The sequence below is a fragment of the Paenibacillus sp. sgz302148 genome, assembly GCF_056120465.1.
Genome location: NZ_JBVYOJ010000006.1, coordinates 1 through 115,343 on the forward strand (window position 1 = coordinate 1; position 115,343 = coordinate 115,343).

Consider the following 115,343-nt stretch of genomic DNA (forward strand, 5'->3'; position numbering starts at 1 on the left):
CTGCCGCGGCGCCAGTGCCAGCGCTGCAGCACGACGGCCGCGCCGAGGATCGCCGCGCCGATCAGCACGCCTTCGTATTCGTTGCCGATTCCGTAATAACGGGCGCCGATCATGGCATCGTAGCCGAGCACCGAGTGCTTCATCAGATAAGCGTCGGCAAAGCCGTCCGCTAATACGATGAATGCCGTTAGGCAGGCGATCCACCCTACGGCCGTCCATACCGGAAGGGCCGCCAATAACCAAGCTGCTGCCGCAAGCCCTATAAGCACGCAGCCGATATACAGCGGAGGGGCCAGTCCTGCGAAAAAACCCATGCCGAGCAGCAGCAGCGGCGCTGCCAGCATCGACAGCAGCAAAGCCCGTATCGGACCTCCGAGCCTCCGCCGATCGGCAAACTTCCCGTCAAGCAGGGAATAGGCCAAACCGGCCAACAACACGACGACTTCATACGTGACGAGCGTGTATAACAAGCCGGGACGCAGCCTGTAAACATTTTCGATACGCCGGAGCTCTTCGTCCAGCTTCCCTACCGCGAAGTCCGTCGGCTGTTTCACGATGGCGCGTCCGTTCATTTCCGAAGGCGCTTTGATTTGCCACAATCCCGCAATCGTCGGCGCAATGTCGATATTCGTCACGATGCCTTCACGCCGCGTCGTCGGAGATGTCAGCAAACCCGGTTGCCCGCCCCGCTCGTACATCAGGATCGGAGCCAAAAGCCGTTTCTCCCGCTTCGCTTCGGCATGAACGAACGGGGATATGATCCATAGCGCATCCGCGGCACCTAATTTTTCGGCAGCTTGCCCGATAAACGTGTCCATCTCGTGCAGAACCTTCGTTTTCAGCCGGGCAAATGCTTCTTCGCGGTAACGCGATTTTTCGTCATAAAGACGCTCCAAATCGCCGAGTTCCAGCAATACGACGGCATTCCGCTCCTGGTGGGTCCCGTCAAAACGCTGCAGCAGCCGCGCATAATTTGTTTGCGCACCATACGGCCGTTCGACGTTGTGAAGCAATGTCGAACAATTCGGATCGCCTTGAAAAACTAACCCATCGCTCGTCATCAGCATCATCGGAGCGTGCCGGCGCGTCGGGGTGATTGCCAAGGACGACTCGGAAGACTCCCCTTCGGCTTCATGTTCCGCTTCTTCCTCCGATGCCGGTTCGCGCTCGCGGCTCGTCCCCGATTTTGCCGGCCATCCGCCGCGGTTATCGTATACGTAAGCGTCTATGCCGTTTTGCTGCAGAAGATCTCCCAGCTTGCCGGGCATTGCGCCATAATGGGCGTCTGCGTTCGCTCTTGCGATAGCCGCAATGTCGGGAACGAGCAGCTCCGCCGATCGCGGCGGATCCAGGCCGTTCAACCGCCGGTACAGCTCCAAAGCCGTTGCGCCCTCACCGTCCTTGACGACCCGCTCTTCCCGCGCATATGCCTCCTGGCGAACGGACATGACGGCCGGTGCTCCGGCGCCCATCGTCAAATAACTGTCGTCTACGCCGGGAATCGGCGTACGGACATTCATCGCGCCAACTGCGCTTTCCGATATCAATTGACGCACATGGGGGAAATCGGCGGTATTCAGCTCGTCCCATTCGACAAACGACAAACCCGGAATGGAGATCAGCCATAATCTTCTCCCTGCTGTCGTGCTTGTGGATGGACTGATCTTATAATCGTTAACGGCATAAACGAAATTATCGGCTCGTTCACGTGCCTTCAGGTTTCCGTTTTGTGCGGACTGCAGCTGCCCGGGCGGAAACGTTGCCGATGCGGCGAATCCGTGTACATTGCTGATATTAGGTAGTGCCATTATCAACATGATTAACGCTATAAATCGATATCGCGGGTTCATTCCCATCCACTCTTTTCGCCAAATCTTAGCGGTCTTTCCATAAACAATCCACAGTGTATAACTTCAACCTCGCCTGTTCGCATGCTTTTCCACAGGCTTAGGCTTTACCAGTTTTTCCTTTTGAATGCGTTACCATACGGCATCGGTATATCCACAGAGTTATCCACGTTACCAACAGCGAAAAACCGTTGATTTATAAGAGAATCGTCTTTTATCAACGTTTTTATCCACATTATCCACAGAATTGGTGGAAAAACATATCCCCTTTTCCATCCACACCCTTGCTCACGCCAGGCGCCGTTTTCGACCACTTATCCACGATATTCACAACGGTTGTGCATAACTTTGTCCACATAACGAGCACAAGCGTGATGATCAACACCGTCGTCAGATGCAGCCGATTTTTAAAACTAATTTTTTAAGATTGTGCTTGGCATTACATGCAAAAAAACAGACCGCTCCCAACTGCGATGATATGCTTCCGTTACAGGTACAAGTTTTTATATTTCACCTGTAAAACCGTACTGGGAGCATATCAAACAGAAAAGGGGACAGTCTCTTGATCGGATTAGCTCTTCATGCGAAATTGATTGTTCGGAGCCGCTCTAAACGTAAACTAACGGATATAAATGGCCCATTTGAGGTAAATGCTCCGATCCTCTCGTTACAGGTTCCAGCTCACTTTCCTCACTTTATGTCAAGGCCGTTAATTACACCGCTTCGACAGCCGAAGCGCTCGCAGCCGTTCTCTTCTCCACTTCATGCACAGCCTGATTGCAGGCTGCCATGTAAGCTTGCGCGACTGCCAAAATGATATCCCGATGCGCTCCCGTCCCGCGATACCTCTCGCCCTGACAGACAACGGATACCACCGCTTCTCCCGATGCGGATTCGCCGGCTGACAACGAATGCAGCTCCAGGTCGTCGAACTCGATCTCGTAAGGGATTGCCTGCCGGATGCAATGGATTACCGCATCGATCGGACCCGCGCCAACGCCGGAATACGATTCCTCCTTGCCGCCGCGGTCGCGGATCGTGACGGAAGCCATTCTTGCTCTTTGGCTGCCTGCCAGCACTTGAAGGTCAACGAGCGCATAAGGCTCCGCTTGCTCTCCCGAGGCAACGCCGACCAATTGCAGCAATTCGTCGTCGGTGACGATTTTTTGCGCATCGGCTTTTTCCTTGAAGCGTGTGTACAACTCCTCCATTTGCCGATCATCGAGCGTAAAACCGTATTGCGCGACGCGATGCTTCAGCGCATGCCGGCCGGAGTGCTTGCCGAGCACGATCATGCTGCGCGGAATGCCGAGCTGCTCGGGGTCCATAATTTCGTATGTGCTGCGGTTTTTAAGCAATCCGTCCTGATGGATGCCCGATTCATGCTGGAACGCATTCCGTCCGACGACCGGCTTGTTGTAAGCGACCGGAAAGCTCATTTCTCGGCTGACGAGCCGCGACGTTTCGTAAATTTCCGCCGTATGGATGCCGGTTTCGTACCCAAGAGCGCTTTTTCGCGTATCGATGATCATCGCCAGCTCCTCTAGCGAACAGTTGCCCGCTCGTTCGCCGACGCCGTTCACGGTCACCTCGATTTGAGTCGCACCTCCGCGAATGGCCGCCAGACTATTGGCGACAGCGAGGCCAAGATCGTTATGGCAATGCGCGCTGTATTCCACCTTGTCGCCGCCGCGTACCCCGCTTCGCACCGTCCGGAACAGCCGCTCGTACTCTTCCGGCAGCGCATAACCGAGCGTATCGGGAATGTTGATAATCGTGGCGCCTTCGGCGATGACCGCCTCGACCAGCTCGCATACGAACTCCATCCCCGTTCGCGTCGCGTCCATCGGCGAAAATTCGATCCGATCGACAAACCGCTTGCCGTAAGCGACCATTTCGCGGGCGATGTTGATGACTTCGTCGCGCGACTTCTTCAACTGGAAGTTCAGGTGAATATCCGACGACGAAATGAACAGATGCAGCCGGCGCAGCGCCGCATCCTGCGTAGCCTTAACCGCAGCGTCAATATCCAGCTTGACGGCGCGGGCGAAACCGCAAATTTCCACATTTTGCAGCTCGCGGGATATTTGCTGGATCGCATTGAACTCCCCGGGACTGGATACCGCAAACCCCGGCTCGATCACATCGATGCCCAGCTTCGCCAATTGGCGGGCGATGACGATTTTTTGCTCCGGATGCAGCGATGCTCCCGGCGATTGCTCGCCGTCTCTTAAGGTCGTATCGAAAATGCGAATTCGTTTCGTATTTTCCATCTTTTCGTTTGATTCCATCGGTTGTTTCGGTTCCGCCGATTCAATTGGTTTCGCAGGTTCCATACTGTTCATCGGATTCATCGTTTTCATTCCTCCGCGTTTTTTATTTTTTTCTGCCAATATACAACACGTGCGTCGAAATACCGAGCAGCGCAGGATCCTCCGCCATCCGATCGATCAACTGCTGAAGCTTATCCGCTTCATCCGGCCCGCTATCCCGCCAATATCGCCAATGCGACGCATCCAGCATTCGGCTGATGCTCTCCGAGCCGATCAATTGAACCGTCTCGAAGCCCATCCTCTCCATGAAAGGCGCTATCTCCTCGGTTTTGAAGTAGTAAACGCCCGTAAATCTGCCTTCGTCGGCATGATCGAACACGCCGGTTTCCATCAATTCCGCAATACGGTCGGCGCTGTTGTTCGGACGCCATGCCATCGGATCACGCATGCACGTAATCACAAAAGCCGTCCTCGGCATCATCGCCGCAAATACATATCCGCCTCGTTTCGTCACCCGGTAGGCTTCGCGAACCGCCTGCTCCCGATCTTCCGCTTTTTGCAGATGATACAACGGGCCTAGCATCAGAACGCCGTCAAAGCTCTCGTCCGCCATTCCTTCAAGATGCCTCGCGTCCCGAACGTAAAATCCATCGAACCGATCCGCTAATGCCGCCTCCTCGGCTTGCTTTTGTGCTTCCTTCACGAGATTCGGCGTCAAGTCCGACAATGTCACTCGGTGGCCTTCCTGAGCCAGCCGCATCGCATATTTGCCGGGTCCCGCCCCGTTGTCGAGCAGCTTCGCTTTCGTCGGCAAATATCTGCGAATATAGTGCAGGTTCAATCTGAACTCCAGCGGCTCACGGTCCAGCCGCCCCCATTCGTCGAATTGCGAATAATACTGTACGATCGAATCCATCCAAAATTCCTCCTCTTCCTTACAAGCTTTTTCGTGTAACAAAAAAGCCCGCCGTCTCATCAAAAGAGACGACAGGCTGTGCCTTCGCGGTACCACTCTTGTTGGTCCGGCATCGCGCCGAACCCAACTCGCGCATCGTGCCGAACGTTCGGCTTCCGATGCACCCGTTCACGAGGGTTAGCCGTCGCGGTTTACTTGTACGGCCAGCGCCAAGCCGTGTTCCACCGCGCCGCTCCCGGGCGAGATTCGGACGGGTCCTCAGCTGCGTTGCACCATCCCGCAGCTCTCTGTACGAGGCTCATCGTCTTACTGCTCCCGTTCCTTGCGTTTATCGAAATATTCTTTTTGCTTGGTCATCACCCAAAAAAAAACCAAAAAGACCTGCCTTCTCCGTTGAAAGAGACGACAGGCCATTGCCCTCGCGGTACCACTCTTGTTGGCTCGCCGCTCGCGAACCCACCTCAGCATGATGCCGAATTGACGGCTTCATGCACCCTGTCACGGAGGTTACCCGTTGCGATGTACTGTATCGGTCTGCAGTACCTTGTTCCACCGCACCGCTCCCAGGCGAGCTTCAAGCGTCCCTTCGGCTGCGTTGCACCGTCCCGCAGCTCTCTGTTACCCGGTTCACCTTACTGATCCTGATCCAAGCGTTATTGCAATATTTGGATTGTTTCACATTATAGTATGTAATAAATCGTCTGTCAATTCTAATTTTTCAGAAATCGACTATACGTTAAATGATTTATCTCCGTCTTCTGCGGATCGACAGCGCAATCAGAGCCATCAGAATCAATCCCCCGACAAAACCGCCCGCATGTGCGTATAGGTCGATATTCGGCACGACGAACGAGTACAGTCCACCGATGATAAGGATCGTGACGACCGTTTGCGACGTTTCTTTGTCGATGATGTCCTTGCGGAACAAGGCTAAATACAAATACGCGGCATAGACGCCATAAATCGCTCCGGACGCGCCAACGGACACGAAAACATCGGAATGCAGCCAGTAGCTTGCAATGTTCCCCGCGATGCCGCACATCACATAATAAAACAAATAGCGGAACGAACCCAACATCCGCTCCAGCGGCGCGGCGAATACGTATAAGTTGAAGCAGTTGAAGAACAGGTGCGCTCCCCCGTTATGAAGGAACGCCGCGGTTACGAATCTCCACGGTTCCGGGTGAATGAACGGCGTATCGAATATTGCCCCGAATCGGAGAAGGGTATTGGAGTCGGTGGAGGAGCCATACCACTCCATCAACCCCCACATCACCAGATTGGCCAGAATGATCAGTGAATTGACCGGATAAAGCCTGATATATTGTTGGATGCTTTCACGTCGAAGAAACACAGTGCTCTCTCCCTTTAAACCATTTCCTCATATTTTCTCACATCGTCGGAATGAAATCAAAAAACGCGAATGAACTCACGATAAGAAGCGTTAAATCGCGGTTGGCGCGTACCCGGTAACGAGTAGCGAGTAGCGAAGTACCCACGCGCAAAAAATCCGCAGCGGCAAAGTATGCCCTGCGGACCTTCTAACGGCCGGTTCTATTCGACCGACCATGCCTCAAGCGAAAACAGCGGCTCCGCCTTCATGTCGAGAGGCGTGAATTGCCCCCGCTCCCACTTCAGGTGGGCGGCCGCCGCGATCATCGCGGCATTGTCGGTGCATAGCGAGAGCGGCGGTACGAGCAGCGGCACGCCCGCGGTCTCGCAAGCGGCGGCAAGCGCCGTGCGCAACCCGCGGTTGGCGGCGACGCCGCCGCACAGCAGCAGCTGCTTCGCGCCGAATTCTTCCACCGCACGCATCGACTTGCCGACAAGCACGTCGATGACCGATTCCTGGAAGCCGCGCGCAAGTGCTGCGGCCGAAGGCGGCTCGCCTTTCATGCGCGACTGGTTGATCTGCGCGAGCACAGCCGATTTCAGCCCGCTGAAGCTGAAATCGTACGACTCCGGCTCCAGCCACGCGCGCGGCAGCCAGATCGCCTCGTCGGCGTCCGCCGCCAGACGGTCGACATGCGGCCCGCCGGGATACGGGAAGTGCAAGGCGCGCGCCACTTTGTCGTACGCCTCGCCGACCGCGTCGTCGCGCGTTCTTCCGATGATGCGGAACACGCCTTCGCGCTCGATATAGACAAGCTCCGTATGCCCTCCCGATACGACCAGCGCGACGCACGGATACGTCAGCTCCTGGACGAGCCGGTTCGCATAAATATGTCCGGCGATATGATGCGTTCCGATCAGAGGCACGTCAAGGGCAAAAGCCAGCGCTTTGGCGGCGACGATTCCGACGAGCAAGGAGCCGACAAGCCCGGGTCCCTGCGTGACGGCAATCGCCGACAAATCCCGCGTCGTAATGCCCGCTTCCTGAACAGCCTCCTCCAGCATCACCGTAATCGTTTCGACGTGCTTGCGCGAGGCGATCTCCGGCACGACGCCGCCGAACTTGCGGTGGGTTTCGATTTGGCTGGACACCATGTTCGACAATATCATCTTCCCGTCCTTGACGATCGCGACCGACGTTTCGTCGCAGCTCGTTTCTACGGCAAGAATGTAACCGCCCCCCGCAGCGTGCTGCTGCGCGGCGGCATCTTCCCGATCCTTCTCCCGATCCTTCTCCCGGACCGATCCATCCGGTATTTGTCCGTTACTCATCTGCTATCACCTGCTCTCTGTCATCCGAAGGAACGTAAGGTCCAAGCTCCGCCCACATAATGATGGCATCCTCATGGTTGTCCGAATAATAGCCTTTGCGCACGCCGGATTCGACGAATCCCAGCTTCGCATACAAATTCCGCGCAACCACGTTGGACACGCGCACTTCCAGCGTCATCCGCTTCGCGCCGAGGAAAGATGCCGTATTCATCAGCTCGCGAAGCAGCCTTTCCCCAAGCTTGCGTCCCCGGTATTCCTTGCGAACGGCAATGTTCGTCACATGCGCTTCGTCGATGATGACCCACATGCCGCCGTACCCCGCAATGTCGCCGTCGTATTCCATCACCATATAATGCGCAAAATGGTTGCTCGTCAGCTCGTTGTAAAATGCGCCCTCGGACCAGGGAGCGCTGAACGCCTCCGATTCGATCGCATAAATATGCGAGATGTCCTCGAGCCGCATGGAGCGGAATACGAGAAGAGACTCTTCGATTTCCCCTATAAATTCGATCATTGGCTTATCTCCCGATTTTTCAATCCACGCTCCCGCGTGGCGTGCGAAAGCCGTTTTTGAAAATTGTTATTAATGATGACCCGCTTCCGCGGCATTCTTTTCCTTCGCCTTGGCTGCCTGCGCCGCGAGCAGCTTTGCTTCCGCTTCGGCCAGCTGGGTATAATTCGGCACGAAACGATGGATATCTTCATGCGAGCCTTCCTGCAGCTTCCTTGCTGCCAGATAACCAACGTCGCCAGCTTGCAAGTCGCAGCTGCAGCTGTGGATATCGCCGGGCCATAGCTCGCCAAGCCTCTCAATCGCGGCCAAGTGCGGTTCGGCTTCTCCGACGAAGTAAATGCGCTGAGGCTTATCTGCCAAAACAGAAAAGTCTTCCGCACGCCCCGGAGCAACGCCTAGGGAGGCCTGTCCCCTCTGTTCGCCGTATGCGCCGGTTGTTTCGCTGTCGCTTATCGCCTCATTACCACGTTCTTGCGCCGCTTCCGGTGTTCCTTCCTTAGCCCGCTTCGCGAGATTCTCCGCCCAGTCGCTCATCAATCGGATGCCGTCATCGGCAAGACGTATCCAGCAGCCGGACGATGTCGCCGCGAACAGCGAGGTGAACACCTGACCCCGGCGGGCATCCATCAGCGGTACAACCCAAGTGACGCCTTCATCGTCGGATGAGGATCGCTGCAGCTCCGCGCGCGCTTGCTTCAAGCCGCCCGCCGCAAGTGCCTCGAGGCTCGACACACCGATCAGCGGCTTTTGCAGAGACCAGGCTAGCGTCTTCGCTACGCTGACGGCGATGCGCACGCCCGTATACGAGCCCGGCCCTTGCCCTGCCGCGACCGCGTCGATGTCCGCCGGGCGCATGTCAAGCGATTGCAGCAGCGACTGAATGCTCGGAATCAAATTCATCGAATGATTCCGCTCCGCTTTCGATAGATGCTGTCCGAGCAGCTCGCCCTCCGCAACCACCGCCACCGCGAGCGACGCCGTTGACGTATCAATCGCGAGTATGCGCGGCGCGCCGTTATTGTCCTTCGTCATTTCGTAAGACTCCATTCCCTCGTAAAGTTTCGCACCAGGCCGAATACGGCTCGCCATACGGCGTCAGCACAAACCGCCGCTCCGTTTCGCCGCGATGCTCGATATAAATCGCCAGCCGTTCCTGCGGCAGCAATTCCTCGATAAGACTTGCCCACTCTACCAGCGTAACCCCGCCGCCGTAAAAATAATCGTCCAGGCCAAGCTCGTCCGCTTCCATCATGGAAAGCCGGTACACATCCATATGATAAAAGGGCATCGTTGCCGCTTCGTATTCCTTAATAATCGTAAAGGTCGGACTGTTTACGATCCCCTCTACGCCAAGCGCGGCGGCAACCCCCGACGAAAACCTCGTTTTGCCGGCCCCCAGGTCGCCGTCCAAGGCAACCATGGCGCCCGGCGCCATCAGCTTCGCCAGCGCCGCCGCGAGCTTTTCCGTATCCCGTTCATCTTGCGAATCATAAACATACTTCAACTTCCGTCCGCCCCCGTTTAACCGATGTCGTTTGCCGCGCTGAGCCGTTTATTTCCCGAGCAATCAATCACCCGAACCAACGCACCGATTATTCAAAATGATTGTAGCCCTTTTTGCCGATGGACTTTAATTCGCCTTGTACCGTGCGCAGCTTCACTCCGGCGAACGAGCCATCCACCCGACCGACCACGGTGAAGGCTAGTCCTTGCTCGTGGAATGCGAGCTGTGCCCGAGCCACGTCCTCCGGTGCCATCGTGCCGATTAACTGGTAATCTTCCCCGCCGTATAAAATCCATTCGAGCGGGTCGACGCCCGCCGCTTCGGCATAAGCTTGCAAATCCGGCCGCACCGGGATGAGCGATTCATCCAGCACGATGCCGCTCCCCGACGCCTCGGCGATTTCCCACGCCTCGCTGGCCAGCCCATCGCTCACGTCGTTCAGCGCGTGGCCGAAGCCGCCGCTCGCGAGCAGCTTCCCTGCCGCGACGGACGGCTGCGGCCTTCGATGCGCCTCGATGAGCGCAAGCGGTGCTTCCGCTTCCGCGGCGACCTGCTCGGCCGGCAGCCGGTGCTGCAGCATGTAGTGCAGCCCCGCTGCCGAGCAGCCGAGGTCGCCCGTCAGGAACACGGCGTCGCCGTGGCGAGCCGCCGAGCGCAGCAGCGCTTGTCCTGCCGTGACGGTGCCGAATATCGTCACCGTCACGACGAGATGCTGCGGCGCCGAAGTCGTATCGCCGCCGATGATCGCGACGCCGTACCGTTCGGCGCATTCGTACAGCCCGTCGTACAGCCGGCTGATCCTCTCCGGCGAATAGGCTTTCGGCACGCTGAGCGAAACGAGCGCGTACCGCGGAACGGCGCCCATCGCCGCCATGTCGCTGACATTGGAGGCAAGCGCTTTGTAGCCGACGTCGGTATCGCGCATCGTATACGGGTTAAAATGCACTTCCTCAACCATCGTATCGCTGGACACCACGATCTGCTGCCCGCTCCCGAAGCCGTCGACGACCGCCGCATCGTCGCCGATGCCAACGATAACTCCTTGCTCCCGCTGCCGCTCCGGAGACTGCCTCCCGTCTGTCAGCAGCCGGATGAGGGCAAATTCGTCGAGCTTAGCCATATGCTCACCTTCCGTTTTTTGCTGTCATCATTATATCGGTCAAAGCCTTACGCCGCAACAGTCGATCGTTCAGCAAGCGCACATGAAGCCGACGTTTGTTGCGGATCCGCAGCGAAAAAATTATCCACAGCGTTCTGCAACCCATAGTTGCGTGAAGCTGCAACTCGCCTGCAACCGACAGGTTGATGCATGTCCTGCAATGAACCTGTACAATTAGTTCATCCGCATATCCGCGCGTTAGGAGGCCTGTTGATTGACGATACAAGATTTTGGAGAGACGCTTGCCAGCCTTAGGAAAGAGAAGAAACTGAGCCAAACCGAACTGGCGAATCATTTGAAAATTACGCACCAAGCCGTTTCCAAGTGGGAACGTGGAGAATCGTGGCCAGACATCGAAACCGTCGTTCGGCTGTCGATTTTGTTCGACATAACGGTCGACGACCTGCTGAAGGGCAGGAACGGCAGCATTACGAATAAAGAAGAAACTGGCGATTCCCCCTTCGAGGATGCCGATCGCATTTGGACGAAAGCGCAAGCTTACTTGCAGGAACGGATTTCCGGCCCCAGCTACCGGACTTGGATTGCCAGCACATCGGCGGTATATGAGGAAGGACGGCTCGTCATCGTCTGCTGCAGCCAATTTCAACGAGAATGGTTGTTTCACCGCTACACAAGCCTAATTACAGAAGCTTTGGAACATGCAACGGGAGAAACCGACGTTCCGTTTGAGTTTCGCTGAGCCCCTGCCGAAGTATCGAATGATTTGCCTATGGAAGCGTGAGTTGATGTGGACCGATACGTATGGCCCATTTTGTCCCCCGGCGCCACTCATCATCGAGTTCTGCTGCTCCGGAAGCAGCTCTTCCAAAACGCGCGCAGAGCCCAAAAAAAAGCGAAGCGCTGTCGCAGCGGTTCGCTTTTTAGCTCTTCGGAACGTGAAAGATCGTCGCAAATGGTGTAAAATGAACGGTAGCCTTATGCTCCGACACAATAAATTGAAAGAAATGAATAAGAGGTGCTTGAATGCGTAAAAGTTATGTAAGTTTCGTATGGTCCGTCGCGATGTCGTTGCCGGGAACGAAGGAAACAACGACCTTCGGTACCAAATCGTTCCGCGTAGGAGAAAAACCTTATGCCCGCATGCATGACGACGATGCGACGCTTGTTCTGAAAGTAGACGCCGAGACCAGACAAAAGCTGATCCAGGACAAGCCCGACATCTACTATATTACGGAAAGCTATACTAATTTCCCGCTGATGCTTGTAAGGCTGGATCAAATAGATGAGGCCGAGCTTCGCGCCGCTTTGGAACTGGCTTGGCGCAGCGACGCTTCACCTGAGCTTATCGCGCAATACGAGGCAGGGCAGCGATAAAGCGCTCATGCTGCCCCGGACTACGCGGCTAGCTGCGTACCGAAACCTTCGCCCCAATGCGTGCCGCTTCGAATAAGGCATCGATCGCGCGCATATTGCTTACGGCATCGTCCACTCCGTACCGGGGGCTTACCCGCCGCTGAATACAGTCGGCAAAAGCCTCCATCTGCTTGCGGAACGGCGTGACCCGGTCGGTTGTCCAGCTTGACGTTACCCCATTCAAGGTTAGCACTGACGTAAGCTCGCTGGCTGTCCCGATATTATCGATCCTCATCTTGCCTTCGCTGCCGACGATTTCGCAATAGGCGCCGCCCCGCATGTCGAACGATGCGCAAATATGCGCCGTCACGCCACCCGCATAGTGCAGCGTGCCGATTACTCTTTTGTCGACGCCTCGCGCCTCATCCCACTCGATCGCGCATTCCGCCGACTCCGGCTCGGCACCGAGCAAATACCGGCTCCACGCGACCGGGTAGCAGCCGACGTCCCACATCGCGCCGCCGCCCCACTCTTTTACCCAACGCGTGCTTTCGTCGAACGCCACGAACGAAAAATGCCCGTAGAACATCCCGGGCTTGCCGATCGCCCCTTCTTCGATTAGCCGTTTTGCTTCCGCAAACGCTTCGTAATAGCGCCATACGAACGCTTCCTCCAACATGACGCCTTTCGCGGCTGCCGCCGATTGCAGTTCCAGCGCCTGTCCGGCATGCAGCGTAAACGGCTTCTCAAGCAGAACATGCTTGCCCGCTTCAATCGCCCGCAGCGCCCACTCGTAATGCAAATGATTCAGCAGCGCGATATATACCGCATCGATATCCGGATCATCGACGAGATCGGCATACGACGAAAAAGAGCGGGGAACACCGTACAATTCGGCCGCAGCCGCCCCGGTTTCCCCATTGCGCCCGGCCACGCCGAGCCATATGCCGTTGTCCGACTGACTGATACCCGGACCCGCTTTTCCAATAATTTTGCCTGTCCCAAGAACGCCCCATCGGATTTTTTCGATCGTCCTGCTCATCGTCCCATCCCCCCAACTTTTCCCATTCGATTATATTTAGCTTATTCGTTTACGGAACGGATGTAAAGCATATTGATTACGCCAAGTAGGCGAACACACAACCGGCCGCGCGACATATATTATGGCATAACAATCTTTCGACTACCGAAAGGAGCGCCAAGTACATGACGGGAAACGCAACACATTATTTTGCGGCCGGTAATACGGCAAGAGGACGCTATAATTTGTACGAATCCGCTTTTCAAGGCTTAACCACGATTTATGTGATTTCGGGCAGCCCGGGTACGGGAAAATCGACGGTGCTGCAGCAAATTGCCGAGGAGATGCGAGAAGGCGGGCGGGACGTGCAGCTATTCCATTCCCCGTTGGAAGCCGATCGGCTTGACGGGGTCATCTTCACCGATGCCAAGATCGGGATCGTTGACGGAAGCGCAGGCGGAGATGTTTTGTCCGGCGCGGTTAAAGGACCGACGATTCACCGGCTAGATTTTGATCAGGCGTTGAACACATCCGCTTTGGCATCGAACGAAGAGCAAATCCGCACATTCCGAGAACGCATCGATGCAGCTTACGGTCTAGCATACGAGACGTTTGACAAGGCGCTCCGCATTCACGACGAGTGGGAAGCTTATTATATCGGGAGCATGGACTTCGGCAAAGCGGAGCAAGTGACGCAGGAGCTAATCGACGCATGGATCGGTGACGAAACTCGCACAAAAGCCGCCATCGTGCGTCACTTATTCCTCGGTGCGGCGACGCCTCGAGGATCGGTTGATTATGTGCCCAATCTGACGGCCAAAGCGGCGAAGCGGATTTTCATAAAAGGCCGGCCCGGTTCGGGCAAATCGACGATGCTCAAGAAACTGGCGGCCGCAGCGGAACAACATGGTATCGATGTGGACGTATTCCATTGCGGCTTCGATCCGAACAGCCTCGATATGCTCATCTTTCCGGAACGGAGTGTCGCGATATTCGACAGCACCGCGCCGCATGAGCATTTTCCGAACCGCGAAGGCGACGAAATTCTCGATATGTACGAGCGAACGATGGCTCCCGGGACGGATGAAGCCTATGCCGAACCGATCGGGGAGATCAAAGCGAGATATTCCGCCGCAATCCGCGAAGCGACCGGGTTCCTTGCGGAAGCGAAGATTCATTCGGATCTGCTGAAGCAAATATACGTCGAAGCAACGGATTATGCCGTGATCAGCCGGCTGCAGCGGGAACTGCGGGAGGAGCTACGTGAGCTCATAAAACAGGGGCTAATTCAGACTGAGACGGTATAGTTGTGGGCAATGTCCATATCCCGCGTATTTAACAGGTGTCGTGGATAGTAATCAAATCCCGCATATTAACAGGTGTCGTGGATAGTAATCAAATCCCGCATATTAACAGGTGTCGTGGGTAGTAATCATATCTCGCGTAAACAGAGATAGTGTTCGATATTAATCAAATCTCGCGTATTTAACAGATATAGTGTTCGATAGTGATTCAGCGGCCGACCCCTTGGAGCAATTCCGATAATTCTCTTTTGCCGGTATCCCCTTCCCTCAGGATCATCGGCTTCGATTGCATACCATACGTCAACTCTATACTATTAATAGGCTAGTATTGTCTAATCAGGTATTCCGAGTTCCCCGCTATGATAGGCTTATCCAAACAACAAACCTGAGCGAAGGGGATTTCGACGAAAAAGAAGCAACCCAGTATCCGCAATGAGACACTGACAAATTTACCTGAGCGAAAGGGATTTCGACGAAAAGGAAGCAACCCAGTATCCGCAATGAGGTACCGATAAAATTACCTGAGCGAAGGAGATTCGACGAAAGGAAAGCTACTCCGTTTCCACAATAAGGTACCGATAAAATTACCTGAGCGAAGGGGATTTCGACATAAGAAAAGCAGCGCCGTATGCACATTCCCCTGCGTGCGGCGCTGCTTCATCTTGCCATCGATAAGTGTTGCTTTCATCGCTGCGTCGGTGCTTCATTCCTTCGGTGCTTTGGACGCCGCGCCGCTTTCGTGAGGATGTGAGCGTTTAGCAATATAAGATACGGCGGCGCAAAATCCGACCGTTACGAAATGAGAGGCACATCCTCATAGTCTCCACCATCTTCTCCCCATGATCTTAACATGCCTGTGATCGTGTCCAACGTTACGTATAATTCGTCGATTTCCTTCTCCGGCGCAGACGTATTCGTTATACAGCTTTCGAACGCTTCCCGGCTCCAATGGTTCCACGACGTAACGACCATGCCCGGCATCCGTTCCTCCGCGCCAAGCGCTTCGGCGATTCTCCTGCTTTCGGCAAGAAAATGAAGCGCCGCCTCCGTTTTGAACCAGCAGCAGGGCCAAACGGTAAAACCTTTCCGCAGAAAAATGCCGACCGAAGGATAGGCGTCCAGCTTCTCGTAATGCCAATCGAGGATCGTAATGTCCCGAGGAATGGCATCGATCGCAACATGCGTGCCAAATGTGTCCCCTTCCCATTCGTTGTAGCCGGTTTTGGCGCTATCGTTCAGCCGGTCGCCCCACATAAACATATCGACGTTGCGTTGCTTCAGGTGCCCGTAATAATCGTTCACCGCTTTGGCGAACAGCTCGGCTCTCGGCTTCCCTTGGCAGCGCGGGCACTGGTCGTCCGCCAGCGCGAATACCTCGTCCATCCCGACGTGGAAAGCATCGGCCTCGAACGCGTCGATGATGTCGTCCATTAGATCGAAGACGAGCGCGTTCACGCCCGGGTGCAACGGGCACCAGCTGCGGCAAAAAAAGTCCGGCCACTTCGCGTCCAGCGGCACGTGTGGCGTTTCGTCAAATTCGGGGTGGCGCCTCAATATGCTGTTCGGCGATCCGCCCCAGCCTTGGTGGCCGAGGCATTGGAACAGCGGAATGACCCGAATGCCGAGCTTCCGGCAAAACGCCGATATGTCCCGCGCATCCCGCTTCGTCAGCGTTCCGTCGGATATTTCCGGATGGGATTCAAACGCAAACGAGGTATTGCATTCAATGATCAAATGGTTCACGCCTCTCGGCGCCAACACATGCTCGATAAATCGTTTGAACGGCTCCACGAGCGCACTGGAACCGAAACGCAAATGAAATGCCCTGACAGGCCGGGGACGGTTCATCGCGTGCCCCTGCTCCAAATGCACCGTCTGCTCCATTTCCTCGTACTGTTTCGTCTGCTCCGTTTCCTCGAACTGTTCCTTCTGTTCAGTCTGCTCGGTCTGCCCCGTTTCCTCGAACTGCTCCGTCCGCTCCATCTGTCCCATCGTTTCATCCCTTTCTCGCTAATATCATTATCCTGTCAACGTGATGCTGCCAACGATATCCCGGCTAACTTTATCCGACCAAACCGCTTCTTTCGACGCTTTCGACAAAATACCGCTGCACGAACAAATACAAAAGCAAGATTGGCGCGATAAACAACACGACGCCCCCGTTCATCAGCATGTCGCGGTACACCAGCTGGTCCCAAAAGCCGATTCCGCTCATCGCCTTCAATTGCGAGGCCAGGCCGAACGGCACCGTATAGTACAGATTGACATAATATGTGTCGCCCCATTGCCATACGAAGGAGAACAGAAACACGATCATAAAAGCAGGCATCGTATTCGGAACGATAATGCGCAGGAACGTTTGGAACGTGCCCGCCCCGTCCACGAAGCCGGCTTCCTCAAGCTCCTTCGGCATCGACCTGAAAAACTGCCTGAAAATATAAATATACAGCCCGTTTTTTAACGCCGACGCCGTGATCGAAGAGATGTAGAAAGGCCAATTCGACTCCAGCAAATTAACGCTGCCGCTTGCCGTGAACAGCTTCATCAGGCCGAACAGATCAAAAAAACGGTAGTTCAAATAACTCGGAATCATAATTGTTTGCGGCGGGACGATAATGCTGAATACGACTAGCCCGAACAACACGTTGCTTCCGAAAAATTTAAGCCGTGTGAAGCCGTACGCCGCAAGCGCGCAGGAAGCCATTTGCAATAGCGAGGTCGGCACCGTGATCACGATCGAATCGAGAAACGAGTGCACATATTGCATTTGCTGCCAGGCAAACTTGAAATTTTCCAGCGTAAAATGCTTCGGAATAAGAAATATCGTCCGATCGAAAATATCGTCCTTATGCTTCAGGGCGACAAGCACCTTCACGGCCAGCGGATACAAAATAATAAAGCACAGCCCGAACAACAATAGTGTCCGGAACAAAATCCATACCGCCGACTTCATTTTTTTCCCGGCGTTATAGTTGCGCACTAGGCTTCCGATTTTGGCGTTTACGTTTTTCGCCGTTCTTCTATAGGCTTGTTCCATGCGGCAAGTCCCCCTTTCCCGTCGTTATTCGTAGTAGAACACTTTTCTTGAAATGAACCCAACGGCAACAGCCAAAATCAGCGATATTGTGAGGAAGTACACCCAGGCCATGGCCGCGCTTTGCCCGAAATTGTTCTGAACGAACATCGCGTCGTTCATGCGCAGCAATATTTTGTTGCGGCCGAACGAATCGATAATCGAATAAACGACATTGGTCAAAATGAGCGGCGACATCATCGGAAACGTAATTTTCCAGAACGCTTCGTAGCCCGTGGCGCCTTCGATTTTGGCCGCCTCGTAAAGCTGGGGCGACACCGTCTGCAAGCCGGCGAGGAAAATCAGGATTTGCACGCCGGACATGGCGACGATTTCGTAAATCCGGTCCACGGCGCCAACGATGTAGTTAATGAAGACGAGGCTGGTCGATCCGCCGAAATTAATCATTTGCATCAGCAAAAATTTCAAATACCCGGAGTGGAACATCGTAGCCGACGCATCCGCAGTCTCCGCATTGTCGCCGCCCATAGCGAGGTAAGCCGCAAAGTTGTCCTGCAGCGATACAACGGTCGTGCCGAGAATGACCGGGAGAAAAAACACCGCCCTGACGAACATTCGCCCCCTGAATTTATGGTTCAAAATAACGGCGATGATCAAGCTGAATATGACGATGATCGGCACATTGACGATCATTTGCTGTATCGCATCAAGCAGATCCTTACGAAATGTCGGGTCGGTATAAAACAAATCCTTGTAATTGCCGAAACCGGCGCTTTCGCTTTGAAATCCGCCTTCTTCGATTCTTAGCGACTGAAAGCTGTAAGTCAAAGATTGAAACAGCGGAACGAGGAACAAAACGATAAAACCGATCAGCCACGGGGCGACAAAAACAACGCCGAGCAGCGATCTCTTATGCCCGAGTCCGAGACGCCTTGCCGTCAGCAGCTTCTTCAACGCGGATCACCTACCTTGTAGCCGAATGGGTCGACGGATATACCTCCGTCTAGTGTTGCCGGCGCTTCGTTATAATTGACAATGATCGATACGCCGTTTTCGAACACCGTTTCGTACACCCGGTCGGCCAGCTTGCGATGGCTTGCGATCGTTTGCCCTCTAATTTTTTTCTCGAATTCGTTCATTTCCTTATACGTTTTGACGGCATGGTCAAAGCTGTCCCGATAGTCGGAAGCGTATAAATCGGTGTAGTTCGTATATTTCAGCAGCTCGCTGCTCTCGTAAAACCACGAATAGTAGGGCAATGCGCCGGATTCCAGCGATTTGAGCAGATACACCCGGTTCAGCTGCGAATTTTGCAAATAGTTAAACGGTTTACCCGCAAAATCGACATAGCCGTGAAACGCCATCGCATAAAACGGAACGTCTTCGTCGACGATATTGAACCCGCTCGATTGAAGCGGCACGTCAACCATCGCTTCCGCATAAGGAATCGCATACGCATTACCGCCTTCCGCCATGAGATGGCCGAGACGGTCATCCAGCTTCCGAATGGTCTGCCGGCTGAGCTGCAGCGAGGTTTGCCTGTCGATCGTATCGTCCAGGTCAAAATCCGAGTTGATCTCGTCGGCCAAGTCGCGAAGCGACAATCCCGGAAGTCCGATCGTTTCCGCTTCGCCGATAAACGAATCGACGATTCCCGGCAAGTAGCGCGGAGACAGCACGTAATGGGAAAACTGGCCTCGCTTCTCCGTAATCGGATCCATCAAATAATCTTTCTGTACATCCCGGTCCAGATTATACGCCGCCATGCCGCCGCTGCCGTGATAGAGCCGCAAAAAGGAGACGTCGGGGTACAAGGAGACGCCGTGCTCCTTCGCGTAACCGACAAGCCGATCGAACGACTTCCGGCCGCCCATCGAACCGTTCAGCTCAATCGTGTCGGGCGTATCATGGCGAATATCGCCGTTGAACCATCCTTCAACCTTCAATTTAACGTTGGCAATCTGCTCCTTGCGAAGCATTTCCAGCAGCTCAGTCGCTTGGTCATAGGACGTTAACGGCGTTACGGATTCGTAAGGAATGCCGAGAAACGATTTCGGCCTGACGATGCTGCCGATGAAGTTGGCGATAAACGGCATATCTTTACCCGTCGGCTGCTTCGTTAAATTGTACCGGTCGACAAGATAATCTCTGTAATAACGGGCCATTCCGGTATAATCGGCATCCTGACCGGACAGAAACCGATAGCGGATCCGGATATCTCCCTCATACAGCTTCGATTGGAACGTATCGAGCGATTGGGATTTTTCGCCCATCCGCAGGTCGATTTTCCCTTTCTGCATCAGCGTGTACCCGCTGCTAACCGCATTGTACGAATCCGTCATGCCGCTCGTTTGCGCCTGAACGTTGGCGAGCGCGTCGCCTTCTTCGATAATGGCGATGAACGCCTGGTCGTTCTGCTTCATCCCGAAAACCGGCAAACGCGCCGTCTCCCCCTGCTGCGGCCGATCTTCCAGTTTCAGCGTCTTGTCGTAGCCGTACATTTGCAGCTTGACCGGCTGCGCATAGGTTTTGTCATGGTTCAAATAAACAAGCGCGCCGGAGCCGTCAGGAATGAACAAATATCCTTCCTTATCCTTCCCTGCTGCGCCGAACATCGGAAGCACGTCGAGTTGATACAGCTTGTATTTGCCCGACTGCTTGATCCGCCCGGCCGGAATATTGACGACGAATTTGTCTTGGTTGACCGTATATTGGACGGTGATCTCGAATTTCGGTTTGTCGCCTCCGTTGGCGTTATCTTCACGGCCTTTGTTGTCGATAGCCAAATCCTCGGCCGTATATCCGACTTTTTTGAGCACCTTCAGCATAAACCGGACGCCGAGCTCGTTCATCGGCTCGCGAACGTACGTATCGTCGGCTTTGTTGTAATGGTAATATTTCAGCGTCGCGTCGCGGAACGAATCGTTCAGCTTGTTCAATATTTTTTCCTCGAACCGTTTTTTGTCGACGACCTTCGGGATGTTGTCCGAACCTTTCTTGTTGTTGCCCATCGTATAAACGATTTCGATTCCGCCCTTGATCGGATTGATCTTGAACTCTTTGGCCCCGACGCTGAACGAATAGTTATCCATAAAAAAGCTTTGGCCTTTGTCGTCGTAATAATTAAGAACGAGCTGCGAATACAGCCGGTCCTTGTTTTTGTCGGAGGCTACGCTGTCGTTCTGCTTGTCGGCCGGGTTGGACTGCCACAGCATGCCCGACGTTTTGTCCAGCACGGCGATTTCGGTTGTCTCCTCGTCCACGTACAACGCGAGCTCGTTGCTCTCGGCCGCTTTTTTCATACTGCCCGCCGTTTCTTCCGCCGGATCCGTAATCGCCATATCGGCTTCCGCTGCGTTGCCGGCTTCCGCCACAGGTTCCTTCCCGTCTATCAAGCCCGACGCTACCGGCATATGCGCCGGTCCGCCGCATCCTGCCGCCGCCGCCAAAATGAGAGTGAGCAGCATCGCGACGACCGCTATCCTAATCTTGAACACCGCAACTCCTCCTCACCTCAGGCTCATTTCCTTGTAGATCAGCTTGGCAAAATAGACGATTTCGTTCATCAAATTAATAAAGACGAGGCCGAGGAAAACGATAACGCCCATGATGACGATCGTCAGCAGCATCGTGACGACCGTTTTGAAAGGGGTATACTGATGAACGGTCATGATGCCGACGAACAATAAATAAACGAACCAAATTTGCGCCACCGTTTTGAGCAAATAATAGAAGGACGCTTCCTCGACCGTGATCACGTTGCTGAAAGCGACGAGCGGCAAGGAGACGACGGCAAGCGGCAGCATCGCGTAACCGGTGGCCATGACGATTTCCTTGAATTTGCCTTCGCCGTCCATCAAGGTCGTGAGCGACCAGTTGGCGATGCACCAAAGGATAAACGGAGCGAGCAGAGACTGGACGTCGGACAGCAAATTGTAAAATTGTCCGGGCATCGGATTCACGATATAACCGCCGAGCTGCGCCTGCAAAATCGATGCAAGAAGCACGGCAAGCAAAATCGCGAACGCGATTTTAAGCCGCCCTTTGCTCTCGTATTTCAGCTCCCAAAACCCTTTGAACGGATGCGAAATGACGTAAAACGGAAATTTCAGCAAACCGATTTCCTCGTAATGGCTCGTCTTCTCCGGCATCGCGGACTTGATTTTGCGGCGAACGACGTAGAAAATAACGGCACACCCGGCAATCGTGAGGCAAATCGTGCCGAAATGATCGAACAGCAGCTGCTGCCGGTATTTTTTGAACGCGTCGGAATAAAGCTGTACCTCGTTGCCGAGCTTGAAATAATGCATCGCTTCCTTGTATTGCTTGTCTTTGAACAGCGATTTGCCGATTCCGGTGTATGCCATGTCGAAATTGGAGTTGCCGTGCAGCACGTCCTTCCATACGGCAGTAGCTTCCTTCGATTTGCCCAAATACCGCAAAATCGTCGCTTCGCGGATTTTCTCCGCATACGGCGTCGGCTTGAAAAACGTCACTCGCTTCAGCGCTTTGTCCAAGACAACCATTTGATCGTCCAAATAATCGATCGCAATCGGGTTGCCGAGCTTGTTGTTCGTGCTGCCGAACCCGCCGAATACGTACAGCAAATTGCCGTCGTAGTCGTAGGTGAATATTCTTCCCCTCTGGCTGTCCAGAATGCTGTACATGTCGTACCGGTCGGCGGCGACGTCGATGATCGTCGAGGATACCGCTTTGTCGCGCAGCGTAATTAAATCGCCGATCGGTTCGACGTAGCCTTCTCTGCGGAGCACGTCCGCCCCGGACGGATTCAGCTTGAGCACCGGCGTCGTCGATTTTTGCTCCGGCGTCGTCGCGTAGATGAAGCCTTTGTCGTCGATATCGATATTGTTGAATTCCAGCGGCACGAATTGGAACATCTGATCCTTCTGCTCCTGCGTCGAAATCCGTTTCCAGAACAGCGTGATCGGATCGACCTTCACCCGGTTCGTCCCGATAAATCCTCTGAACTTGCCCGACGAGTCGAATTCAAGAATGCCGTCGTAGGCTCCCTGGCTTAAGGCGTAAATCCGTTTCGCCTTGTCGACGACGACTTTGACCGGCTTATATTCGAAATCTTCGCGCAGCGTTTCCGAATTCGGCGCTCCGATCGTCAGCAGCAGTTTTCCGTCAGGCGCCAGCTTGACGATCCTCCCGTTGCCCGTGTCCGCCACGTAAATGTCCCCGTTCGGCTCGACGAACAGGCCTTGCGGCTCGCTGAACGCCTCCTCTTGCTCGCCGTTTAGAAAGCCCTTGATTTCCTGGATCAGCTTGCCTTCCCGATCGAGGCATATGATCCGGTTGCCCCCCATATCGAGCACGTAGATGCGCCCGGCGCCGTCGACGAACAGATCCTGGGGATCGACGAATTCGCCGACCGCAAGATCGGTCCCGTATACTTGCTTGACCGCAACGAAGGCGTTCGGAGCGGGCACGGGAAAATCGGTCGAGGAATAGTTATACCCGTCCTCCGTTTCGGCAAACGCCCGATCGCCGAACGGCATGAGGATCACGGTCAAAAAAACGGCCGCCGTTAACCATTGTGTGAGCTTGAACCAAGACAATCCGCCTCCCCCTTCCGTCATTCCTTCATCCCCGACGAGGACATCGTCTGAATGATGTTGCTTTGCGTAATGAGAAATACGGTGATCGGCAGCGACATCATCAGCAGCCCGACCGCCGCTACCGGCCCGGTACGGACGATGCCGCCCGCCTGGATTTGACTGAAGGCGTAGTCCATCGTTTTCAGTTCTTCGCTGAAAATGTAGTTGCCCCCGCTCGATCCCCACAAGCCTTGGAACGAAAAAATGATTAGCGTCAGCCAAGCCGGCTTGACGAGCGGCATGACGATTCTCCAAAAGATGTAGTATTCGCTGCCGCCGTCCATTTTGGCCGCTTCCAAATAAGCGTCCGGAATTTGCTCCATGAACTGCTTCATCAAATACAAACCGAGCGACGCCCCAAATGCCGGAACGATCACCGCCCAATACGAATCGAGAAAATGGAGCCAGGACATGATCATGTAATTGGCGAACATCGTAGCCGGCCCGACAAACATCAGCGACAGAACAATGAGCCGGAACACGACTTTATTGCCGGGAAAACGGTGCTTGGCCAGCGGGTAAGCGGCTGCCGAAGCAAGCAGGACATGCCCGGCCGTGCCCGCAAGGGCGATAAAAAACGAGTTGAACAAATATCTCGAGAAGGGAACCCATGAATTGCCCATCAGCGTAAACAAGCTCCTGAAATTATCCAGCGTCGGATGCTGAACGAATAGGCGTGGCGGGAAAATAAAAATTTCGTCCAGCGGCTTGAACGCGTTATTGATGACGAATACGAGCGGGATGGCCATAAAAGCGCCCATTCCGCCCAAGATGAGAAACAGGAGCACGTCTACTGCCCACGAACGGTTCACCCGCTTTCCCCGTATTCTCACTAGCCGGCTTAGCTTCATCCCGCTAATCGCCTACTTTCTTCAGCAGTTTTTGGATCAGCAAATTGGCCGTCAGCATCGTTCCCGTCAGCACGGTTGCGATCGCGCACGCATATCCCATTTCATAACGGATCGAACCGTAGTCCATCAAATGCGTCACGATCGTATGCGCCGCATAATCGGTGCTTGGGAATCCGGCAAGTGCAGTCGCCACTTCCGCGACGCCGAACGAAGCCGTAATCTGGATGACGGCGCCGAAAAGCAGCTGAGGCCGCATCGTCGGCAGCGTAATGAACCACAGCTCCTGCCAGCGGTTTTTTAATCCGTCGACATAAGCCGCTTCGTACAAGCTGCGGTCGATGCCCTGCAGACCGGCGATAAACGCAAGAAAGGCGGTTCCGAGGCTGAGCCATAGCTGGACGACAATAATGATCGGCATAATAAAGCGCGTATCCTTCAGCCATTGAATCGGATCCAGAATGAAGCCCCAATCGAGCAGGAACGCATTCAAATAGCCGTAAGAATCCGAAGAAAACAGGATGAGCCAAATAAAGAGCGCATTCCCTGCAATCGACGGCGCATAAAAGACTAGCGTCACGAAGGCTCTTATCTTCGGCCGCATTTCGTTGATGATCCACGCAACAAGGAAGCTTAGCATATAGCTGATCGGACCGGTGATGAAGGAGAACAGCAGCGTATTTTTGACGGCAATCAGAAATACGTCGTCCTGCAAAAACAACCGCGCGTAATTATCGAAGCCGACCCATTGCGGAAACTCGAGCATATTGAAATACGTGAAGCCGAGCGTAAACGAAACGGCAACGGGCAGCACGGTAAACACGAAAAAAATAAGCAGGTACGGCGCCATTAATATATACGAATGCTTGTACCGGGCCACTTCCTTCAGCAGCAAGCCTTTGGAAGTTTGCGATTTGGCTTTGCGCGCCGGCAATAACGCTTTCCAGCCCGGCCTCGTATCGGTTTGCGTTGAGATAAGACCACCGCCCCTCTAGTACGGAAGATGAAATTCCTTTCGCTTTAACGTGATTTCGTTGTTAATGATATCGACGTAGCGTTCCAGCGCTTCTCTCGGTGCCTCGCCTTGAACGACCGCCCGCTTGAACGCGTTTTCGAGATGTCTTCCCGTGAAGTAACCCCCAGGCATTTCCGGCAATCCGACAACCCATCTTTGCTGATCCTTCAGCTTCTGCCTGTCGGCCGACGACCAAGGGAGCTGTCCCAGCGCTTCGAGGTTCGCCGTCGGGTACCTTGCGGCGGGTCCCATGACCGCCTCCAGCTCCAGCCCGTATGATGCTTGCGTAGCCGCGCTCGTCCACCATTTCATGAACGCCCACGCATCTTCCTTATTGCGCGCTTGCTTCAGCATGATCGCTCCGGAACCGCCTCCTGCAGCTTCACGGCGAATCGTTCCGTCCGCCTGCTTGGTGCCGGGAACCGCCGTGAAATCCCACAGGCCTTTAATTTCCGGCGCGGATACGGTCAGCGCGTTGTAATTCGTATAAGGCACGATGCCAAGGGGCATTTCGCCCGTCCGGAACCGGTTGTTGAAATCGTATTCGAGCGGCGTTTTGTACAAGGAGAAAAATTCCGTCCATTTGACGAACGCATCAACGCCGGTTTCGGAGTCGATGTCGACCTGTTTGCCGCCGTCCTTGTACAGCTGCCCGCCGTGCTGAAACAGCATCATCGCGTACGTGCCGTTGATCGCCTCTGACGTCGTCACGCCGTTCGACAGGATCGGGAAGCCGAACTGCAAATTGTTTTTTTGCAGCTCCGGAATGATCGCGTACACGTCGTCCCATGTTTCCGGTACCGGCAGATGAAGCTCCTCCAGCACGTCCTTACGGTAGAACAGCATCGGAAACGTCTGTTCCTCCGGCAGCGCGTAGACGCCCCCGTTAAACTGATACGTCACGAAAGCGCTGTCCATAAACCGTTTCTTCACATCGGCAAAATCCGAAAACTTGCTGATATCCTGAACCGCGTTGCGCAAGGCGTAATCGACGGGAATGGAGCTGGACACCATCAGCGCCACATCCGGTCCCGTGCCGGCCAGCGTCGCCGGCAGCATCACGGAAGATTGCACGAGCTGCAGCTTGACCTCGATGCCGGTATCCGGCGTAAAATGGTCGTCAATCAGCTTGCGGATCACCTGCGCTTGGTCGCGCCCCGTCGTCACCCAGACGGTTACGGTACGGCCGCCTTGGTCCTGATCGTCCTCCAATCCGCCCAAATCGCTGCTCTTGACAAAAAACGAACTGAAAAATACGCCGATTTGATAGGCGAGACGTTCGAACCAGGACGCGTTCGCCTCCGGCAAAGCCGTCTCCTTGGAAGCGACAAGCAAATAATCGATTTCGAGCCCTTGCTCGCTTACGCCCATCATCCATGTGCCAAGCGAACCGATATGGACCTTGAAGTCGTTCAACCTGCCGGCGATCGTATCCGGCTGGTCCGCAAGGCTGCGCAAATGGTCGGCGACCGAATGGAGCACGGCGCTTCGGTCCGTTCTCTCGCCGGCGATTCGTTCAAGCTGTTCCGCTACGCCGGCGATTCGTTCGCTTTCCTTGGCGAATACGCCGGTCATATCCGGAAGCCGTTTGTCCAGACGATAATCGCGAAACGGGTCAGGTGTTGCGCTCGTAATCATCAAGATTTTGCGGTACATCTTGTTTAATTCGAACACGCTGGATTCGATTTGCTGAAGACTCGGCGAGAGCCTGCCCAGCGTCGTCTCGAGCCGAATGACATGCTTTCCTTGGGTCAAATGAAACAAGTACGGCTCACCGTCTTTACCCAGCTCGTCAATTTGCCAATCGGCGGAATAATTGAATTCCAGCCGCTCCGCTTCTTGAAACGGCACCTTCCCGTCAATCGTAAGCCGGCGGCTCGAAGGAATTCCCCGAACCATGTTTTGCCTGTATTTCACCGCGATTTTGTACAGTCCGTCCTCCGGCGCTTCGACCTCCCAGCCGATCCATTGCCCTGGCTGCCGCCACATATTGTCTCCGCCGATCGTGTTGACCCGCCGTTTTGCCGTTTCGTACGGCTCCGCCGACGGTCCGCTCAAATCCATCGTAGGATATAAGGTTGAATTCGATTTATATGCGGCTTGCTCGCCTTGAAGTTTAATCTCGACGTTCTTCACTTCCGGCACACGCTGTTCCTGATCATATCGTTTCACCTGCTCGTATGGAGAAGGTGGTTTCTCCCGGAACAATCGGATTTCCCCGATCGCCATCGGCTCCTTCACCGAAACGAACGAGATGGTATGTTTCCCTTTTGAGAAATAAAAACGGTACGGCTCCGCATAATAACCGAACGAATCGCGCAGCACGCCCTCCATCCACATCGGCCTTTCCGTTTGCGAAGGCCGGACGTCGTTACCTAGCCGATCCCTTTGAATATCGGAAAACTTATTTCCCCATACCCGCTTGAATATTAAATTTTTCGCTTCCGCGAACGGCGCCTTCCCGTCGATCAACAGCTCCCGCTCGATGTCGGTGCCTTTACCCTTCACGGGGTAATAGCTGACGCCCAAGTTATATAACCCTTCGCTTCCGATTTCAACCTGCCATTCCACCGTGCCGGTTTCGCCGGTGACCAGCGCCTTGCGCCCGGTGCCCTCCAGATTGTCCGCCACTTGAACCTCGGATCCCTCGATTCGTGCATAATCGGTTCCATGGATGACGTAACTTTCGTCCGGCTGGGCTGTGCCGGCATATTGCTTCAAATATTGATCGTAGCCGTCTTTTCTCGACTTGAAAGCTCCCTCGGCCAAAACGCCGTCGTCCGTTCGCCCGCTGTCCGACGCATGTGCTTTCGGAATTTCCGAATCGCCCGCCGGGAACCCGGCCGACGTAACCAAAGCCATGGCCATCGCAACCGAAACGATTTTTTTCCCCAGTTTTGTACGAGACAAATCGACAACACCCTCCGTTTGCAGCCTACCCGATTGATCCGGTTTTCCCAAGCTGCGCTTATAGAGTTCACCCGCCCCCGCAAGGAGACGAGTGAACCTGCGAAACGCTTGTCGGCCCTAAACGCGCCGGTATTATTTTTTCTTCTCGCCGTAAAAGTTTTTCACGATGTTGGATACCGATTCTTGCTTGATCGCAGCGACTAATGCTGCCGGCTTCTTCTTGTCTTTAATGATGCCGTCGCCTATTTTGCCCACGTCAACCCCATAGGAGAACGAATATTCATAGCGACCGCGTTTCGTGACTTCCGGATAAATTTCTGCGGTAATTTCGCTTCCGTATTCGGCGAGCAAGGCGTCGTGACGGTCTTTGGCTCTTTGCTCGCGCTGTTCCGGAGTCGGATCAAGCGTTCTGTAATACCAGTCTTTATAGATTTGGAACACTTTTTGAGGATCTTTGCCCGATTTGGCCGCAATAAAGTCGAGGTTCGCGAACGGTGTGCTTACGCCGTAATCTTTGGCATCCGGGCCTTTCGGGAAGAACAGCATCACATATTCGTCATCCATTTCCGCGAAATTTCCAACATCCCAGAAGTCGGTCAATACGAATGCCGCTTGGCCGTTTTTGAATTTGTTGGTGCGATCGTCTGCAGTGGCGATTTTATCCACATTGAAAATGTCGTACATGAAATTAAGCGCTTTCATTGCCTCCGGAGTATCAAGACCATATCCCGGTTTGCCTTGTTTGTTGAATTTTACGGCTGCTGCGCCGTTGCTTGCCAATATGTAGTTCGTAATTTCATTCCCTGCGGCTGCAAGGCCGAAAATATCCGTTTTGCCGTCGCCGTTCGTATCTTTTGTCGCCGCTTTGGCGATTTTTTTGAAATTGTCCCAGTTCCATTGGCCTTTTTTGTACAGCTCATACGGATCCGGCATATTGAGACGTTCGATCATCGATTTGTTGTACCAAAGCGTACGCGCGATCGAAGTGGCCGGATATACGCCGTATTGCTTGCCCGCCCATTTGCCGTCGTTTCTTACCCATGCGGACCAGCGCTTCTCATCATTGAAGTTATCGAACTTCGTCAAGTCGGCGATTAGCCCTTGCTGCGCTAACTGCGGCATATTCCATAGCTCCGTGCGGATGACGTCCGCATAAGCCTTGCCTGCCAGGGACGAGGTCACGAGCTTCTTCACTTCTTCGCCATATCCGACATTGACGAATTCCAGTTTCACATTGTATTTTTTCTCGATCCGCTGTTTGTTCGCATCCCATTTCTCGCGATCCTGCGTGCCTTCCTCCGGAACCTCGTTCCACCATTTCGAGAAGGTAATCGTTACGCCCTTCATATCAAATGCTTTGTAAGGGCTCGGCGGTTCGGTTGCAGTGCCCGCCGCACCGGCACTGAGCGCTGTGCTTAAAACAAGAATAATGGCAATCACGATCATTGTAAGCGCTTTAAATCTACTGTTCATGGAATACCCTCCTCGTTCGTTTGGATAACTTGGAATTACGTAATGTTTCGTTTCAAATTAAATATGCCATATGATAAGCACTTCGCCGTCCAGCACCACCTTCCGTTTTCGAACAAGCACAACAACCGCTTGAATTGATTATATCCAATTTCGGATGCCTGCTTTTTTAGTTATTATACTGTACAAAACTAAAATTTGAACATACCTTTTCTAGAAAAATTTTCCCTTAATTTTCGACACAAAAGATAGCGTTTAGACATTTTATGTTAAATAAAAGTCATATTTTTGTAAAATAACTGCATATTTTAGAGTATATTTGCTTATTAAAGCTATATATTATTTATACACTTATTCGATATGGAAATTAAAAGGAATATTTATTTCCATTTTTAATTTGGTATATCAGTGCTCCGATTTGATATATCTAATTATGCATAAATAAGAGCAGGCGAATCCAATGCGGACTCCCTGCTCCCGGCAACGTCCTGTCGAACGTTATTTCCCTTCCTCTAACTGCGTCACCGAAACGGTTTTCGTATTGATCGGATTGGTGCCGACTTGCACCGTGGCCATGGCGTTCGCCTCGTCGATACTTTCGATCCAGACCGATTTGCCCTCCAGATGAACAGGTATCATATCCTCGGCGTTAAAAATTTGTTTCGCCCGCTGAATATCCATCATAACCCTCCTTTCATCCCGTACCGCCAAAGCAGAACCGAACAACGGTTAATACAGCAACGAGTCGTTTTCGCCCATCGTATCGGTTGTAGAATCGTCGATCAACCCGTTATGCATCGACACGGTTCCGCCACCCAGCCCTTCGTTGACCATGCGATCGACATCCATAAAATTGTTTTCGCGGCCTTCGTCGCAACTGTCGTCGTGACATTCCGCTTTTTTCGGTTCCGGATCCATCATCATCCGAATCGCCACCTCCTTCCGGATTCGAAAGTCATTGAAACATTTAGACTATTCCCCGACAGGCTTGATTTCATGCAAACATTTCTAGCCCACATAACGGGCAAGCCAGGCGCATATACTAAAATGATGTAAAATTGGCAATACTGCTCGTATAGGGACAGGCTTTCATAGAGGAGGTTATTATTCAAATGCATACCGTATGGAAAGGCGCGATCAGCTTCGGCCTCGTGCATGTACCGGTCAAAATGTTCTCCGCCACCGAGGACAAAGATATTTCGATGCGCTACATTCACCGCGAATGCGGTACGCCGCTCGCTTATGTGCGCCGATGCACGACCTGCGAACAGGATGTGGAATGGGAAGGCATTACGAAGGGTTACGAATACGAAAAAGGCAAATTCGTCTTGTTCGAGAAGGATGAGCTGGATGCGCTCGGAGCCGAAGCAAGCAAAGAAATCAAAATTATCGACTTCGTAAACTTATCGGACATCGATCCGATCTATTTCCAGAAAACGTATTTTCTCTCTCCGGATTTGACCGGAGCCAATGCGTACAACCTGCTGCTCGAAGCGATGCGCCAGTCGGGGAAAATCGGCATCGCGAACGTGTCGATCCGTTCCAAGGGCAGCCTCGCGGCCATTCGCGTCATCGACAATTGCATTGCGATGGAAACGATCTTCTACCCTGACGAGATTCGGGCGATCGACCAAGTTCCGAACCTGCCGGAAAAAATCGCCGTCAACGACAAAGAGCTGACGATGGCCAAAATGCTGATCGAGCAGCTGTCCGTTCCGTTCGAGCCGGAGAAATACCGGGACGAATACCGCGAGAGGGTCATTGACCTGATCCAGAAAAAAGTAGCCGGCGAAGAAATCAAGGTTGTGCCGGAAAAACAAGTGACGAACGTCATCGATCTGATGGCCGCGCTACAGGCGAGTCTCGAAGCGGTCAAACCTTCGGTGCTTGATACGACCCCGCCCAAAGCCGGTACAGGGGCGGGTGCAGCGCCGGGCAAAGACGCCGCAGTCGCGGAAGAACCCGCTGCCGGAAGCGTGACGATCAGCACGCCGGCTCCGAAGAAACGGCGCACGGCCAAGACGAAGGAAACGGTATCGTAATATGCGCCTTCCGCAAGAGCCGATGATACCGGTTCACGAAGAAACGATCCCCGTCGGCGACGATTGGGGCTACCAGCTCAAATGGGACGGCGTCCGTATATTGGCCAAACTCGACAACGGCGCCGTCGAGCTCTACTCGCGCAATATGCTGCGCAAGGATACGATTTACCCGGAAGTTGTGCGCGAGCTCGCCCCGAGGCCGGGGCGTTTTCTATTGGACGGGGAAATCGTCTACTTCGACCTCGCTCTGAACCGGCCGAGCTTCTCGAAGGTGCTGCAGCGCGAGCGGTCGCGCTCCATCGGCACGCCGACATCCAGCCAAGGCGTCATTTGCTACGCTCTGTTCGACCTGCTGATCGAGGGCGACACAGACTTGCGCGAGCGTCCTTACAAGGAGCGGTTCGACCGGTTAAAGGCCATTTTCCCGACGAAATCTCCAACCCTGTTCGTCACCGATATGTTCCCGGACGGAAACGCCTTATGGCAATGGGTAGAGGCGCACGGGTGGGAAGGCATCGTCAGCAAACGGCTGTCGAGCCCGTACCGCGAAGGCAAGAAGCATCGGGACTGGCTCAAGAAAAAAACCGCGCTTCTCCTCGAGATCAGCATCGTTGGCGTCAACATGCGCGAGGGCCGGGTCGCAAGCCTCGTCATGGCGCAGGACGGCGTTTTCTTCGGCAAAGTTTCGCTAGGCTTAAACGACCGGACCAAGCAATCGATCCACCGCTACGCCGCGAGCCATGCGCTGGAGCGGTTGCCCTTCCCCGCGCTGCCGGATGAGCTCAAGAAGGAACATATCATTTGGCTCAGCCGCCCCTTCTCTTGCGTCGTGACCGGACTTGAAGTCACTTCCGCCGGGGTGCTCCGCCATCCGAAAATCGTCAAGCTGCCCCCGGAAGTATTGTAACCGGAAAGGAGAATTCCGATGGCTATCGCCGCCAAAACGGCCGTTATGATCGAAGGACACGAAATCGTCATCACGAACCCGGACAAAGTGCTATGGCAGGAGCAAGGCATTACGAAGCTTCAATATCTGGAGAAGCTTGCGGCGTTGTCCCCTTATTTGCTGAAGTATTGCCGCAACCGTTATTTAACGACGATCCGTTATCCGCACGGCGCGGGGGACAAATCGTTCTACCAGAAAAACTGCCCGCAGCCGCAGCCGCCGTTCGTCCATACCGCCGCTCACGAAAGCATCAATTACATTAACCTGGATTCGCTGCCGACGCTGATTTGGCTTGGCAATCTCGCCTGCCTGGAATTTCACTCCTCGTTTCATTACATCGGCGACCCGCTTCCGTCCGAATGGCTCATCGATATCGATCCGTCGCTGGACGAGGAGCCGCGCATCATGGAAGCGGCCTACATCGTCGGCGAGCTGCTGCGATCGCTGGGCATCCAGTCGGTGCCCAAGACGTCCGGCGCAACCGGCGTGCAAATCTACGTACCGATCGAGCACGGCATCACGTTCGACGAGCTGCGCAAAATCGGCCATTTCATGGGCATTTACCTCGTGGAGAAACATCCCAAGCTGTTTACGATCGAGCGGCTGAAGAAGAACCGCGGCGATCTGATTTATTTCGACTACTTGCAGCATTATGCAGGTAAAACGTTGTCCGCGCCCTATACGCCGCGCGCCCGCAAGCTCGCGACCGTCTCGACGCCGCTGCGCTGGGAAGAAGTAAAGGCCGGCGCGCGGCCGACCGATTTTCACCTGCTTAATATCGAACAACGGCTCGCGGCGACCGGCGACTTGCTCGCCCAGATTCCTCCGCAGCCGCTCGATCGCGTACTTCGTCATATTCCTTAACCGCTACAGCAGCGGAGACAACAGCCGCGCCACGACCTCAAGCGCCTTCTGCGTGCGCGGCCTCCGCTCGAAGGCATATAGCGTCAGTTCCTTGCTGTCCGCCATATCCCGCATAAAATCGCTCTCCACTCGATCGATCGTCTTCGGGTCGAACAACAGCGCATTCAGCTCAAAGTTGCTGAAGAAGCTGCGCATGTCCATATTCGCCGTTCCGATCGAGGCCAGCGAATCGTCGACGATCATCACCTTCGCGTGCATGAAACCTTTTTGATATTGATAGAACCTCACACCTGCCTGCAGCAGTTCCTCAACGTAAGATAACGACGCCCAATGCACGAGCTTATGATCCGGCACGCCCGGAATAATGATTCGCACATCGATGCCGCTCAGTCCGGCCGTTTTTAACGACATCAGAATGCTCGGATCGGGAATAAAGTACGGCGTTGCGATGTAAATCCGCCGTTTGGCCACCGATATCGAGGCAAAGAACATGTCCAGGATGGAGTCCCAGTGCCCATCCGGCCCGCTTGCGATAATTTGCGCTTGCTCTTCTCCCTGACAATCCATAATCGGGAAATATGACTCGCCGATCAGCTTCTGGCGGCTGACAAGCGACCAGTCGTTCAGGAACAAAAATTGCAGGAAATAGACCGAATCGCCTTCCAACTGCAAATGCGTATCCCGCCAATAGCCTAATTTTCGGTTTTTGCCTAAATACTCATCGCCGATATTAATGCCGCCTAGAAATCCGATCCGGCCGTCGACAACGACGATTTTGCGATGGTTGCGATAATTGATCCGCTTGTCGAAAAATGCGATAAACGGCGGCAAAAAACCGCGGCATTCGACGCCCGCGTCCTTCAGATCCTTCAAATATGGATTCGACAGCTCCATGCTGCCGACGCCGTCATAAATAAGCCGTACCTTTACGCCGTCCCTCGCTTTGCGGATGAGCGCACTTTTGAAAACTTCGCCGATTTCGTCCGACCGGATCGTATAATATTCGAGGTGAATATGGTTTTGCGCCTTGTCGATTGCCGCCAGGATCGCTTCGTACGTCTGTGGCGCATTCGTCAGCACGGTCGTTTTATTGCAACTCGTAATCGGCGAATCCGGAATGTTCTGCAGCAAGCTGAACAACCGCTCCTGATGATGCATCTCCGCATTCGTCAGATCACTTACCCGGTGCACGATTTTGGAATGCCGAAAAATATGAAGCCGCGTCTCTTCCGAAACTTTGCTCCATTTATATCGAACCTTGCGCCGGTGCTTATACTCTTTGGCCAAAAAATAATACATGACGAAACCGATAGCCGGGAATACGAACATAATGAATAACCAAGCGATCGATTTGGCCGGATGGCGAAATTCGAGGATGAGGATGGTCGCAATTTGGAACAAAAAAATAAGCAGAGCGATGACGACCCACAGCATCTTGCCCCACCTCCATGATTATATCTTAGGCAAAATCCGCCTTATTATTCCATAATGCCTAGGCTTTTGGAGCTCGAAAAAGGAAGGAGCGGCATCGATTGTCGCATGCCGTCCTTCCTCTTATAGACTAATTGTTCTCTTGTCCTTCGTCAACCGTAAAGCGCGAGAGCGAAGCCTTGAGCGCGTTCGATACGGTTTCCAGCTTATCGGCCAGCTGAACTAGGTTTTCGCTCACATGCAGCTGCTCCGAGCTGAGCGAAGCCACTTCTTCCGATGTGGCCGACGATTCCTCCGCGACCGCGCTGACGTTATCCATTGCGGCGAATAGGACGAGCTGCGATTTGTCGAGCTCCCCGATCGACTCGGTAACGCCGTCAAGCTGAACGATGAATTGTTCCATTTGCGTTTTGACCGTTCCGAAGATTGCGTCGGCTTGCTTCACGGACCCGATTTGCTCCTGGAAGATCGGATACGCTTCGGACAGTACCTTCACCGTCTCGTCGATTTCCTTCACGATCGTATCGGTAATATCGCCGACAACGCCGATCGATTGCTTCGATTGCTCGGCAAGCTTGCGGATTTCGTCGGCAACGACCATGAAGCCTTTACCCGCGGCGCCCGCGCGGGATGCTTCGATTGCCGCGTTCAGGGACAAAATGTTCGTTTGCTTCGTCATGTTATCGAGCACTTCGAGAATTTGGCGGATCGAGCGCGTGCTCTCCTTCAAATGCGTGACTTTGTCCGTCATCGAGCGGATCATCGTCTCCGTCGTTCCCGTCTTCGCGGTCAGTTCGGACATATAGCCCGTTCCTTGCTCGCTGACCTTGTACACATCGCTTGCCGATTCGCCCATTTTGACGTTCGTGCTGACGACATGCTTCATCTGGTCGTTGATCGTTTGCGATATATGGCTGCCGCGCTCCGCCTCGACCGCCAGGCTCGAGGATCCATTCGCGATTTCCTCGGTCGCCACGGCGATTTCCTTGGCGGAAATCGCCGTTTTCTTGGACGCATCGGACAGCTCCACCGCCGTATTCAGCACCTCGGCTGCGGAGCGGTTCGTCTCCTGTACCAGCTTCGTGATTTGATTCATCATCTCGTTAAAGCTGCCGCCCAGGCGGCCGATTTCGTCGCTGCGCTTGATTTTCGAGCGGACGGTCAAGTTGCCTTGCTCGCCTTCCTTCATCAAACCGGATAACCGTACAAGCGGAGCGCTGATGGAACGGGCGATGAACAGGCCGAGAATAAGGGCAATCGCGCCCGCAATCACACTGATGACAACCATGTTGGAGAAAATTTCTCCGGCCGATTCGGTCAGCTCCTCCGTCGGCACGACGCCGACGACGAACCAGTTTGTCGAGTTCATCGCATTATAAATAACAAGCTGCTCGACATCGTCTTGCATATGGACTAGCGAATATTTCGTCTTATTCGCTTCCGCCTGCTTCTCGGCCTCAACCAGATTGACCGGGAACGATTTCCCCGGCTCTTCGTCCTTGATCGCGCCGATCTTGTTCGTACGGTCGACGATCATAATTTTGCCGTTGTCGCTCAAACGGATCGTGCTGAGCGGCTGAACGAGCGTCGAAACTTTATATTCAACGAGCATGACCATGCTTTTGGCGAACATCGCGTTTTTCATGACACGGCCCAGCGCGAATACATTCGGTTCCGAGCTGGTCGAATAAGCGGCTTTGCTTGTCGGAAGCCAGACGATTCTGCCGTTCTGCTCGACCATTTTCTTGAACCATTCTTGATCCTTGAATGCGGCATCGGTTTGCTTCGCCGCGTTTCCGGCCTGAAACTTGATTTTACCCTTGTCATCGAACAGGTAAATTCCGGAAATATTGGAATTCGCCAAAATGTAGGCATTCATTTTATCGCGCACTTTGTTGCTTAGCTGGATTTGCTCGTACGCTTCCTTCGTCTTATCCAGATCCGAAAGCGCCTTAACGAGCTCCTGGTCGATAATCAATTGGGTGGACATCGTTTCGAAGTTGCCTACCATCATGTCCAGCTTTTCGCTTGCCAATTTGACCGTTTGCTGCATCGCATCGCTGACTTCATCCTGTACAACCGTCCTGGAAATGTTGTAAGAGCTTATGCCGGTATAAAGGACAAACGCGACAATGCTTAAAAAGAACAATAAGAAAAGCTTCACGCCTACCGACTTGAGCGGGTTGCCCAGCCGAACCTGCGCTGTTTTTTGCGTCCAGCGCTTCAATGTTTCCTTCATGTCTCCTATCCTTCCTTTTCATGGTTGAAAAATAGATGTCTACTAGTTCATCGGCAATATTTGCCTAAAAGTAAAGCTTTTGACCTATAACATTTTATTATTGTCATCATTTTTAGTTTTACAGAATAAATAGCAATAGAGCATCCATTCAGGAGTCATAGAAGGAGGCGCCATGAAAAAACAGTGGGAAGATCGAAAAATGACATTGCTCGTTATTCGTAACGCCGATCAGGCGGTCAAGCAATTTCGCGTTTCGAAATGGCTTCTGTATATGGCTCCTGCCATTGTCGTCGCATCGGTATCGGCCGCCGTCGTTCATCTGGAGATGCGCTCCGCCGCCGCGATCGAACAGCTGCAATCGGCGCTTCGCGACCAATCTTCCCAATACGTACTTTCGGCCCAATCCAAGGATGAGACGATTCAGGAGCTGCAAAACGAAGTGATTCTTTTGTCCGGGCAAGCCAAGGAGGTCAAAAGTCGCGTTGAGGAGCTCCGCAAGCTCGAAAGCGAGCTAAGGCAGTTCATCAATACATACGGCGGCACCGGCAACAAAGCGGCGCTCGAATCGCTGCTGGATAGCGACGACATTCCGCTCGACAGCTCCGGCGGCGAGTTTATCCCCGTCACCGACGAGGAGATCATGGAGCTGGCCGAGACGACGAACGTCGATTTCAACGAGTTAAAACGGCTGATGGGCGACTTACGCCAAACGATGTCTTTTACGCTGGCCCAAGCTTACGAGAAACAGCATCTGATCGAAATTACGCCTACGCTGTGGCCGACATCTTCGTTACGTCTATCCTCCCGTTTCGGGTATCGCACGGACCCGTTGACACGCAGGCCCAGCTTTCATGCGGGCATCGACATTGCCGGCAATACGGGCGATCCCGTCTATGCCGCCGCAAACGGCAAAGTGATTGAAGCCGAGCGCGACGGCACCCGAGGCAAATATATTATCGTCGAGCACCCGAACGGCCTGAAAACTTGGTACATGCATCTCAGCAAAATCGACGTGAAGCTGAACAGCACCGTCAAACGCGGACAGAAGATCGGAGAGGTCGGATCGACCGGACGGAGCACCGGCCCGCACCTTCATTTTCAAATTACGCAAAACGATGCAACGATCAACCCTCTGATCTATTTGAACCATGAGTAATACCTAAATTTTGGGCAAAAGGGAGCGTGGCTGACATGTTCACAAACCGCAAAAAGCATAATTTGGGTACGACCGACACGTTGATCGGACAAGGCACAAGCATGGAAGGAAAATTGAAGTGCGAGGCCAGCTTGCGTATCGAAGGAGAATTTCAAGGCGAAATCGACAGCCAGGGCGACATTATCATAGGAGAACGCGGTATTGCCAGGTCTAATATTTCCGCGCGGGACGTCGTTATCGCGGGCATCGTATACGGCGACATTACGACAAAAGGCCGGCTCACGATTACCGCGAGCGGTCAGCTCCACGGCAACTGCGCGGCTCAATCGCTGATCATCCACGACGGCGGCATATTCAGCGGCTCCAGCCTCATGGAAAAACCGGAGCCCCACCCGCTGCGGACCGAAGCCGCGGAACGGTCTTCCAAGCGCAAGGAAAAACAAAAGCAAGCGGCAGGTTAGAAGCTATTTAACTACGAAACGCCTCGAATGACGAGGCGTTTTTTTTCGTATATATATCGTTTTATTGCGGACCGAAGGACGTCATCCCAATTTTTCATTTCTCTGCCATTGTCCAATCAAAGCTATGAGATGCTTCATAGATTATAGCAAAAGGAGGAATGAAAAATGTCAAGTTGCAAGAAGAAAAAAAGAAAGAAAAAACTCGTATGCTGGTGTGTAAGTAAATCCGATGGTCACAAAAGCAAAGACCGCAGCCACAAATCCGAGCATTGCAGCCATAAGCCGGAGCGCAGCCATAAACCCGAGCGCAGCCATAAGCCGGAGCGCAGCCACAAGTCCGAGCATTGCAGCCACAAATCGGAGCGCAGCCACAAGTCCGAGCATTGCAGCCATAAATCCGAGGACAAAAGCAGATTTATTTGCAAATGCCGCAAAGAGAAAAAAGAGAAAGAAAAAAAAGATAACAAAAGAATCTACTACTACTATTAATGGCTAGAAAACGCCGCTCTTGCATCTGATGCGAGAGCGGCGTTTTCGATGATTCCGGCCGATCCGTTCATTCCATGGGCAATCGTAGCGCGACATGCATAGCAATTGACCTTTCTGCTATTATAGAAGCATGCGAGCGAACAGATTTCTAACGAAACAAGGAAGGGTTAGCCATGGGTTTTCAATTGACCGAACGGATTATTAAACAGCTGTGCGGCCGTTTTTCTTATAGCAAAGGGGAAGATTATTACCGCCGGAACAGGGTAACGATTACGGAGTACGATCTCGACCTATCCCAATATCAAGCAACCGTTAAAGGTTCAATTCGATACGACGTGAGGGTCGGAATCGACGGCAACGGCGACGTAGATGCGGCATGCAGCTGTTCCGCTTATGCCTCGTACGATAAGTATTGCAAGCATATTGCCGCGGCGCTGCTGAAAATTCACGAGATGCAGCATGGCGGCAACGCGCCGATCCGATCTTATGCGTCCGCGCTTCACCCGCAGACCGGATATGCGGATATGCCGGAGCGCACGAGCTCCCGTCCCTCTCATTTATTGAGCGATGCCGCCGATCATCCGGCCTATCCCGCTGCGGACATGCAGCTTACCCGAAGCGTGCTGACCTTGTTCGAGGATAATCCGGCCCGGCCTACCGGGGCAGGCATGTACTTCGATGCAAGGACGCCGCTCGACGTGGAATTCATCTGCAAGCTGTTTCCATACGGCTACCGGAAGCTCATGTTCGGCATCGAAATGAAAGTCGGGACAAAACGGCTTTATATCGTGCAGAAAATTAGGGAGCTGCTTGAACGGATCGAACGCCGTGAAGTTTATGAGTTCACCAAGCATTACGCTTACGATCCGACGCTTCACAGTTTCTCCCGCGAACAGGATGAAGTTATACGGCAGCTGATCGACATTTCGCGGAACGAGAAGCTGTTCCGCGAAATGTCCAATCCTTTTGCTCTGCATACGAACCATGCAGGCGGGGACCGCATGCTTCTCATCCCTCCCGCCGCTTGGGAAACCATACTGCCGCTGCTAGCTGCCTCGCCTTCGGCGAAGCTGGAACAGGATGGCACAACGTATGACGGTATCCAAGTCTCGGACGAGCGGATTCCGCTGCAATTCGAATTCGATCAAGCCCGCACCGGGGACTATCGGCTCGATATACGCGGATTGGAGCGAATGACGATTCTGGAAGCGTACGGTACCGTTCTGGTCGACGGCAAGCTGCTGAAGCTCCAACCCGAACCGTGCAAGCGCCTCGTCGAACTCAAGCGGCTGCTTGACGCTTCCCACGGGGACAACGTTCATATTCCGCCGGAGCAAATCGAGCCGTTCATGGAGAAGGTCATCCCCGGACTTGCGAAGCTCGGCAGCGTTCATATCGCCCAAACCGTTTCAGACCGAATCGTGCAGAGGCCTTTAAAAGCAAAGCTATATTTGGACCGGGTCAGGGACAAGCTCTTGGCCGGACTCGAATTCCACTATGGCGAAATCGTCGTAAATCCGCTGGAAAGCGGTTCGAAGCGGACTGCCGAGCGCATTCTGGTGCGAGACGGGATCCAGGAACGGGAAATTTTGGAGCTGATGGATCAAAGCGCATTTGCCAAAACGGAGTCCGGTTATTTCATGGAAGGCGAGGAAGCCGAGTACGAATTTCTGGTTCACATCGTACCGCGGCTGGAACAGTTGGTCGATGTCTACGCGACAAGCGCCGTCAAGGTAAGAATCCTCCGGGGGCATGTGCCCAAAGTGAAGGTCGATGTCGACGAACGAACCGACTGGCTGGAATTCAAGTTCGATATCGACGGCATTCCCGAGTCGGAAATTCGCGGCATCTTGAAATCGCTGGAGGAAAAGCGACGGTATTACAGGCTGCCGAGCGGCGCGCTGCTCCCGCTGGAAAGCGCGGAATTTCAAGAGATCGTCCGCTTCATGAACGCCATGGGCGCGCATAAAGGGGAAATCTCCCAATCGTCCACCCTCCTCCCTATCGTGCGCGGATTGCATCTCATCGATTCCGACCGGCAGGGAAATGCAGTCAAGCTGGGCAAATCGTTCCGTCAGCTGCTGGACAATATGCGCAATCCGGACAATCTCGACTTTCCGGTGCCGGACCGTCTGGCTCCCGTGCTTCGGGACTACCAGAAATACGGCTTCGGCTGGCTCAAGACGCTAGCCCATTACCGTTTCGGCGGCATTCTCGCCGACGACATGGGGCTTGGCAAAACGCTGCAGAGCATCGCTTTTATCGTATCCGTGCTGCCGGAAATCCGCGAACGGCAGATGCCGGCCATCATCGTGGCGCCCGCTTCCCTCGTCTACAATTGGCGCAACGAGCTGATGAAATTCGCGCCGGAAATTCGGGCGGTCATTGCCGACGGCAGCAAGTCGGAGCGCAGCGCGGCGCTGAGGGAATCGGTTTCCGCGGACGTGGTTATCACCTCTTACCCTCTGTTGCGCAGAGACATCGAGCTGTACCGGCGGCAAACGTTCCATACGCTCTTTCTGGACGAAGCGCAGGCGTTCAAAAATTACGCCACCCAAACCGCTCAAGCCGTCAAGCAAATTCAAGCCGGATATCGGTTCGCCCTCACGGGCACGCCCGTGGAAAATTCGCTGGAGGAGCTGTGGTCGATCTTTGATGCAGTATTTCCGGAGCTGTTCCCAGGCCGAAAAGCGTTCAACGAACTGCCGCGGGACGTTGTCGCCAAGCGGGTTCGCCCGTTTTTGCTGCGGCGGCTGAAGTCCGACGTATTGAAGGAGCTGCCGGATAAGATTGAGTCGGTGCAGGCATCGGAGCTGCTGCCGGAGCAGAAAAAGCTGTATATCGCCTATTTGGCCCAATTGCAGCAGGAGACGTTAAAGCATTTGAACGACAAAGGATTTCAGAAAAACCGCATCAAAATTTTGGCCGGACTGACGCGGCTTCGGCAAATTTGCTGTCACCCCGCCCTATTCGCGGAAGGTTACGTCGGAAGCTCGGCCAAATTCGAGCAGCTGCTGGAAATTTTGGAGGAGTGCCGGGGTGCGGGCAAGCGGGCGCTTGTTTTCTCGCAATTTACCGAAATGCTGGGATTGATCGGCCGCGAGCTGGGTTCTTTGGATATGCCGTATTTTTATCTGGACGGCAATACGCCGCCCCAGGAGCGCGTGGAGTTGTGCAGGCGGTTCAACGAGGGGGAGCGGGATTTGTTCCTGATCTCTTTGAAGGCGGGCGGAACGGGCTTGAACTTGACGGGAGCGGATACGGTCATCCTGTACGATCTTTGGTGGAACCCCGCGGTCGAGCAGCAGGCTGCAGACCGGGCACACCGCATCGGGCAAAAAAACGTCGTCCAAGTCATTCGCCTCCTCACCCAAGGTACGGTGGAAGATAAAATGTACGAGCTTCAGCAGCGGAAGAAAAACTTGATCGACGAAGTGATCCAGCCCGGTCAAGAAGCGTTGTCGTCGCTCACCGAGCAGGAAATTCGCGAAATTCTGATGATATGACGGACAAACCATGCATATGAATAGCTTCTGATCGAAGCCATTTCGATGAGCAGACATTCGTGAAGAATCTCTTCCTTGAATAACAGCAAAACTTGTGTGGAAGTCCTTCTAGGAGGATCGACAGCAGAAATAAAAAAAAAAAGAACCTCCTTTCCCATTCTGAATCGCCTTGGCGATTCGAATGTCCGCTAAACAGGGAACTTGCCCCTAAAATAGCGAATGAAGGAGGTTCTTTTTTTACTTCGAAACGTTCTATTGCATTTTGTGCAATGGATTTTTGAAAATCGCATCGATTGCGCCGAAACTATTGCATTTTGTGCAATGGCACGGTCGATTTCATGCAATCAGGCAGGTTTTTCCTTAAATCCATTGCAGTTTGTGCAATGGATGCCCCAAATGTGGGGCAAATTGCTCCGTCCCATTGTATATTGTGCAATGGCGGACTTTATTTGGCTCCGAACTCAAAAAAACAGCGGAGTCAACGTTTCGACATCAATCGCGCCGAAATAATGCTTCAGGTCGATGCCGCCCAGCACGGCGGCCACGGCCGCCCGGTCGTACGGCACGTCTGCGAGCTTCGCTTCCACGTCGGCCACGTCGCCGATGCCGAAGAAGTCGCCGTATATTTTCGCATGACGAATTTTGCCGTCTTCGATGTCGAGCCTCGCTTCGATCGTGCCAACGCCTTCAAACCGCTTCGTCTGGCTGAAGTTGCTCTTCGGCGAGTTGCCATAGTTCCAATCCCAGCTTTGGTAGCGGGATTTCGACAGCTCCGCTATGTTCGCCCAATCGGCCTCCGTCAGCTTATATTCCGGCACCTCCGCGCCATTGAATATAAAGTGAAGCAGCGCCTCGCGGAACTGGCCGATCTCCATCTTCTGCGGCAAAAATTCCGAAATATTCGCAACGCGGCTGCGGACGGACTTGGTTGCTTTCGATTGGAATTTGAGCTCGTTTACCTTGAGCGCCGAAACGACGTTGTCGATTTCCGAATCGAACATGAGCGTCCCGTGGCTGAACATGCGCCCGCGCGATACGAATTGGGCGTTGCCGGAAATTTTGCGCTCCCCGACCTGAATGTCGTTGCGTCCCGTCAATTCGGCACCCACGCCAACACTTTGCAGAAACCGGACGACCGGCTCGGTAAACTTCTTGAAGTTTTGAAACGACTTGCCGTCATCGTTCGTGATGAAGCTGAAGTTCAGATTGCCCAAATCGTGGTATACCGCGCCGCCGCCGGAAATTCGCCGAACGACATGGATGCCCTGCCGCTCCACGTATTCCGCGTTGATTTCTTCCGCCGTATTCTGGTGCCGGCCGATAATGATCGACGGCTCGTTAATATAGAACAATAAATAATCGTCGTCCCGCGGCAACTGCTTTAAGGCGTATTCCTCCACCGCCAGATTGATCCGGGGATCGGTTATTCCTCTGTTGTCGATAAATTTCATCGTTAAGACGCTCCTCTCATGCTGTCCGCGCACGTTTTACGCCGCAACGTCCCTCTTATTAAATACGATCCACGACAATGCGTTGAACAGGGCAAAATAGATCGCCAGCATCGTCACCGCAAACGGCAAGGTCACCCCTTCCACGAACGAATGCCCCTGCGCGATATCGCCCAATCCCATATTGGCGAACAAAATGTATTTGGCCCATGCATATTGGCTTACGATTCCCGTGACGATGTTTCCGAAGAACAAAATGAGAAACGACAGCACAATGGCCAGTACGCCGCTCCGGAAGACGGACGACATCATAAAGGCGAAAGTCACGATCATCAGCACATCGACCAATCTATACCCGTAATCCTTCAAAATAACGCCCATGGCCCCTGCTGCCTGCGGATATCCTTGGGAATCCAGCACCTCGAGCGTCGCATTGCCGCCGAAGCCGAAAAACAAACCGCCCGCAATGAAGGTGGTGACGAACAGCAGCGCGGTCATCAACAGCGCGTAGATGAGCGTCGCGGCGTATTTGGACAGCAATATTTTCGACCGGCTCGCCGGACGGATGAGCAGCAGCTTGATCGTGCCCCACGAAAATTCGCCGGCGACGATATCGGCGGCGATCACGACCGTAAACATCGTGACGAGGCCGGTCATGGCCGTCAGGTGCTGCATCAGCTTCCACATCGTCATCGAACTGTTATTGTTATAGGTCGAAGTGACATAGATGAGGTAGGCGTACCCGATCGTAAAAAGAACGATCAATCCCGCCATCACCCACGTTCGGGCGCGGCGGTAAATTTTCATGTTTTCGTTTCGGACGAGATTAACGAATGGCATGGGCCTGTTCACCTCCGGTCATTTCCAAGAATTGATCCTCAAGCGTCTTCGATACGGCCCGAATGCCGTACACGCGAATGCCTGCCCGGACAAGGGCGGCGTTCATATCGGCGATTTGTTCTTTTTCGGCCTCCACCTGAAGGACGTCTTCGGAGAAAACCGCTCCGAACTCCGCCAATATTTCGGCAGCCCGCTGCGGTTCGTTCACCTCGAAGGCGAAGCCCGTTTTGCCGTCCGCTCCGCCGACGAATTGGCCGATCGGACGCACGTCGATCAGCTTTCCGTGCTGGATGATCGCAACGCGGTCGCACATCAGCTCCATCTCGGACAGCAGATGGCTCGACACGAATACGCTGATCCCCTCTTCCTTCGTCAGCTTGCGCAAATAATCGCGCAGCTCGCGTATGCCGGCCGGATCAAGCCCGTTCGTCGGCTCGTCTAATATCAGCAGCGACGGCTTGTGCAGCAGCGCTTGCGCCACGCCGAGCCGCTGCCTCATGCCAAGCGAATACGTCTTGACCTTGTCGTGAATCCGGTTCTGCAAGCCGACCAGCGCCACCACCTCGTCGATCCGGTGTCTCGTAATGCCTTCGAACATTCGGGCGTAATGGAGCAAATTATCATAACCGGTCAAGAACTTGTACATTTCCGGATTTTCGACAATCGCGCCGACATGGCGGATTGCTTGTTCGAATTGCTTCGTAACGCTGTGGCCGTGAATCAGGACTTCGCCTTCCGTCATCGAGATCAAGCCTACCATCATGCGGATCGTCGTTGTTTTTCCCGCGCCGTTCGGGCCGAGGAAGCCGAATACCTCGCCGGCGGGAATATCGAAGGTCAGCTTGTCGACGACGATTTTGCTGCCGATTTGCTTCGTTACGTTGCGTAATTGGACGATCGGTTGACCGGACACAAGATAACCTCCCTAAAGGTTTGCAATCATAAAGTAATGGAATACGGCTAGTATACCATGTTTTGGCACAAATCGTTACCACGCGCCATTACTTCCGATCAAGCCGGACAACGGAGCGCTTCAGGCGGAAAAGTCATATGAAACCTGCCGTCTTTTGTGACTGCCGCATGACCGCAATCACTTCATCTTTGCGGGAAAATCAGGTACACTTAGGACAAAACAGAGACGGGAGAACGTTATGGTTGAACGCAGAAAGTGGCAGCTGGTCGATTGGTGTTTTTTTGGCTTGTATACGGCAATATTGATTTTTGAAATCATCAGCGTGTTTTTTTCGGAAGAAACGCTTTTGTACGAACACAAGCTGCGGTTAATGTTTTTTGTGATCACGTGTTATTTGATTCCGCTGGCGTTCTGGCGCCCCGGGTATGTGAACGACACCGGCTTTGCGGTTGCGGTATTATTCACTTCGGGCGCTTTTTCGATATATCTCACGCATCTGATTCAAATGCCGGTCAGCCTGCTTGCCATTCCGGTTACTACTGTCGCTCTTCTGGCGCGCAAATCGACATTATGGTGGAATTTGCCGATTTATCTCATCGGTTTCCCGGTTATTTATTATTTTCTGCTCCGGCATCCCGGCATTTATAATCTCGTCAACTGGGTATTCAATATGGCGATGAATTTCGGCTTCGGCATCTTGATGCGGATGCTGCTGAACTCGGGCTATCGCACAAAAGCTCTGCTCGCCGAAAACGACGTCCAATACCGAATGATCCACGAGCAGAACAAAGTGCTGGAACAATACTCGCAGAAGGTGGAGCAGCTGACGCTGACCGAGGAACGCAACCGGATGGCGCGGGAGCTGCACGACACGGTCGGGCATACGTTCACCTCCGTCATCATGGGCATGGATGCGGTATCTTATCTGATCGACGCCGCGCCGGACAAAGCGAAGGAGCGGCTCGACGTGCTGCGCAGCGTAACGCGGAACGGCCTCGAGGAAGTGCGCCGCAGCATTCACCAGATTGCGCCGCGCGATTCGGGCGATACGCTGACCCAACTGATCGCGCAGCTGTCGAACGAATTTGCCGTTCACACCGGAACGATCGTCGAAGTGGTCACCGACGGAGAGGAGCCCGATTCCTCGAAGCAAACGAAGCTGACGCTCATCCGCTGCCTTCAAGAATCGCTGACGAACGCGAAGCGCCACGGCCATGCGAAGACGATTGCGGTCCGGCTTTATTTTAACGGGACACATACTTCGCTCACGATTGAGGATGACGGTATCGGGAGCGCCGATCTGTCCGCCGGCTTCGGCCTGACCGCCATGAAGGAGCGCCTCTCGGCGTTGCATGGTACCCTAACCGTCACCTCGAGTCCGAAGAAGGGCACGACGGTGACCTGCATCGTGCCGAATACGCCATCGTAGCCGAAGCTAAGGGCTCGCAATGCCGAACCCTATGATGGAATTGATAAGGAGGAAATACGATGACAACGACCTCATTACGCTTATTGCTTGTCGACGACCAGGAGCTTATTCGCGAAAGCTTGCATATCGTGCTCGATATGGACCCGGAAATCGAAGTTGTCGGCATGGCCGAAAACGGCAAAATCGCGATGGCGATGTGCGAGTCCCTGCAGCCGGATGTGGTGCTGATGGACATTCATATGCCGGAAATGGACGGCGTCGAAGCGACCAAGCTGATCAAGCAGCGCTGGCCGGGGACAAAAATCATTATTTTGACGACGTTTCAGGAAATTACGTATGTCGTCGACGCCCTCAGCTCCGGCGCGGAAGGTTATTTGCTGAAGGCCATTCATCCGAAGGATTTGGCCGCAGGCATCAAGTGGGTGCATCGCGGCGGTACCCTGATCCCGCAGGACATTGCCAAAATGCTCGTAGAACGGGTAAAGGGCGGAGAAGCCGGAAAGCTTCACGATACGCCTTCCGTTTCCGGCGTGTCGCCGGATGCCAAGAGCGACGGCGGTGCCAAAGCCGACTATTACGGCCTCAGCGAACGCGAGCTGCAGGTGCTGCAGTGCATCGCCGAAGGTCTCAACAATAAGGAAATCGCCGAGCGGCTGTATTTGTCGGAAGGAACCGTCAAAAACTACATCTCCAGCGTTTATTCCAAAATGGATGTGCGCGACCGCATCCAAGCGACGAAAAAAGCACAGGACGAGGGCATGCTGTAGAGACGAAAAAGAAGGAGACTCCGCTTCATGAATCATGAACGTTTGCTGCAACAAATTCAATTTATCGCCGAAATCGATAAGCTCAAAAGCATTTACCGCAAGTCGCTGATCCTGAACAAAACGCGGCACGAAAACGATGCGGAGCATACGTGGCATTTGGCAGTTATGGCGGTTATTTTGCTCGAGCATGCGAACGAAACGGAGCTGGACGTGCTGCGCGTGCTCAAGATGCTGCTCGTTCACGATATCGTGGAGATCGACGCCGGCGACACGTTCGCTTACGACGACAAGGGCCACGAAGACAAATTTGAGCGGGAAACCGCCGCCGCGAACCGCATCTTCGGCTTGCTGCCGGCCGAACAGAAGGACGACTGCATCGCCTTGTGGCTTGAGTTCGAGCAGCGCGAGACGCCGGAAGCCCGCTATGCCGCCGCGCTCGACCGGCTTCAGCCGATGCTGCACAACTATTATACGGAAGGCGCTTCGTGGCAGAAGCACGGCATAACGAGCGAACAAGTGCTGAAGCGCAACCGTTCGATCGAGGAAGGCTCGCAGACGTTGTGGGAATTCGCGCAGCAGATCGTTCGCGAATCGGTGGACAAGGGCTACCTTGCACCGTAACTCCGCAGCTCGATATGCCAAAATCGCATAACAATTAACCTATATCGGGTATTTTCAAATGGCATCGCTTTCTCTACACTTGGGAATGTACAAATACATTTGTGGAGATGATGGTCGTGAAGCTCGGTATCATTGCATCGCCTGAAACGGCAAGCTTCCGGAAGGCAGCCGAGATGGGGCTGGAATTTTTGGAGTTTTGCATCAACGTCGGAAGCGACGTCGAATCATTCCTGTCAAGTATTGATAGCTTAAAGCAAGAAAGCATAAAAACCGGAGTCGGCGTGCAGTCCATCGGCCGATGGGGCTCCGACCGGATCAACGCCCAAGGCGTGATCGAAGAGGAGCTGCGCATCTCGTTTCGGTTAATCGATGCGGCAAGCGAGCTGGGCTGCCCGAATTTCGTATGCGGCATCAACGACGTGGACGGGATTTCGCTGTACGCCAAATCGACGTACGCGATCGAATATCTGTCCAAGCTGATCGAATACGGCAAAACGAAAAACGTGAGCATTTCAACGTACAATTGCAGCTGGAACAATTTTGTCGTCGAGCCGACGGCGTGGAGCATCATCCACGGTCATCTGCCGGAGCTGGGCATCAAGTTCGACCCGTCGCACTCCCGCTACGGAGGCCGCGACTACTTGAAGGAAATGCGCGACTGGGGCCATCGATTCAACCATATTCACATCAAAGGCTCCGTCATTATCGACGGCAAGCGGTTCGACGATCCGCCAGCCGGGCTGGATCAAACCGATTGGGGCACATTCATGGCCTTATTGTATGGCAAAGGTTATACGGGCGGTCTGAGCCTAGAGCCGCATTCGGAGGTTTGGTCCGGCGAGCTTGGCGACAAAGGCGTACAGTATTCGATTCGATATATGCGGAACATGATGTTCTAGGAGGCAATCGCGACTTCCAGAAGATCGAGTATACTGGAGCTTAAGGAATCAATAAAAGGCCGGATATCGGGGCATATTTTCCCGATACCCGGCCTTTTTTCACTAAAATTACCCGAAACGGACAATCAACGACTCGCCGCGTCCTATCGATACCGGCTCGCGGAACCGGATTTCGCACTCGTGTTGTTCATATGCAACAATTTTGCCGGAATTCCAAGCCTTCGGCGACGAGCCCCTCTTAAATCATATGAGCCGCCGAGTTTTTCGTAGTCCTGATGCAACTGTAAACAACCTTCGTTCACGTGCACGAGGAAACACCGCTGTGCAATTTTTTTTGCAATGAAAGCGGTTTTGTCCGATAATGGAACTACGAACGACTAAGGAGTCAGGCAAGATGAACATAACGAGTAAAGAAATCGCAGAACGCCGCGGCGTTTCGCGCGGCACGGTGGACCGGGCGCTTAACGGCAGGCCGGGCATCCACCCGGCAACGAAGCACCGGTGAACGGAGAGGCCTGCTGACGGGATAAATTGTCGGCGCTTCATTTTTTCGTTTTTCCTACAATCTTTTAATAAGGCGGTGCATTCCGTGGAACATTCAACCCTATCTTCGATGCAATCTATCGTAGCCAAAATCAAAAGCAATATTCAGCAGGTCATCGTCGGCAAAGATGAGGTGATCGACCTCCTGCTCGTCTCCCTTCTGGCTTCGGGTCACGTCCTGCTGGAGGACGTGCCGGGCACGGGCAAAACGATGCTCGCCAAAGCGCTCGCCAAATCGGTCGATTGCTCGTTCAAGCGGATCCAGTTCACGCCGGATTTGCTGCCTTCCGACTTAAGCGGCATCAATTATTACAGCCAGCAAACGGGCGAATTCGTTTTCCGCCCGGGGCCGGTATTCGCGAACTTCGTCTTGGCCGATGAAATCAACCGCGCCACGCCGCGCACGCAGTCGAGCCTGCTGGAGTGCATGGAGGAAGGCCAAGTGAGCATCGACGGGGAAACCCGGACGCTCAGCAAACCTTTTATGGTTATAGCCACGCAAAATCCGGTCGAAAACCAAGGCACGTTCCCGCTGCCGGAAGCGCAGCTCGACCGGTTTCTGCTGAAGGTAAACATGGGGTACCCGACGTCCGAGGAAGGCCTCGAAATCTTGCGGCGCTTCCGCAGCCCCGACGCGAATCCGCTCACGCAGCTCGGCTCCGTCGTGTCGGCGGAAGAGCTCGTCGCGGCGCAGCGCAGCTACACGAGCATCCATGTCGGCGACGACATGCTGTGGTATATGCTCGCGATTTCGGAAGCGACGCGCAAGCATCCCGACGTGGCGCTTGGCGCAAGCCCGCGCGGCAGCCAGGCGCTGCTCAAGGCGGCGCAGGCGTATGCGATCGTTCGCGGCCGCGATTACGTGTCGCCCGACGACGTAAAGGCCGTTGCGGGGCCGGTGCTGGCGCACCGCCTGCTGCTGAAAAACGCGCTGCGGATGCACGGCGGCGCCGGAGCGGTCGTTGCGCAAATCTTGCGCGACGTAACGGTGCCATCGGAACAATTCGTATGAATCGAGTCAAGTGGAGTCGCCTATGAGCTTGAGCTGGTTTATTCTCATAACCGTCATCGTCATCGGTCTGCAAGGCTTCGCCTACAAACGGTGGGCGTTAAAAAAAGTAACGTACGATCGCTATTTTGACAAGCACGCCGTGTTCGAAGGCGATTCGGTGCATATGGTCGAAAATATCGCCAACCGCAAGCTGATGCCGCTCCTCTGGCTGCGGCTGGAATCGATGATTCACGCTGGGCTGAAGTTTGACCGGCAATCCAATCTCGGCATCAGCAGCGGCAAGCTGTTTCAAAATCATAAAAGCCTGTTCAGCCTGCCTCCGTATAAGCAAATCGTGCGGCGCCATCGGGTAACGTGCACCAAGCGGGGCGTCTTCAAGCTCAATTCGGCGACGATGACATCCGGCGATCCGCTTGGCGCGATCATCGTGACGAAGAAATTCCCGCTGTCGCTGGAGCTGGTCGTTTATCCCGCCGTCGTTGCGCTGGATCAGGTTCCGCTTCCGAACCATAGCTGGCTCGGCGATATTACGGTGCGCCGCTGGATCGTGGAGGATCCGTTCGTGACCGCGGGGACGCGCGAGTATCGGTACGGCGACACGCTGAACAGCATCAACTGGAAGGCGACGGCGCGCACGGGTGCATTGCAGGTGCACAAAAAAGACTACACGGCCGATCACCGGCTGCTCGTTCTCCTCAACTTTGAGGTGAACGAGCAAATGTGGAACAGTGTCACCCAGCCGGAGCTGATCGAGCTCGGCATCCGGTACGCGGCAACGTTGTCGGGGTACGCCATCGATCGCGGCATCGATACCGGCTTTGCTTGCAACGGCTGCATCGAAGGCGAGCCGAACGAACCGGTCCGCATGCCGGCATCTAGTGGCGAAGCGCATTGGTTCGGCATGCTGGAAATGATGGCGCGGCTGGAAATGGCCACCTCCGTGACGTTCGACACGCTGCTTGAGCAGGAGGTTGCCGCCGGAACCCGCAATGCCGATCTGCTCATCATTTCGGCGTTCGTGAGCGAGAAGATGCAGCGGTGGATCAACGAGCTGCAGGCGCTGGGCAACGGCGTCGAAGTGCTGCACCTGTCCGCAGCCGACACGAGCAAGCCGGGTGCGGCATGAAGGATGCCATATAGGAGGGCATTCGAAGCCTGCAAAGCGAAGCTGACATTGCCACAATGCGCTGACGGTTGGCCGGATCGCCCGAGCTGTTACGATTGTGCGCATTCGGCACAAACCTAATCGGCATGATCGGTATAATCGGCATGAAGAACGTCGTTTCCAAAGGAGGTGCATTCGATGATGAATAAGAAGCAGCCGCTGCTGCTGCAATGGATTTCCGGCTGGATCGAGCTGGTGATCGCTTTCCCGATCATCCTTATCGCGGGCATGCTTGTCTTGGATAGCGGCGGCTTCACGAACGGACAGCGACTGTTATGGCTCGCTACGCTGTCGCTGTACAGCTTGCTCGGCATTCTAGTCCGCAACGTCGCCCGCATCGGCATGAATGCCTTGCAGCTTCTGGCTGCCGTCATCCTGGCCGGTGCAGCAGCCATCGCCTTATTCGGGATAAAGCTTGCAGCCGTCGTCCCGCTTGCCGCGGGTGCCTATTTGATCTACCGCGGCACCTCGTATGCCGACAGGCGCTGGAGCAAGGTATTCGTTCCCCGCCACTATTGGCTTGGGCTGGCCTTTTATTTTGTCGGTTTTTTCGTCGTGAAGTTTACGTTTTCGCTGCAGCCGTACACGATGCTTCTGACCATCTCCGGATTGCTTTGTCTTGGCCTCGCCTTATTCATGACCAATTCGCATATGCTTCACGACGCCTCGCTCGCCGATGGCGAAGAACAGGCGGTACCGAGATCGGTCGTCCGGCATAACCGGCTTTATGTCGGATTGTCGCTTGTCGCCATCGCCGTAATCGTATTGTTCACGGCGGGACCGCTCGGCGACGCGCTGTATCGCGGCATAAGGGCGCTGTTCCAATGGCTGTTCTCATCCTCCGGCGGCGAGCCGGCACAGATCGAGTCCCCGCCCGTGCAACAGCCGATGCAGCTTCCCGCCGAGCAGGGCGAGCCGGCATTATGGGCGAAAATATTGCAGACCATTTTCTATATCCTCGGGAGCATCGTTATAATAGCCCTGCTAGGCCTGCTTCTGTACTTCGCGTACCGACGAGCGGGCGGCGCTTTGCGCAAGCTGCTGCATGCGTTGTCCGGCTTTCTTCGCAAGCGGCGCGTGACGACCGAGACGACCGGGTATGTCGATGAGGAAACGAATCTGTTCAGATGGGAGCAGGTGGGTGAAGGCTTCCGCAACCGTCTGGCGCGAATGTTCGGCAAACGGGATAAAGCGGCTCGCTGGGAGGACATGACAAGCAATCGGGAACGTGCGCGCTACTTGTACCGCAGGTTCGTTCAGCAGCGGATCGATGGCGGTTACCCGCTGCAGGCGGGACTTACGCCGCGCGAAACGGAACGCGACATCGGCGTCTGGACAGCGCAGCGGCAGCCAAGCAAAAAAGGCGAAGCGGCCCCTGAGCAGGACGGGGAAGCGATCGCCCGGCTGTACGACCGTGCCCGATACGGCACAGCGGACGTCGGCGACGAAGAAGTTTCGCGGCTGCGCGGGACGGACCGAAACAAGCGCTAGTTGTTCGGGCCGCACGTTCGAACGGGTTATTACTTGGCGTCTGACCATACCGGCGCGAAGGAAGAACCCCGGTACCGGACAAGTACGAGGATCATAAAACCTCCAACACTGCTTCGGCAAGGTGAACTACACCTCCAATGGTTAGAGTTAGTCTAACTATTGGAGTGCAGTTCAGGGTGGAGGTTATTTTTTTTTTGACAAGATCCTCTATTTAATCAATATGGTTTAAACACCATCAAATACAAGATGACAACGGGAATCAACGTCGCGGCAACGCCGAACGCGTTCCACCTCCGCGACGCCTGGCGGTATGCCTCAGGAATCTTGCCGTCTGTCAGCGCGGCTGCGCTGTGACGGATCATGGCGCGCTGCATGGGCAGCAGGACTGCCAGCCAAATAACGCCCGTGACACCGAATAAAACGAGGGAGAAGGTAAGCCAATCCGTTCCGGACAGCGCATACCCCGCTTCCGCAGCCATCAAGCCCCCGGATACGATGATGAGCGCGAGGCCCGGCAGCGTAAATACCCAATCGGCGAGCATGACGTTTTTGGCCGTCTGATGGATAACGGCGGCATTGCCTTGCAGATCGGCACGAACTTTCCAGAACGCCGCGGTAACGATGTTGCCTAAGAAAAGAACGACTCCCACGATGTGCAGCAGCAAATACAGATGCATGTTCAATCACTCCTCCAATGTTTTTGGTTGAAGCAGATTCGCCATCCATGTTCCAAAATCGGCCGAGCCGAACGCCAAAGCATCGGAGCCGATTGAACTGCGCATGCGAATTCCAAACGAAATCAGCACGAATAAATCCGCGGTTTTGTCCGCATCGATCGACGGCGGGATGACTCCTCCTCGTTGGCCGGCCAATATCCATTCCTTGGATAACTCGAAAGCGTGCTCGTAAAATCGCTTCGTCACGGCGGCAACTTCTGGCAAAGTGCTCTTCCCGAGCAAATAGACGAACACCTGGTTCGCCACATCCTGCCGCTCTTCGAGCGCCTGCAAGCTGCCGGCGATTTGGTTCATAGGTCCCGCAAATTCCGGCGTCCCCTGCCGGGTCGCCTCCAAGAATCGGGCATTCGTCTCCTCCAGCCTTTCTTCCAGCACCATCGCCAGCAATTCGTCTTTTCCTTTCACATAATGAAAAATTGCTCCCTTCGATAGGCCCGAGCGCTGCATAATATCGTTCAGCGTCATGCTCGCGCAGCCCTTCTCTTCGATTAATTGCTTCGTCGTATCCAGCAGCAGCTGTTTTGTCTGTTGACGTTTCAGTTCGCGCTTCATGCCGTCCTCCCAATTGGAATTTCCACAATATTTATAATCTCATTATACAAACCGACCATCGGTTTGTAAATAGAGGAATTGAAGGCAGCTGCACAAAAATAAGAGGGGCTGTCCCAAAAGTAATGTTTTGATTTTTCATGTTTGTTTCATTTCCAAGAAATAAAGACTCCAGCCCCACTATAACGGTGGTTTTGGAGTCTTCTTTGTTTTAATTTGGGGATGTGCTCTTACGCGACAAGCTCTTGTGCGTCGTTCTGCGAAGCTTGCGCCACTCGTTGTTTTTTCACTTTGCGGAAGTGCAGAATTTCATACACAACCGGCACGGCGACTAGAGTCAGCAGCGTCGATACGATCAACCCGCCGATGACGACGACGGCCAAGCCTTTGGATACGATGCTCCCCAGCTCGGAAGGCTGGAACATAAGCGGCAGCATCGCGCAAACCGTTGCGATCGCGGTCATCATGATCGGGCGAAGACGTGCCGCACCCGCTTCCAGCAGCGCTTCGCGAATCGTCATTGTCTCTTCGTTCTGCTTGACGCGTTCGATCAATACGATCGCGTTCGTGACCACGATGCCGATCAGCATGAGCGCGCCGATCATTGAGGTCGTTTCGACCGGCGTGTTCGTTATGAGCAGGCCGAGCACCGCGCCAACCGCAGCAAGCGGCAGGGAGAACAGAATGGCCAGCGGCGCGCGCAGCGTTTTGAACGTCAGCACCATGATCAAGTAGACTAGACCGATCGAAACGAGAATGGTCATCGCCATATCGCTCATTTCCTTCTGCTGCGTTTTGGAGGCGCCGCCCTCTTCAATCGTCACGCCTGCAGGCAGCTTCAGCGCATCGCGTTTTTGCTGCATCGCTTTCGTCACTTCCGACAGTTTCTTCCCGTCGGCGACGACTTCAATCCGAATATACGGCTTACCGCCCTTATGCAATACGGTGCTTGCTTCATTCGTCTTCGTAATCGACGCGACTTTGGACAATGGCTGAACGCCCGCTGCCGTCGCGACCATCAAGTCGTTCAGCTCGCCCTTTGTTTTTAAAACGGTGGAGGCGTCGAGCACAACCGCCATGTCCTGATTGTCCAGCTTAACCATGCCGATCGGCATATCGTTCAGCAGCATGTGCAGCTGCCCGGCGATTTGCTGCGCGTTTGCGGCGGATGGGTCGACGCGAATCGTATAAACCGGCTTCGTTTCCTCTTGATTGCTCGTTATTTTGTCGATGCCGTCGATGTTTTTGAGAGCCGTCGTCACTTCTCCCGAAACGGTTTTTAACGCTTCTTCGTCTTGACCTACGATATCCCAAGTGATCGACGAGCCTCCGGAACCGCCTGTCATCGACGCAGCCTCGATCGTAAATTCCGCATCCTTGAACTGGCTGGCGTGTTTTGCCTTCACCGTCTCGATAAATTTCTGGGCGTCCGCTCCTTTGTTCATCGTTACGTTGTAATCGATTTTACTTGCGGAACCGACATCGCCGTACATGGCACCTTCCGCGCTGCTTCCGGAGAACATCATGACGCTTTTCGTTTGCGATTGCTCGAGGAGGAACGCTTCCAGCTCGATTCCTTTTTGGACCACCTGCTCGGTCGGCATGGCGCTCGGATATTTGAGCGATACCGTGACAAGGCTGCTGTCCGACGTATCCAGCGCCGCCTTCGGCATCGTAACGTATAACCCGATCGTTCCGCCGAACAATACGACGGCGATCAAGACGGTTACCCATTTATGGTTCAGCGACCAGCGGAGCAAGCCGACATACCGTTTGGGCTCGCGGTGCTGCGGCAGCTTCGCGTTCTTCAGCAGGCCGAGGCTTAGCAGCGGCACTACCGTTAGAGCGACGAGCAAGGACGATAGCAGCGAATACGTCACCGTCAGTGCAAACGGCAGCAAGAAGTCATGCAAGGAGCCTTGTACGAGGCCCATCGGCAAAAATACGGCGACGGTCGTCAGCGTCGAAGACGTGATCGCCCCGCCGACTTCTTTGACCGCAGCGACGATCATGTCGCGGCCAAATGCTTCGCCGCGCTGCGCTTTGCGGAAAATATTTTCGATAACGACGATACTGTCGTCCACCAGACGTCCGACGGCAACGGCTACGCCGCCAAGCGTCAATATGTTCAGCGTAATACCGGTTTGGTGAAGCAGGAACAGCGTCAGTGCCAGAGACAATGGGATCGATACGATCGTAATAAACGTCGTGCACAGGTTGCGCAGGAACAGCAGGATAACGATCGTTGCGAACAACGCTCCCATGCCGACTTCCTTCAACATGCTGTTTACCGAGTTCACGACGAGATCCGAGTTGGCCCAGATGACTTCCATCTCGAGGTTCGGCACCTCTTTGTTCAACTGATCGACGGCCGCGGACAAGTCCTTGCCGATCGTCACGGCGTTGTAGCCCGCTTCCTTCTGCACCATGGCAAGCATCGCGTCTTTGCCGTTAATGCGCGTGACGCTTTCCGCGTCGACCTTCATCTCTACCGCCGCGATTTGCTTCAGCTTCACATTTGGCGCGACTTGCAAGTTTTTCAGCGCCTCCAGATCGTTAATGCGGCCAACCACCTTGATCGTTGCGGCTTCGCCGTCGATCGTGCCTGCGCCTACCCCTGCGGCAAGATGCTGACCTTCCAGCATGCCCATAACCGCCTGCAGCGGAACTTGCTCCTTCTCCATCTTCTCCTTGTCCAGCTCGAGACTCACTCGGGTGTTCGTTTTGCCGTACAGGCTTACGTTTGCCGCGCCCTCCACGGCTTCGAGCTTCGGAAGAATCGTTTTTTCGACGAGCTCCATATTTTTCGGCTGTTTCAGTCCATCCTTAAACGCAATCGAAATATTCGAGATCGGAATCATCGAAGTGTCGAGCTGCGCCACCATCGGCTTCATGACGTTCGCCGGCAGCGAAACCCGCTCCAGCGCTTTTTGTACTTCGGCTTCCGCTTGTTTCATGTCGGTATCGGCTTCGAACTTGATATCGACCTTGGAAAATCCGTCCCCCGATACCGAGAAGACGTCCGTTTTCCCTTTTACGTTCGATACGGCTTTTTCTATGGGCGACGTGACGTCATCGGCCATCGATTTCGAGTCATAGCCTTGTCCCAACGTCGTCACGCTGACCTGTTTCATACTGGCTTCCGGGAAATACTCCAACGGCAGCTTGAAGTAGCTGACCGTCCCTACGGCCAGCATCAGCAGCACCATCAGCAAGACGGCCGCTTTGTTGCGGAACGCCCATGTGGTAAATACGTTCATTTTTAATCCATACCCCTCTCACGATAGACAAAATTGATCTGCTCTATACGATACTGGGAATTTGTCATATGCGGTTAGTGCCTAGGGTCACAATTTGTTACATGTAGAGGTCATAGGCGGAGACGCGAATAAGGGGTAATAGTTGATTTTATGGCGGCAAGTCATAAGTTGCGATGACTACGGTCATGTGACGGGGGCGGCTGCAGGCGTACGTCGTGAGGAGTACGGCGTGCTGGGCCGGGGTGCGGCATGCGGGGGGCGGTGGTGGGTACGAAGCCGGGTGCAGTGGCGGGTCGGAGCCGGGTAGATGACGGGTGCGAGGTGTGGCGTGCGGGGTGCGGCATGTGGGGTGCGGCATGTGGGGTGCGGCATGTGGGGTGCGGCATGTGGGGTGCGGCATGTGGGGTGCGGCATGTAGGGTGCGGCGTGCGGTGCCGTGGGGTGGGAGGATTCTTTGGAGTATAAAAGAACTTCGATCGAAAGTTAACTTGAACATGTTACGTTCAGAAAATTTTGGCTGAAATTCAGCTAAATATTTCTGAAAATCTTAGGAATACACGCGTTATGCAAAAGATTCAGAAAACATTTTCTGAAAAACAGAAATTTTTGGCTAATAACAGAAAATAATTTCTGAATTCGCTTAGTTTCTCTCGTTTCCCCAAGATTTTAAGAAAATATTTTCTGAATTTCAGAAAATATTTTCCGAAAACACAGCAGATGCCACTAACCGCTCACGCTCACTGCATGCACCGACCGTCATGCGATGCCCGAACACGCTGGTAGCACACATGTGTTGGTGACGCCAAACGCCGGAGCACGATAGGGCGTTGAGACGCCAAACGCCATAGGAGCACGCCAAGGTGTTCGCGTCAACTCAGAGAGCACGCAGGGCGTTGAGACGCCAAGCGCCCTAGGAGCACGCCAAGGTGTTCATGACGTCAACGCCGGGCACGCTAGGGCGTTGTGACGCCAAGCGCCGGGAGCACGCCAGGGCGTTGATGACGCCAAACTCCGGGTGCACGCCAAGGTGTTGGTGACGTCAAACGCACCATGAGCACGCCAAGGTGTTGCGCCTTTACCGGCTTCGCGACCCGATATAAAAAAAGATGCGGTCCCCCCGCGGCTAACATTCACTCCGCAGGAAAACCGCATCTTCTTCGGTCATATGCCGTAAAGGCACAAGGCACGAAAGACCGTGCCACAGTTATTTAAAGTTTTTCCAGTCCATCTTGCTATTGTTGAGCAGATGCTCAAAATTGTTGTCCAGGCGTTTCTGCTCCGCCTTGCGGGCGGCCTCCTCCTGGAGACGTTTGGCTTCCTGCTGCCGTTGTTCCTCCGCTTTCATTTCCGCTGCCTGCGCTTTCAGCTTGCCCAGCACATCGGCGCTGAGCAAATCCTTGAGCGTAGCCGGCTTATCGGCTGCCTCCGGTTTTGGGGCGGGCGCTTTGCGTTTCTGAGCCATGACGATCACCTCGCTAGATGCCTTGTTTTCCTCACATTATATCAGGTTTGCAATGCGCCAGCCATAACGTGTTAGCTGCAGCTTTGCCATGTATCTTGATGGTGGCCTTCCATCGCGTACCGGTCCATCGCTTCTAGAATGACCGCCAGTTCGTGGTCTTCCTCAAGCTCCGGCTGCCGGCATGCTCCGCAAAGGCACAGCGGGTATGTCCCCCGGTAAAACCCGGTTCGAAATACGAGCGTCGCTTGCTCCCTCGGAACAAGCTCGTTGCAGCTTACGCAATAGACTTGTTTGGCGATTCCCACCATGACACCCCTTTAACAAACTGAGGAATACAAATACCATTCGTAGCGCGATTGGCTATAATTGATACATTTTGTATCATAATTATAATGTATTCCTCTTTATCCGGGATGTCAAGCTATTTAGCGTTTTCTTCACGTCATTTCGTCATCTTGTCATTTCATCATTTCGTCATCTTGTCATTTCGTCATCTCGTCATTTATTTCGTCAATTTCGTCGTTTCCATCGCGTTTTCGCGCAGCTTCGTGCGCGGGTTTGCCGATATTCGGCCTGCCGATCGAGTCGTAAATCAGGTTCGCCCGGCGAATTTGCTCGGGCGAATACACATTGCGGCCGTCGATCAGGACAGGCCGTTTCATCGTTCGTTCCAGCTGCGACAAGTCGACGGCGCGAAACTCGTCCCATTCCGTCAGCAGGCAAACGGCATCACAGCCCTCGGCAGCATGCATGGCGTTATCGCAATAAGCGACCCCGGCCGCGTCACCGATAGCTCCGCGGAAATTATTCGCGGCAACGGGATCGTACACCCGGACTTCGGCGCCTTCAGCCAACAGCTCCCGGACGATATCGACGGATGGCGCTTCGCGCACGTCGTCCGTATTCGGCTTAAACGCAAGGCCCCAAATGCCGATCGTTCGACGTGCCACGCTTCCGCCAAGCGCCTTCTTCAGCTTCCCGATCAGCAGCAGCCGTTGGTCGCGATTCACCTCGATGACCGCCTTCAACAGCTTGAAATCGTAATCGACATGCCCGGCAATTTGCAGCAGCGCCCGCGCATCCTTCGGAAAACAAGAGCCGCCGTAGCCAAGCCCGGCATTCAGGAAAAACGGTCCGATTCGCGGATCAAGCCCCATGCCGTACGCGACGCGGGTCACATCCGCCCCCACCTTCTCGCACAGGTTGGCGATTTCGTTAATGAACGATATTTTCGTCGCCAAAAATGCGTTCGACGCGTATTTAATCATCTCGGCCGTACGGCTGTCGGTAACCACGATATCGGCAGTCAGCGGCATGTGCAGCTCCGCTATGAACCGGCCCGCCTCCTCGCTGTCGGCTCCGATCACGATCCGGTCGGGCTGCAGCGTATCGCGGAGCGCCGAGCCTTCGCGCATAAATTCCGGAACGGATACGACGTCGAACCGGAAGACCGTCAGCTTCTCCATTCTCCGGCGCATTCGTTCATTGGTGCCGACGGGTACGGTGCTTTTGATCAAGATGATTTTGTAGCCGTTCATGTGACGGGCGATCTCGTCAACGACCGTCTCCAAATCGGCCAAATTCGCCTCGCCGTTCGCAAGCGGCGGCGTTCCCACGGCGATGGCGATCATATCCGACGATTGGACAGCCGAAATTAGATCAGCCGTAAACGCGAGCCGTTTCTTTTGCAGGCCGTGCATCATTTTCTCGCGTAGACCCGGCTCATGTATCGGGGGTTCCCCTTTGCCAAGCCTTGCGATCTTCGCTTTATCCTTATCGACGCACGTGACATGATGACCTAATTCGGCGTAGCATATAGCCGATGCAAGTCCAACGTATCCGGCTCCGATGACAGTCACCCTCAGCATCATTCCATCCTCCACTTCAGCTTGCTATCCCTCTATTGTGGCTAAAAAAGAGGAAGAAGTCCAATCGGAGGACATGCCGTCGTCGGGATCGGGTCGACCTGCACCTCGATTCGGGGCGGCGTAAATCGCTTGCAAATTCAAACAAGAAGCCTTCGCCAGCGTTTGATCGTAATACGTGCCGTGTCGGGTCTTTCTCGATTAATACGGTGATGCATACCTTCAAATCGCCCGTATAAGTTGGGCAGCCGAACCGATCTTCACGACTGTATCGCCGGGTTCTCCCTCTTCGCCCGCGATCCGCAGGTATCAGCCAACCCGCCCAATTTCGTTTCCGTCATGTTCACAGCATTACCACCCTTAACTCTATGCAAATGGATTTCATAGCAATCGTAGTATATTGTATGCTAGTTTGTTTTCGACCCAGCCGTGGCAAAAACCTCCGGATATGCATACGTTGTTAGGGTACCAATAAAACTATATTAGGAACTTACTATGATTAGAAAGGAAGGATTAGAGATGCTCATTCATAAACCTTATGTTACCCCTCAGGAATTCGGGGCCGCTTATAACGGTACGACGGACGACTCTTCCGCCATTGAAGCAGCGATCAATTACGTCGTAGCCAATCCGGACACATTCGTATATTTCCCTCCCGGCGCCGGTTGTGCGGTAACCCGTACGATCGTTGTGCCGCCAAATGTCATCCTGAGGATGGACGGGCCGATCTTATACAGCGGCTCCGCCGACATAACCGCGCTCCAAATCGGTACCGCCAGCGCATACACGCAAATGAATGAATATAAATTAGATGTCAAAAGGAAAACGATTTCCAGTTGGACTAGCGAATCGTCGATCGGAATCAAGCTGATCAATATGGAGGCCTGCCGGGTTAAAGTAGCAGAGGTTAACGGATTTACGATCGGGGTACAATGCATCGGGGACACGAAAGGATTTGTTTATAACCAAATTGAACTTGGGCAAATCATCAATAACAAAATCGGGGTCGACTGTACGAACAGGCAATCGGGCTGGTGCAACGAGAATTTGTTTCTGAACGGGGAATTTACCCAATGGTCGACGACCAATACGGGAATGGATCGGTACGGGGTAAGAATTACGTCCCAAGACGGCTCGTACAAGGACAACAATAACAACTTCTTTATTAAACCTAGCTTCGAGCTGGAAAAACAATATATCGGCACCAAAGAAGCGATACCTGTCATCATCGAATACGGCAAACAGAACGAATTCATCTCTTGCAGAAACGAGTACAACAGCAGCACGTTTGCCAGAATCCTTAACCAATCGACGGAAAATGCATTCGGCGCCGGCTATGGGGAGCTCGCGATCAACAATATTGAGGATAAAAGTGTATTTCCTTTGACGTATGTGCAAAATCGAAGGCGCAATTATAAGCAAATGGCGAACAATCTGATTTTCGAATCCGGCCCGCTTCAAAAAACGGCCTGCTACTACGACGGTTCGGTCAACGTTAATGTGCCGGGAGTCAACGTGGCGAGAAACTCTGCCTCCACGGTGGAGAAATCCGGTCTCATGACGCTCACTGACAATTATTTGGAGCTGTCCAAGTCCGCGATAGGCATCTTTGCGGATACGCATGCGATCCGGCGTTTTGTATTGAAGAAAGATGTCGAGACTGGTTACGGCGGCAGGGTCGTTGTCATTTGTTACGATGCTAACGGCAATATCATTGCCGGCGGAACGACAAACCCTCTCGTCAAAGGAGCGTCTTTTGCCAGCTTTTATTTGAATACCCAACTGTTCGGCGGGGGATCTGTCGGAGGATATAGTACCGGGTCGGACAGCGACGACGAGCTCTACTTCACCGTCGACCCGAGCGTTAAACGTATCCGCGTACTGGTATCGCCCGGCACGAATCCGCTCCGTCTACGCAGCTTCGCGCTATACACTTTGGACGGGCATGCGACGACTTGGACCGGATATGAAGAAATCATACCGGGAGTAAACCTGGGCATCACTGCTCCTACGGCGGGTACATGGCCAAAAGGTCAACTGATATTAAACGATAACAAAACCGAACTCGGCTCACCCGGCAGCAAATATGTCATCGAAGGCTGGGAATGCATCGCTCCGCCGAACGTTTGGATTCAAAAACGCGTGCTCACCGGCAAATAAGCGAAAAGGCTAGCAGCTATGACGCGTTCAGCGCGTCTTGTTTTTTGTCCAGGGCGACTGTTTTGTCCGGACGGTCCCCTGCCCCTATTCTCCCTACAACATATTGCCCAAACGGAATTTTCGCCGCCACATACACGGTCAGGACGGAGCCTAAGATGCAAGCGACAAACAAAATCAAAGTTTGCAGGATCGGATACATCGATTGGAACTGCCGAGGAGCACGCGCAAGTACGCCTAAAAATAAAGGATGCAGCAAATAAATGCCGAACGAATACCGGCTGATCCAAACGAATATTTTGGGGATGCTGCGTAAACGAAGCGCGGTCCAATACAGCAAAAAAATAATCGAGACCGTAAAAAACAGCATATCGATTCGTTTGGATGACGGGTCGGTCAGCACATGGAAACGGTATAGGAGGTAGGGTACGACAGCAATTGCAAACGGGGCGATCACGACCCATACCGAATATTTTGCAAGCCATGCCCGGAAGGCCGCATAATGCCGTCCGGCATAATACGCCAGCGTAAAATAAAATACCCATCCGACGAAAGGCAGCCAATATCCTTTATACCAAATATATTCGGCGGCGAACGAGCCGTTAAACGGGTTCGTAAAATTGAAGAAGGCCAAGTATCCGATGTTTGCCACGAACGAAACGGCTAGCACCCATTTCGGCGAATACCGTTTTCCGTATTTTTGAAACCACATGTGCAGCAAATAAAACTGAAAAATGATGAGAATAAAATATCCGTGATAATCGCCGAGCAATATATGTTTCCACCAGAAGCTGAGGAAAGAGGCCCATATCGTATCCGCTCCGGAGCCGATCGACTGCTCGACGGCTTTCACGAAAGCGTAGAAGGTGCCGAACAATAGATAGGGGAGCAGCAAATACTTTAATCTTTTCGGCCAAAATTGGCTTGGCGTTTGATCCGGGTACGAATAGGAAAGGATAAACTCCGAAATGAAAACGAACATCGGGGTGCCGAATGTTAACAGGATGCTGATATAATTTACCGCATCGTTTCCGTCTCCGTATACCCTTGCCAAACAATGGAGAAACAGGATGCTTAAACACGCCATGCTTCGCAGCAGAAAAAGCTCAGGGACGATTTTTTTGCTCATCCACGCTCTCCTCCGATAACATGCTTTAACAAGCGCTCTTTCAACTCATCGACATAAACTTTCACTGAATCGGAAGTTTGCTTATTTTGCGTGCTTCGAATAAAATCCTGCAATTCCTTAAGCAATGCTTGCTGATCGATGCCTTTCAAATCCAGCGGCACTCCAGTTCCCTCCTCTTATGAACTTGCGATATTGACCTTTTTAAGACACTCCTGGAAACATTGAATGACCCGATATTGCTCATCCTCGGTCAAATTGGAACTCGACGGCAGACAGATTCCGTTATGGAATAACTTTTCCGAAACACTGTGCGCTTCGCCGTGCGGGAAATAAACGGACTCACGGAACAGCGGCTGTAGATGAAGCGGCTTCCACACCATACGCGCTTCAATATTCCGTTCGCTCAAAGCTTCGATAATTTGCAGCGCCGAAACGCCGCAAAGATCCGAATCAATCGTTAACGCCGTCAGCCACCGGGTCGAACGTCCGAACAGAGGCTCCGGCATAAACTCGACCCCCTCCATTCCGGAAAGCTCCTCCGCATAACGGCTGAATACGGACCGGCGGGCAGCGACGCGCTGTTCCAGCACCTTTAATTGCGCCCTTCCGATTCCTGCCAATACGTTGCTTAACCGATAATTGTATCCCGCCTCGCTGTGATGATAATATTTCGCCTCTTCACGCGCTTGGGCCGCCAAATATTTGGCACGCTTTAGCGCGTCGACGTCGTCCGACACAAGCATTCCGCCGCCGGACGTCGTAATGATTTTGTTGCCGTTGAAGGAATAAATGCCGAAACGGCCGAATGTTCCGCTTTGCTTGCCCCGATAAGTAGCCCCGAGCGATTCGGCGGCATCCTCAATGACGGGAATGCCGAATCGGTCGCATAACTCCATAATCGGATCCATGTCGGCACTTTGTCCGTACAAATTGACAACGACAACCGCCTTCGGCATCCGTCCATTTTTCTGCGCGTCCCATAATGCCCGCTCCAACGCCAAGGGAGACATATTCCACGTCCCGGGTTCGGAGTCGATAAATACAGGGGTTGCGCCCAAATACAGGATCGGATTGGCGCTGGCAACGAAAGTGAGCGTGGAGCAGAATACGGAATCACCGGGCCCTACGCCGAGCAAACGCAGCGACAAATGAATACCGGCCGTACCCGAATTCAGGGCGACCGCGCCCCCGCTTCCGACATATTCGGCGACTTCCCGCTCGAAAGCGTCGACATGGGGGCCTAAAGAAGTGATCCAATTCGATTCAAACGCTTCCGCGACATGCCGCATCTCTTCATCGCCCATGTGCGGCACAGACAGGTAAATCCGTTTATCGTTCGTTGCCATTTCGTTCAACCGCCTTCTCTATAAGGTTCATGCCAAGACATGACTTTCGCTTTTTTGCGCCAAGCCAGGATGACGATAGATCGGGAAATAACTGCCGCTTTCGCCCTCTATCAGCTTCTCCGCTTTTTCCTTGATGGTTAAATACAAGTCGTCGTTATGTACCTTGCGGCCGGTATAAAAATCAAGGCGTTCCCGCTCGTTAAAGCTTTTTTTGAAGCGGTACAAGTTATCATTCCCGGTATAACCGCCCCCAAGGTGGAGAAAGCGATAGCCCTTCGCTTTAGCCCACATCACGGCGTAGTGAATGAGCAAATTGGTCGGGGCGTATTTGAGATATTCTTTCCTCGAGCCCGTCAGGTGATAATGAACATACCCGTTATAATGCATAAACAACGTGGAAAGGACGACTTCGTTTCCGAGTTTCACTTCCAGCAGTTCTGTGTGCCGTTCAAGAAACTTCATCGTATTCGTAAACAATTTCTCGGGGAAATAATAATAAGCGTTCGCCTGAAGCTTATCCATGGTGGAATAATACAGTTCCATCAGACGGCCGATTTTGTCCGGGCTCGCATGCGTAACAATCAACCCTTCTTTGCCGGCTCTGCGGATGCGATTTTTACTTTCCGTAGAATATCTGTCCGTAATTTCTTCCTCGCTTAACCGCAAATCGATACATACCGTATTCCGTTCAAATTTCGGTTCGACCGCCGAATAGTCGCGATGATTGTTAAGCAGCGGGTGAAACCGGACGAATTCCGTTACGATATTCTGTTCCCGGCAATACCGGGAAAACCCTTGCTCGAAGCCGGCGAACAATTCGCTTCGAATGTCTGCATCGTCCGCATTGCTGATCGGTCCGCCGTACCCGTAAGGCGTAACGATATCATAGACCTCGGAGGACAGATTCATTTGTCGGAACAAGGGCAAATCGCTCGTTTTCCTCAGCAGAAACGGATAGCAAACGAGAAATTCCTTCTCCCGATAAACGAACAACCTTGCTTCTCCTTCTCCGTTCTCTTCATAAATCCGGCAATATTCCGGCGTATAATAAACGTCCGCATCAGGTACCAGTCCGATCATCCGATGCCATAATTCAGGTTGACCTGTATGAAAAACTTCATAACGTGCCAATTCAATTCACCTTCCGTTTCATTTTCTTTCCCACGATAGAGGAATCCGGAAATGATCGCCTTCGCTGATGTTATACTCATATCCGCTGGAATAATCGGACGGATCCTTCCAGCCGCGCACCAATGTGATGTCTCCGATTTCAAGCGTGAGGGTATCCCCGCTTTTCCCTTTGATTCCAACAATCTCATAAGAAGCGTTCCGTGCTTTATTGTAGGTTTCGGCTTGGTCGTAATCGTTGTCGATGTAGATGAATTTGCCTAGGATGACTTCCGGCATCGTCAGCTCGCCATTCAGCCGGATCGTGATTTCATTGCTTTCGTTCAATCCTTTGGTAAAGTGCTCGACCGTTCCTTCCACGCTTCCGTTGTCTGCGGGTTTGTTAATGAATAATGATGAATTCTCTTTGCCGATTCGGATTCCATCGCTTACATAACCGTATTCGGGCTCGCCGCTCCTTTCCGAATATACGCCGAAGCTGCCTTTGAAGCGGATGCCGCCGTCGATCGTATACTCTCGATCTGTGTTCGCGGAGCTTATGATGTAATCGACTCTGCCGTTCGTTAGCGTGACCTTGACGGCTCTGGCTTCATCACCTGGCACCGGTCGGCCATCTTGAGTGACCTCTACGGAATCGATGCTTTGTATGAAACGCTTATTCCGGTAAGGTTCGATCACGGATGTGAAGATGCTGCTAAGGTTTTCCCCCGCGCGATGAGCAACGAGGAATTTCAGCCTGCGGGGATTGCCGATTTTATTTTGCGGCGGATCTCCGTCGGCGAGCGCAACATCCTGGACGTCTCCAAGCATGGTCAGCCTCAAATGAATATTTTCCGGGGCGGGCAGCACCTTTCTTGTATCGATCACCTGCCAATCCACGCTGAATTGTGCCGCAGGATCGTTATCGCGCTCAACGTTATAAAGGTAATTAAACCCGCTGTTGGAGACTCTGTTGATATCCGAATCCGCATAGGATACGCCGTCTCCCGCATAGGTTCCCTTGTTTTGCTTCTCGAGCCGCAGCCCTTCCGTCGTTACATTGGCCTCCGCTCCATGAAAGCTGAAAACATGATCGTTCCCGCCCTGCACGCGAAAAAAATCGATGCCGTACGAGTTCGTATCGTCAACTTGAATCATTGCGGTCGTTCTACGGTAAAGCGACGTTTGCGGATACACGTTAGGCGCTTCGACGTCAATCCACTGTACCCGGCTTGAACGATGGAAATGAAGCGGTACACCTACCCACGACTTGCCCTCCTGCTTCGCCCGATCGACAACCACCGTATTGTGACTGATCGTGTTCGATTCCCAGTTGTACCGAAGAACATTCGGGTCGGCGAACGTGACGTATCCCATATCCGGAGCAAGATCCAATCCAAAGGCATGGACGCCGATATTTAACGTGTCCTTATGCGGATGGGACTCGCCGTTTCGGCCGTAATACATCCAAATATCGCGTTGCTTATCCTGTCCAGTGTGGGAGGCTGTCGTTTTTCCATCGCGAAGCGCAGCAAATCCGTATCCCGTTAGGTTCAGTCCGTTTAACTGCAGCTGACCGGATTTGCGGATGACCTCCTTCATTTCCCGAACCGTTTTTTCAAGATCGGCGGAGAAAATCGTGCCATGAATGCCGGAAAAAGAATTGCCGTTCACAAAATAAAGCGCCTGGGCAAGCTTCGGATCCTTATATTTTTCGAATCCTTTGAGCAGAACGTCTTTCCGGAGCACCAATCCGGTGCTGCCGACGGAACCGGAGTCGCCGATTTGCGGCGTATATTTGCCAACCATCGTCAGATCAATGAAAGAGGAAAGCATCTTTTTGAATTTGACATTGTCATACAGATCGCCGAACGGATTGCGGTCGTAACCTTCCAAAATATCGGCGATCACTTTCAGATTGGCAAGCCAGGTTACATTGTAATGAGGCGATCCTTCATTGCCGTATCCGTCCGTATCCACTTGATCCATTAATACGCTCAATACGCCCCCGCCCGTCACCTCCGTTTTTTCCTTCGTACGGACTAATCCGCCGGTTTGAAAAACGAACCGAAGCCATTCCTCCGTCGTCCCCGGTTCATCGAGCACAACGGCCGCCATCGTCAACGCGCTCTGAGGCATTCCGAAGTTTCCCGTTATTTGAGCGTTCTTCACAGCGGGATAAATTTGCCGGATAAGACCATATTCAATATTCGTCTTCACTCCAACCGCCGACTGCTTCAGCGGGCCGAGCTTATATCGTTTCGCCTGTTTGCTCAAGTAACGGACGTAATTTGCTTGTTTGTTGTCGATCGCGGGAAAGAATGCATCGTAACAGCTGATGATGTCCCGAATAAATTCCGATTCCATGATCGAACCTAATATTTTCCCACGGTCCGTAATCGTCGAAGAATTCCGGTAGCCGTCTTCCCACTTGAATGCCGACGTATCCATTTCGGGATACAGATCCGCAATCCGGTCGAGCATGATGATCCCGGCATCAGCATATTTTTGGTTCCCCGTATACAAATAAGCATCTCGCAAATTGATTAGCACTTTAAAAATAAAATCATTCCACAGCTCGTGATTGTAATAAGCGATAAACGTAAATCGGTTTCCTTGGTCGTCGACCCAACCGTAGCCATCGTCAACTCCCCACGTCGCACCTTTTTCCGGATAAAGCTTGTTGACCAAATAACGCTTGTCTGCGCGCCCGGGGTCGAACTTGCCGGAAGCATCGAGCCCGCTCTTGTAATAAGCAGCGAAATCGTTTGTCGGAAACTGATATCCACTGGACGGATCGATAATTTTCCAAGGCTTGGCGACCGGATCGATCTTGTACGGGAATTGGCCGAATGTATCGATACCTTTGCCGGTTACCGGACTGCCCATATCCTGATTGACCGCATAACTGCGGGGCAGCGCTTGGGATGTGATCGAGCTCCATAAATAATCGTTGCCAAGCTTCAGATAAGAATCCGCAACGGCAACCGCTACATTCCGCATTTTTTTTGCCCAATCGTATTTCTTAATATTTTCCCTTGCCTGACGGATTTTTTCAGCCGTATAGATCGTACTTCGCGTTTTTCCGCTTTTTGAAGTTACCGCTGACGGCTCGGAGAGTACGTGCGATGTTTCGTAATCGACCAACGCTAGAGTGAGGCCTAGTACAATGACAATACTAATCAAGTATATGATCCACTTTTTCATGTTTCGCCGCTTTCGGTTCATCCTTCCGTTTAGTTCCATTAAAAAAGTTTCCTCTTGAACGGTCCCATCACATAGGTAAAAATGCTTTGTTCATAAGGAGACTCCATCGGATCCCGTTCCCATGCGAACGGATCTTTATAGTTGGACAGCTTGTTTTGAATGCCCAGCATCGTTTTGATCTTTCCATTGCTGCCTTCGATCAGCTTACGTTCATTGGCCTGGGAAGGCCTTGCGCCGAACGGATAAGCGAATAAATCAACGGCGATTCCCGATTTCTCTTCGATTTGGCGGATCGATCCGATCACTTCGTCCTCCAGTTGTTCGAAGCTGAGCTTGTTGCAATACGGATGGGATTTCGTATGCGCACCGATATGAAAACCTGCGGCGGCTAGCTCTTGAATTTGCTTGACGGTTAAATAAGGCCTGTGAACGGATAACCATTCTCGCTCGGATATAAGCCCTGCCCCGGTCCACAGCTTGTCGGCAAGACGATCCTTGTCCGCCATCGCCCACACTCTGCCGCTCCAAGCCATCACGTCTTCTCCGGATAACGGAGCGGTCAGCCCCTCCTCTTGAGACAGCTGATGCATGAGCGTACGGATTTGGGCGGGCTGCGTCAGGTTTTGGATGTACAGCAGCTTATTCCTCCACATGAGCGATTGATTGTCCAGGCAATTGCCGATCAGAAAAAACGTCGCCGTTACTTGCTCATCCGCAAGAATGGGGGCGATTTCCGTATAGTTTTCCGCGAACCCGTCATCGGTCGTAATCGCCAGCGTTTTTTTCAAAGACTCGCCGTGCCTGAGCCGTTCCAGCGCTTCATAGATCGAAATGATTTCATAACGTTTTTTGAAATAGCGGATTTGATTGCGGAACGTTTCCGGCGTTGTTTTCAGATCGAAGTAATAAGGCTGTCCTTCCTTCGCAACCATGTGATAATAAATAACGCGGAAGCTTTCGCCGTATGCCTGAAGCAGCAGATTATGCAGCACAGGCATTTTCACAAATGATTTTGCGACTGTTTGCATCGCGTTCAACCGTATAACCCCCGCTCTTTATCGAGATCTTTCACATATAAATTTGAAATGACGATAACGTTTTCGCGGCGGATCACTTTCCATGCGGTAAGGCATATGATTTTGAAATCGAACAGCAGCGACTGACGTTCAACATATTGGGCGTCCAGCTCCAATCTTTCATTCCAAGACAACATATTGCGGCCCGAAATTTGCGCAAGCCCCGTTATGCCCGGTCTCACCGTAAATCTCGTATTTTCCCTTTCCGTATAAAACGGCAAATATTTGATCAGCAGCGGCCGCGGACCGACAAGGCTCATTTCGCCCTTCAGCACGTTAAACAGCTGCGGAAGCTCGTCGATGCTAAGCTTTCGCAGCCATGCTCCCAGCGTTCCAAGTCTTTGTTCGTCGGGAAGCAGCTCGCCGTCCGGCCCGCAAGCATCGGACATCGTTCGGAACTTGTAAATCGTAAACGTCTTCCGGCCAAGACCCGGCCGCTGTTGCTTAAACAATACGGGCCCTCCCATATTTAGCCTGATCAGCACGGCAACCGCCGCGATGAGCGGGGACAGCAGCACGATCATGACGAATGAAACCAAGAAGTCCAACCCTCTTTTCAAGATGATCCACTCCGTTTCTTATCCGTAAGTCAAACATGTAAACGATACCGAACGCCTTCCACCATCCGGTTCACGTTATCGACCAAATTTTCTTTTGGGTTCGCTCGCCAGTGGCGCGGATGCGATAAGAAATAGATGACCTTCTCGCCGCTTTCCACTGCGTCAAACGGCGAATTCGGCTTATAAAACCGCGGATACAAGCTGTCGGAATGCCGGCTCGTGACGTATTTCATAAACGGCTGGTCATACACTTCCAGCTCAATGCTCAGCTCTTCCCGCAGCTTCATGTCCTGCAGCAAATAATGGTTGGATAAATCCAGCTTCCGGTTGACAAAATCGCCATGAGACGCGACGATCTCCAGAGGTAGGCCGGTCTGTTGCCTCAGCTTCCGCAAGTTGGCGGCAAACGTTTCTCGAATCGCATCGATATTCCGGTCAACCGCTTCTTTCGTCTTATACCCGTGTTGCTTTGCCATTGTGGCAATCTCCTCGTAATGGTAGCTGGCTTCGCTGCCGTTCCGGTCAATATCCCGCATCAGGTCAACATCCAGGGTAGACAAACGAAAATAATAAGAAGCGGGGACGCCAAGTTCCCGCTCGATATCCCACATACAGCGGGCCACGGTCACATCCGTATCAATGTCGTGTCTGCTGATGAAATAACGTTGATCCCCGCGGACGCCTTCTTCCCGGATCAGCTTCCAGAACGAACGGATCGAATGCATTTCGTACCCCCGCTCAATCGCGAGCTTGAGCAGCGACTTGTACTCATCCAGCCTTGACGGGAGGAAAAAGTCGGAATAGATTCGATTTGTGATGGCCTTGATCATGACACCCTCCTGATCGACGGCAATCCGAACCAGGCGAGCATATGCCCGACAATATTCGCCGCCGTATCCCCGTCCCCGTACACTTGCGGCCTGTCGGCCGGTACCCGGAACGAATCGATCGCGTCCTTCAAAGGTTCCGTAAGCGGATTAATCAACCGGTTCCAGCCAAGCCGGACGGTTTCCGTCCATTCCGTTTCGTCCCGCAGCGTAAAGCAAGGAACGCCGGCAAAATATGCCTCCTTCTGTACGCCCCCGGAATCGGTAACGATTCCTTTCGCATGTTTTTCCAGCAGCAGCATTTCCAGGTACGTGACCGGTTCGATCATTTGAATGTTGCGCGTATCCGCAAGCCGTTCGTACAAGCCGTATTGTTCCAGCTGCTTGCGCGTTCGCGGATGGATCGGCATGATGACCGGAGCCTTCATTTGGGCCAGTCCCTCAACGATCGCCTGCAAACGATCGCGATTGTCCGTATTTTCGGCCCGGTGGATCGTTGCCAAATAATAACTTTGAGCGTGTACGCCAAAGCTCATCAAGTCGTGCTTCCGCTCCGCCATGTCCATATATTTCAATACCGCGTCGTACATGACGTCGCCGACCTGGAACACGCCCTCCGTCAGCCCCTCCAGCCGTAAATTGTCGACTGCCGTTTCCGTGGGGGCGAACAGCAGCGCCGAAGTGTGATCAGCCATCACGCGATTGATTTCCTCCGGCATCCGCTTGTTGTAGCTGCGCAGTCCAGCCTCGACATGAAATAACGGAATGTGCAGCTTGGCGGCGGCCATCGCAGCCGCAAGCGTGGAATTCGTATCGCCGTATACGAGCACGGCATCGGGCGATTCCTGCATCATAATGTTCTCGAGCCCGATCAGCATCGTTCCGGTCTGATAGGCATGGGTCCCCGACCCAACGCCCAATTGATAATCCGGCTTTGGAATTTGCAGTTCCTCGAAAAATACGCCGGACATCTTATAATCGTAATGCTGCCCGGTGTCGACCAATATTTCCTTGAATCCGGTTCGCATGACATCCGATACCGCCGCCGCTTTCACGAATTGGGGCCGGGCGCCGACGACCGTTACAATTTTCTTCAATACGCTCACCCATTCACATAAATATATTGTTTCTCTTTACGGTATATGTCCTGTTCCAAAACTTCCGCCATTTGTCCGGACAGCCGATCCCAGCTATGATGCTTCTCCACATACCGGCGACCGTTCAGCCCTTTCAGCGCGGCTTGGGCCGGATCGGCGGCGAATTCCTCCAGTTTGTTCGCCAGGTTGATGCTGAAGTTGTCCTTAATGACCGCTCCGCCATCGGCATATTCAACCGGCGACCCTTCCAGATTGCATAAAAGAATGACCGGCAAGGAGGCTGCCATGTAATCGAACAGCTTGTTCGGGCTGATTCCCCATTTGAACACAGGCGAGTCCTGTAGCGGAAGCAAGCCGACACTCGCTCTTTCCAGCAAGGCCGGAACCATTTCCTTGACGACCGGCGACATAAAAGTCACATTGTCGATCCGTTCCTCATCCTTCCGTTTCTGCAAGCGGACTTTTTCCGGCCCGTCCCCCACAAGCAGGAAGTGAACGTCCGTGTTATGACGGGACTGCAGCAGTTTGGCCGAATCGAGCAACGCATCCAAATAGTTCGCCATGCCGTGGGTTCCCGTATACATCGCGATAAATTTGTCCGCATGGCTTTCGAAAAACGATTCCATCTCGGCAGGGAGCTCCTTCCGGCTCTGATCGTGGCGGATCAAATCGACGCCGTTCGGCAAATAAACGACTTTCTCCGAAGCAATGCCTTTTTGCTCCACGTATTGCACCGCTTTATCGAACAAAACGATGATCCGGTCGGCCTTTCGATACAGAAACTTCTCCAGCTTGGCCAAAATCCAGACGACCGGGTTTTTTTCGGACACTTTGCCAAGATCGATCAACGACTGCGGCCACAAATCCCGCTCCTCGAAATAAAACTTGCAGCCCTTTTTCCGAGCCAGCAAAAAACCGAGCAAAGCGGCAAACGGATGCATCAAGGAACCGATGATGACATCGGGTGCTTCGGGTTGCTTTTTACCGTTAAAATAGGAGCGAAACGTATAGCTGAGCATATTCAGCACACGGCGCCAATCGTTTTTACGGTAGGGGGTCGTTTTGATCCAAACGAATTTCACCCCGTCATACGTTTCTTCCAACGTTTTTTTGCCGTCCTTGATCCGCTTTTCCTGCCGCGTCTGATGGTCGAAGGAAGATGCGAATATCGTAACTTGGTGCCCGTATGTTTTCGTCAGTTCCTTGGCAAAATCGAAATGACGAGTCCCTCCGCTCGTGCCAGGGGCAACGGCGTAATGATTGAATATCCAAACACGGATTGACATGCGATCCTCTCCCCGAATATGCAATGATGGCTACTGGTTGCGAAGCAATTGTTCTGACGGAACGTCGCGCAATTTTCTGGCCGGAACGCCCGCCACCAGCTCTTCAGCCGGCACATCCCGCGTTACTACGCTTCCTGCGGCAACCGTCCCGTCCTCCCCGATGACTCTGCCGGGCAATGTGATGGCGTTAGCGCCGATTCTGCCTCCGTCTTTGACCGTGATCCCTTTGAACTTGCCGAAACGCTCCTTCGTCCGCGACATGTAGTTATCGTTGCTCGTTACAACGCAAGGCGCGATAAATACGGAATTGCCGAGCGTCGAATAGGCGCAAATGTAACAGTTCGTTTCCAGCTTGCAGCGGCTGCCGATGCTGCAGTCGTTTTCGATCGCCGCGCCCCGGCCGACAATCGTGCTGTCGCCGACGACAACCCGCTCCCGGATCGTAGCCAGATCGGCGACAAATACGTCGCTGCCGAGCGTCGACCCGGCGTAAACAACCGCTCCCGTCGAAATCGTGCAGCCGCTGCCAACGATTGCAGGCGGCAGCTTTGCGCTCTCTTGGAGAATCGAATGCTTCGCTCTGGTCGGCTGCTTGCCGATGACGACGTTATCTTGGATCGTCACATGGTCGCCGATGATCGTTCCTTCATAAATGACAACGTTGTGTCCGATCGTCACATGTTCGCCGAACGTCACGCCTTCGCCGATCACCGCATTGCAGCCCGTCGTCACGCCTCTTTCGGCATACCCGTTTCTCACATCAACTCACACCTTCGATATAGTTTTTTTGCAGCATGTCCCGGTATAATCCGAGCAGCTTTCGCTCTTCAACGGCCCAGTTGTACGTCGATTCGACGGCTTCCCTGCCTTTTGCACCCATGCGCCGGCCTTCCTCGGGATGATCCATAATGGTTCCGATCGCTTTGGCTACATCCTCCGGACTTTCCGGGTTGACCGTCAAACCGCAGTCCGCACCGCGAATCGTCCGTTCGTATAGCGGAAAATGCGACGTGATGACCGGAACGCCAAGCGCCATATATTCGAACATTTTCGTCGGAAACGATTCGAAGTAGTTCGGATTCGGCTGCAATACGGCGAGTCCGATCGCCGCCCCGGACACGATCCGGTAAGCGTCCGTCGCCTTCATGCGTCCGTGAAACGTGACGTGTTCCTCGATGCCGAGTCTTCTGCTAAGCTCAGTCAGTTCTTGCATGTAGGTTTCGGTAATCGGACCGATGCAGTCGAAATGAAATGCTCTTCCTTGCCGTTTAAGCAGTCCAAGCGCTTCCAGCGTCACGTTCATGCCTCTTAGCCTCGTGACGCCACCTAGGTATACGATCGGTACGGGGCACTCCGTAGCGATCGGAGAAGCTCCATCCCGAACCTCCGCCGTTTCCGGTTTCGGGAAAATGTCCAGCCTGGGGAAATTTTGAACGACGACTTTCTTCCACTTCTCGGGATACCGCTTCTCGTAAGAAGCTTCAGCCAGCACCAGCGGGAAAAACCGGCAGAACGCCATTTCCAAGCATCGGTACAAAAAACTGACGGCATGGCGGAGCGGAACCCATTCCTTGCTCTTGATCTGCCGCGATACGTCTTCGTGAATGTCGTAAATCACTTTCCGGCCCCGCATGCGCAGAAGAAGTCCAACAAGCATCAGCTCCGGATCGTGAAAATGATACACGTCCGCTTGTTGTCTCACCGCTTTCCGCCAAACCTGCCATGCCGTACCGAGCAGACGGGCGAAGCGGTTTTTCGGTTTTTTCAAGGGAATGATGCGAATGCCGTTCAGTTCGTATTCTTCCTCCCTTTCGCTTTGCACAACAAGCGATACCCGGTAACCGGCGCGAACGAGACTGTCGGCTTGCTTGTAGAAAATTCTCGGGTCGTACAACGTATGCACGGAGGTTAATATGCATACGGCGGTCGACTGGTTTTCCAATGTTCTAACTCCTTTCCAGCTGCGGTTTAACGCCGGTTTCCCGCGATATGGCCAAATACGGAAGCATACCCAGAATCGCGAATAAAAATTTGTTGTCGTGCAAATCTCCGGTTACCTGGGCGTTAAAAAAGTAATTCACGAATAACATGAGAAAAACAAGGTTTCGATGATCCTCATACAGCTTGCGGATCGGTAGGGCGGATTTCAGCGCGATGACCAGCAAACCGACAAACAGCACCGTTCCGACAAGTCCAAGTTCAACTAGAATTTCCAGAAAGATATTATGAGGGTAATAGACGATATCGCCGAAGCCGCTTATGACCGGCCATGCGCCGATCCCGTTGCCGAATATCGGCTGCTGCGCCCAATAACCGAATGAGCCCTCGTAATACAATGCGCGTTCATTTGCCGATTTTCCCATATCGTTGCCGTCGCCGAACAACAGCAGCAGCCGCTCCAACGTTTGCGTCATCTCGCCGGAGTTCATCAGATATACAACTGCCAGCGCCCCTGCGGCAATGAGAATGAAGAGAATAAAGACGTATTTTTTAATTCGAATGCCCTTCGGTACAAGCCTTACGGCGAATACGATCGGCACCATCGCTCCCAGAACGGTCGCAATCAGCGGCCCGCGCCCCCCGGAAATGAGCAAAATAAACATAAAATAACCGAGAACACCTATAGTTGCGGCTTTCATCCATATGCCCCGCGCATAAAACAGAAGGTAAGCCAGCACAACCAAAAAACCGAGACCCATGACCCGGCCTACACCCAAATAATCGCCGCCCATCACCCTGTCGAAAACGCCGCCCGTCTGAATGTATACGACCGTCGTTTCGATGGCAAACCAGCACGAAAAAGCAAACATAGCGACAAGAAACCGCCGTATCCGCTGGGGGTCACAAGCGATGATCAAGGAGCTCGCGATCAGCGACCATAACACCGTCGTGGAAACATCGGTTGTTTTACTCAACGCATAAACTTTGCTTGGGGTCCATAATAGGCTTACCATGAGATAGGAGACAAAAGCGATGGCAGCTAGCACGACAGGCAAGGAACCACGATGTATCCGAAACCCTCGATTCAGCAAAATATAGAAGGCGGTCATCAGCGTGAGTCCGAACAGGAGCAGGGTCAAATCAATCGGTATCCAGGAAAACCTCGGATCCGATTTGAACTGTCCGGCGAACAAAAACAGGACAAAGCAGGCTTCGAAAGAGAACAGATGCGACAGCGGACCTTGCTTGACCGATAGCTTGAATTCCCCGCGCGCTGAAGGCAGCGCTCTTGCACGAATGGCTTCAGAAACCATAAATGACTCCCCATCGTTATTGGTTTACCTTGACTCTCATGCTCTGGCGAATCGCTGCGCCGGATAACAATAAGAGCAGGACATAGGCAACGGTCATCAGTACCGAATAAATACAAATCGCATACCAGGCCGGCAGGCCGAAATATTGCGCGAGCAGCAGTCCGCCGCCCATCAGGCCAAGCCTTCCGATATCCCAATATAATTGCCAGTTCTGCCGTTCCAGAATGTTGAGTGTATGCGATAACGGAACGACGATAAATTGTACGAGATACATGATGCCCATCACTTGCACGTAGCTTCCGGCTTCGCGCCATATGGCACCGAATATCCATTCGAACAGCCATGGGCCTAATGCCGTTACGACGGCGAAGGGGATCAGCCCTACTTTCAGCAATTGGATGACCGTCCGATAAAACAGCCGGTTCAGCTCGGCCGGATTTTCACGGGCGAGTCTCGCCCCTTCCCCGGTATAAACTTGCGAGACCGCATTGCCGATCAGGCCTAGAGGGGCCCCGATGACCCGTTGGCTGAGCATGAACCAGCCGGCCACATGAACCCCGTACAGCATCGTGATCAGAAGCGGCACGATTTGAAAGCCAATCCCGTTGAATAACGCCGACCAGCTGGAGATCAGAGGGAACTTCCGGTATATGTACGCATAGTGGCGGATCGAGCTTAGGTTCACCGCCTGCAGGTGCGTCTTCCCTTCTTTCCATAGCAGCGAGAGCAAACTTCCGCTCCCGCCGATACGTCCTGCCACATCGCCGAGCAATAGGCCCGACTTGCCGAAGCTGAGCCAGCCGAGCCCCAATTGGATGACGAGCTGGCCGATGCTCTGATTGATTTTCGTCCTTGCGATGGCTGCATAGTTTTTGCGTCTCAGCGCCCAATAGTTCAACACCTGGTATACTCCGATGCCGAATAAGCTCACGGGAAGCAGCCATAAATACCGGGTTAAGGACGGCGCTTGCAGGAATGTAACGACCGGCGCTCCGAACAGCCACATCCCGACGCCAATCGTCAGGCTCATCCCGATCACAATGAGAAGCGAGAGCACCGTTAGGTTAACGGCGGCCTCCTCTGTCTCCGGCAGCGGAATGGCGATCTCATAACGAAGCGAAGCGATGACGGCCAATATGGCGACGATGGATACATATACCGCCAATACCCCAAAATCTTCCGGGGAATAAAGGCGTGTCAATATAGGCGAGAACAGCACGAGTATCCCTTGCGCGAACGTGGTTCCGCCGGCGAGCACGAGAACTTTTTTGACAAAACCCTCTTGCCGGATTGCATTTCCCCATTTTCGAATAACGGCAAAGCCGGTTTCAACCTTCATCGCTTGATTCCTTTCAAAAACCGTCCGCTTCTACAGCCGGTAATAGGTTCCCGATACTTCCTTGCCCTTCAACGCGTTGCGCGTATCGAAAATAACCGGGCTTGCCGTGCGGATCAGCTCGTAATCAAAGTTGGAATGATCTGTCGTAATGACCACAATGTCCGCCTCCTCCAGGTTGCTTCGGGTCAAAGGAACGGCCTCGTAAAATTTGCCGGTCGCATGATCGCGGCACGTAGGAACGTAAGGATCGCTGTACATGACATTTGCGCCTTTTTTCTCAAGCCATTCCACGATTTTTTGGACCGGGGACTCGCGGTAATCGTCGATATCCTTTTTATAGGCCATGCCTAGCAGATAAACGGTTGATCCTTTCAACGGTTTCCGCTCTTCGTTTAAGATATGTCCGATGCGCTCGCCGACAAATTCCGGCATGCTGTTATTGATCTCACCCGCCAGCTCGATCAAGCGGGTATGATAGTTGTATTCCCGCGCTTTCCAGGTCAAGTAGAACGGGTCAATCGGGATGCAATGTCCGCCGAGTCCCGGGCCCGGATAAAAAGCCATAAATCCGTAAGGCTTCGTCTTCGCCGCATCGATCACTTCCCATACGTTGATGCCCATCCGGTTGCATAAGATCGCCATTTCGTTGGCCAAAGCGATATTGATGTTGCGGAACGTGTTCTCGAAAATTTTTTCCATCTCCGCGACGGCCGGACTTCCGACTTCATACACTTCCCCTTCGAGCACCGCCCTGTACATCGTCGAAGCGATACGGGTGCATTCCGGCGTAATGCCGCCGACGACTTTAGGCGTATTTTTCGTACTGAAATGCTTGTTGCCCGGATCAACGCGCTCCGGCGAATACGCGAGGAAAAAATCGACGCCGCACTTTAAGCCGGTCTCCTCTAATATGGGCTTCACCAATTCCTCCGTCGTTCCCGGATATGTCGTGCTTTCGAGCACAACGAGCATGCCGGGATGCAGGAAACGGGCGATTTGTTTGACGGAATATTCGACGTAACTCGTGTCCGGCTGCTGGTAAATGTCCAGCGGCGTCGGCACGCAGATCGCCACCGCATCCACTTCATGGATAAAAGCGTAGTCGGCCGTTGCATGCACGCGCTTTTCCTTGACCATCCGGCTTAAGTCGTCATCCACGACGTCGCCGATGTAATTGATGCCTTGGTTGACCATGTCCACTTTATTCGCCTGGACATCGAAGCCGATGACGCGAAACCCGGCTTTCGCCTTTTCTACGGCAAGCGGAAGGCCGACGTACCCGAGTCCGACGACACCGATGACCGCTTTTTTCGTGTTAAGCTTATCGATCAACTGCTCCGCGTAGGGGGAGGAGGATATAACAGCGGTACCCGCTGCACTCATTGGGCTCATGAATTCAACCTTCTTTCACTAAAAAATGTTTGCACAACTTCAATCACATACTGCTGATCCTCCAGTGACATTTCCGGATATAACGGCAGCGCCATCGTGCCGAGCGCCGCTTTCTCCGCTTCCGGCAAGTCGCCCGGCGCATATCCAAGGCCGCTGTAAACCTCCTGCAGATGGAGCGGTACCGGATAATAAATGCCGGAAGCAACGCCGTGCTCCTCCAGATACGCCATCAGTTCCTTGCGGACGTCCGTCTGAATGATGTACAAATGGTAGATCGCATACCGGTTGTCCTGCTCGACCGGCAGCCGCAGCGGCAAATGCCGCAGCGCTTCGTTATAGATCGCGGCTTTCTCGCGCCGCTTCCGGTTCCATTCATCGAGATGCGGCAGCTTTACATGCAGCATCGCCGCTTGCAGCGCATCGAGGCGGCTGTTATAGCCGATCATCGAGTGGTAATATTTCGGGTTGCTCCCGTGAACTCGCAGCTGCCTGATTTTTTGCGCAAGCGCTGCGTTATTCGTGATGACCATGCCTCCGTCACCGTAGCCGCCCAGGTTTTTGGTCGGAAAAAAGGAAAAGCATCCCGCCGTTCCGATGGAGCCGGCAGCCCGGTTTCCATAAGAGGAACCCATCGCCTGGCAGGCGTCTTCAATCACATACAAGCCATGCTTATGCGCAATAGCAAGCAACTCGTCCATCTCGGCCGGTTGCCCGAAAATATGTACAGGGATAATCGCTTTCGTTCGCGGCGTAATCGCCGCTTCCAGCTTGGATGCGTCAATGTTGTAGCAATCCGGCCGGATATCGACGAATACCGGTGTTGCTCCGAGCTGCGAGACGGCTTCCGCCGAAGCGAAAAACGTAAACGGCGTCGTTATCACTTCGTCTCCAGGCCCGATCCCCAGCGCATCGAGCGTGAGTACCAACGCATCGGTCCCGTTCGCCAGGCCAATGGCATGGTCGACGTTGCAATAAGCGGCAACCGCATCTTCAAATTGTTTGACGGCCGGCCCCATTATGTAATTCCCGCTTTCCAGCACCTGACGGACGGCTTCGCCGATCTCATCCTTGATCGTTTCGTATTGCTTGACCGCATCGAGCAAAGGGACTTTCCTAAAATGCTGTTCCTTAACATCCTTTACGGCTAAATTCATGATTCCAAATCTTCCTTCCCTTGTTTTATTGATCACGGAATTATCCGGCTGATACGGAGTTGGGCTGCTCTCGCTTTTCGGCCGCTTCATAAACGGAAAGCGCGAGCACCAGTGCATGTTTTCCGTCTTCTCCGGAAACGACCGGCCTGCGGTCGTTTCTGACGGCATCGATCATGTCCCTTACGATATGATGGTGCCCCGGCATGCCGAAAGGATCCGCCTCGATGCTGCCGATCAGTTGTTCCGCCTGCTCCTGCGGCATTGATTCGAACGTCCAATGGCGAATCCAATTCGCAGTAGGCCCTCCGATTGCAGCCGTTCCGGTTTCGCCGAAAACGCTGATCGTCTCTTCCAAATTTCGCGGATAAACCGTCGCTGCGGCTTCAACGACGCCGAGTGCGCCGCTTTCGAAGCGCACGACGGCAACGGCAATGTCCTCCGCTTCAATTTGGCGGAAACGCGTTGCCGTATAGGCTTGCACTTCTCGTACAGGCCCGCCTAACCAGAGCATCAGGTCCAGATTGTGGATGGCCTGGTTCATCAGCACGCCGCCGTCCATCGCTTTCGTCCCCCGCCAAGCCGCCTGGTCATAATAAGACTGATCCCGGTTCCAGCGTACCGTCGCATTGATATGGCTTAATTTGCCGAACTTTCCTTCGTCAATCGCTTGCTTCAGAGCCATAACGGCCGGGCGAAAACGGTTCGGATGCACAACAGCCAGCTTGACGCCGCTTGTGCTGCATGCCTCAATCATGGCATCCGCATCCGCCAGCGTCAGTGCGATCGGTTTTTCGACGATGACGTGTTTTCCCGCATGAGCGGCTTTTATCGTTAACGGCGCATGCAGCCCGGTTGGCGTGCAAATGTTCACAATGTCGATCTGCGGATCGTGAAGCAGCTCATCCAAATCGCCATAAACGAGACAGCCGTATTTTTGAGAAAATCGCTCCGCATTGATACAATTTGTATCATAGACGGCGTGCAAAACCGCCCCATCCGCCGTTGCGATCGCCTCCGCATGCTTGTGCGCGATATGACCGCATCCGATAATGGCAAACTTCATCTCACAATCTCTCCTCTGACATGGGTACATGAATTTGATTTAGATACGTTTTGGTAGGTGGGTACGATATGTTTGAGCATTTCGCGAATGACTTCGTTGTCTTCCCCGATTACTTTCTCTAGCTTCTTAATGGAAAAATCGAGCTCGTGCGGGTTAATATTCGTCGGTTGGCCGATAAATATCCGGTCGTGCCTGGTGGAGGTTAAGCCTTCCTCATTCGTCAGCAGCTCCTCATACAGCTTCTCTCCCGGCCGGATGCCGGTAATGGCGATATCGATTTCCTTATAGGGCTCGAATCCCGATAATCGAATCAAATCCACCGCCAAGCTCATAATTTTTACCGGTTTGCCCATATCGAGCACGAATACCTCGCCGCCTTCCGCAAACGAGCCGGCTTGAATGACCAGTTGTACCGCTTCGGGTATGGTCATAAAATATCGAATCATCTCCGGATGGGTTACCGTTACGGGCCCTCCTGCCGCAATTTGCTCCTTAAAGCGCGGAATTACGCTTCCTCTGCTTTCCAGCACGTTACCGAAGCGGACGGCGACGAACTTCGTTTGGCTGTCGCGGTCGAGGCTTTGAATATACATTTCTGCAATCCGTTTGGTCGCCCCCATAACGCTCGTCGGATTGACCGCTTTATCGGTGGAAATAAGCACGAACCGTTCGGCCCCGAATTGATGCGAGCAGTCGGCAACATGCTTTGTGCCGAGCACATTATTTTTGACCGCTTCCGCCGGATTGCTTTCCATCAGCGGAACGTGCTTATGGGCCGCAGCATGAAACACAACCTCGGGCAGATGCCGCCGAAACGTATCTTCCATCCGCTGTATATCCTGCACATCGGCGATGATCGATTCGAGCGGCAAATCCGTAAACCGCCGGCGCAGCTCCATCTCGATCGAATAGATGCTGTTTTCACCGTGCCCGAGCAGCAATAACTTCTTCGGGCGGAACGTAGCGATTTGCCGGCACAGCTCGGATCCGATCGATCCGCCGGCCCCGGTCACAAGCACCGATTTACGTTCAACATAACCGGCTATGCCTCGCAAATCGACCTTAACCGGCTCTCTGCCGAGCAAATCGCTGACATCGACATTGCGAATCGAATTGATCGAAACTTTGCCGTGAATCAAATCGTTAATGCCCGGTACGATTTTTAGGTTTGCCTTCGTTAGCTTGCAGATGTCGATAATTTGCACAATCTCTTTTTTATTGGCGGAAGGGATGGCAATAATGATGTCGTCGATCTCATGCCGGATCACCGCATCCTTGATTTGGCTGCGGCCTCCCAAAACCGGAATTCCGTACACCTGCTGCTTGTGCTTCTCCCGGTTATCGTCGATAAAGGCAATCGGGGCCATGGCTGAACTCGAATTGGCAAGCAGCTTCTTGGCAACGAGCGTTCCGAAGTCCCCTGCGCCGATAATGAGCGCTTTCCTCCGCTTGGAGCGTTTGCCAAGAAACATGTACTCGTACAACCGCCAGCCGAAACGGACCCCACCGATGCCGAGCAGCAAGGTTTCGAAGGAAAGCAGCATAACCGATAACGGCACACGCATGTCAGTAATCAAGTAAGTTACTGCATAAGATACGGCGCAGCCGATCGAAACGGCTTTGACGACTTCCATAAGTTCACCTACGCCGGCATACTGCCATATCCGGCTGTATAGCCGAAACAATAGCATCGAGAACGTACAGGTGAGCATCGAAGTGACCAAATAGACGGCGCATTGTTGCAAATACGGCTCCGGGATGTCCCCTTCAAAGCGGAGCAAATAAGAAAGGTACGCGCTGAGCCAGACAAATACAATATCTACGCCCAACAATGCGAATTTTTTCTTCATATAACTCATCATCTCACCCGAATCGTTTTCCGTAATCATAATTCCGGTCGTTTCGCTTCATATCGTTTAATATAGCCCCCAATAAACGGGCTCCCGCATATTCCAGGCCGGCCTTTACCTTTTGAATTGCTTTGCGCTTCACCTTGCCGGATTTCACGACGAGCACCGTTCCGTCACAAAGACCGGACAAAATTTGCGCGTCGGCCACCGCCAAAAATGGCGGCGAGTCAATGATAATGACATCGTACCGGTCCTTCAATTCGGCAAGCATCGTGTTTGCCGCTTTCGACGTAAGCAGCTCCGTAGGATTGCTGGGGGATTCGCCGGAGGTGATCAGAGAAAGACGTGGGATTTCCGTATCCCGGATCACTTCGTAGGGTTGGCAGCCATTTTCGAGAATATGAGTGAGACCGAGTCGGTTCGACTTCTGAAAAATGTGGTGCATCGTCGGATTTCGCAAGTCGGCGTCAATAATCAACGTTTCTTTATCCGCGAGCGCAAAAGCCATGCCCAAGTTGGCGACAGTCATCGACTTGCCTTCATTCATCTGTGCGGAAGTGACGAGAATTGTTCGAGCCGCTTCGCGGGACATCGCATACTGGAGCTTCGTCCTGAGCGTTCGGTAAGCCTCTGAACCCGGCGAACTCGGGTTCAACTGCGATAGGAGCGGATACTTGCTAATGGAGCGAAGCATTTACCGATTCACCAACCTTACTCCGTTTTGTCTTGGACTTTACGTCCTTTCGGTTCAATCGTGCGACCATGGCCAGCGTCGGAACGCCCAGCACGTCCTCAATGTCTTCTTCAGATCTGATCGTATCGTCGAGGTGTTCGATCAAGACGACAATCGCCGTAATGATAACGAAGGAAACGATGAAGCCGACCGCGATGTTCAACTGTAAATTCGGCTTCGACATCGGAACGTTGTCCGTAAGCTTCGCTTCGTTCAATATAAGTACGTTATCGATGTTCATGATTGAAGGGATCTGCTGTTTAAATACGGCCGAAATCGTATTGACGATTGTTGCAGCCTGCTCGTAAGAAGGCTGCTCGATCGACAGCGTCATGACCTGGGTCTCATTGACCGAGCTGATCTTGACATTTTTGATCAAATCAGCCGACTTCAAATTGTACTCGGGCAGTCTGCCGACAACAACATCCATGATCGCCGTTGATTTGATAACTTCCTTATAGGTATCGATCAGCTTGATATTCACGTTTACCGATTCCAGGTCGAGATTCGGGCTTCCTTCCCGTTCGTTGACCTTGTTGACGATCATTTTCACAGATGCCTCATAGACCGGTTGAATGTAATAACGGGTGAACAAGGCTACAAGTACGGTAGCCACCAATACAAACAACAAGATGATCCAAAGCCTCTTCCGGAGCAATCTTAGAAAACTGAGTAAATCAATCTCCATGTCCATCCTCCATCTTTTGATATCCGTTATTTTTAAGAGCTTCCTATTGTTTCTTTCACCCGAAACAAATAAGAGGCCAAGACGATGCCAAGAAACGCTCCCGTTACGGGAGCCACCATTATTTTTTCAAATAACAGCCGCGCGTGATGACTATGATCGAACAGTAAAGAGACGAAAGTGACAGATACCATGCAAAAGGCGACTATAAGCCAATACTGAATCTTCCGTAAAGCCGTTGCGTAAGGCGCCTGCAATAGCTTCCGGTTTAACCGGGTTCCGGCAAGTATCCACAACACGTAAACGAACTCCATGATCATAAAAAGAGCGGATAGCGTATACTGCAGAAACCGGCTCACCGGCCATCCATTCGGTACAATCGAGCCTACTAGCGGAAAAAAGCGGGCGGAAATCCAGTTGTCATTATGAGTAAAGCCGTCCAGAAATAAATGGGACAACATGCCGATGGCGATCGAGGCTATGAATACGAACCAATCGTTCGCCGTCGATAGCTTCCACCGCTCTTGCGCGTAATGCCATGCATACCGGTTCAAAGGCGCAGGCAGGTGCGCCGAAAAGCCTTTTTTCGCTCCATAATGAAATACGAAGGATAACCCGATGGAAATGGGCAGCCCCAGAAAAATCAATCCCTGCAACGAATGTCCAAACGCTGTATTCACCGGCTTCATGTAAATGAAATTTTCCATATCGGGTGCGATACTTCCGAATAGCAAACCGGTAAAATTCAATTTCCGGTAAAATATCCGATGCAACACGATTGCTGTAATCGGATGTGCGGCTGTATAAGGCATATGTACCCTCCGAAAAATCTTCAAGAACGGTAGCCGGAACTGGATAGCTGCATTCGAATACTGGAGCAAACCCGAGAAAAACCTTGAATGCGATCCGATTTCGATAAAGCGAGCAGCGAACGGTGTCCGTCCAGATAAGCCAATCCCTGAAGCAATTGTTCATCAAGGTCGGGGGAGTCGATCCTTAGCCTGAACACGTGATCCCCGATTCGCCCGACCGAGTACCGCCCTTTCCCGGTAATCGCCGTAAAGCTTGAAAAGCTGTATGCTTTCTGGTGTGCCTCCGCTGCAGCATAGTCCTTGATCCAGAAGTCCGATTGGCTAAGTTCCTCATCATGGGCCTCATTGTCTCTAAGGACGAAAGGGTTGTTCCCGGTATGCCAATGGATCGTCTCCGCGGGCTGAAAGCCTTTTTGTGCATACCATTCCATGACCGGCGTATTCCAGTCGAATACGTCAAGCATGATGGAATCGGCATTCCATTGCCTTGCAAACTGAATACCGCAATCAAGCAGCTGCGAACCCATGCCGAATTTCCTGATCTCCGGGTCAAGGTAGAAATTGTTTAAAAACAAGGTCGAGTCGAATCTGCGCCATTCCGCGAACCCTTTGCATTCATTTCCCGAATAAACCCCGGTGAAATGAGTTTCCCTGCTGTGAGGCGGGATGCGAAAGCCGGCATGCAGGTAGCTCGGGTATCCGGCGCAGGAAAACGTCGTTAATGGAAATATTTCCGGCTTCACCATCGTTTTCGTGAATTCGGGGATCAAATGAACATCTTTTTCTTTTAGCGGTACAACAGCAAGTTGCATCGGGCACTTCATTCCTTCGCTCTTTTATTGGCGAACATTCGTCAGTTGAATATCACTTCTTCCGTAACCTTTGTCGTAAGGTTTCTCCGTACTGCATAATATCGGTACGTTTGCTCTAGCCCTTCCTCGAGTGAGTATGCAGGCCGCCAACACATCGTATTACGAATTTTTTCGTTGCATAAACAGCTATGAAGGATGTCTCCGGTTCTCGATGGCAAATGCACAACTTCAAGAGGCTTGCCGGAAACGGACTGCAGTATGCCGACAAGCTCATTAACGGAAGTCGTGCGATTCGTGCCAACATTAACGACTTCATTATACGGGTGATGGATTGCCTGTATGTTCGCTTCAGCAACATCATCAACATAAACGAAATCGCGTGTTTGCTCGCCATCGCCATAAATTTGCAGCGGTTTTCCTTGCAAAATACGGTCGATAAAGACGGAGATGACGCCGCCTTCACCCTTCGGATCTTGGCGGACGCCGTAAATGTTCGCATAACGTAATATTACATACTGCATCTGGTACATTTCTGCAAACGTGTGTATATAATATTCGGGCGCAAATTTGGAAACGCCGTAAAAAGAAATCGGCGACTTCCGGTGCTCCTCGTCGACAGGCAAATAACAAGGAGTACCGTATACAGCCGCCGAAGAAGCATAAATAAATTTTTTAACTCCAACCGATACGGCCGCCTTCAGCAAATTAACGGTGCCTGAAATGTTAATGTCCGCGTCCTCATGCGGGTTCGAGATCGAATGCTGGATGTCGATTTGTGCGGCTTGATGAATGACAATGTCCGGCTTTTCCTTCCTCATGATCTCGTATAGTTCCCCGCTTCGGATATCTGCCCTGTAAAACACGGCATCCCTGTTAATGTGTTGCTCTTTTCCGGTAGAGAGGTTATCCACAATAATCGTTTCGTACCCTCGGGCGATGCACTTATCTGCGATATGGGATCCGATAAAACCGGCTCCCCCTGTAACCAACACTTTTGCCATATGGATCGCTTCTCTCCTCTGATCTCTTGCTTTCATAAACTTAGAACGCTCCTTTTCGAAGCAGGACCATTCCGATCGTTTTCAAAAATATTTTACAGTCCAACCACATCGAGCTATTGTTTACATAGTAGAGATCGTGTTTGATTTTTTCACCGTGCGGAATGAGCGATCTGCCGTTCACTTGGGCATAACCTGTAATGCCCGGTTTCACGAGCAAACGCTGCCGCTGAATGGCGTTGTAGTATCGGGTAATTTGCGGCACTTCCGGCCTTGGACCGATAATGCTCATATCGCCTTTAAATACGTTAATAAATTGCGGAAGCTCATCCAGGCTGTATTTCCGCAAAAATTCACCGAGGCGGGTTACATTCGGGTTAAAGCCGGATTTAAATACAAAATTATCCGGTACCCCGTTATCCCAGCCCTCATATTCATTCGACGTGCTTCCGTTTTGTGCAGCTGCCGCCACTTGTTTGTGGGCCGGTTTCATCGTCCTGAATTTCCAGATAACGAAAGGCTTATTGTTCAAGCCGACCCGCTGTTGCTTGAAAAATACCGGGCCACCGTCCAAGAGCAGAATGAGCAGCGATATGACAAGAAGCAGCGGGGAGATGAGTACCAAAATTAATGAGCTGAAGACGACGTCCCCGACCCGTTTGACTCGTTGATAGGTTATATTTCTCGGTCTGGCCATTTCCAATACAATTGGCTGCTGCGTGTTTAAATTCATCATTATCCCTCCGAGGAAACTTGCAGATGATCAATCGCTTTACTCCATACCATGATGTAGGCTACGAATCTTCTTTTTTAACAAGCTGGAACTGACGAACCGTTAACCAACGCCGCATGTTCCATCCTCTCTAAAAAGAAGATCATATCGGGCATCTAACCCGTCCTCACATCACGCCATCGACGATGTACGTCTAAGGCGCTGCTTACGACGCCCACAGTATGACCGAGTGCCTACATTGATAAAGGTGTAGTAGACATTACCTGAACACGCCAACTTCACACGTTCCGGGTTGAATGAACGAAATGTTCAAAATTCCTGATATGGTATGTATTCATTGATTTTTTTGTATTTCGACAACAAATATTGAGCAGAAATGCGGCCGTATAGCTTATGGATTTTATTCTGCGCGGGACAAAGGCGAACAACGAGATCGTTTAACAGTCTGATCAACGAATATCGCTGCTGCTCGTTGATGGTGAATTTCAAACCATAGGCATATAGGTTTTCTTCGCCTAATCTCCAAATGATATGGCCTTGAAAACGGAGCCGTCTCCCGAGCATATTGAATTCGAAGCCGAGAATGTATCGCTGATTCACGGGAAGGTTCAGTACGGTAACAAATTGCAGCCCCTCCGGACCAATATCCCGGATCAGCACCGGTCTCGGTTTCGTCCGTACGGCACGAGCATTTACGGAATCGATATACATCATGGCCGGCGGCAATTCTGTAAACCGGAGTCGGACATAACTTCTCCCGTTGTCTGGAGACAATTACGTTATCCCCTTTCCAATGATACATATAGTAGCAATCACATCTCTACTTTACGATACGAAATGTAGCATGTCAATAGTTTTTTTCATATATTTCATTAAGAGCGAATGAACACCGACCACTATCTATATGCGAAAAAAACTTAAACATTCTTCGCCTGAATGGTTTAAACTGCTTAAGCAACAAGCTGACACCGGTACTTAACCGGCGCCAGCTATTCGCCTTCTATGCCCGTGAACCTTCAATCACGGCAAGCTACGCATCGGAGCGTTCCTCCTCGGAAGCGACGGACCGACTTCCCGCTTCTTGTCCGGTACCGGCGTAAGCCGCCCCGAGTTTATCGCCCCTTCATCCGTTCGTCCCAATTCAACATGTCCAAATCGGCGTCTTGCAGCAGCGGATGCCGGCTATCCTTGGCCGATAGGATCGGCTCCGTCACCGGCCACGGGATCGCAAGCTCCGGATCGTCCCAACGAATGCCGCGGTCGGCATTGGCATCGTAATAATCGTCCACCTTATAAATCACTTGCGTATTCGGCGCCAGCGTGCAGAACCCGTGCGCAAAACCGCGGGGAACGAGCAGCTGCCTGCGGTTTTTGTCGCTTAGCACGGCGCTTGCCCATTGCCCGAACGTCGGCGAATCGCGGCGAATGTCGACGGCCACGTCGTAGATCGCTCCGCTGACGACACGGACCAGCTTCGTTTGCGCCTTCGGCGGCAGCTGGTAATGAAGCCCGCGCAGCGTTCCGGCCTGAACCGACAACGAGTGATTGTCTTGCACGAAATGGCAAGCAATGCCGATGGAGGCATAACGATCATAGCGGTAGCTTTCCATAAAAAAGCCGCGCTCGTCCTCGAATGCTTCGGGCTCCAGAATGACGACGCCCGGAATTTTCGTTTCGATCCTATTCATGCTGTCAGTTCACTTCCTGCATCTGTTTTTTTAATCGTTCGTGGACCCGGCTTCGTTCCTTCGGATCGACGATATAATAATAAATGCCGTTCATGCGCTCGCCCGCCCCGGCGATTTCATCGACGGTGATCGAATCGATTTTCGGACGGTACGACTGGATGAACTCCGTCATTTCATCGAAGGTGATGTTTGTTTTGACATGTGCGCTGATTTGTTCCAAAATCCCCTGTAAATTTGTAAGAGCACCTAAACCTAATGCCCGCTGAAGCACGGCTTTTATAATGTCCCGCTGCCTCGTATTTCGGCCCAGATCTCCCCGCGGATCATCGTATCGCATTCGAGAGTATGCAAGCGCCTTTTTGCCATCCAATTGAATCTGTCCTTTATGGAACGTGTCCCCTTCGTATGTAAATTCCAGCGGATTGTTAACTTCCACCCCGCCCAAAATATCGATGATCGCTTCAAAACCTTCCATATTCACCTTGATGTAATAGTCGATCGGGTAGTCCAGGAAATGCTCAACCGTACCCACCGCCATTTCCACGCCGCCGAACGCGTACGCATGATTGATTTTATCGACGGTTCCTTTTCCGATAATGTCGGTCCGAGTATCCCGGGGGATGTTGAACATGAGAATGGAATGAAGAGAAGGATTTACCGCAAGCAAAATCATCGTATCGGATCGCCCCGTATCGCCGGGACGCTGATCGACCCCCATCACAAGCACGTTAAAGGGCTTGTTGTCCGCAATGACGGCCGGGATTCCCTCTTGTTCCAGCTGTGGCTGCGCTTTCGGCTTAACCTCTTGATCCTTGCTTTGATATGCGGGCTTTGTCGTATGGATCGGCTCATAAATGCGGTCGGCCGTTGTTCTGACCGAGGCGTAAATATAATACAGATAACCGCCCGCGCCAAATACGATCAATACGATCGCCGCGACGATAAGCTTCCACCATCGTTTCAAGAGGACACCTTCTTACTCGGGAATGGGTACATTTTTTTTGCGATTATTAAAAAATCTTGATTAGAGCACTGCAAACATGGACAGGATATGATACAATAAGTAGCGTTTCCTACTCTAAATCTATGATACATTCTGTATCATGTCAACCTTTTTTTACGTACAAAGTCGTATTATTTGCGACATTTTGTCTCACTGAGTGAAAATAGAACAATTGCATATTATGATGAATTTGTAAGAGTAGATGGAAAGAGCTGCTTACGATATGGTTTTCCTATGAAAACCTTTTAGGAGGATTCTGCATGAAATATGGACATCGCATTGCCGAATTGAGGGATCAAAGAGGATTAACTCAAGAGGAGCTCTCGATTTCATTAGGTATTTCCCGCGCCGCATTATCCCATTATGAAAAAAATCGTCGGGAACCCGACTTCGAAACTTTAACGAAAATGGCCGATTTGTTCGGCGTTTCACTTGATTATTTGATCGGCAGAACGAACAATCCCGAGACGACGCTCGATCAGGATGTACGAGCATTCGTCGATCAATTGGAGTTGTCCGACGCCGATATTATGAACAAATTCAGTTTAACGATTGATGGTAAGAAGCTGACGACTGAAGAAGCGCGGCGCTTCATCGCTTTTATTCGCGCAGAACGCGCCATGCAATAAAGAGGCCGATTTATTCCGGCCGTTCCTCCTTTGCCTCTGTCGGCATAGCAAGCGTTTCCATGTCGCCGCTTGAATAAGTATCGCAGAAGATTCTCCAATTCTCTTCCCGAATCGATAACTGATTCATGATGTAACCAATATCGAGCACTGTTTTCAAGTTGCCGGTAACTTCTTGTTCAAAAGCTTGATTTTCCATTATACCGATCCTCACTCTACTTATTATTTCTCCCATTGGACACAAGATGAATTATAGTACATTAGAATTACATATGTTGTCGTCTTCTGGAATGAATTTCTATTTTTTTCTTCTATTTTTGTCGAATCGAGTTAAGCTTCATTTAACATAAAAAAAGCTCCTATTCGGAGCCCTCTCCACGATGAATGACCCTGCGTAAGATGAAGCTTTTCTTGGTACAGAAAATTCTCATACGCTTTATTGCTTTAGCGAACTTAAACTTTCTGTATCGTTAAAAAAACCTTTAACTCTCACCGCATGACCGGTTCGGAGTTAAAGGTTTTTTGTTTAGGTTGCTTAGTTGCCGCCTACGCGGGACAGCTCTTTCATGTTCGCTTCGAACGCCGCCAGCAGCGCTTGCTCGCCGCTTAAGCCTTTGCTTTGCACACGTTCGATCATCTGGTTCATCCGCTTGAAGTCTTTCGGAATGACCTTCACGAATTTCGGCAGCGTCTCGTCCCAGCCGTTCAGAACGCGCTTGCCCTGCTCGCTGTTCGTGTAACCGACGTGCTTCTCGATCATCGATTTCAGCTCGCCGATTTCCGCTTCGTCCTCCAGACGCTCCAGCAGCACCATTTCCAGGTTGCATTGCGTAACGAACGTGCCCGCTTCGTCCAGCACGTACGCGATGCCGCCGGACATGCCTGCCGCGAAGTTGCGGCCGGTCTGACCGAGAATGACGACGCGTCCGCCCGTCATATATTCGCAGCCGTGGTCGCCTACGCCTTCGACAACGGCGCGCACGCCGCTGTTCCGTACGCAGAAGCGCTCGCCGGCAATGCCGCGCACGTATGCTTCACCGCTCGTCGCGCCGTAGAAAGCGACGTTGCCGATAATGACGTTTTCTTCGGCCTTGAACGTTGCTTTCTCCGAAGGCGCCACGATGATTTTGCCGCCGGACAATCCTTTGCCGACATAGTCGTTGGAATCGCCCTCAAGCGACAACGTCATCCCTTTCGGCACGAACGCGCCGAAGCTTTGACCCGCGGAGCCTTGGAAGTGGAAACGAATCGTATCTTCAGGCAGCCCTTCCGCGCCGTAGCGGCGGGTAACTTCGCTGCCAAGAATCGTGCCGACAACGCGGTTCGTGTTGCAGATCGCAAACGTCCCTTGCACCTGCTCTTTGCTCTCCAGCGCAGGCTTCGCCGCTGCTAGCAGCTGCTGCATGTCGAGCGATTTCTCCAGGCCGTGGTCCTGCGTCTGCGTATTGTAGCGCGCGGAGCCTGCAGGAAGCTCAGGTTGGTGAAGCAACGGCGCCAAATCGACGCCTTTCGCTTTCCAATGGTCGATCGCCTTCTTCGTATCGAGACGGTCCGTGCGGCCGACCATTTCTTCGATCGTACGGAAGCCGAGCTCGGCCATAATCTCGCGCATTTCTTGGGCGACGAAACGCATGAAGTTGACAACGTGCGCCGGATCGCCTGTAAATTTTTTACGCAGCTCCGGATTTTGCGTCGCGACGCCTACCGGGCAAGTATCCAGATGGCAGACACGCATCATGACGCAGCCGATAACGACGAGCGGAGCCGTCGAGAAGCCGTATTCTTCGGCGCCGAGCAAGGCTGCAATCGCCAGGTCGCGGCCGGTCAAAATTTTGCCGTCCGTCTCCACGACGACACGGTCGCGCAGGTTGTTCAGAATCAGCGTTTGGTGCGCTTCGGCTAGGCCAAGCTCCCAAGGCAACCCCGCATGACGCATGCTCGCCATCGGCGAAGCGCCCGTTCCGCCGTCGTAGCCGCTGACGAGGATGACGTCGGCGCGGCCTTTGGCTACGCCTGCGGCGATCGTTCCGACGCCGACCTCGGATACGAGCTTCACGTTAATGCGCGCGCGAGGGTTGGCGTTCTTCAGATCGTGGATCAGCTCGGCCAAGTCCTCGATCGAATAGATGTCATGGTGCGGCGGCGGTGAGATCAAGCCTACACCCGGCGTGGAACCGCGAACTTCGGCAATCCAAGGGTAAACTTTTTTCCCTGGCAATTGTCCGCCCTCGCCCGGTTTGGCGCCTTGGGCCATCTTGATCTGGATTTCGTCCGCATTGACCAAGTAATTGCTCGTTACCCCGAAACGTCCCGAGGCGACCTGCTTGATCGCGCTGCGGCGGGAATCGCCGTTCGCGTCCGGCGTGTAGCGCGACGGATCTTCGCCGCCTTCGCCGGTGTTGCTGCGCCCGCCGATCCGGTTCATCGCGATCGCTAGGCTTTCATGCGCCTCCTTGCTGATCGAGCCGTACGACATCGCGCCGGTTTTGAATCGTTTCACGATCGATTCGACCGGTTCAACCTCCTCGATCGGCACCGGTTGCCCCTTCTTGAAGCTGAGCAGCGAGCGAAGCGTCATGTGCTTCTCGTTCTCCCCGGTCGCAAGCGCCGAGAACTTCTTGTACAGCTGGTAATCGTTCGTGCGCGTTGCGTGCTGCAGCGCGTGAACCGTTTGCGGGTTGAACAAGTGCTCTTCCCCGCCGCGGCGCCACGAGTAGTCTCCGCCCGATTCCAGCGCCAGCTCGACGCCTTCTTTGTCGGAATACGCTCGATTGTGGTGCGCGAGCGCTTCCTCCGCGATTACGTCGAGACCGATACCGCCGATACGGGAAGGCGTCCACGTGAAGTAACGGTTAATGATCTCTTCGCTTAGGCCGACCGCTTCGAAAATTTGCGCGCCGCGGTAGCTTTGAATCGTCGAAATGCCCATCTTCGACAATATTTTGACGACGCCTTTCGTTGCCGCTTTAATGTAATTTTTGACCGCTTTTTGGTGCGTGATGTTGACGAGCATGCCTTCATGAATCATGTCGTCCAGCGATTCGAACGCCAGGTACGGGTTGATGATGTTCGCGCCGTAGCCGAGCAGCAGCGCAAAATGGTGCACCTCGCGCGGATCGCCCGACTCGAGCAGCAAGCTGACTTTCGCCCGCGTGCCTTGGCGGATCAGATGGTGATGCAGGCTCGATACGGCCAGCAGCGAAGGAATCGCCGCATTGTCGCGATCCAGTCCCCGGTCGGATAAAATAATGATATTATGCCCTTTGCTAATAAGACGGTCCGCCGCTTCGCACATCGTGTCGATCGCCTGGCGAATGCCTTCCGCTCCGTCCGCCGCGCGGAAGAAGATCGGAATCGTGATCGACTTGAAGCCCGGTCTGCGGATATGGCGCAGCTTCGCGAATTCTTCGTTGGACAGAATCGGCGTTTTGACGCGGATTTGCCGGCAGCTTTCCGGCTCCGGATTCAGCAGGTTGCGCTCCGGTCCGATCGTCGTGCCCGTCGCCGTAATGATTTCCTCGCGAATCGCGTCGATCGGCGGGTTCGTCACTTGGGCGAACAATTGCTTGAAATAATTGAACAAACGCTGCGGCCGTTCCGACAATACCGCCAGCGGCGCATCGTAACCCATCGATCCGATCGGCTCGACGCCGCTTTGCGCCATCGGCTCGAACACCTTGCGCAAATCTTCGAACGTATACCCGAACGCCTGCTGGCGCTGCTGGACCGTCTCATGGTCCGGATCCGGCACTTCCGGCGCGTCCGTCAGTTCCTCCAGATCGACGAGGTGCTCGTCTAGCCATTGCTTGTACGGCTGCTCGGAAGCGATCTTCGCCTTCACTTCCTCGTCGGAGATGATCCGTCCTTCCGCCGTGTCGACGAGCAGCATCCGGCCCGGGCGCAATCTTTCCTTATATAGAATGTTTTCTTCCGGAATTTGCAGAACGCCAGCTTCGGAAGAAAGAATGATCATGTCGTCTTTCGTGACGTAATACCGTGCGGGACGCAGCCCGTTCCGGTCCAGCATCGCGCCGATTTGCGTACCGTCGGTGAACGCCATCGCCGCCGGTCCGTCCCACGGCTCCATCAGGCAGCTGTGATATTCGTAAAACGCTTTTTTGCTCTCGTCCATGCTTTCGTGGTTCGACCAAGGCTCAGGCACCATCATCATGGCGACGTGCGTCAGCGGGCGTCCCGACAAGTACAGAAACTCCAGCGTATTGTCGAACATCGCCGTGTCGGACCCGTCCTCATCGATAATCGGCTTGATCTTGCCGATGTCGTCCCCGAACACGTCGGTATCGATCAGCGACTCGCGGGCGTGCATCCAGTTGACGTTGCCGCGCAAAGTATTAATTTCCCCGTTATGGATAACATAGCGGTACGGATGGGCGCGCTCCCAGCTTGGGAACGTATTCGTGCTGAAGCGCGAGTGAACGAGCGCAATCGCCGTTTCCAGCGCCGGATCTTGGAGCTCCACGTAGAACGAATCGACTTGTTCCGTCGTGAGCATTCCTTTGTAGACAATCTTCTTGCATGACAAGCTAGGTACATAGAAGGACTCCGCACCTTCCACGTCGGCATAACGAATCGCTTGCTCCGAACGCTTGCGAATGACGTACAGCTTCCGTTCAAATGCCAATTCGTCGCTTAGATCGGCGCTGCGGCCGATAAACAGCTGACGTACGTAAGGCTGCGCCGCCACCGCCGACTCGCCGAGCCCCTCGTCGTTCGTCGGAACCGTTCTCCAGCCAAGTACCGTCTGCCCTTCGTCGCGAACGATCGATTCCATCATCGATTCGTGCTTGTCGCGAATTTCCGCGTTCATCGGCAGGAAAATCATCCCTACCCCATATTCTCCCGCTTTCGGTAATTGAATATCCAACTGAAGGCACTCTTTCACGAAGAAGGAGTGCGGAATTTGCAGCATGATGCCCGCTCCGTCCCCTGTACTCGGTTCAGAGCCTTGTCCGCCCCGATGATCGAGATTGCATAGCACGGTAAGCGCCTGACGCACGATTTCGTGCGAAGGTCTCCCCTTGATGTTGGCAACGAATCCCATCCCGCAGGCATCGTGTTCGAACTGCGGATCATATAGACCTTGCTTGCGAGGTAACCCTGTCTGTTTCATTGCATGCAACCTTTCTATAATCATAGTTTTTTATCGCTTTTTGTCGGTCTAGCCGAATTTAATTGTTACACTATTTTAACACCCGCATATTACGTTAGCAACCTAAGATTTTTTTATAACCCTGAAAAGAAAAGCTTTTGTAAGCGTTTGTCGTTATTTTTACATTTGCACTTTTCTACATATTGTTTGCATTATTTATACACTGGACGACGGTCAAATAAAACATTTAAAAATTTACCTTATTGGAATATAATCGTTATTAAACAATTTCATATTAACAAAAAGGACGTGTCCATGTGTCTAGTAACTTTAGGAAAAGAGTGCCGCTCGCGACGGCCGCTTTGCTCCTCGGGACAACGGTTGGCCTAAGCGCGATCGGCCAAGCGGATTCGGCGGCGAACCCCGCGGCCGCACCGGTCTCGACGACGACAGCCGTGCAAGAGGCTCCCAAGACGGGGCAAGAGGGCCCGTTCATCTATCCCGCCGCGGATCCCCCATCGGCCGCGATCACCCGCATCGTCGCATTGGGCGATTCCGTCGCCGCGGGCTACGAGCCGTGGATGAAGGAGGTCGGCGTCAAGGCCGTGCCTTACGCTTACGTGGAGCGGCTGTACGAGCAGGCGTTGTACCACGGCCGGGCCAACATGGTCAACTACGGCATCATCAATTTGAAAAGCGACGGCTTGAAGCTGTTCCTGCAAACGATCAAGGACGGCGGCAAAGTGACCGGCGAGCAGCTCGACCCGCTCAAGCTCGATCCCCGGATCGACGACATCGCCGGCAAATCCGAGCAAGTGCGGAAGGATATCGCCGGGGCCAGCATCGTGACGCTGACAATCGGCGGCAACGACCTGAAGCCGCTGGCCGAAGGGCTGAAGAAGCTGTCGGAAGACGAGCTGGAGAAGCTTATGCAGGATACGATGGCCAATCTGAAGGATAACATCGCCGTAGTTGTGAAGGATGTCGCCGAGCTGAACGCCAAAGCGACCATCGTCATCTCGGACCAATACCAACCGATGCCGAAGTTTGCCGACAAAGCTCTGTATCCGAAGCTGATGAAGGCCGTTTACGCGTATTCCGCCGCGCTTGACGAGGTAGCCGCGGCGATGCACGCGCAAGGCGTTCAAGTGAAAGTCGCCCACGTCGCCAAGCAATTCGAAGGCCGCGAAGGCGAGCTGACCCACATCATCGAAATGGACGTACACCCGAAGCAGGCCGGCTACGAAATCATCGCGCAGCAGTTCGCGGACGCCATCTGGGGCGAATATTGGAAGCCGAAGCAGGCGTACCCGGCGGTACCGATCTCGATCGTCGTAAACGGCAAGGAAGTTGTCACGCCGTATAAGCCGGTTTCCGTCAAAGACCGCACCTATGTGGCGATCAAGGATATCGTGGACGCCACGGGCGCGACGTCCAAGTGGGACAACAAAACGCAAAGCGCGACGATTACATACGGCGGCCGTGAAGTCGTCCTGACCGTCGGCTCTCCGACGATGACCGTGAACGGAGAGTCCGTGAAGCTGGAAGCGGCTCCGTTCCTGCAGAAGGTAGGCAAGGAGCAGAAAACCTACGTGCCGCTAGCCGTCATCGCCACGGGTCTCGGCTTCGATCTGCAATACCGCGAGAAGCTGCATACCGCATTTATTAATAAGTAATTAGTGTGTCGGAAATAACTGCAAAAGTGCAGGCTTTCGCCCCTTGTTCCTCTGAATGGGCCGAAATAACTGCAAAAGTGCATCTTCCAAGCTTACTATCGCTGGAGTCCGAATTAATCGAAAAAAATAAATGCACTTTCGCAATTACTTCCTCTTCTCTCATAAATATTCAAAGAATAGATGCAGTATTGCATTTATTCCATCCGTGAACGACAAAAAGCTCCTTCCCGTCGCCGGCTTCGAGGCTATTGCCCGAATCGGCGCTCCGGAAGGAGCTTCTTCTAATCGTATAAACCGTTATTTCACCGACACCCGAATGGAGACGGTTTTTTTGTCATATACCGCTTTGATCGTGGCGCTTCCTTTTTTGAGCGCTTTGATCTTGCCTTGGCTGACGCTTACGATCGTGCTGTTGGAGGAGCTCCATACCGCCTGCGAGGTAACGTCCGTCACGCGCCCGCCCTCGAACTCCGCGACGACGTTCAACGACTTCGTTCCGCCAATCGCCAGCTTGAGCGATTTTTCGGAGGCATTCAGTCGTTTCACTTTCAAGGTGACGTTGACGTTCACCTCGATCAACTGGCCTTGGTATTCGCCGGTTATTTTTGTCGTGCCCTCGGCTACGCCTTTTACCGATGCGCCTTTCACCGTCGCGACTTTGTCGTTGGACGTTTTCCATTCGATTTTGCTCGCGAGCGATGCGGTTTTCCCGTTTTTGTACGTGCCCGTCACTTTGATCGTTGCCGATTTGCCCGGATTGATGCCCATCGGATTCGGCGTCACGACGAATTTGGTCACTTCTTCTTCAATGTAAACCGGAATGTTGACCGACTTGTTCAAGTAGGTCGCCGTCAATGTCACTTTGGAGCTGACAAGCCCTTTCATATTCTTGTCGGTCAGGAGCAGATTCGGCGACGACACCTTCCAAGTCACCTTGGAAGTTACTTCCGTTTGCGTGCCGTTCTCGAATACCGATACGATCGTCGGAAGCGGAACTTCGCGCCCTAACACAAGCGTTGCTGTCGCCGGCGTAGGCAGCAGCGTCAGCACCTTCTCTTGCACCGTGATTTTGATTGTGGCTGTAAACGTTACTGGAGCCGTGCTCGTTCCGCGAACCGTAACCGTTGCTTTCAGGTCTACGACGCCGGCTGTTTTCGCAACGAGCTTGCCCTTCTCGATCGCTAAAATTTTATCGTCGCTGGAGTTCCACTCCGCCAAGGAGGACACGTCGGATTTCTCCCGCGCGATCGTTGTTCCGAATACTTTGGGCAAGTCGATGGAATCGCCTTTGAAAATATCCAGCTCTTCCTTCTCGAACGACACTTTCGTCAAGTTCTGGTAAACGACAACCGTAATTTCGTTGGATTGGCCTTTAGAAGTTACTTTAATCTTCGCCGTACCCGGGCCTTTCGGCGTGATCAAGCCTTTGTTTACGGAAGCGACCATCGTATTGGAAGTCGTCCATTCCCCGGATTCCGTAATATCCTCCGTGATCGTCGAGCTATTCAGCGCCATCGCTTCCAGCTGCAGCGGCGCATCCTCGAGCAGCATTTGTACGGAGCCGTTCTCCAGCGCCGAACCGTCCGGACGCGTAATCTGAATCGCTTGGAATGCCGGCAGCACCGTAATTTTGATCTCGTCGGTTACGCCGAGGTAGTCCACCGTAACAGTCGCCACGCCTGCGCCAACCGGCGTCACAACGCCGTTCTCGACCTTGATCGCTCCGCTGTTGCTAGTTTTCCAAGTTGCCTTGGTCGTCATATCGGAATCCCCGATCAACTCGGGAATCCACGTAACGAAAGCTTTCAGCGTCATCGGATCGTCGCCCGTCTTCATCTCCGTTTTTAATGGCTTTTCGTCTCCCGACTGGATTTTGATCGACTGGAACGGAGACGTCACCTTGAGTGTGACGTTGTCCGAAACGCCTTTATGCGACACCGTAATCTTGGTCGTCCCCTTGCCCACAAGCGTTACAACGCCTTTGGACACCGTAGCGACGGATGTGTCGGAGGAAGACCAGTTCGCGACGGCGGCGACTTTCTCCTCGCGGCTTGCGCTGTCGTTCGTCGTGGCGATCGCCTCAAGCTCCAGCTTGTCCCCTAACCGAACGTCGATCGACTCCGGTAAGCTCGCATTCGGGCTAGCCGCGTTGCGCACGTCCAATGTTTTATACAAGTAGTCCGATTTTACATTAATGGTGGCAATCGAATTGCCGTATTTGGCCGTAATGAGCACCGTTCCGCTGCCGACGCCGGATAGCAAGCCTTTGTCGACCGTAACGATCTTCGAATTGTCGGAGCTCCAATAAGCGGCTCCTGTGACGTCCTTCTTCGTGGAGCTGCCTTGGATGCTCGCCAGCAGCTTGAGCTGAACGCCCTTATCCTCCACGAACAAATTCACCGGCGACGCATTGTCGAATTCCACGGAAGTGACAACCTCGTCCGCCAATGCGGTAAATGCGCCCACGTACATGGAGCAAATCATAACCAGCAGCAGTGACAGTCGCATAACCTTTTTACGCATCATATGTACTCTGTTCTCCTATCCTGACTACATATTTTCGTCCATGAACGAACCAATGAACGAATCCATGAACAACCGCTTCCACTATATATAACGGTTTTTATTGCCAAAAAGTTAACCCGGACGCAGAATTGCCGCACTTCAGCCATTTCGAACCGATCGCTTCATCGCCGTAGGCGAAAAGCGCCCTAATGCGATACGAGCTGACGGAGTTAGGTTTTATGATGCTGCGGTAACACGGGAGTCCCTAAGCCTTATCGGATGCCAAGGCTTTGTTCATAATCTCGAATGCCCGTACAAGAGCTTGAACCTCTTCATCAGACAACGGCGCGGCGAAATATCGTTTAATGCCTCTCGCATAAATGGGCCATGCTTGCCGCAGCTGCTTTTCTCCCTCAGCCGTGAGAATCGCATAGGCGCCGCGCCGATCCTCTTCGCTTTTTTCCCGCTGAATGAGTCCCTCCCGCTCCAGACGGTCCAGCAGTCTTGTTAATCCGCTTTTGCTCAAGATCACCTTTTGTTTCAAATCCCCTAACCGAAGCTTGCGATTCGGGGCTTCGAACAACTCGATCAACACATCATACGTAGTCAGCGGGACCCTCTTCTGCTCCGCCAAGTCCATCTCAATATTTTCGATGATTCGGGAATGGGTTTTAATAAATAAACGCCATGCCGAGAGCTCCAGCTCCGTAACTCTTTCCATAAACAACTTCGCCTCTTTCCGTTATAAAAAACCTTAAAACCACCATAACTCATTTTAATTGCGCAAGCAACAAAATAATAGTTGCGCACGCAACAACTTTGTGTTATTCTTGATTCATGATAGTTGCGCGCGCAACTACTTAATACAAGGAGGCGATTCATATGGTGGTTACAAGCATTAGCAGGGACGAAATTAAAGGGAAGCTGGATCGGGGGGACAGCGTGCTGCTTGTCGAAGCACTGCCGCCAAGATATTACGAGGATATGCATTTGCCCGGAGCGATCAATATGCCGCATGATCAGGTCGATCAGTTAGCCGCATCGCTGCTGCCGGACAAATCGGCGGAAATTATCGTGTATTGCGCCAACTTGCCTTGCCCGAACTCGGAGATTGCCGCCAAGCGGCTCATGCAACTGGGCTACACGAACGTGAAGGAATATAGAGAAGGCAAGCAAGACTGGTTTGAAGCCGGATTTCCGGTCGTGCAGCAGAACTCGTAATTGTCTTCCGATAAGCAGCGAAAAAGGGAGTTTCAAAGCCATATGAAAATGGCTGAGGAACTCCCTTTTTTATCGATTGGATCAATTCGACTTAGATCAGTTCGGCATGCCGAACTTGACGACTTCTTTGCCTTTCAGGTTATCGTTGACGTATTGGATCGCATCCGGATACCCCGTTTTATTGATCTGATCGCGCAGGTCGTTCAATATTTTCAAAGCGGCCTCGTCGGTTTTGGCGTAGACGGCTTCTTTCCAGGCGTCGCCGATTTTGTCCATCGAAGGCTTGAGCGTTTCCCACTGCGGCGATTTGGACATGACGTCACCCGGGTTGAAGGCGGAAATAATCGCCGTACCGTTCGGACGAAGAATTTTGCGGGCGTTGTCCATGGCCGCCGTGCGCTCCGGTTCCGCCCAAATGTCGCCGCTGCCGAGCGAGTTCAGCTGATCCCTGCCGGCGATCGATTCGAAGCCGATGCCGATCCCTTCGTTTTTGCGCACCTTGCCCGTCGTGTCGGCGGCGAATTTGTCGAACCATTCTTTTTTGGCCGCCGGCTTGCCGTCCTTCATTTCCCAATGCGTGCCTTCCACGCCGTAACGGGTCAGCAAGAAGCCTTCGTCGGAAGCAAGGAAATTGAGCAGCCGGAGCGCGGCATCGACGTTTTTCGATTTTTTCGGAATGACGGTGACGTTATTGCCTTGAATGTTCAGATCGGCCGGACGGTTCGAGTCCGCGCCCGCACGCTCCAGCGGACCGATCGGCACGTATTCGCTGCCGGGGTTCGCCTTCGTGTACTCCTTCGAAGCATCGAGAATGGCCGGGTAGTGCGCTGCCAGCACGGCGACGCGTCCTTGCTTGATTTTTTCCTGGGCGATCGGATCCGTCTGCGTGAATGCTTCGTTGTCCAGCAAGCCCTCCGAAATCAGCTTCCGATAATAAAGCGTGTAATCGTCGTAGGATTTATCGAAGAAGACGTGTTCCAGCTTCCCGCCTTTGTCGAGATAGTCAGTTGGGAAGAACATCGTGTTGCCGATGCCGACGGCCCAGCCGTTATGAAATCCGCCGAACGGTATGACCGGCAGTCCGTTCGCTTTTAAGTTCGCATCCTTGATTTTCTTCAGGAAGCTGTACAGATCGTCCTTCGTTTTGACGGATTGCGGATCGACCCCGACCTTCTCTGCGATGTCTTTGCGGACGTAGAAGCCGTACAGCCAATCCATGCCGTCTTTGTCGGTTGCGGGCTGATTTTGCAGCAGCAAGAACTTTTTGCCCCCGTACGCGTCGATCGCCTTCTCGTAAAGGGCCGGCGGGACGTTGTTTTTGTCGATCAATTTCGCCAGGTTCGGGTATTGGTCCAGCTTATCCGACAAGTCGACCAGCTGGTCCTCCTTCGCCGCTTTGACGATACCGTCGAGCTCCCCGCCCCATGCCGGACCCGTATAAATATCGGGAAGATCCTGCGTGGCGAAGATCGCGTTGACCTTCTCGACCTCGCTGCCTTTCGTATATTCCCATTCCACCCTGACTCCCGTTTTTTCTTCGATCACTTTGCTTACAGGCGTCATGTCGACATCCGCACCGCTCGAGCCGTTCCAGTTATGAAGCACCTTCAAGGTGACCACTTTGCCGTCCCCGTTCCCGGTGCCCGAGCTGTCGCTGCTGCAGCCGTAGAGCAAGCCGCTGACAAGCGTAGAGGCCAGCAAAATCGAGGCGATTCTGATCCGTTTCTTCGTCATGCTACACCCTCCTGTTTTACCTGATTTATTCGATAAAGCCCTGACACCAGGCTATTATCCTTTCACCGAGCCGATCATGACCCCCTTGACGAAATATCGCTGCAAGAACGGGTAAATGCATAATATAGGAAAAACGGTAATGACAAGAAGCGCCATCCGCAGCGATTCCGGCGTCGCTCCCGCCGTGTTCACGCTGATCGTTTGCCCGCCGCTTTGAGCGGCGCGTTGCATGGAGGAGGACAATGCTTCGGCTTCCGTCAGCATCTGCTGAAGGAGCGTTTGCACGGGAATCAGATCTTTGCTCGATACGTAATAAGCGCCGGCGAACCAATCGTTCCAATGGGCCACCCCGATGAACAAAGAAATCGTCGCGAGCACCGGACCGGACAGCGGCACGATGATTCTCCAAAAAATTCGGAAGTCGCCGTAGCCGTCGATTTTGGCCGATTCCTCCAGCTCCTCGGGAATCCCTTGCAGAAACGTTCGGATGATGACGATATGCATGAAGTTGAACAATAGCGGGATGACGTACACCCAGAAGTTGTTGATCAGATGAAGCTTCTGCAGCGTGATGAAATACGGGATGAAGCCGGCGCTGAAGATCGTCGGGAGAAAAATATAGAAGGTGAAAAACGTCCGGCCCGGCAGCGTTTTGCGCGCCAATGAATAAGCCATCAGCGTACAGAGCAGCACGTGCAGCAACGTGCCGATGACCGTGCGGAGCAGCGTGATTTTATACGCCTGCCAAATCCTCGCATTATCGAAAACTTGAACATAGTTATCGAGCGTGAACTTGCGCGGATAGAAATAGATGGCGCCCAGCATGGAATCTTTCCCGTCGTTCAAGGAATAGGCCAGGATGTAGATGAACGGGTAAATCATCGAAAACCCGACGATCGCGAGCAATATATAATTGAACAGCGGAAATAAGGAAATTCGGCGTTTCATGGCGTCACCTCCTCAAAAAAGAGATACGTCGCTGACTTTGCGGGCGATCCGGTTCACCGTCACGATCAGAATCAAGGCGATGAGACTTTGAAACAAACCGACGGCCGCCGCATAACTGAGCCGGCCTTGGCTGATCCCCGAGTTGATGACATGAACGTCGAGCACGCTGCCGATGGCGGCCGTTGCCGGTCCGTTCAGGAGCAGCAGCTGCTCGTAGCCCGCGCTCATCAAGCTGCCGACGGATAGGATGAACAAAATGACGGCGATATTGCGGATGCCGGGCAGCGTCACATGCCATATTTGGCGAAACCGTCCCGCACCGTCGATTTTAGCGGCTTCATAGAGCTGTTGGTCGATGCCCGCAATCGCAGCCATGTAGATGATCGAGTTCCAGCCGATGTTCTTCCATATGTCCGATCCGAGAATAATCTGATAAAACCATGTCGTATTGTTGAGAAATTGGATCGGCTCCGCCAGGCCCATGGCGCCGAGCAGATCGTTGACCGGCCCGCCGTACGGCGCCAAGAGGCGCTGCATCAGCGTGACCACGACGATCCAGGAAACGAAATACGGGAGATACGAAAGCGTCTGCACCGTCTTCTTGAATTTCAGCAATCTCACTTCATTGAGCAGGATCGCCAGGACGATCGGCATCGGAAACCCGACGAGCAGCTTCATCAAGCTGATAATAATCGTATTGCGGATAATGCTCCCGGACTGGTAATAATCGAAAAACTGATTGAAATATTTCAGGCCGGCCCAGGGGCTTCCGGTAAAGCCTCCCGTAAACGTAAAGTCCCGAAAAGCGACTTGTACGCCGTAAAGCGGGACGTAAGAGAATATGAAAAACCAGACGATTCCGGGCAGCAAGAACAGGTAGAACACTTTATGCTGCCATAGTCGCTTCCACAGGCGCGATGCCGTCATACGCCCAAGCCTCCTTTACGCCGTTTCCCACTTCACTTCCACAATGACTTCCGTATCGCTTGCATGCCGGTAATTCAGCAGCACCGTTCGCGACGCCTCATCCCATTCATAAGGAACCGGCTCCGCCAGGCTGCCGCAAACAAGCCTTGCGGAGGCCGGCTTCCTCGGGCAATACCACCGCGCGACGGCGCGCAGTTGTTCCGGTCCCTTGACCTGGAACGCAAATCCCGACTCCGTCACGTCGAGACGCTCGATCCGCGAGGATGCCGCTATGCAAGCGACTTCGCCGGCGGCCGGCCGTCCTTCCTCGACATCGTACAAAAACGCCTGCTCGCCGGGCGCAAGCCGAACTTCCGGCATGACTTCAAGCGCCGGGTCGAACAAGTCGACCGCCGGACCGGTCAAGACGAGCGGGGAATCCGCGACCGATTCGTCCAGCACGGCGGCAATCCGGTAAGGACCTCTGCGCAGGTCGAAGTAATGCTTCGGCAGCCAGCGGTACTCCCGGTCTTCCAGCAGCTCGATCGTCTGCCTGACGATTCGCCGCAAGGCGTCCGCGCCGTCAGCCGACTTCGCGCACAGGTCCGGCGATTGCGCCAAATAACCGACCGCGCCTTTGCCGACCCGGTTTACGTTGCCGGCCGCCCCCTCGAATCCGAGCTGCTCGAACAGGTGTATTCGCGGGGAAGCGTAGCACGTATCTCCCTCGTTCCACCAAGACCGGATGGTATGATACGGGTCCGAATCATCGCCGACGTATACGAGCGCTCCGCCATTTCTTACCCAGCCGGCTATCGCATCATGCAGGTCCGGAAATTCCGGCTTCATGAATTCGTAGCTCAGCAGCAATACGCGATAGTCCTTCAAGTAATGAGCGAATCTCCGTACGTTGTCCAGCTGTACCGGCCGAACCGAGATGCCGTGTTTCAGCAGCGGCAGCGCGAGTCCGTAGAAGGCAGAGAAATCGAGCATCTCGATATCTTCCTCCGTTTCAACCGCCGATGCGTCCGTTCCGTCGTATTTGCTCGCGGCCGCGCCGTCCGCATCCCCGGTCTTCATACGCTGGAACATCGCCGAATCCGCAATCAAGACGCCGATATGCTGTGTCGTTTCCCCCATAACGATCTTGTCCTGCTCCATGTCGCCAAGCGCGTACATCACGTTAAGCAGCGTCGTCGCGTAATCCGGAGGAATCGCGATCGGGCCGGCGCCCTCCTCATCGGAAGGATATTCCCCTTGGAAAATCCGTCTCGGCCATGGCGCCACTTCATAATGGGAGACGGCCGGATGCAAGAGCGACGCCGTCACCGTCCGCATGTAGTTCTGCCTGTAGTCAGTCCATGTATAGTTCGGATTGTCTTCGATCGGATCGTGAAGGAACCACATTCGTTTGCCCGTCCCCCGAACCAGCTCCTGCATGATGCCGTATTCCAGATAGGCCGTTTCGAACGTTCTTTCCCTGCGAACGCCTTGGTATACGTTCGGCGTCCTCGACGTGCCGGTCCAAATCTGGGCGATGTAGCCGTCAACGGAGGGTAAATCGATCAACCGCGACTCAGGACTTACGATTCTCCACTGCGTATAATTGATCAAACTGTGAGTCGGTACGTAAAAACGCAGCTCCCGGCCGTATTCCGTCAAGGCATAATCCTTCATCTCGCTGCATAACCGGTCCAAGCTGCGTGTATATAAAAACGCTTTCAATTTCGAGGCGCGATACTGCGCGTCCGGCGACGCATGCGGCGGCATCCACGGCTCCCCGTAATATAACCGCCATTCCCGCCGGAACGCATCGGAATAACCTCCATGCACCCAAAACTCAGGCTCCTCCAGATGGATCGCTTCCACTCCCGCATCGACGGCAATGCGAATCCGGCTAGCCAAGAAGTTCGTGTAAGCAATGGTCGGGACCATATAGGGAATATCCGGCGTATCGCCATGAATAATATGTTGACCGCTGCGGTCCGTCTGCGCTTCATCCCAATGTGCGCGTCCGTCGACGCCGCCGTTCAAGTAGATTTGGTATTGCCCCCATGCGACACCGGTCATCAGATGAACGATATAGCCGCGCGATCGCCATTGCCGGATTCGCTCCGGCATCGTATCGTCGATCCCATACACCATGACGAAATCGGTCTGCAAGTCGTACGACGGGCTATAAGGACCGCTTTCTTGAAAGCCTGTTCGCTCTTCGCTTCGATTTCGGGTCAAGTTATGCCCTCCTCTCGGATAATTTCATATGTATGCAGTTATATATAATATATACATGACACTTAATATATATAGGTTATCTTACGTATGTTCTATTCCGGGACTCGGTCCCGTTGTCCGACAGACGACCAATTGCGGCTCCAGCAGCACTTTGCTGTACGCAGCGCCGTTTGTGTCCCGTTGCCCACAGATCACTTCCAGAAGCCTTGTAGCGGCTTGATGCCCGATTTGGTGCTCGAATTGTTTGATGTGCGTAAAAATACTGAACTCCTCTACGATCGAAGTCGGATCGTCGAACGTGACGATCGACAAATCTTCGGGCACTTTAAGCCCCGCGCGCTCCGCCATTTGATACATATGGACGCCAAGTCTCCCGTTCAGCGTAATGTAGGCGGTAGCCATCCGATTCCGGATATACCGGTATAACGGATGGTCCGTCGAATCCGCGTCGTCGAGCCGGAAGCCGGTGATCATATGAGCCGGATTGATGAGCGCCCCTTTCATTTTCAGCGCGTCCATGTAACCTTCGATCCGCTCTTGGACCGTGACGGTTTTCGGCGGGGAGTCGGAGCAAATGGCGATTTCGCGGTGCCCCAGCTTCCACAAATGCTCGATGGCGAGAGCGGTTCCGAGCCGTCCGTCGGAGGCGATGTAATTCGTTTCGATCCCTGGCAAATACCGATCGATCAATACAAACGGAAAATGATCGAGCTTCATGCTCAAAATTTCCTCATTATATTGCTGGTCGTCGACCGGGAAAATGAGAAGCCCTTCCACCCCGGCTTGCTTCAGGGAGCGAATCGCTTCTTTTTCTTTCTCCACCCGGCCTTCGGTCAGCATGATCATGCTCCTGAAGCCCCGTTCCCCAAGCGCTTGCTGAATCCCGCTTATGAGCCGAAACGCAAAGTAATCCTGAATAAAAGGCAAAATGACGCCGATCAGCCCGGTGCCGGGCATAGGCTTCTCCCGATCCGCCTGAGCCCCGGCTGAAGGCACGGCGACCGAGCCCACGAAGCTTCCCCTGCCGCGCGCGCGGGTAATGACGTTTTCGCTGGCTAGGCCGGACAGGGCATTGACGACCGTAATTTTGCTGACGCGAAACCGTTCCATCAATTCCTTTTCCGTTGGGATTCGGTCGCCGGTCGTCAAGTTTTCGTGTTCAATTAGATCGCGTACGTAATCTTGAATTTTTTTGTAGAGCGGAGTACGGTCAACAGGATCCATCGTCTCACCAGATTTCAATTGGGAATTTGTTATATTGTTATAGATATTGTTTTTGTTATATTGTTATAGATATTGTTATTGTTATATATATTACCTTTCTTCCCATTCATGCCGGTTCAACTCGAAAAAACCGGGAGCCCTGACGCGCATGTCAGTCGGCTCCCGGTTACCGCTTCGGCTTCTGGGCTGCGTATGTTCGATTACTCGCGAAACGTGCAATAAAGGTCCGACACTTCCCGGCTGTCCTTGTGGAAGTCCAGCAGGTGATCGTAGTTCTCAAGCTTGACGAGCGTATGATCGGTGTCGATCAAATACATATGCGGGTAAAAATGCGCCAGCGTCAAATATAGGAAGTGCGGGTCCTCGCCGAAAATCGACGTGCTCGCTTTCGGATTGAATTCGACGATGAGATCCGGCTTCATCCGGACGATCGTCTGCTCCGCACCCAGCACCGCCTTGTATTCGGCCCCTTCTACATCCAGCTTAATTAGATCGACCTTCCCGATGCCTTTGTCCCGCACCCAATCGTCGATTTTTACGCAATGAACCATCTCCTGGATGCCGTGCCTCGCCTGAAAGGTCGTTATATGCGACCAGCCGCCGCCAAAATCGACGTACGAAAACTGCAGCTCCACGTTTTGGTCGTATGCGCCAAGACGGAGCGGCTCGACGTTGCTCACGTTGTTGTCGGCAATATTTTGCTGCAAATAACGGAAGTTGACCTTCGAAGGCTCGAAGGCATACACTTTGCCGTACGGAGCCAAATAACCAAGCGCGAGCGAGATCGCTCCCACGTTGGCGCCGATATCCAAACATACGGCATGAGGCTGAACGATCGTCTGCAATAATTTCATCAGGTGCGTCTCGTAATAACCGTAATTTTTCTCAATACCCGCTACGATTTGATCTCCGTCGTTGGAGCATACGGTATACGACTTGCCGTCGAAAGGCAGCTTCAACGTTACTTTTGTCATGGATCGCCCTCCCAGCATGGTCACGTACAATCGCGTTACGAAATGATGCAAGATCAGCCTAACAATGTATGTATATGACTACGGGCTGAAATGGATTGGATACGTATCTATTTTTCATAATTTGGACTCCTGCCCGGCTCCGCCATGGGTTCGGCCTCATACAATAAAAAATGGCCGTCTTCCGAACAGTCCACTATCATTCCAACAATATAGAAGCTTATTGTGCCGGGCATATGTCTAAAAGCACACGCCTCCCCTTCGCGAGGCGTTTTGTTGCGTTGTGGCGCGGGTTTACAAAATCGTTACCGGTCATATGACGTCAGTCACTACTTTTTCTTGCGAAAACAACGTATATTTTTAATATAAGGTCATTCAGTGCAGGCTTTTCTTAAAATCAATCGTCTATATAGATGAACAACAAAAAAACAAAGTATAAAACGATAAAGCAGGTGAATTCGATGCGAAAAAAAAGAGTGCTGGTGTTATCCGAAGGCTTCGGCGCCGGCCATACGCAAGCAGCGCATGCCTTGGCTGACGGGCTCAAGCAATTATCGGACGACGTCCACACCCGCGTGTTCGAGTTTGGCACCTTCCTTCATCCGACCATCGCGCCATGGATTTTGTCGGCATATCGCAAAACGGTCAGCTCCCAACCGAAACTCGTTGGCAAGGTGTACCGCGCCCAATATAACAAATCGTTGAATCGGCTCACGCAGCTTGCGCTGCACAAAATTTTCTACACCCAAGCAATGAATGTGATCGCGCACATGAGACCGGACACGATCGTCTGCACCCATCCGATTCCGAATGCGGTCATCTCGCGGCTGAAGCGGCTTGGGCTGAACATTCCGCTATGCACGCTCATTACCGATTACGATGCGCACGGAACGTGGATTAGTCCGGAGGTCAACAAGTTCCTCGTGTCCACGCAGGAAGTGAAGAACAAGCTGCTGGAACGCGGCATTGACACAAACCGGATCGAAGTGACCGGCATCCCCGTCCACCCGAACTTCTGGATGCAGAACAACAAAGCGGAAATCCGCGAGCGGTTCGGGCTGAAGGAAATGCCGACCGTAATGGTCATGGGCGGCGGCTGGGGTCTGCTGAATAATGAAGATATGCTGGAATATATGACCCGTTGGCGGGATGATGTCCAGCTGCTGTTCTGCATGGGTAGCAACGCGAAGGCGATCGAGAAGCTTCGGGACAACCCGCAGTTCCGTCATCCGAACGTGAGAATCTTCGGTTTTACCCGGGAAATTGACAAGCTGATGGACGTGTCCGACGTGCTCATTACGAAGCCGGGCGGCATGACATGCACCGAAGGATTGGCGAAGGGCATTCCGATGCTGTTCTACGAACCGATTCCGGGACAAGAGGAAGAAAACTGCCAATACTTCGTCGAGAACGGCTTCGGCGAGCTGCTGGATTCCTTCGGCACGATCGACCGTTGGTTCAATCTGCTGCGCGACCAATACGGCTCTATCGCCTCCCGCCGCGACATGCTGTCGATGCTGAACAAGCGCTACGACCCGCAAGGCTGCTCGCAAGCCATCTTGAACATGCTTCAACCTTCATAAATACGTGAAAAATCCTTCCTTCGGAAAGCCGGATTCATGCCGGATGCCGCTGCGAAGGATTTTTTGAGTGAAACGAAAGCTAACCTCACTGAAGCGTTATAGCAGGCTTCATTTAGAAGCTTTTCTATGATGAACAACTTTTGCCGTCAATAGGTCGTCCAATGTAATAACGCAGTTGAATTTGATTCTTAAAAGGAGATCTTGCCCCATGAAACGAAACTTATCCCTTCTTGCTATTGCCGCGATGGTTGCCGTCGGCGGTACAGCTTTATCGGCGGCGCCTGCCGACGCAGCTACGATTACAGGGAGTGCCAAAACGCAGCAAACCACCCTCATGAGCTTTACATACAACGGCACCGCCTTCAAGCTGCCGACCGTCTCTTTCGACAACAACACCTTCGTCCCGGCCAAAGCGTTAGGCGACAAATTAGGCTTCTCTACTTTGTGGGATGCCAAAGCGAAAACGCTGACGCTCAGCCGTAGGAACAAATCGCTTATTCTCCATACCGATAGCGAAAAATATACGCTTTACGGCCAGGAAGTCCTATACGGCGCCATCTCGCCCAAAATCATCAAATCACAAGCTTATATCCCGCTGCGATTCGTCACGAGCAAGCTTGGCTATCGCATCCAGCTTGATGTAAAGACCAAAGCGATTGCCGTTCGCGCTGTCGCGGAGAACGATATTGCCTTTACGACGAAGAAGCTCGCCGACGAAAAGCCGGAAACGAGCATTTCCATCCAATACCCGGTCATCAGCAAGCTGAGCGATGAGGCCGTAAAAACAAAAATCAACGCATTTTTAGAGAAAATCGGGCAAAACTATTGGATGGAAGCACAGGATATCATTGTGACGGACCCGAAGGACGAATACGGCCCGACCAAAGAAAACCCGTGGAGCTACGGCTCGGATTTTGTCATTACGAGCAACGAAAACAACCGGCTTAGCCTTTATTTCACCTCGTACTCCTACAGCGGAGGCGCGCACGGGATGGCTTGGCAGGAATCGTATACGTTCGACTTGACGACGGGCGAATTGATTTCGCTTAAGGACATTACGCAAAATCCGGACTATGTCTCGATTATTAATAAATACATCAAAAGTCAAATCAAAGCTCAGCAATTGCCGGAGCTTGTGCCGTTCGAAACGATCGAGGCGGACCGTCCGTACTACTTGGAGAATGATGCCGTCGTCATCACGTTCCAGCAGTATGAGTATACGCCTTATGCCGCAGGCATGCCGGAATTCCGCATTCCGCTGTCGAGCTTCAAGAAATAAAGCACGACCCAACGAAAAGAGCGAGTAAGGCCCCATCCGATTGACGGGGCTCTTCTCGCTTTTGTTTTTTTGAGCGGCGGCCCGCGAATGCAAATTAACGGACGTCGGCAGCCTTACGTTCAATCCGGTATCGTACTTCACCTGCGAAAGCCCGCACCGCCGCGGTCAACCGCTCGCGCAGTTCTTCGGCCAACTCTACGCCGCCCTGCTCATTCCATTGAACCTGCGAATCGACCGCATATACGCCGCCTAGTATGAACCGTGCGCCCAGCGCGTTCAGCACAGGCTTCAATGCGTAATCGATCGTCAGCAGATGGGCGATCGTTCCGCCGATGAACAACGGCAATACGATTTTGTCCACCAAACCTTGCTGCGGCAGCAAATCCAGGAACGTCTTCAGAATGCCGGAATACGACGCTTTGTATACGGGACTTGCGACGACGACCGCGTCGGCGGCTTCCACGAGTGCAG

95 protein-coding genes and 2 other annotated features (1 of these 97 running past the window's edge) are annotated in these 115,343 nt (G+C 53.1%); of the genes, 25 read left to right on the top strand and 70 right to left on the bottom strand.

Annotated features, from left to right (window positions below):
• The 9 genes from AC0LWM_RS10315 to thiL form a co-directional block, all read right to left on the bottom strand.
• The coding region (locus AC0LWM_RS10315) for a hypothetical protein (RefSeq protein WP_474674848.1) at positions 1-1,850 on the bottom strand (1,850 nt) is incomplete at its 3' end.
• Positions 1,851-2,560: 710 nt separating this feature from the next.
• A complete protein-coding gene (locus tag AC0LWM_RS10320; RefSeq protein WP_474675103.1) occupies positions 2,561-4,138 on the bottom strand; it encodes a 2-isopropylmalate synthase in 1,578 nt (525 codons plus the stop codon).
• Positions 4,139-4,223: 85 nt separating this feature from the next.
• On the bottom strand, positions 4,224-5,036 hold the full coding sequence (locus AC0LWM_RS10325; protein WP_474674849.1) for a class I SAM-dependent methyltransferase: 813 nt from the start codon (positions 5,034-5,036) through the stop codon (positions 4,224-4,226).
• Between the two features lie 61 nt (positions 5,037-5,097).
• Positions 5,098-5,368 (bottom strand) — a binding site (T-box leader).
• Between the two features lie 63 nt (positions 5,369-5,431).
• Positions 5,432-5,694, bottom strand: a binding site (T-box leader).
• A gap of 87 nt (positions 5,695-5,781) precedes the next feature.
• Positions 5,782-6,390: a rhomboid family intramembrane serine protease gene (locus AC0LWM_RS10330; RefSeq protein WP_474674850.1), complete on the bottom strand. Its 609-nt coding sequence runs from the start codon at positions 6,388-6,390 to the stop codon at positions 5,782-5,784.
• A 200-nt stretch (positions 6,391-6,590) separates the two neighbouring features.
• Positions 6,591-7,700 (bottom strand): tRNA (adenosine(37)-N6)-threonylcarbamoyltransferase complex transferase subunit TsaD, encoded by a 1,110-nt coding sequence (gene tsaD, locus AC0LWM_RS10335; RefSeq protein WP_474674851.1) that lies wholly within the window; start codon positions 7,698-7,700, stop codon positions 6,591-6,593.
• Positions 7,693-8,214, bottom strand: a complete 522-nt coding sequence (gene rimI / locus AC0LWM_RS10340; protein WP_474674852.1) for a ribosomal protein S18-alanine N-acetyltransferase — start codon at positions 8,212-8,214, stop codon at positions 7,693-7,695. Before rimI ends, tsaD begins: the two co-directional genes overlap by 8 nt.
• 69 nt (positions 8,215-8,283) lie before the next feature.
• Entirely contained in the window at positions 8,284-9,246 is a 963-nt protein-coding gene (gene tsaB, locus AC0LWM_RS10345; protein ID WP_474674853.1) for a tRNA (adenosine(37)-N6)-threonylcarbamoyltransferase complex dimerization subunit type 1 TsaB, read from the bottom strand.
• The gene (gene tsaE / locus AC0LWM_RS10350) at positions 9,230-9,718 is read right to left on the bottom strand and encodes a tRNA (adenosine(37)-N6)-threonylcarbamoyltransferase complex ATPase subunit type 1 TsaE (protein WP_474674854.1); all 489 of its coding nucleotides are present in this window, start codon (positions 9,716-9,718) and stop codon (positions 9,230-9,232) included. Before tsaE ends, tsaB begins: the two co-directional genes overlap by 17 nt.
• Before the next feature lie 88 nt (positions 9,719-9,806).
• Positions 9,807-10,838 carry a thiamine-phosphate kinase gene (thiL, locus tag AC0LWM_RS10355; RefSeq protein ID WP_474674855.1) on the bottom strand — a complete coding sequence of 344 codons (1,032 nt, stop codon included), beginning with the start codon at positions 10,836-10,838 and terminating at the stop codon, positions 9,807-9,809.
• A 253-nt stretch (positions 10,839-11,091) separates the two neighbouring features.
• Between thiL and AC0LWM_RS10360 the strand changes: the two genes are divergently transcribed.
• Entirely contained in the window at positions 11,092-11,577 is a 486-nt protein-coding gene (locus tag AC0LWM_RS10360; protein ID WP_474674856.1) for a helix-turn-helix domain-containing protein, read from the top strand.
• Positions 11,578-11,861: 284 nt separating this feature from the next.
• Positions 11,862-12,212 carry an MmcQ/YjbR family DNA-binding protein gene (locus tag AC0LWM_RS10365; protein WP_474674857.1) on the top strand — a complete coding sequence of 117 codons (351 nt, stop codon included), beginning with the start codon at positions 11,862-11,864 and terminating at the stop codon, positions 12,210-12,212.
• A 28-nt stretch (positions 12,213-12,240) separates the two neighbouring features.
• On the opposite strand, the gene AC0LWM_RS10370 is transcribed toward AC0LWM_RS10365, so the two are convergent.
• Positions 12,241-13,233, bottom strand: a complete 993-nt coding sequence (locus AC0LWM_RS10370) for a Gfo/Idh/MocA family protein (RefSeq protein ID WP_474674858.1) — start codon at positions 13,231-13,233, stop codon at positions 12,241-12,243.
• Positions 13,234-13,397: 164 nt separating this feature from the next.
• On the opposite strand from AC0LWM_RS10370, the gene AC0LWM_RS10375 reads away from it, so the two are divergent.
• On the top strand, positions 13,398-14,519 hold the full coding sequence (locus AC0LWM_RS10375) for a PRK06851 family protein (protein ID WP_474674859.1): 1,122 nt from the start codon (positions 13,398-13,400) through the stop codon (positions 14,517-14,519).
• Between the two features lie 789 nt (positions 14,520-15,308).
• Here AC0LWM_RS10375 and AC0LWM_RS10380 read toward each other — a convergent pair.
• The 11 genes from AC0LWM_RS10380 to AC0LWM_RS10430 all read right to left on the bottom strand — a co-directional run bounded on the left by AC0LWM_RS10380 (position 15,309) and on the right by AC0LWM_RS10430 (position 30,338).
• Positions 15,309-16,508 (bottom strand): family 20 glycosylhydrolase, encoded by a 1,200-nt coding sequence (locus tag AC0LWM_RS10380; protein ID WP_474674860.1) that lies wholly within the window; start codon positions 16,506-16,508, stop codon positions 15,309-15,311.
• Positions 16,509-16,578: 70 nt separating this feature from the next.
• Entirely contained in the window at positions 16,579-17,553 is a 975-nt protein-coding gene (locus AC0LWM_RS10385; protein ID WP_474674861.1) for a carbohydrate ABC transporter permease, read from the bottom strand.
• Positions 17,554-17,577: 24 nt separating this feature from the next.
• Entirely contained in the window at positions 17,578-18,504 is a 927-nt protein-coding gene (locus tag AC0LWM_RS10390; protein WP_474674862.1) for a carbohydrate ABC transporter permease, read from the bottom strand.
• Positions 18,501-21,047, bottom strand: coding sequence for a DUF5696 domain-containing protein (locus AC0LWM_RS10395; protein ID WP_474674863.1), 2,547 nt, complete (start codon positions 21,045-21,047; stop codon positions 18,501-18,503). Before AC0LWM_RS10395 ends, AC0LWM_RS10390 begins: the two co-directional genes overlap by 4 nt.
• A 12-nt stretch (positions 21,048-21,059) precedes the next feature.
• Complete coding sequence (locus AC0LWM_RS10400; RefSeq protein ID WP_474674864.1) at positions 21,060-23,153, bottom strand: YIP1 family protein; 2,094 nt, start codon at positions 23,151-23,153, stop codon at positions 21,060-21,062.
• Complete coding sequence (locus AC0LWM_RS10405; protein WP_474674865.1) at positions 23,150-24,022, bottom strand: carbohydrate ABC transporter permease; 873 nt, start codon at positions 24,020-24,022, stop codon at positions 23,150-23,152. The genes AC0LWM_RS10400 and AC0LWM_RS10405 overlap by 4 nt, the downstream gene beginning before the upstream one ends.
• Positions 24,023-24,026: 4 nt before the next feature.
• Positions 24,027-24,953 carry a carbohydrate ABC transporter permease gene (locus AC0LWM_RS10410; protein ID WP_474674866.1) on the bottom strand — a complete coding sequence of 309 codons (927 nt, stop codon included), beginning with the start codon at positions 24,951-24,953 and terminating at the stop codon, positions 24,027-24,029.
• Positions 24,954-25,010: 57 nt separating this feature from the next.
• A complete protein-coding gene (locus tag AC0LWM_RS10415; RefSeq protein WP_474674867.1) occupies positions 25,011-27,944 on the bottom strand; it encodes an extracellular solute-binding protein in 2,934 nt (977 codons plus the stop codon).
• A gap of 132 nt (positions 27,945-28,076) precedes the next feature.
• Complete coding sequence (locus AC0LWM_RS10420; RefSeq protein WP_474674868.1) at positions 28,077-29,417, bottom strand: ABC transporter substrate-binding protein; 1,341 nt, start codon at positions 29,415-29,417, stop codon at positions 28,077-28,079.
• A 495-nt stretch (positions 29,418-29,912) separates the two neighbouring features.
• The gene (locus AC0LWM_RS10425; RefSeq protein ID WP_474674869.1) at positions 29,913-30,095 is read right to left on the bottom strand and encodes an H-type small acid-soluble spore protein; all 183 of its coding nucleotides are present in this window, start codon (positions 30,093-30,095) and stop codon (positions 29,913-29,915) included.
• A 48-nt stretch (positions 30,096-30,143) separates the two neighbouring features.
• Positions 30,144-30,338, bottom strand: coding sequence for a hypothetical protein (locus tag AC0LWM_RS10430; protein ID WP_474674870.1), 195 nt, complete (start codon positions 30,336-30,338; stop codon positions 30,144-30,146).
• A gap of 188 nt (positions 30,339-30,526) precedes the next feature.
• Here AC0LWM_RS10430 and ku point away from each other — a divergent pair, with 188 nt between their 5' ends.
• Genes ku through ligD form a run of 3 tightly spaced genes read left to right on the top strand, consistent with a single transcriptional unit; the run spans position 30,527 to position 33,266 of the window.
• Complete coding sequence (ku, locus tag AC0LWM_RS10435; RefSeq protein WP_474674871.1) at positions 30,527-31,456, top strand: non-homologous end joining protein Ku; 930 nt, start codon at positions 30,527-30,529, stop codon at positions 31,454-31,456.
• A 1-nt stretch (position 31,457) separates the two neighbouring features.
• Positions 31,458-32,363, top strand: a complete 906-nt coding sequence (locus AC0LWM_RS10440) for an ATP-dependent DNA ligase (RefSeq protein ID WP_474674872.1) — start codon at positions 31,458-31,460, stop codon at positions 32,361-32,363.
• 18 nt (positions 32,364-32,381) lie between these two features.
• Positions 32,382-33,266, top strand: a complete 885-nt coding sequence (ligD, locus tag AC0LWM_RS10445; RefSeq protein ID WP_474674873.1) for a non-homologous end-joining DNA ligase — start codon at positions 32,382-32,384, stop codon at positions 33,264-33,266.
• 3 nt (positions 33,267-33,269) lie between these two features.
• On the opposite strand, the gene cls is transcribed toward ligD, so the two are convergent.
• Both cls and AC0LWM_RS10455 read right to left on the bottom strand, forming a co-directional pair.
• Positions 33,270-34,700: a cardiolipin synthase gene (gene cls, locus AC0LWM_RS10450; protein WP_474674874.1), complete on the bottom strand. Its 1,431-nt coding sequence runs from the start codon at positions 34,698-34,700 to the stop codon at positions 33,270-33,272.
• A 127-nt stretch (positions 34,701-34,827) separates the two neighbouring features.
• On the bottom strand, positions 34,828-36,936 hold the full coding sequence (locus AC0LWM_RS10455; RefSeq protein ID WP_474674875.1) for a methyl-accepting chemotaxis protein: 2,109 nt from the start codon (positions 36,934-36,936) through the stop codon (positions 34,828-34,830).
• Positions 36,937-37,108: 172 nt separating this feature from the next.
• Between AC0LWM_RS10455 and AC0LWM_RS10460 the strand changes: the two genes are divergently transcribed.
• The 4 genes from AC0LWM_RS10460 (at position 37,109) to AC0LWM_RS10475 (ending at position 42,548) form a co-directional block, all read left to right on the top strand.
• On the top strand, positions 37,109-38,092 hold the full coding sequence (locus AC0LWM_RS10460; RefSeq protein WP_474674876.1) for a peptidoglycan DD-metalloendopeptidase family protein: 984 nt from the start codon (positions 37,109-37,111) through the stop codon (positions 38,090-38,092).
• Positions 38,093-38,127: 35 nt separating this feature from the next.
• On the top strand, positions 38,128-38,553 hold the full coding sequence (locus AC0LWM_RS10465) for a bactofilin family protein (protein ID WP_474674877.1): 426 nt from the start codon (positions 38,128-38,130) through the stop codon (positions 38,551-38,553).
• Positions 38,554-38,718: 165 nt separating this feature from the next.
• Entirely contained in the window at positions 38,719-39,042 is a 324-nt protein-coding gene (locus tag AC0LWM_RS10470) for a hypothetical protein (protein ID WP_474674878.1), read from the top strand.
• 173 nt (positions 39,043-39,215) lie between these two features.
• Positions 39,216-42,548 carry a DEAD/DEAH box helicase gene (locus AC0LWM_RS10475; protein ID WP_474674879.1) on the top strand — a complete coding sequence of 1,111 codons (3,333 nt, stop codon included), beginning with the start codon at positions 39,216-39,218 and terminating at the stop codon, positions 42,546-42,548.
• Positions 42,549-43,009: 461 nt separating this feature from the next.
• Here the strand turns inward: AC0LWM_RS10475 and lplA are convergent, their stop codons facing one another.
• Genes lplA through AC0LWM_RS10490 form a run of 3 tightly spaced genes read right to left on the bottom strand, consistent with a single transcriptional unit; the run spans position 43,010 to position 45,749 of the window.
• Positions 43,010-43,999 (bottom strand): lipoate--protein ligase, encoded by a 990-nt coding sequence (gene lplA / locus AC0LWM_RS10480; RefSeq protein WP_474674880.1) that lies wholly within the window; start codon positions 43,997-43,999, stop codon positions 43,010-43,012.
• Positions 44,000-44,035: 36 nt separating this feature from the next.
• The gene (locus AC0LWM_RS10485; RefSeq protein WP_474674881.1) at positions 44,036-44,836 is read right to left on the bottom strand and encodes an ABC transporter permease; all 801 of its coding nucleotides are present in this window, start codon (positions 44,834-44,836) and stop codon (positions 44,036-44,038) included.
• On the bottom strand, positions 44,823-45,749 hold the full coding sequence (locus tag AC0LWM_RS10490) for an ABC transporter ATP-binding protein (RefSeq protein ID WP_474674882.1): 927 nt from the start codon (positions 45,747-45,749) through the stop codon (positions 44,823-44,825). Before AC0LWM_RS10490 ends, AC0LWM_RS10485 begins: the two co-directional genes overlap by 14 nt.
• A 238-nt stretch (positions 45,750-45,987) precedes the next feature.
• Here AC0LWM_RS10490 and AC0LWM_RS10495 point away from each other — a divergent pair, with 238 nt between their 5' ends.
• The 8 genes from AC0LWM_RS10495 (at position 45,988) to AC0LWM_RS10530 (ending at position 53,676) form a co-directional block, all read left to right on the top strand.
• Positions 45,988-47,178, top strand: a complete 1,191-nt coding sequence (locus tag AC0LWM_RS10495) for a sensor histidine kinase (protein ID WP_474674883.1) — start codon at positions 45,988-45,990, stop codon at positions 47,176-47,178.
• Between the two features lie 59 nt (positions 47,179-47,237).
• Positions 47,238-47,945 (top strand): response regulator transcription factor, encoded by a 708-nt coding sequence (locus tag AC0LWM_RS10500; protein ID WP_474674884.1) that lies wholly within the window; start codon positions 47,238-47,240, stop codon positions 47,943-47,945.
• A gap of 27 nt (positions 47,946-47,972) precedes the next feature.
• Positions 47,973-48,566 (top strand): HD domain-containing protein, encoded by a 594-nt coding sequence (locus tag AC0LWM_RS10505; RefSeq protein WP_474674885.1) that lies wholly within the window; start codon positions 47,973-47,975, stop codon positions 48,564-48,566.
• A 116-nt stretch (positions 48,567-48,682) separates the two neighbouring features.
• Complete coding sequence (locus tag AC0LWM_RS10510; protein ID WP_474674886.1) at positions 48,683-49,465, top strand: sugar phosphate isomerase/epimerase family protein; 783 nt, start codon at positions 48,683-48,685, stop codon at positions 49,463-49,465.
• Positions 49,466-49,859: 394 nt separating this feature from the next.
• A complete protein-coding gene (locus AC0LWM_RS10515; RefSeq protein WP_474674887.1) occupies positions 49,860-49,970 on the top strand; it encodes a helix-turn-helix domain-containing protein in 111 nt (36 codons plus the stop codon).
• A 108-nt stretch (positions 49,971-50,078) separates the two neighbouring features.
• Positions 50,079-51,020: an AAA family ATPase gene (locus tag AC0LWM_RS10520; RefSeq protein WP_474675104.1), complete on the top strand. Its 942-nt coding sequence runs from the start codon at positions 50,079-50,081 to the stop codon at positions 51,018-51,020.
• Positions 51,021-51,042: 22 nt separating this feature from the next.
• On the top strand, positions 51,043-52,146 hold the full coding sequence (locus tag AC0LWM_RS10525; protein WP_474674888.1) for a DUF58 domain-containing protein: 1,104 nt from the start codon (positions 51,043-51,045) through the stop codon (positions 52,144-52,146).
• A 177-nt stretch (positions 52,147-52,323) separates the two neighbouring features.
• The gene (locus AC0LWM_RS10530) at positions 52,324-53,676 is read left to right on the top strand and encodes a DUF4129 domain-containing protein (protein ID WP_474674889.1); all 1,353 of its coding nucleotides are present in this window, start codon (positions 52,324-52,326) and stop codon (positions 53,674-53,676) included.
• A 215-nt stretch (positions 53,677-53,891) separates the two neighbouring features.
• Here AC0LWM_RS10530 and AC0LWM_RS10535 read toward each other — a convergent pair whose 3' ends face one another.
• The 3 genes from AC0LWM_RS10535 to AC0LWM_RS10545 form a co-directional block, all read right to left on the bottom strand.
• Positions 53,892-54,353, bottom strand: coding sequence for a DUF2269 family protein (locus AC0LWM_RS10535; RefSeq protein ID WP_474674890.1), 462 nt, complete (start codon positions 54,351-54,353; stop codon positions 53,892-53,894).
• Between the two features lie 6 nt (positions 54,354-54,359).
• Positions 54,360-54,965 carry a TetR/AcrR family transcriptional regulator gene (locus AC0LWM_RS10540; protein ID WP_474674891.1) on the bottom strand — a complete coding sequence of 202 codons (606 nt, stop codon included), beginning with the start codon at positions 54,963-54,965 and terminating at the stop codon, positions 54,360-54,362.
• A 227-nt stretch (positions 54,966-55,192) separates the two neighbouring features.
• Positions 55,193-58,222: an efflux RND transporter permease subunit gene (locus tag AC0LWM_RS10545; protein WP_474674892.1), complete on the bottom strand. Its 3,030-nt coding sequence runs from the start codon at positions 58,220-58,222 to the stop codon at positions 55,193-55,195.
• Positions 58,223-58,364: 142 nt separating this feature from the next.
• On the opposite strand from AC0LWM_RS10545, the gene AC0LWM_RS10550 reads away from it, so the two are divergent.
• Positions 58,365-58,529, top strand: a complete 165-nt coding sequence (locus tag AC0LWM_RS10550) for a hypothetical protein (RefSeq protein ID WP_474674893.1) — start codon at positions 58,365-58,367, stop codon at positions 58,527-58,529.
• A gap of 897 nt (positions 58,530-59,426) precedes the next feature.
• On the opposite strand, the gene AC0LWM_RS10555 is transcribed toward AC0LWM_RS10550, so the two are convergent.
• The 3 genes from AC0LWM_RS10555 to AC0LWM_RS10565 all read right to left on the bottom strand — a co-directional run bounded on the left by AC0LWM_RS10555 (position 59,427) and on the right by AC0LWM_RS10565 (position 61,549).
• The gene (locus AC0LWM_RS10555; protein WP_474674894.1) at positions 59,427-59,684 is read right to left on the bottom strand and encodes a YqkE family protein; all 258 of its coding nucleotides are present in this window, start codon (positions 59,682-59,684) and stop codon (positions 59,427-59,429) included.
• A gap of 71 nt (positions 59,685-59,755) precedes the next feature.
• Complete coding sequence (locus tag AC0LWM_RS10560) at positions 59,756-59,989, bottom strand: hypothetical protein (protein WP_474674895.1); 234 nt, start codon at positions 59,987-59,989, stop codon at positions 59,756-59,758.
• Positions 59,990-60,166: 177 nt separating this feature from the next.
• Entirely contained in the window at positions 60,167-61,549 is a 1,383-nt protein-coding gene (locus AC0LWM_RS10565) for a UDP-glucose dehydrogenase family protein (RefSeq protein WP_474675105.1), read from the bottom strand.
• Between the two features lie 519 nt (positions 61,550-62,068).
• Between AC0LWM_RS10565 and AC0LWM_RS10570 the strand changes: the two genes are divergently transcribed.
• The gene (locus tag AC0LWM_RS10570) at positions 62,069-63,709 is read left to right on the top strand and encodes a hypothetical protein (RefSeq protein ID WP_474674896.1); all 1,641 of its coding nucleotides are present in this window, start codon (positions 62,069-62,071) and stop codon (positions 63,707-63,709) included.
• Positions 63,710-63,725: 16 nt separating this feature from the next.
• Here AC0LWM_RS10570 and AC0LWM_RS10575 read toward each other — a convergent pair whose 3' ends face one another.
• The 27 genes from AC0LWM_RS10575 to AC0LWM_RS10705 form a co-directional block, all read right to left on the bottom strand.
• Complete coding sequence (locus AC0LWM_RS10575) at positions 63,726-64,835, bottom strand: acyltransferase family protein (RefSeq protein WP_474674897.1); 1,110 nt, start codon at positions 64,833-64,835, stop codon at positions 63,726-63,728.
• Positions 64,832-64,996: a hypothetical protein gene (locus tag AC0LWM_RS10580; RefSeq protein ID WP_474674898.1), complete on the bottom strand. Its 165-nt coding sequence runs from the start codon at positions 64,994-64,996 to the stop codon at positions 64,832-64,834. Before AC0LWM_RS10580 ends, AC0LWM_RS10575 begins: the two co-directional genes overlap by 4 nt.
• A gap of 15 nt (positions 64,997-65,011) precedes the next feature.
• Entirely contained in the window at positions 65,012-66,181 is a 1,170-nt protein-coding gene (locus AC0LWM_RS10585; protein WP_474674899.1) for a DegT/DnrJ/EryC1/StrS family aminotransferase, read from the bottom strand.
• 27 nt (positions 66,182-66,208) lie between these two features.
• Entirely contained in the window at positions 66,209-67,312 is a 1,104-nt protein-coding gene (locus tag AC0LWM_RS10590; protein WP_474674900.1) for a lipid II:glycine glycyltransferase FemX, read from the bottom strand.
• A gap of 18 nt (positions 67,313-67,330) precedes the next feature.
• Positions 67,331-70,495, bottom strand: coding sequence for a heparinase II/III domain-containing protein (locus AC0LWM_RS10595; protein WP_474674901.1), 3,165 nt, complete (start codon positions 70,493-70,495; stop codon positions 67,331-67,333).
• Between the two features lie 38 nt (positions 70,496-70,533).
• Positions 70,534-71,523 carry a polysaccharide deacetylase family protein gene (locus tag AC0LWM_RS10600; protein WP_474675106.1) on the bottom strand — a complete coding sequence of 330 codons (990 nt, stop codon included), beginning with the start codon at positions 71,521-71,523 and terminating at the stop codon, positions 70,534-70,536.
• 5 nt (positions 71,524-71,528) lie between these two features.
• On the bottom strand, positions 71,529-72,131 hold the full coding sequence (locus tag AC0LWM_RS10605) for a sugar transferase (RefSeq protein ID WP_474674902.1): 603 nt from the start codon (positions 72,129-72,131) through the stop codon (positions 71,529-71,531).
• Between the two features lie 29 nt (positions 72,132-72,160).
• Positions 72,161-72,961, bottom strand: a complete 801-nt coding sequence (locus AC0LWM_RS10610) for a hypothetical protein (protein ID WP_474674903.1) — start codon at positions 72,959-72,961, stop codon at positions 72,161-72,163.
• Positions 72,958-74,055 (bottom strand): non-hydrolyzing UDP-N-acetylglucosamine 2-epimerase, encoded by a 1,098-nt coding sequence (gene wecB, locus AC0LWM_RS10615; protein ID WP_474674904.1) that lies wholly within the window; start codon positions 74,053-74,055, stop codon positions 72,958-72,960. Before wecB ends, AC0LWM_RS10610 begins: the two co-directional genes overlap by 4 nt.
• Before the next feature lie 5 nt (positions 74,056-74,060).
• Entirely contained in the window at positions 74,061-75,341 is a 1,281-nt protein-coding gene (locus tag AC0LWM_RS10620) for a glycosyltransferase family 4 protein (RefSeq protein WP_474674905.1), read from the bottom strand.
• Between the two features lie 30 nt (positions 75,342-75,371).
• On the bottom strand, positions 75,372-76,100 hold the full coding sequence (locus tag AC0LWM_RS10625; protein ID WP_474674906.1) for an acyltransferase: 729 nt from the start codon (positions 76,098-76,100) through the stop codon (positions 75,372-75,374).
• Between the two features lies 1 nt (position 76,101).
• Complete coding sequence (locus tag AC0LWM_RS10630) at positions 76,102-77,283, bottom strand: glycosyltransferase family 4 protein (RefSeq protein WP_474674907.1); 1,182 nt, start codon at positions 77,281-77,283, stop codon at positions 76,102-76,104.
• 4 nt (positions 77,284-77,287) lie between these two features.
• Positions 77,288-78,595, bottom strand: coding sequence for an O-antigen ligase family protein (locus tag AC0LWM_RS10635; protein WP_474674908.1), 1,308 nt, complete (start codon positions 78,593-78,595; stop codon positions 77,288-77,290).
• 16 nt (positions 78,596-78,611) lie between these two features.
• The gene (locus AC0LWM_RS10640) at positions 78,612-79,934 is read right to left on the bottom strand and encodes a lipopolysaccharide biosynthesis protein (RefSeq protein ID WP_474674909.1); all 1,323 of its coding nucleotides are present in this window, start codon (positions 79,932-79,934) and stop codon (positions 78,612-78,614) included.
• A gap of 30 nt (positions 79,935-79,964) precedes the next feature.
• Complete coding sequence (locus AC0LWM_RS10645) at positions 79,965-81,326, bottom strand: nucleotide sugar dehydrogenase (RefSeq protein WP_474674910.1); 1,362 nt, start codon at positions 81,324-81,326, stop codon at positions 79,965-79,967.
• Entirely contained in the window at positions 81,323-82,480 is a 1,158-nt protein-coding gene (locus tag AC0LWM_RS10650) for a DegT/DnrJ/EryC1/StrS family aminotransferase (protein ID WP_474674911.1), read from the bottom strand. The genes AC0LWM_RS10645 and AC0LWM_RS10650 overlap by 4 nt, the downstream gene beginning before the upstream one ends.
• A 40-nt stretch (positions 82,481-82,520) precedes the next feature.
• Positions 82,521-83,543, bottom strand: a complete 1,023-nt coding sequence (locus AC0LWM_RS10655; protein ID WP_474674912.1) for a Gfo/Idh/MocA family protein — start codon at positions 83,541-83,543, stop codon at positions 82,521-82,523.
• Entirely contained in the window at positions 83,540-85,402 is a 1,863-nt protein-coding gene (locus AC0LWM_RS10660) for a polysaccharide biosynthesis protein (protein ID WP_474674913.1), read from the bottom strand. The genes AC0LWM_RS10655 and AC0LWM_RS10660 overlap by 4 nt, the downstream gene beginning before the upstream one ends.
• 4 nt (positions 85,403-85,406) lie before the next feature.
• On the bottom strand, positions 85,407-86,087 hold the full coding sequence (locus AC0LWM_RS10665) for a CpsD/CapB family tyrosine-protein kinase (protein ID WP_474674914.1): 681 nt from the start codon (positions 86,085-86,087) through the stop codon (positions 85,407-85,409).
• Complete coding sequence (locus tag AC0LWM_RS10670) at positions 86,071-86,814, bottom strand: YveK family protein (protein ID WP_474674915.1); 744 nt, start codon at positions 86,812-86,814, stop codon at positions 86,071-86,073. The genes AC0LWM_RS10665 and AC0LWM_RS10670 overlap by 17 nt, the downstream gene beginning before the upstream one ends.
• Before the next feature lie 32 nt (positions 86,815-86,846).
• The gene (locus tag AC0LWM_RS10675; RefSeq protein WP_474674916.1) at positions 86,847-87,623 is read right to left on the bottom strand and encodes a DUF4184 family protein; all 777 of its coding nucleotides are present in this window, start codon (positions 87,621-87,623) and stop codon (positions 86,847-86,849) included.
• A gap of 20 nt (positions 87,624-87,643) precedes the next feature.
• Positions 87,644-88,435 carry a GNAT family N-acetyltransferase gene (locus tag AC0LWM_RS10680; RefSeq protein WP_474674917.1) on the bottom strand — a complete coding sequence of 264 codons (792 nt, stop codon included), beginning with the start codon at positions 88,433-88,435 and terminating at the stop codon, positions 87,644-87,646.
• Positions 88,436-88,476: 41 nt separating this feature from the next.
• Entirely contained in the window at positions 88,477-89,472 is a 996-nt protein-coding gene (locus AC0LWM_RS10685; RefSeq protein WP_474674918.1) for an NAD-dependent epimerase/dehydratase family protein, read from the bottom strand.
• 4 nt (positions 89,473-89,476) lie between these two features.
• Positions 89,477-90,166 carry a sugar transferase gene (locus tag AC0LWM_RS10690; RefSeq protein ID WP_474674919.1) on the bottom strand — a complete coding sequence of 230 codons (690 nt, stop codon included), beginning with the start codon at positions 90,164-90,166 and terminating at the stop codon, positions 89,477-89,479.
• Positions 90,167-90,475: 309 nt separating this feature from the next.
• Complete coding sequence (locus AC0LWM_RS10695; RefSeq protein ID WP_474674920.1) at positions 90,476-90,940, bottom strand: PilZ domain-containing protein; 465 nt, start codon at positions 90,938-90,940, stop codon at positions 90,476-90,478.
• A 338-nt stretch (positions 90,941-91,278) separates the two neighbouring features.
• Positions 91,279-91,854, bottom strand: coding sequence for a dTDP-4-dehydrorhamnose 3,5-epimerase (gene rfbC / locus AC0LWM_RS10700; RefSeq protein ID WP_474674921.1), 576 nt, complete (start codon positions 91,852-91,854; stop codon positions 91,279-91,281).
• Between the two features lie 4 nt (positions 91,855-91,858).
• Positions 91,859-92,818 (bottom strand): LCP family glycopolymer transferase, encoded by a 960-nt coding sequence (locus AC0LWM_RS10705; RefSeq protein ID WP_474674922.1) that lies wholly within the window; start codon positions 92,816-92,818, stop codon positions 91,859-91,861.
• A 299-nt stretch (positions 92,819-93,117) separates the two neighbouring features.
• Here AC0LWM_RS10705 and AC0LWM_RS10710 point away from each other — a divergent pair, with 299 nt between their 5' ends.
• Positions 93,118-93,486 carry a helix-turn-helix domain-containing protein gene (locus tag AC0LWM_RS10710; protein ID WP_474674923.1) on the top strand — a complete coding sequence of 123 codons (369 nt, stop codon included), beginning with the start codon at positions 93,118-93,120 and terminating at the stop codon, positions 93,484-93,486.
• Between the two features lie 10 nt (positions 93,487-93,496).
• Here the strand turns inward: AC0LWM_RS10710 and AC0LWM_RS10715 are convergent, their stop codons facing one another.
• Together AC0LWM_RS10715 and gltB are read right to left on the bottom strand one after the other, a co-directional pair.
• Positions 93,497-93,682: a hypothetical protein gene (locus tag AC0LWM_RS10715; protein WP_474674924.1), complete on the bottom strand. Its 186-nt coding sequence runs from the start codon at positions 93,680-93,682 to the stop codon at positions 93,497-93,499.
• Between the two features lie 336 nt (positions 93,683-94,018).
• The gene (gene gltB, locus AC0LWM_RS10720; RefSeq protein ID WP_474674925.1) at positions 94,019-98,614 is read right to left on the bottom strand and encodes a glutamate synthase large subunit; all 4,596 of its coding nucleotides are present in this window, start codon (positions 98,612-98,614) and stop codon (positions 94,019-94,021) included.
• 296 nt (positions 98,615-98,910) lie between these two features.
• On the opposite strand from gltB, the gene AC0LWM_RS10725 reads away from it, so the two are divergent.
• On the top strand, positions 98,911-100,269 hold the full coding sequence (locus AC0LWM_RS10725) for an SGNH/GDSL hydrolase family protein (protein WP_474674926.1): 1,359 nt from the start codon (positions 98,911-98,913) through the stop codon (positions 100,267-100,269).
• A gap of 297 nt (positions 100,270-100,566) precedes the next feature.
• Here the strand turns inward: AC0LWM_RS10725 and AC0LWM_RS10730 are convergent, their stop codons facing one another.
• Both AC0LWM_RS10730 and AC0LWM_RS10735 read right to left on the bottom strand, forming a co-directional pair.
• The gene (locus AC0LWM_RS10730) at positions 100,567-102,795 is read right to left on the bottom strand and encodes an Ig-like domain-containing protein (protein ID WP_474674927.1); all 2,229 of its coding nucleotides are present in this window, start codon (positions 102,793-102,795) and stop codon (positions 100,567-100,569) included.
• Positions 102,796-103,039: 244 nt separating this feature from the next.
• A complete protein-coding gene (locus AC0LWM_RS10735) occupies positions 103,040-103,495 on the bottom strand; it encodes a MarR family winged helix-turn-helix transcriptional regulator (RefSeq protein WP_474674928.1) in 456 nt (151 codons plus the stop codon).
• Positions 103,496-103,656: 161 nt separating this feature from the next.
• On the opposite strand from AC0LWM_RS10735, the gene AC0LWM_RS10740 reads away from it, so the two are divergent.
• Complete coding sequence (locus AC0LWM_RS10740) at positions 103,657-103,995, top strand: rhodanese-like domain-containing protein (protein WP_474674929.1); 339 nt, start codon at positions 103,657-103,659, stop codon at positions 103,993-103,995.
• A gap of 96 nt (positions 103,996-104,091) precedes the next feature.
• Here AC0LWM_RS10740 and AC0LWM_RS10745 read toward each other — a convergent pair whose 3' ends face one another.
• From AC0LWM_RS10745 to AC0LWM_RS10770, 6 genes are all read right to left on the bottom strand, one after another.
• A complete protein-coding gene (locus AC0LWM_RS10745) occupies positions 104,092-105,729 on the bottom strand; it encodes an extracellular solute-binding protein (protein ID WP_474674930.1) in 1,638 nt (545 codons plus the stop codon).
• Between the two features lie 54 nt (positions 105,730-105,783).
• Positions 105,784-106,677 (bottom strand): carbohydrate ABC transporter permease, encoded by an 894-nt coding sequence (locus AC0LWM_RS10750; protein ID WP_474674931.1) that lies wholly within the window; start codon positions 106,675-106,677, stop codon positions 105,784-105,786.
• 12 nt (positions 106,678-106,689) lie between these two features.
• The gene (locus tag AC0LWM_RS10755; protein WP_474674932.1) at positions 106,690-107,604 is read right to left on the bottom strand and encodes an ABC transporter permease; all 915 of its coding nucleotides are present in this window, start codon (positions 107,602-107,604) and stop codon (positions 106,690-106,692) included.
• Positions 107,605-107,619: 15 nt separating this feature from the next.
• Positions 107,620-109,815, bottom strand: a complete 2,196-nt coding sequence (locus AC0LWM_RS10760; protein ID WP_474674933.1) for a hypothetical protein — start codon at positions 109,813-109,815, stop codon at positions 107,620-107,622.
• An 81-nt stretch (positions 109,816-109,896) separates the two neighbouring features.
• The gene (locus AC0LWM_RS10765) at positions 109,897-111,039 is read right to left on the bottom strand and encodes a LacI family DNA-binding transcriptional regulator (RefSeq protein ID WP_474674934.1); all 1,143 of its coding nucleotides are present in this window, start codon (positions 111,037-111,039) and stop codon (positions 109,897-109,899) included.
• Between the two features lie 200 nt (positions 111,040-111,239).
• On the bottom strand, positions 111,240-112,013 hold the full coding sequence (locus tag AC0LWM_RS10770; protein ID WP_474674935.1) for an FkbM family methyltransferase: 774 nt from the start codon (positions 112,011-112,013) through the stop codon (positions 111,240-111,242).
• Positions 112,014-112,471: 458 nt separating this feature from the next.
• Between AC0LWM_RS10770 and AC0LWM_RS10775 the strand changes: the two genes are divergently transcribed.
• Together AC0LWM_RS10775 and AC0LWM_RS10780 are read left to right on the top strand one after the other, a co-directional pair.
• A complete protein-coding gene (locus AC0LWM_RS10775; protein WP_474674936.1) occupies positions 112,472-113,593 on the top strand; it encodes an MGDG synthase family glycosyltransferase in 1,122 nt (373 codons plus the stop codon).
• A gap of 208 nt (positions 113,594-113,801) precedes the next feature.
• Positions 113,802-114,872 (top strand): PdaC/SigV domain-containing protein, encoded by a 1,071-nt coding sequence (locus tag AC0LWM_RS10780; RefSeq protein WP_474674937.1) that lies wholly within the window; start codon positions 113,802-113,804, stop codon positions 114,870-114,872.
• Positions 114,873-114,966: 94 nt separating this feature from the next.
• Here AC0LWM_RS10780 and ssuE read toward each other — a convergent pair whose 3' ends face one another.
• Positions 114,967-115,343: the 3' portion of an NADPH-dependent FMN reductase gene (gene ssuE / locus AC0LWM_RS10785; RefSeq protein ID WP_474674938.1), read on the bottom strand. The gene runs 184 nt beyond the window's last position; the window shows 377 of its 561 coding nt (coding positions 185-561); its start codon lies off the right edge, out of view — the gene reads right to left on this strand; it ends in the stop codon at positions 114,967-114,969.

What these genes read in the sequence shown, in the direction of transcription:
- AC0LWM_RS10320 (WP_474675103.1), bottom strand. Translation starts at nt 4,138, where the DNA reads ATGGAATCAAACGAAAAGATGGAAAATACGAAACGAATTCGCATTTTC.
- AC0LWM_RS10325 (WP_474674849.1), bottom strand. Translation starts at nt 5,036, where the DNA reads ATGGATTCGATCGTACAGTATTATTCGCAATTCGACGAATGGGGGCGG.
- tsaD (WP_474674851.1), bottom strand. Translation starts at nt 7,700, where the DNA reads ATGAGTAACGGACAAATACCGGATGGATCGGTCCGGGAGAAGGATCGG.
- rimI (WP_474674852.1), bottom strand. Translation starts at nt 8,214, where the DNA reads ATGATCGAATTTATAGGGGAAATCGAAGAGTCTCTTCTCGTATTCCGC.
- tsaB (WP_474674853.1), bottom strand. Translation starts at nt 9,246, where the DNA reads ATGACGAAGGACAATAACGGCGCGCCGCGCATACTCGCGATTGATACG.
- thiL (WP_474674855.1), bottom strand. Translation starts at nt 10,838, where the DNA reads ATGGCTAAGCTCGACGAATTTGCCCTCATCCGGCTGCTGACAGACGGG.
- AC0LWM_RS10365 (WP_474674857.1), top strand. Translation starts at nt 11,862, where the DNA reads ATGCGTAAAAGTTATGTAAGTTTCGTATGGTCCGTCGCGATGTCGTTG.
- AC0LWM_RS10370 (WP_474674858.1), bottom strand. Translation starts at nt 13,233, where the DNA reads ATGAGCAGGACGATCGAAAAAATCCGATGGGGCGTTCTTGGGACAGGC.
- AC0LWM_RS10375 (WP_474674859.1), top strand. Translation starts at nt 13,398, where the DNA reads ATGACGGGAAACGCAACACATTATTTTGCGGCCGGTAATACGGCAAGA.
- AC0LWM_RS10380 (WP_474674860.1), bottom strand. Translation starts at nt 16,508, where the DNA reads ATGGGACAGATGGAGCGGACGGAGCAGTTCGAGGAAACGGGGCAGACC.
- AC0LWM_RS10385 (WP_474674861.1), bottom strand. Translation starts at nt 17,553, where the DNA reads ATGGAACAAGCCTATAGAAGAACGGCGAAAAACGTAAACGCCAAAATC.
- AC0LWM_RS10400 (WP_474674864.1), bottom strand. Translation starts at nt 23,153, where the DNA reads ATGACGGAAGGGGGAGGCGGATTGTCTTGGTTCAAGCTCACACAATGG.
- AC0LWM_RS10405 (WP_474674865.1), bottom strand. Translation starts at nt 24,022, where the DNA reads ATGAAGCTAAGCCGGCTAGTGAGAATACGGGGAAAGCGGGTGAACCGT.
- AC0LWM_RS10420 (WP_474674868.1), bottom strand. Translation starts at nt 29,417, where the DNA reads ATGAACAGTAGATTTAAAGCGCTTACAATGATCGTGATTGCCATTATT.
- AC0LWM_RS10425 (WP_474674869.1), bottom strand. Translation starts at nt 30,095, where the DNA reads ATGGATATTCAGCGGGCGAAACAAATTTTTAACGCCGAGGATATGATA.
- AC0LWM_RS10430 (WP_474674870.1), bottom strand. Translation starts at nt 30,338, where the DNA reads ATGATGATGGATCCGGAACCGAAAAAAGCGGAATGTCACGACGACAGT.
- ku (WP_474674871.1), top strand. Translation starts at nt 30,527, where the DNA reads ATGCATACCGTATGGAAAGGCGCGATCAGCTTCGGCCTCGTGCATGTA.
- AC0LWM_RS10440 (WP_474674872.1), top strand. Translation starts at nt 31,458, where the DNA reads ATGCGCCTTCCGCAAGAGCCGATGATACCGGTTCACGAAGAAACGATC.
- ligD (WP_474674873.1), top strand. Translation starts at nt 32,382, where the DNA reads ATGGCTATCGCCGCCAAAACGGCCGTTATGATCGAAGGACACGAAATC.
- cls (WP_474674874.1), bottom strand. Translation starts at nt 34,700, where the DNA reads ATGCTGTGGGTCGTCATCGCTCTGCTTATTTTTTTGTTCCAAATTGCG.
- AC0LWM_RS10455 (WP_474674875.1), bottom strand. Translation starts at nt 36,936, where the DNA reads ATGAAGGAAACATTGAAGCGCTGGACGCAAAAAACAGCGCAGGTTCGG.
- AC0LWM_RS10460 (WP_474674876.1), top strand. Translation starts at nt 37,109, where the DNA reads ATGAAAAAACAGTGGGAAGATCGAAAAATGACATTGCTCGTTATTCGT.
- AC0LWM_RS10465 (WP_474674877.1), top strand. Translation starts at nt 38,128, where the DNA reads ATGTTCACAAACCGCAAAAAGCATAATTTGGGTACGACCGACACGTTG.
- AC0LWM_RS10470 (WP_474674878.1), top strand. Translation starts at nt 38,719, where the DNA reads ATGTCAAGTTGCAAGAAGAAAAAAAGAAAGAAAAAACTCGTATGCTGG.
- AC0LWM_RS10475 (WP_474674879.1), top strand. Translation starts at nt 39,216, where the DNA reads ATGGGTTTTCAATTGACCGAACGGATTATTAAACAGCTGTGCGGCCGT.
- lplA (WP_474674880.1), bottom strand. Translation starts at nt 43,999, where the DNA reads ATGAAATTTATCGACAACAGAGGAATAACCGATCCCCGGATCAATCTG.
- AC0LWM_RS10485 (WP_474674881.1), bottom strand. Translation starts at nt 44,836, where the DNA reads ATGCCATTCGTTAATCTCGTCCGAAACGAAAACATGAAAATTTACCGC.
- AC0LWM_RS10495 (WP_474674883.1), top strand. Translation starts at nt 45,988, where the DNA reads ATGGTTGAACGCAGAAAGTGGCAGCTGGTCGATTGGTGTTTTTTTGGC.
- AC0LWM_RS10500 (WP_474674884.1), top strand. Translation starts at nt 47,238, where the DNA reads ATGACAACGACCTCATTACGCTTATTGCTTGTCGACGACCAGGAGCTT.
- AC0LWM_RS10505 (WP_474674885.1), top strand. Translation starts at nt 47,973, where the DNA reads ATGAATCATGAACGTTTGCTGCAACAAATTCAATTTATCGCCGAAATC.
- AC0LWM_RS10515 (WP_474674887.1), top strand. Translation starts at nt 49,860, where the DNA reads ATGAACATAACGAGTAAAGAAATCGCAGAACGCCGCGGCGTTTCGCGC.
- AC0LWM_RS10520 (WP_474675104.1), top strand. Translation starts at nt 50,079, where the DNA reads ATGCAATCTATCGTAGCCAAAATCAAAAGCAATATTCAGCAGGTCATC.
- AC0LWM_RS10525 (WP_474674888.1), top strand. Translation starts at nt 51,043, where the DNA reads ATGAGCTTGAGCTGGTTTATTCTCATAACCGTCATCGTCATCGGTCTG.
- AC0LWM_RS10530 (WP_474674889.1), top strand. Translation starts at nt 52,324, where the DNA reads ATGATGAATAAGAAGCAGCCGCTGCTGCTGCAATGGATTTCCGGCTGG.
- AC0LWM_RS10535 (WP_474674890.1), bottom strand. Translation starts at nt 54,353, where the DNA reads ATGCATCTGTATTTGCTGCTGCACATCGTGGGAGTCGTTCTTTTCTTA.
- AC0LWM_RS10540 (WP_474674891.1), bottom strand. Translation starts at nt 54,965, where the DNA reads ATGAAGCGCGAACTGAAACGTCAACAGACAAAACAGCTGCTGCTGGAT.
- AC0LWM_RS10545 (WP_474674892.1), bottom strand. Translation starts at nt 58,222, where the DNA reads ATGAACGTATTTACCACATGGGCGTTCCGCAACAAAGCGGCCGTCTTG.
- AC0LWM_RS10555 (WP_474674894.1), bottom strand. Translation starts at nt 59,684, where the DNA reads ATGGCTCAGAAACGCAAAGCGCCCGCCCCAAAACCGGAGGCAGCCGAT.
- AC0LWM_RS10570 (WP_474674896.1), top strand. Translation starts at nt 62,069, where the DNA reads ATGCTCATTCATAAACCTTATGTTACCCCTCAGGAATTCGGGGCCGCT.
- AC0LWM_RS10575 (WP_474674897.1), bottom strand. Translation starts at nt 64,835, where the DNA reads ATGAGCAAAAAAATCGTCCCTGAGCTTTTTCTGCTGCGAAGCATGGCG.
- AC0LWM_RS10585 (WP_474674899.1), bottom strand. Translation starts at nt 66,181, where the DNA reads ATGGCAACGAACGATAAACGGATTTACCTGTCTGTGCCGCACATGGGC.
- AC0LWM_RS10595 (WP_474674901.1), bottom strand. Translation starts at nt 70,495, where the DNA reads ATGAAAAAGTGGATCATATACTTGATTAGTATTGTCATTGTACTAGGC.
- AC0LWM_RS10600 (WP_474675106.1), bottom strand. Translation starts at nt 71,523, where the DNA reads ATGCAAACAGTCGCAAAATCATTTGTGAAAATGCCTGTGCTGCATAAT.
- AC0LWM_RS10610 (WP_474674903.1), bottom strand. Translation starts at nt 72,961, where the DNA reads ATGATCAAGGCCATCACAAATCGAATCTATTCCGACTTTTTCCTCCCG.
- AC0LWM_RS10620 (WP_474674905.1), bottom strand. Translation starts at nt 75,341, where the DNA reads ATGTCAATCCGTGTTTGGATATTCAATCATTACGCCGTTGCCCCTGGC.
- AC0LWM_RS10635 (WP_474674908.1), bottom strand. Translation starts at nt 78,595, where the DNA reads ATGGTTTCTGAAGCCATTCGTGCAAGAGCGCTGCCTTCAGCGCGCGGG.
- AC0LWM_RS10640 (WP_474674909.1), bottom strand. Translation starts at nt 79,934, where the DNA reads ATGAAGGTTGAAACCGGCTTTGCCGTTATTCGAAAATGGGGAAATGCA.
- AC0LWM_RS10645 (WP_474674910.1), bottom strand. Translation starts at nt 81,326, where the DNA reads ATGAGCCCAATGAGTGCAGCGGGTACCGCTGTTATATCCTCCTCCCCC.
- AC0LWM_RS10650 (WP_474674911.1), bottom strand. Translation starts at nt 82,480, where the DNA reads ATGAATTTAGCCGTAAAGGATGTTAAGGAACAGCATTTTAGGAAAGTC.
- AC0LWM_RS10655 (WP_474674912.1), bottom strand. Translation starts at nt 83,543, where the DNA reads ATGAAGTTTGCCATTATCGGATGCGGTCATATCGCGCACAAGCATGCG.
- AC0LWM_RS10660 (WP_474674913.1), bottom strand. Translation starts at nt 85,402, where the DNA reads ATGAGTTATATGAAGAAAAAATTCGCATTGTTGGGCGTAGATATTGTA.
- AC0LWM_RS10665 (WP_474674914.1), bottom strand. Translation starts at nt 86,087, where the DNA reads ATGCTTCGCTCCATTAGCAAGTATCCGCTCCTATCGCAGTTGAACCCG.
- AC0LWM_RS10670 (WP_474674915.1), bottom strand. Translation starts at nt 86,814, where the DNA reads ATGGAGATTGATTTACTCAGTTTTCTAAGATTGCTCCGGAAGAGGCTT.
- AC0LWM_RS10675 (WP_474674916.1), bottom strand. Translation starts at nt 87,623, where the DNA reads ATGCCTTATACAGCCGCACATCCGATTACAGCAATCGTGTTGCATCGG.
- AC0LWM_RS10680 (WP_474674917.1), bottom strand. Translation starts at nt 88,435, where the DNA reads ATGCAACTTGCTGTTGTACCGCTAAAAGAAAAAGATGTTCATTTGATC.
- AC0LWM_RS10685 (WP_474674918.1), bottom strand. Translation starts at nt 89,472, where the DNA reads ATGAAAGCAAGAGATCAGAGGAGAGAAGCGATCCATATGGCAAAAGTG.
- AC0LWM_RS10690 (WP_474674919.1), bottom strand. Translation starts at nt 90,166, where the DNA reads ATGAATTTAAACACGCAGCAGCCAATTGTATTGGAAATGGCCAGACCG.
- rfbC (WP_474674921.1), bottom strand. Translation starts at nt 91,854, where the DNA reads ATGAATAGGATCGAAACGAAAATTCCGGGCGTCGTCATTCTGGAGCCC.
- AC0LWM_RS10710 (WP_474674923.1), top strand. Translation starts at nt 93,118, where the DNA reads ATGAAATATGGACATCGCATTGCCGAATTGAGGGATCAAAGAGGATTA.
- AC0LWM_RS10715 (WP_474674924.1), bottom strand. Translation starts at nt 93,682, where the DNA reads ATGGAAAATCAAGCTTTTGAACAAGAAGTTACCGGCAACTTGAAAACA.
- gltB (WP_474674925.1), bottom strand. Translation starts at nt 98,614, where the DNA reads ATGAAACAGACAGGGTTACCTCGCAAGCAAGGTCTATATGATCCGCAG.
- AC0LWM_RS10730 (WP_474674927.1), bottom strand. Translation starts at nt 102,795, where the DNA reads ATGATGCGTAAAAAGGTTATGCGACTGTCACTGCTGCTGGTTATGATT.
- AC0LWM_RS10735 (WP_474674928.1), bottom strand. Translation starts at nt 103,495, where the DNA reads ATGGAAAGAGTTACGGAGCTGGAGCTCTCGGCATGGCGTTTATTTATT.
- AC0LWM_RS10740 (WP_474674929.1), top strand. Translation starts at nt 103,657, where the DNA reads ATGGTGGTTACAAGCATTAGCAGGGACGAAATTAAAGGGAAGCTGGAT.
- AC0LWM_RS10745 (WP_474674930.1), bottom strand. Translation starts at nt 105,729, where the DNA reads ATGACGAAGAAACGGATCAGAATCGCCTCGATTTTGCTGGCCTCTACG.
- AC0LWM_RS10750 (WP_474674931.1), bottom strand. Translation starts at nt 106,677, where the DNA reads ATGAAACGCCGAATTTCCTTATTTCCGCTGTTCAATTATATATTGCTC.
- AC0LWM_RS10755 (WP_474674932.1), bottom strand. Translation starts at nt 107,604, where the DNA reads ATGACGGCATCGCGCCTGTGGAAGCGACTATGGCAGCATAAAGTGTTC.
- AC0LWM_RS10765 (WP_474674934.1), bottom strand. Translation starts at nt 111,039, where the DNA reads ATGGATCCTGTTGACCGTACTCCGCTCTACAAAAAAATTCAAGATTAC.
- AC0LWM_RS10770 (WP_474674935.1), bottom strand. Translation starts at nt 112,013, where the DNA reads ATGACAAAAGTAACGTTGAAGCTGCCTTTCGACGGCAAGTCGTATACC.
- AC0LWM_RS10775 (WP_474674936.1), top strand. Translation starts at nt 112,472, where the DNA reads ATGCGAAAAAAAAGAGTGCTGGTGTTATCCGAAGGCTTCGGCGCCGGC.
- AC0LWM_RS10780 (WP_474674937.1), top strand. Translation starts at nt 113,802, where the DNA reads ATGAAACGAAACTTATCCCTTCTTGCTATTGCCGCGATGGTTGCCGTC.